The sequence below is a fragment of the Flavobacterium suaedae genome, from assembly GCF_014642915.1.
In the GTDB taxonomy this organism is placed as follows: domain Bacteria; phylum Bacteroidota; class Bacteroidia; order Flavobacteriales; family Flavobacteriaceae; genus Flavobacterium; species Flavobacterium suaedae.
This window is the reverse complement of record NZ_BMJE01000003.1, coordinates 115,344-228,115: the sequence shown is the minus strand read 5'-3', so window position 1 is coordinate 228,115 and position 112,772 is coordinate 115,344. Positions and strand designations below refer to the sequence as shown.

Here is a 112,772-nt window from a genome sequence, read left to right as displayed (position 1 = left end):
AGAAGACAGTGTACTTAAAGCAATGGCTAACGGAGGTATAGGTGATGCTTTCTCCCAGTTAGGACAAAAAGAAGATGCACTTGAATTTTATGTGAAAGCAGCAGATGCCGGTAAAAATGAATTAACAAGACCACGTTTCCTATTCAAAGCCGGTAAAGTAGCTCTTGCATTAGACAAAAAAGAAGAAGCAGGAAAATATTTCCAAGAGATTAAAGATAAATACAGTAAATCTCAGGAAGGTGTTTCTATAGATGTATATATTGCAATGACTGAATAATTTATTCATGGCAACAGCAAATAAAAATTTATCAGAATACGATAAAGGAACAATCCCAAGCGCGAAAGGTTTTCGGTTTGGGATTGTTGTTTCAGAGTGGAATACTAATATTACCTCTGCTCTATGTAACGGAGCAATAGAAGCTCTTGTTGAAAATGAAGCAGCAGAAAAAGATATTATCCGCTGGGATGTACCGGGAAGTTTTGAGCTTATATACGGCAGCAAAAGAATGATACAAACCCAGGATGTTGATGCTGTTATAGCAATAGGTAGTGTTATACAAGGAGAAACAAAACATTTTGATTTTGTTTGCGAAGGTGTTGCGCAAGGTATTAAAGACCTGAATGTACAAACTGATGTTCCTGTTATTTTTTGTGTACTTACCGATAATAACCTGCAACAAGCAATAGACAGAAGTGGCGGAGTGCACGGTAATAAAGGTACGGAAGCAGCAATAGCTGCTATAAAAATGGCTTATCTTAAAAAGCAAACAGCTTAGTTATATAAATTCTGAATTTTACAGACTTTAAACCCTTATCACTATAAAAACTGATAAGGGTTTTTGTTTTTATAGTTGATTATCAGTTCTGTAATAGTTTACACCAAATTTTCAGAAATTTATTGTACTAATATGATAAATTTCTATTTTTATAAACATTCATTTAAACATAAATAATAGATGATTAACAGGCTTACAGCTCTATTTAACCTGCATGAAGGAGAAGATGATAGAGAGAAGGTATTTGAAAGTGTAAAGAAAAATATAAGGTACAGAGGTTCTAACTTATGGATTTTAGCCTGTGCTATAATAATAGCCTCTATAGGGTTAAATGTAAACTCAACGGCAGTTATTATCGGTGCCATGTTAATATCTCCCTTAATGGGGCCAATAGTGGGGGCAGGCTTTGCATTGGGTGTTTATGATTTTGATTTATTACGAAAATCATTAATAAACCTTTTAAATTCAACAGCAGTTAGCTTAACGGTTTCTACTGTTTACTTTTTTATGAGTCCTTTTAAAGATGTACAGTCTGAACTCTTAGCGCGTACCTCACCCAATATTTACGATATACTTATAGCCTTTTTTGGTGGTATAGTAGGAGTTATTGCCGTTACCAGAACAGAGAAGGGGAATCCTATTCCCGGTGTGGCTATTGCTACAGCTTTAATGCCACCATTGTGTACAGCAGGGTACGGGCTTGCCACAGCGCAATGGACTTATTTTTTAGGAGCTTTTTATTTATACTGTATAAACTGTGTGTTTATAGGTATTTCAACTTTCCTGATAGTAAAGTATTTAAATTACCCGGCTAAAAAGCAGGTAGATGAAAAACAGCAAAAACAAGTAAAAACCATTATAACGGTGCTTATTGTAGTTATGATAGTACCCAGTAGCATTTTGGCCTATAACTTATACAGAGATCAGCAGTTTAAAAAAAATCTGGAAAACTTTATAGATAACGAGTTTACTGATAGAGGGTATACCGTAGTGTATAAAAATACTGATTATAATAAGAGCCCCAGGAAAGTAGAGCTAGCGTTTCTGTCTAAGCGTTTTGAGAAAACAGAGATGGAGCAAATAAAAAGCAGGCTTGATAAAAACAAATACCTGAAAGGGACAGACCTTATTATAAGGCAGGATAGTACTGATAGATTAAATGCTTTAAAAGGTGATATACTTAATCAAATAAAGAGCAGGGAGAATGAAGTAGACCAGAAGGACCTACGTATTGTACAGTTGGAGAAAAAACTTGCAGAAAATAGATTTGATAACACTCAATTACTTAAAGAGGCGAGAACAATATTCCCTGATGTTAATTCACTCTCAGTTTCAAAACATGATTTAGCAACTACTACAAAAGATAGTATAATACCTATTACAGCAGTGGTTTATGAGAGTGAAAAAGTGCTTAAACTGGAGGATAGTGAGAAGTTAACCAACTGGCTTAATCAACGTTTACGGTTAAAAAATGTAATATTGTTTAGGAGGGCTCCTGTTTTGCCTGACTTACCCGATAAAAAAGAGTTGAAGAAACAAAAAAGCAAGTAAACTATTTACTTGCTTTTATAAAGTTGATTTATTTAAGGCTGCTTGTTAATTAGTAACAGCAGCTTTCTTTTTTTGTTTCTTGTTGTAAAGGTTTAAAACCAAGTAACCACATATACCTGAAAGCACAGAAGCTATCAATATAGCAAACTTAGCTTCGGTTGTGTATAACTCTACATTAGGTTGTCCTTTAAACGATAGTAAAGCTATAAATATAGACATTGTAAAACCTATACCTCCCAATAGTCCCAGTCCCAGTATGTGAGTCCAGTTTGAGTTTTCCGGCAGTTTAGATATTTTTAGTTTTACTGATAACCAAGACATAAAGAATATACCAATTGGTTTTCCTAAAAAGAGACCTAAAACAATACCTAAACCTAAGTTACTGGCAAGCCCTTCTACCATTCCTCCTTCAAAAGTAATATTGGTATTAGCAATAGCGAATATCGGCATTATTAAAAAGTTAACCGGTTTGGTTAATAAATGTTCCAGTTTTTCAAGAGAAGACTCTTTGGCGTCAGGGGTTGTAGGCAGCGTAAGTGCGGTTAGTACCCCTGCTATAGTGGCGTGTATACCCGAATGGTGTACAAAATACCATATAAATAAACCGGGTATAACATAGAATAGTATATTTTTTATACCTGCGCGGTTAAATATTATTAGTAATGCAAATACTGCTCCGGCATACATTAAATAGGTGAAGTGTACCTCGGCAGTATAAAATATTGCAATAACCAGTATAGCCATTAAATCGTCAACAATGGCAAGTGCGGCAAGGAATACTTTAATACCGGAAGGGACTTTATCGCCTAATAACGATAATATTCCCAGTGCAAAAGCAATATCAGTAGCCATTGGTATACCCCAGCCATGTACCGTTTCGGGGTGGGTACCGTTAAAAAGGTTATAAATTAATGCAGGGACTAGTACCCCGCCAATAGCAGCCAGTACTGGTAATGACGCCTGACTTAAGGAGGAAAGCTCCCCTTCCACAATTTCACGTTTAATTTCCAGTCCTACTAACAGGAAGAAGATGGCCATAAGACCATCATTAATCCAAAGTAGTATGGGATAACGCAAATGGATACTGTCACTGGAATATCCTATTTCTGTTTGTAAGAATTCATTGAAACCTTCAGCAGAGCTTGTATTAGCAATTATTAGTGAAATAGCTACACAAATAAGTAGGATGATTCCCCCTGCTGATGTTGAGCTGAAAAATGATTTAAATGCCTTAAGGTTGATTAATTTTGCCATATGCGCAAAAATACAAAAACCTTACATTTTATTGGGTAATAATTTGTAGTCTAAATATTAAATTATAAAGATTTTAACATATATATTTTCCTATTAGGCGATGAAAAAATTAACTTGCGATTTTTAAAAAATTAAATCTAAAAATGGTAAAAATTCAAAAATATTCCGTAAAAGAGCCAATGTCTGGAGAAGTACAGGAAAATATAGTTAATTTTTTGTACAGAAGTTTACAGGAGTATGGAGATCCTAAAGAAGATATTAATAAAGCGATAAGTTATGCCTTAAATACCTTACACGATAACAAGGATACAAAAGGTAATGTTCTGTCAGCAGAAGTAGATGGTAAAATAGTGGGAGCTGTAGTTTTAAACAATACAGGTATGGAAGGGTATATACCTGAAAATATATTAGTTTACATCGCAACAGACCCCGATTACAGAGGAAAAGGGATAGGAAAACAATTAATGCGTGAAGCTCTGGATACTGTTGAGGGAGATGTAGCGTTACACGTAGAACCACAAAACCCTGCTAAAAAATTATATGAAAGTCTGGGATTCACTAATAAATACCTTGAAATGAGGTATAAAAAATCGCACTAATGGCTTTTATTACGCTAAATACAGATAAGTTAAAGCATAACTTTGATTATCTGAATACCTTTTTTAAAGAGCATGATATAGATTGGTCTGTAGTTACTAAAATACTTTGCGGTAATGAAAACTATCTTGCTGAGTTGCTTAAAATGGGTATAAGTCAATATTCTGATTCAAGAATAAGTAACCTTAAGGTTATAAAGAATATTGATAAAGATGCACAAACCATATATATAAAACCACCTGCAAAAGGAGTAATTAGAGATGTTATTAAATATGCGGATATTAGTATGAATACTGATTTTCGCACTATTGAAATGCTCTCTAAAGAAGCTCAGAAACAAGGAGTAACTCATAAAATTATTATTATGATTGACTTAGGAGAGCTTCGTGAAGGTGTAATGCGTGAAGACTTTATAGACTTTTATGCTCGTGTTTTTGAGATGAAAAACATTGAGATTATAGGGTTAGGAACAAACCTTTCTTGTCTTTACGGTATATTACCAAATAATGATAAACTAATACAGTTAAGTTTATATAAGCAGCTTGTAGAAGCTAAGTTCAATATAAAAATACCTTTTATATCAGGAGGTTCATCTGTAACGATTCCGCTTGTAATGCAAGGGTTAATCCCTCCGGGAATAAATCACTTCAGGGTAGGGGAAACACTTTTTATGGGTACAGATGTGTACAATAGTGCTAAGTTTGAAAATATGGAAAATGATATTTTTAAACTGTATGCTGAGATTATAGAACTTTATGAGAAGCCTGTTGTGCCTACCGGAGAGCTGGGAACTAATCTGGAAGGAGAAACCTACAGTTTTGAAGAGGAAGATTATGGAAGGACTACGATAAGAGCTATTGTTGATATTGGTTTACTTGATATTGACATGAAGCATTTAGACCCTACAGATGGCGATATTAAATATGCAGGAGCTACATCTGATATGGTAGTGCTTGATTTAGAAGAGAACCCGAAAAAATATAAAGTAGGGGATTTACTGGAGTTTACTATGGATTATATGGGTATAGTACGTATAATGAACTCTAAGTATATAGAAAAACGCATAATAAACAGTAATACTCCGTCTATTATTAAGACAGGAGCATAATAAAAAAGGGTAGTTAATTTTAACTACCCTTTTTTATTATATACCTTATTTCACAACTCTGTAAGTAGGGTCTTCAATAATATTCACATCAATAACAGCTTCCGCATTACTTAATAAACGTCTGCAATCATTGCTGAGGTGGCGCAGGTGTACTTTCTTCCCTGCTTTGCTGTACTTTTCCGTCAATCCGTTAATAGTTTCAATAGCCGACATATCCGAGATACGACTTTCTTTAAAATCGATAATGATTTCATCAGGGTCATTCTCTATATCAAACTTATCAGTAAATACCTTTGTTGATGCAAAAAACAAAGGGCCGTATATTTCATAATGTTTTATGCCTTCATCATCTATATAATGGCGCGCACGGATGCGTTTAGCGCTTTCCCAAGCAAATACCAATGCCGATATGATTACCCCTACAAAAACAGCTAATGCAAGGTTATGTCGCCATACAGTTATAACGGCAACCAGTACACCTGTAATAATATCGTGTCTTGGCATTTTATTAATAATAGTAAAACTAGCCCATTCAAAAGTACCTATAGCAACCATTATCATTACACCAACTAATGCTGCAACAGGAAGTTTGCCAATAACAGGTGCCCCGAAAAGAATTATTATTAATATGGTAATAGCTGCAATTATACCTGCCAGTCTTGCTCTTGCGCCGGCAGATAGGTTTACAAGTGTTTGTGCAATCATTGGGCAGCCACCCATACCGGTAAAGAAACCGTTAAGCAGGTTCGCACTACCTTGTGCTACACACTCTTTATTACTTTTTCCTCTTGTGCCTGTCATTTCATCTACAAGGTTTAGGGTAAGTAAACCTTCTGTAAGCCCTACAGCAGCCATAATAAGCGAGTAAGGGAATATAACTTTTAGCGTTTCAAAATTAAAAGCAATATCAGGAACGTGGAAAGGAGGGAACCCACCGCTTACTGATGCGATGTCTTCTACTGTTTTTGTTTCTATGCCTAAACCAAATACCAAAGCAAAAACTACTAGTATGGCTACTAATGAAGCCGGTACAGCTTTAGTTATTTTTGGGAATAATAATACAATAGCAATGGTTAGTGCTACAAGTCCTGTCATAGTGTATAGAGCAGTACCTGTTAACCAGGAAGATTCCCCGTTAACTATAGTTTTAAACTGCTCAAGCTGCGACATAAATATAATAACCGCTAAACCGTTAACAAACCCGTACATTACTGGGTTGGGTACTAAACGGATGAACTTACCAAGCTTAAATATACCTACTCCTATCTGTAATATACCTGCCAATGCTACAGCCGCAAATACATATTCTATACCGTGCGATTGCATTAACGCAATAAGTACTACTACAGTTGCCCCGGCACCACCCGAAACCATTCCCGGTCTTCCGCCGAATATAGCCGTAACAAGCCCCATAATAAAGGCTGCGTATAGTCCTGTTAATGGAGGGAATCCTGCCAGTATTGCAAATGATAATGATTCTGGAATCATAGTCATAGCTACAGTTAAGCCTGCCAGTATTTCGTTTTTATAATTTATTTTTTGAGAAAAGTCGAAAAGATTAATTATACGATCCATATAGTGAAATTTATCTGAAAATATAAAACTGACTTAGTTGTTATAGTTCAGATTTAGTGTTGTTTAGAATAAATGTGCCAATTTAAGCGGGCAAAAATAAAGAAATATAATTAAATAGCTGTCTGTTTATGGTAATGCTTATTTTAAATTCAATAAGCAACTTATAAGTAACATTAATTTAATATTAGATTTAGTAATCTAAATTCTTTTAATCGTAATATTGCAATATATAAATTTAATGTTATGGGGGTAACAAAGTCAGACAAATTTACACAAGAGCAAAATGAACTGTCAATAATGGTAAAAGCATTAGGGCACCCTGCCCGAATAGCTATTATAGAGCACCTGTTGAAAGTGAATTCTTGTATTTGTGGAGATATTGTAGGAGCATTGCCTTTGGCACAGCCAACTATATCCCAGCATTTAAAAGAGCTAAAAAATGCAGGATTAGTAAAAGGCGATGTTGAAGGAACATCAGTATGTTATTGTATAGATGAGAAAGGTTTTGAAAAGATAAAATCTTTTTTTGATACTGTACATAGTATACTTCAAGAGAAAAAAGATGAATGTTGTTAAATAAACCATATTATGAGACTATCTGAAATAAAAACGTATTTAAATGAAGTTGATGAAGTCAACTTTAGAATGCCTGAAGGTGATTACGTACCAAAGCATTTTCATGTAACCGAAGTTGGAGAGATAAGTAAGGATTATATAGACTGTGGCGGTACTATAAGAATAGAGAAGAAAATCAGCATTCAGTTATGGAAAGCTGATGACTACGACCATAGGTTACAGCCAAAAAAGTTTCTGGATATAATAAGACTTTCTGAAGAGGTACTTAAGGTGGGAGATTATGAAGTTGAGGTAGAATATCAGGGAGCAACAATAGGTAAATATAATTTAGGTTTTGATGGTAAAGACTTTTGGTTATTACCTACAACCACAGCTTGTCTTGCTCCTGATAAATGCGGTATTCCTCAATCTAATGAAAAGGAAAAAGTACAATTAAGTAATATTACAAAAAGTACAGAAGAGGCTTGCTGCACTCCGGGTAGTGGATGTTGTTAAAAACTAAATATAAAGTATAAATGAAAAACATTTTAGTGCTTTGCACAGGCAACAGTTGTCGTAGCCAAATAGCAGAAGGCTACTTGAAGCATTTTGCTAAAGAAAAAGCGAATGTGTATAGTGCAGGTATAGAAACTCACGGAGTTAACCCAAGAGCTATTGCCGTTATGAAGGAGGATGGTATAGATATATCTAATCATACTTCTAACAATGTAGAGGAGTATAATGATGTCGTGTTTGATTATATAATAACGGTATGTGACAATGCTAAGGAAAATTGTCCTTATTTCCCTTCTCAGGCAAAGCGTTTTCATTATAATTTTGAGGATCCTGCAAAGGCTACGGGTAATGAAGAGGAAATTATCAATGAATTCAGGGGAGTAAGAGATGAAATTAAAGAATATTCTGATAATTTCGTAAAAATGCATATTCTGTAGTAAGTATAGCTAAATAGTATTATTTTAGCGGAAAATACTTACAATGAAGTCAGTTTTGCTGCGTACTACACCCCGTAAAAGTATTATACTTATCCGCATGATGGTAGGTGTAATATTTGCTTCGGAGGGTATACAGAAACTGCTTTTTCCGCAACTTATGGGAGTAGGAAGGTTTCAGGAAATGGGTTTACCTTTACCTGAATATACCGGCAGTTTTGCAGGAGTGACAGAGATATTATGTGGCTTATTGATTTTGTTAGGATTTTTAACCCGATTAGCAACAATACCTTTACTTGTAATTACACTTTCAGCTTTCGGAGCAATACATGCTGAAATATACATACAGGAAGGCTTCTGGAGTTTTCTTCATCATATAAGGGTAGACTGGGCCTTAATTTTTGCTAATCTTTTTCTTCTTATAGAAGGGAGCGGAAAATGGTCTTTAGACTACCGGTTCGCCTCCAAACTAAATTAAAACCTTTCAATTATTTAATAAACAGGCATCCACCTGAAGTTTTTTTAAATAATTAAAATAAACTTTTTATGCAACTTACTAACTGTAACCCTATGACCAACCGTAAGCGGTTAAGCTTCTTAGATCGTTACCTTACCCTTTGGATATTTTTAGCAATGGCACTGGGGGTAGCAATTGGTTACTTTTCTACAGGAGTAACAAACTTTATCCAGTCGTTTTCAAGCGGTACAACCAATATACCTATAGCGGTAGGACTTATAATAATGATGTACCCCCCCTTGGCAAAAGTAAAGTATGAAAAAATGGGTGAAGTATTTAAAAATACTAAACTTTTGGGTACATCGCTACTGTTAAACTGGGTTATAGGACCTGTATTAATGTTTGTTTTAGCTATAACATTTCTACGTGATTTACCCGAGTACATGTCAGGACTTATTTTAATAGGCATTGCACGCTGTATAGCTATGGTTATAGTGTGGAATGAACTCGCACAAGGTAACCGTGAATATGCAGCAGGCCTAGTAGCACTAAACAGTATATTTCAGGTATTACTGTATAGTGTTTATGCTTACGTGTTTATTACAATATTACCACCACTTTTTGGAATAGAAGCGCTTGATGTAAACATAACTATGGGAGCAATAGCCGAAAGTGTATTAATTTACTTAGGTATCCCTTTTGCTGCGGGAGTTATATCTCGGTATGCTTTAATCAAACTGAAAGGTGAGAACTGGTACACTAAAAAATACATTCCGTTTATATCACCTTTTACATTAATAGCACTTCTTTTCACTATTGTACTGATGTTTAGCCTGAAAGGAGAACTTATTGTAAAAATACCTTTTGATGTTTTACGGATAGCAATTCCTTTGGCAATATACTTTGTAATAATGTTTGTTATTAGCTTTATAATGGGTAAAAAAGTTGGGGCAGATTATTCAAAAGCCACAGCCATTTCATTTACGGCAGCAGGAAATAATTTTGAACTTGCTATTGCAGTAGCTATAGGAGTTTTTGGAATTAACAGCGGACAGGCATTTGCAGGGGTTATAGGACCACTGGTAGAAGTACCTGCATTAATAGCACTGGTAAATCTGTCTTTTTGGTTTAAACGTAAATACTTTAACAACAACACAAAAAAGTAAAATGCTGGAGTGTAGTAAGTAAATAGTTTTTACTTATGAATGATGAATATGCTCGGTTTGTTATGCAAGTCGGGCTTATTCTTTTTCCACTGTGCTACAGTTTTGGTTTTAATAAACTCAGTAGGTAAAGTAATATCAGCAGCAATACATAATTGCGTAGCCGGCTGTAAAGTGCTTAAAATATCATCCAATAGCTTATTGTTACGGTATGGTGTTTCTATAAAAAGCTGTGACTGATTTTTATCGGAAGATAAACGTTCAAAATTTTTTAAAGCACTTTTCTTTTGGTTTTTGTCAATAGGTAAATAACCGTTAAAGGCAAAACTTTGCCCATTCATACCCGAAGCCATTAATGCTAACAAAATAGAAGAAGGTCCTGTTATAGGGACTACTTGTATACCTTTTTCATGCGCTATTTTTACTATGGCAGCGCCTGGGTCAGCAACACCCGGGCAACCCGCTTCAGACATTAGCCCCATATTTTTACCATCTAAACAAGGTTGTAAAAACTCATAATGTTCAGTAGGGTCAGTATGTTTATTTAGTATCGAAAAATGTAAATCAGGCTGTTTCTTTTCAGGATTAATAGCTTTAATAAAACGGCGTGCTGTTTTTTCGTTTTCAGCAATATAATAATCTATAAAACCAATGGCGCGGGCAACTGTTTCGGGTAATACATCCGTAGGGTCAGCATCCGGTCCAAGCGGTACAGGCAGTAAGTATAATTTACCTGTCATAGTTTATTAGGTTTCTTTTATAAGTTTATCAGCTATTATAGTGCAGGTTTCGTCCAGCATATCATATACATTTTCAAAACCGTCGTTACCACCAAAATAAGGATCCGGAACTTCAATGCCACCATCAGCGTGTAAAAAGTCCATAATCATTGTAACCTTATTTTTAGCAGCTTTATTTGGTGCTAATTTTATTACATTTTCGTAATTAGAACTATCCATTACAAAAATATAATCAAAATCTTCAAAGTCAGAAGTTTTTATCTGTCTTGCTCTTTGAGTGCTTATATCTAAACCTCTGTTTTTAGCAGTTTTCATAGAGCGCTTGTCAGGCTGTTCACCAGCATGCCAGTTTCCTGTCCCTGCAGAGTCTACAATAAATTTATCAGATGGCAATTTAGATTGTAATATACCTTCTGCCAATGGAGAACGACATATATTACCTAAACATACCATTAAAATTTTTACAGGCATTATACAGATAGTTTTTTATTTATATCATCAACAAATTTACGGAATTGCTTGTCGGTAGATACTAAATTGTCAACTGTTTTACAAGCATGTAATACTGTAGCGTGGTCACGGTCTCCTATTTTAGAGCCAATATTTGCCAGTGATGATTTTGTATATTTTTTAGCGAAGAACATAGCCAGTTGTCTTGCCTGTACTACATGACGTTTTCTGGTTTTAGATTGTAATGTGTCAATATCCAGCTGGAAATAATCGGAAACTACTTTTTGAATATAGTCTATAGATATTTCGCGCTTTACATTCTTTACAAACTTTTCTACAACCTGCTTGGCAAGTTCCAATGTAACCTCACGGTGATTGAAAGATGATTGTGCAATAAGCGATATTATGGCACCTTCCAGCTCACGAACGTTACTTTTTATATTCTTTGCTACATATTCTATAATTTCTTCAGGCATTTCTACACCATCACGATACAGAATATTATTTAATATAGATATTCTTGTTTCGTAATCCGGTTGATGTAACTCCGCCGAAAGTCCCCATTTAAAGCGAGACAACAGGCGTTGCTCTATATCCTGCATATCAACAGGAGCTTTATCTGAAGTAAGTATTACCTGTTTGCCGTTTTGGTGCAGGTGATTGAATATGTGGAAAAACACATCTTGTGTTCCTGTTTTACCCGAAAGGAATTGTACGTCATCAATTATCAACACATCTATAAGTTGATAGAAGTGGATAAAATCATTACGTGTATTTCGTTTAACAGAATCTATATATTGCTGCGTGAATATTTCAGCAGAAATATACAATACTGTTTTATCAGGGTATTTATCTTTTATTTCAACACCAATAGCATGTGCCAAGTGTGTTTTACCCAAACCAACACCACCAAATATTAATAATGGGTTGAATGATGTTCCCCCTGGTTTGTTAGCTACAGCCATACCTGCCGAGCGTGCTAACCTATTAGAATCACCTTCAAAAAAATTGTCAAAGCTGTAATTAGCATTTAACTGCGATTCTATTTTAAGGTTGCGTATACCAGGTATTACAAAAGGGTTTTTAAGTTCAGGATTTTTATTCTGCAATGGGAAATCTACCTCCTGTGGTTTTACAGGGGCACGGTGTGCGCTGGGTAATTGCTCCGTAAAAGGGCTTTTATTACCGTAAGAGTTTTCCATTTTAATCTTATACAGTAACTTTGCCCCGTTACCCAGTTCTTTTGTTAGTGCTACTTTTAAAAGCTTTACATAGTGTTCCTCAAGCCATTCGTAAAAAAATTTGCTGGGCACCTGTATGTAAAGTGCATTTTCAGTTAACTCAACCGCACGTATTGGTTCAAACCATGTTTTGTATGCCTGATCCTGAATGTTATCTTTTATGAACATTAGACAGTTATCCCATACCTGTTGTGCAGTTTTTGTCATAAATCCTGAATATTAGCTTTTAATTATAATAGATGTCTTACAAAAATGAACGAAAGATGGTCGCTCTTATTTGGGAGAACAAATATGTGAACAAATTTTTTCAAAAAAAAACTGAAGGCGTATTGATTTTTTTAAAAAAAAACCGTAAGCCTTATTTAAGAAAAATTAAGATAAAATTAACGTTATAAAAATATGAAAAATAATCAAATTAAAGTACGTGTACGATATGCCGAAACTGACCAAATGGGGGTAGTTTATCATGGTAATTATGCTCAATACTTTGAAATGGGAAGGGTGGAATGGCTTAGAAATCTGGGTCTTAGCTATAAGTTTATGGAAGAAAACGGTATAATGCTGCCTGTGGTTAATTTAACGTTAAACTATAAAAAACCTGCACGTTATGATGATTTATTAACAGTAACAACAATATTTAAAAAGCAGGAATCTGTCAAGATAGAATTTGACTACGAAATACATAACGAAACAGGGGAGTTATTAACAACAGGTAACTCTATGCTGGTGTTTGTTGATATGAAAACAGGGCGCCCTGTTTTCCCTCCGGATTATGTTTTGGAAAAAATAAAAGAGTAAAAATTATTTAATTTTTACTTCGTATAAATTAGCAAATGCCTCCTGTACTTCGGGGGCATTGTTTTTACGGGTGCTAACTACAACTTCGCAATCCATTTCCATTTTTTGTGAAACTATATCCAGATTCTTTTCTTTAATTACCCGCATCACTTTATTCATTATGGGGTAATCAAATTTTAAGGTATAATGAACATCAATTGTTTTTTCTATAATCTCTGATGCTTCCAATGCCATTTGTGCAGAAGTACGGTAAGCTGATATAAGGCCACCTACACCGAGTTTTACTCCGCCAAAGTAACGAACTACCACTATTAGTACATTAGTCACTTCAAATGACTGTATTTGCCCATATATGGGCATGCCTGCCGAGTTGTTGGGTTCACCATCGTCGTTAGCTCGGTAATATATTTGGTCGGTACCCAGCTGAAAAGCGTAGCACCAATGGCGTGCCGAGTGGTGTTTTTTCTTAACCTCTTCTAATATGTCTTTAACCTCGTCTTCGTTATTGATAGGGAAAGCATAACCAAAAAATTTACTGTTCTTTTCTTTGTATAATGTTTCTTCCGAAGGCGATGCAAGGGTTTTATAAATATCGTTTTCCAAAATAATATATTCTGTGGGCAAAGATATTTATTGCAAATGGAAAAGCAAATGGTTGTACTTGCTCGCTTTTACTCTATTATTTCGTACCCGATAGGTTTAAACGAATAGTTATTACTCATTTCTGCCGAGCATGCAGTTAAACCTACTATTAAATCCATTTCTGCTTCAATCATAATATAGTCCTCTGCTTTACTGGTAGGTGGTAATACATCTACTCTTCCTGTTTCTCCATTAACTGTAACATGCATAAAAACATTAAAAGTAGTTGGTATATCGTCGGGCGTTATACCATATTCTTTAAAAGCATTGCATAAATTACCGAAACATCCTTGGTGCGGATTTTTATGTCCGTATATTATCCTGAAAGTATCAGAACTACAAGGGGTTAATAAAAAATCATGTCTTCCTACCGTATCTTCAACAATATTGAACATAACATTACTGCGATTGGAGTAAAAGGGATGTCCTTTGGTTAAAAAAATGGTTTCAGCATAATCTATAGTTCTTCCAGATGATAAGTATTCTTTTTTATCATTTAAATTATAACACATCAGGTCCGCTACTTGTTCGCCTTCTATATCTGTAATTTTAAGTTTTTGTCCTTTTTTAAGTATAAATGATGTTCCGCTACGCGGATTGATTATGTTCATGGTGTGTTTGGTTATGGTTACTATGAAAAGGGCACTTCCAGCTTTCACTGTATTGCCTCCCTGTATATTGATAAACTTCTGAAGACTCTCCAAAGTCTTCAAGCATTGGGTTTATATCTCCCGAATAGGCAATATCTTTTTTACGTACAATATTTTTCATTTTTACATATTGCTTATTTTCTCTTAATTGTTCAAACTGTGCGTGAGGGTTAAATACTATTGCCGGATATTTAAATTGCCTTGCTTTTCTGCTGCTTTTAGGGTGTAAACCTATTACAAAAAATGCTTCATTACCTAAACTGAAGCTAAAGTTTTCGGAATCTGGCTCCGAATCTACTCTGTAGTCATATTCAAATTTTTCAGCATCTAAATCTGCAAGTGCCTGTAAGCGTTTCCAGAATAACTGGTCGTACATTATTTCATTCTCAATTTCTGTATAAGGAAATATAACTGCTATGCTATGAAAAAGTTTTTCAGATTGCCTGTAGTCTTTAATAAAATTATAAATCGCTTCTAAAATACTTCTGTCATCTTTAGGGCAAGCCATGTGCTCTGCAACTATTACCTTTAGTTGTTTTTTTGTAAATGCTGCTTTAGCGGCTACACAAGGAAAAGTTTTGCTTTCTATGAAAGAAGTAAACTGGTTTATTATTTCTTTTTCCTTCATGTTGTTTTTTTATTCTAATTTCCTGTATATATAACGTAAACCAAAACATTTTATAGTAACTTTAGGCTTTGTAAGAATAAGTTTTATAATGAAAAGTGAAGAAAAATTTGTATATTCATACCAATAAAAATTACATATAGAATTTTAATTTCAGGCTTATGAAAATTATAGTTAAAGGTGCTTTATTAGTAGTTTTATCTTTAGGAATGGTTAACTGCAAAAAAACACAAGACCCTCCAAAAGAAAAATATTGTGGTATTGAAATGACCGGTTTTGAGGTTATGGATAGTAAAACAATAGCTAAAAAAGGTTATAATCATACATCTGACGACAAAGAACTGGCAGGTGATATGATGGCTGCTATAGACAGTATGTCCGGAAAAGCATATGATGTTAATTTCTCTTTTTTTATGCGAGACAATGAGAAAATAGGCTTGTACGTTTTAGGTCCTAATGATCAAAAGGAGATAGAAAAAATAAGCTGTTTATTATTAAAAGAAGATTTTGACGGCAGACTACCGGAAGAAAGAGAGCTACTTTTTTATACTAATGACCATAATACGCTTTTAGCAGCTGTAAAAAGTAAGAGTGAAGAAGTTGGGGAAGAATAGCTAAGCTTCTTCCCGACTAATAATTTTCTTGTCAAATAACTCCACTACATCTTCTCTGCCTTTTTGCAGATTCCATACCTGAAACCCTAGGCTTTCAGCAGTATTGGTGTTTATTTTATTATCGTCTACCACCAAAGTATATTTAGCCTGTATGTTATGATTTTTCAGAATGTGGTTAAAGGATTCTTCTTCAGGTTTACGAAGTCCTATTTCGTGAGAAAAATAAACCTTTTCAAAACACTGGTAAAAGTCGCTGTAAAAACTTGTACCGCAATCTGTTTCAAATTTTTCAACGTGTATAGGGTCAGTGTTACTTAATAAGAAAAGCTTATAGTCCTGTGATAGCTTTTGTAAAAACTCAAGACGGTATAAAGGAAAGCTGAGAATATCAGTATTCCAAGCCTCTTTAATTTCTTCGATTGTAGCACCATTAGTATAAGGCTGCAATTTTTCTAAAAACTCATCGGCAGATAGTTTGCCAAGCTCCAGTTTTTCTTCCAGCTTGTCATGCTCAATAGTCCATTCTTTTAAACCCAGTTGCGCTAAAGCAGCCATTCTGGATTCTTTATCTTTATCCAAAAAAACATTTCCAAAATCAAATATTATTGTCTTTACCATAACGCCTACAAATTAAAAGTTCATCATTTAGTAACGAGAATTTGCTTTCAGGTATTTGAACTAAACGAGGTGCCGGTGTACCTTTTTTAAAGATATTTTCACCTTTAAAAATCCTTGCTTCATCCCACAGCTCAGCATCAATAAAAGTTTGCAATGTTTGTCTGCCACCTTCTATAATTACCGACTGTAAGTTATGCTTATACAGCACATCTGTAATTTTTTTAGCCAAATTTTCCTGAAAAGAAATAACCTCATATTCAAGATTATCTAAATTATGGAAATCAGATTGCTCTGTCAAGATAATTGATTTTGTTTTAAGATTTTTAACAGCATATTCACTATCAATCCTATTTTGTCTGTCAAGAACAATTCGTGTCGGGTTCGTGCCTGTCCAGCTTCTAACATCAAGTTGCGGGTCGTCATCAATAACAGTTTGTGTACCTACTAAAATAGCCATTTCCTCACTGCGCCATTTGTGTACTAATTGGCGTGAATATTTATTAGTAATCCACACCGGGCGTTTTTCAGTATTAGGTGCGGGTTCAGGGCTTAAAAAACCATCTACGCTTTCTGCCCATTTTAAAATAATGTAAGGGCGTTTTTTTTCATGAAAGGTAAAAAAGCGTTTGTTGAGTTCCCTGCATTCTTTTTCTAAAACGCCTGTTATAACTTCTTTACCCGCTTCTTGCAGTTTTTTAATACCGCGACCTGCTACTTTTTCATGAGGGTCGGTAGTGCCGATAACAATTTTAGGAATGCGTTGCTGTATAATTAAGTCGCAGCAGGGAGGTGTTTTCCCATAATGGCTGCAAGGCTCAAGGCTTACATAAAGTGTTGCCTTGTCAATCAAGTGTTTATCCTCTTCTTTTACTGAATTTACACAATTTACTTCGCCATGCGGACCGCCGTAAGGAGAGGTGTGCCCTTCGCCAATAATACGGTTGTTGTACACCAATACTGCCCCAACTGAAGGGTTTGGCATTGCTTCCCGTAGTCCTTTTGCTGCCAGTTCCAGACAGCGTTGCATGTATATTTCGTGATTCATATTGTGCAGTAGTAAAACAGTAAAATTACAAAGATTTAGGTTTTAAAGCACTACTAACAGTAGGAAAGAGTAAATAGTAGTAAGTTTGCAGAACTTAAAACTATAGAATGAAGTTAAAGGCATACAGAGATTTTTTTACAGATAAATTAGCACCTCTATATGATAGGGAGGAAGCCAATCAGTTTTTTGTAATTGCTTTGCAACACCTGAAAGGTTGGAGTCGTACCGATATTGCTTTAAACCCTGATGCTGAACTTACAAAAAATGAGTTTGAGCAATGGAATGCTGTTTTGGCAGATTTAGAGCAGCAAAAACCCATTCAGTACATTTTTGGTAAAGCCTATTTTTATGGTTTAGAGTTTACCGTTACAGAAAACACACTTATACCAAGACCTGAAACAGAAGAACTGGTAGAATGGATTATTGAGGAAAATGCCGATAAAGGAAAAATTAAACTACTGGATATTGGTACAGGTAGCGGGTGTATAGCAATTGCTTTAGCACACAATTTAAAAAATGCAGAAGTTCATGCTATAGATGTTTCGGCAGGTGCTATAAAAGTTGCAAAACAAAATGCTATTGATAATGGTGTTAATGTAACTTTTATTGAAATGGATATACTGCCAACCCCATCACTTAGTGAGGAGTACGATGTTATAGTTTCCAACCCCCCGTATGTTCGTAACTTGGAGAAACAGGAAATAAAAAAAAATGTTTTGGATTATGAGCCTCACACAGCGTTGTTTGTAGACGATAATAATCCGCTTTTGTTTTATGACAAAATAGCTGCTTTGGCAAAAGAAAGCCTAAAACCTGATGGTAAATTATACTTTGAAATAAATCAGTACTTGGGTAGTGAAACAGTTACAATGCTTGAAGAACAAGACTATAAAAATATCATTCTTAAAAAGGATTTATCAGGTAATGACAGAATGATTAAAGCTGAGCTGTAATATCTAAATTATTAGATAACTACTCGTAACGTAATGAATCAACAGGGTTAAGTGCTGCTGCTTTTACAGCAGGATATAATCCTGAAAATAACGTAACTATTAATATAGTACCCAAAGCTGCGGAAATTGCCTGCCAAGGCATAGGGAAACTAACATCCATAAGTGATGAAACGAGTACCCCACCAACTAATATACCCAGTAAAATACCTACAGCACCGCCTATAAGGCTAATTACTAAAGTTTCAGTAAAAAACTGCATGGCTATAGTTACTTTTTTAGCACCAAGTGATTTTCGTACACCTATTTCGCGAGTTCGTTCGGTTACTGATACTAACATGATATTCATTAATGCAATAGAAGAGCCGAACACTGTAATAATACCAATAACCCAGGCAGCTATATTTAGTGTTTCGGTTTGCGACATTAAGTTTTGCAGTAGTTCATCACTACGTTGTATACCGAAGTTATTTTTCTCTCTCGGGTTTAAGCCACGCACGCGCCTCATGGTTATAATGGCTTCATCAACTGCGGCATCAAGTAAATCTCTGTCATTTACTTTTACTTTTATTTCGTAGTTAATATAGGGTGCACTGTATAATGAACGAGCTAACTGTATAGGTATACCCACACGCATATCCTGACGGTTATTAAAAGTGGAACCTCGTTCTTTAAGTACCCCTATTACTTTAAATTTAGCTCCCCGAATGGAGATTGTTTTGTTTATAGCACTTTCATCAGGGAAAAGTCCTTTTTTAAGGTCAGAACCCAGTATACAAACATAATTGTTGTTGGATATATCAAACGTATTAAAGTTACGTCCTTCAGTCAGTTCAAGTCCTGAATTTGGTATATAAAACTCATCTGCTCCCAGTATACTAACTTCTGGATCCGTCTTTTCACTGCCACGTTTTACTTCTACGCCACTGGCAGCATTAAATGATAGTGATACTTCTCCTGTAGGGAAGTTATATTTTTCCTGAAAATCTTTTGCTTGCGGATACGATATAATAGCATTTACTCTTGCATCCTGCCTGTTCCTGCCTAATTGTTCCGAAAAGTCATAACGGCTTATAGAGAAAGTGTTGGTACCTATCATGGCAAAGTTACCTGTAATAGTACTTTCCAGTACTGCTACTGCGGCAAGTATACCTACTAAGGCAAAAATACCGATACCTATAATAATTACCGTAAGTATAGTACGTAATAATTGACTCTTAATTGAGGAAAGTGCTATTCGGGTGTTTTCTCGGAACAGGTTAAACATTCAATACTGTTTTTAAAGCCACTAAAATACAGAATTTGTTTCAGGTATTATTTTAAAATTAAGCCGAATTACAGAATAGCGGTTATATGCTTTACTTTTTGCTGTACCAATGCTTATATTTGCGTAAATAAAAATTAAGATTTAAGAATATGGCACAAAAACCGGGAATTCCAAAAGGTACAAGAGATTTCTCACCAGAAGAGATGGCTAAACGTCAATATATAATAACGACAATAAAGTATCATTTTGAAACTTTTGGTTTTCATCCCATAGAAACTCCTTCATTTGAGAATTACAATACATTAATGGGGAAATATGGGGAAGAAGGCGACAGGCTTATTTTTAAAATATTAAACTCAGGCGATTATCTTGCAAAGGCAGATGAGTTTTTCCTGCAACAAAAAGATAGTAATAAACTAACTCCGCAAATATCAGAAAAGGCATTACGTTATGACCTTACTGTGCCTTTTGCACGTTATGTAGTACAGCACCAAAATGATATTGAGTTTCCTTTCAGGAGATACCAAATACAACCTGTTTGGCGTGCAGACCGCCCACAGAAAGGACGCTTTAGAGAGTTTTACCAGTGCGATGCGGATATAGTGGGCAGTAAGTCGCTATGGCAGGAAGTTGAGTTGGTACAGCTTTATGACGGTGTTTTCTCATCACTGGGTATTAACGGAGTAAACATAAAAATTAATAACCGTAAAGTACTATCGGGTATTGCTGAGGTTATTGGTGAAAAAGATAAGCTAATTGATTTTACTGTAGCACTGGATAAGCTGGATAAAATAGGCGAAGATGGTGTAAAGAAAGAAATGCAGGAAAAAGGCATTAGCGAAGCCGCTTTAGTAAAACTACAGCCACTATTCAATTTTACCGGTACTATTGATGAAAAGCTGGAAAAACTGACTGAATTATTGGCTGCATCAGAAGAAGGTATGAAAGGGGTAGAGGAGCTACGCTTTATATGCGATAATGTAAAAACATTAGGGCTTGATAAATCAGTATTGGATTTAGATGTAACACTTGCCAGAGGACTTAACTATTACACCGGTGCAATATTTGAAGTGACCGCACCGGAAGAAGTAAAAATGGGCTCTATTGGTGGAGGTGGTCGTTATGATGACCTTACCGGAATATTCGGGTTAAGAGATATGAGTGGTGTAGGTATTTCGTTTGGTTTAGACAGAATTTACCTAGTATTGGAAGAACTTTCATTGTTCCCTGAAACCGTAACCGAAGGCACTAAAGTATTGTTTATAAACTTTGGCGATAAAGAGGCTTTATACAGCATGAGAGCGGTTAAAAAATTCCGTGAGCTGGGTATAAAAGCTGAACTATATCCTGATGCAGCTAAAATGAAAAAACAGTTTCAGCATGCAGACAGGAGAAACATACCGTATACAGTAGTTACAGGAGAACAGGAAATGGCAGAAGGTAAATATACTTTAAAGAACATGGCTTCGGGAGAGCAGGAAAGCGTAAGTTTAGAGGAACTTATTGAACGCTTAAAGTAAAACAAAAAATAACTTATAATAAGAAAGCCCGCTTTATTTAAATAAAGCGGGCTTTCTTTTTTTGAAAATTTTGTGCAAAGTAATTATTGTACCATATTCATTGTGTTTATTTTGTTTTTAGAAACACTACCGGTGTTATCCTGTAGTATTTCAATTCCCAAAATTTCGAACGGTCGTTCTATCTTGTTCCCATTAAAATCCAGATAGTCCATTACCAGTTCGTCAAAACTGTCAGGGTGCAGGCTAATTGCCACACTGTCTGTCAATTCATTCTCTAGAATAAAGTTGCGCATTGCATCATAAGTAATTTTTTCCATAAGATTTATAAGTTTAGTTCTTATAAAAGTATAGAGATGGTTACTAAAAACGCAATGAAAAGTGTTAAAATATCTGGGTTTAACAGAAAAAAAGAAATTTGTTAGAAAAAAATAAAATTATTCTGATTAAAAAGTGAATTTTTAATATTTTCATTATTCTGATTCCATGAAGCTTATAATACCATTACCATTATCTCCTGATTTTACGGTACTATTAGTAGCCAGTCCCCAGTCAATTTGTGGATATTTATTTTTAAACTCTGTTATATCTCTGCTAAATTTATCCCATATATAAATTCGGGGTTCTCCCGGGGTAGCATTTTCTTTATAGGTAAACTCTCCTATATATGTTATTTGCCCTGCTTTAACGTTAAAAGGTATAGCAAACTTTTTACTGGAACTTACGGTACCGGTATAACCAATATGATCCAGATAGTTATATTGGTTAAAAGCATAACTGCCGGGAGCGGTTTCTATAACAAATAAATAGGTTTTATTGTCATTGAAATCACCATTATAGGCAGATTCATTTTTTACACGTGTTATTATTTCAACTTTACCATCATTTTTTCTTATGAACTTTTTGTCGCCTTTTACAGGTTCATAGAAAAAACGGTAAATATCATTTATTGGTCTTTCTCCTTCAAAAGTAATTGTGCCAGCCACTAAGCCTTTTTCAGAATCAGAATTAAACTTTTCAGGAACCTGAGTAGAAGCTGCGGGTCTGCACCCTGTTACTATAATTGCACCAATAAGTAATATATAAAGTGATTTCATAAAGCATTATTTTTATATAAATGTACAAAAACTATACCCGTAAGGTTTAACGTAATCTTACAAGTAATTAACAATGCTATATAATTTGTTGATTTTATATATGAGTACCTTTATAATCAGGTAAAATATTAATAATTAAAAATTTAGCTATGATTAAGAAAGATCACACCGAAGGGAAAGTAGCAAAGGCTATAGAAAAGCAAACTTCTAAACTACCATCAGACGTATTTTTATGGTCTGCATTGGGTTCTATGGCAGTATCTGCTACATTAAAAGCAGTAGGAAAAGAAAAGTCAGCTCTTTTTGTAGGACAATGGGCTGCTCCGTTTTTGCTTTTAGGGGTTTATAATAAATTAGTAAAAGTAGAAGGTCACGACCAAAAAGAAAATGTAGAGGTAAACCGTGATTAAAAAAATTAACCTCTTTTAATAATAAGAGATTGTATTGAATTTGCGTTTATGCCCTTTTATGGAAAATAAAAGGGCATTTTTTATAAGTAAAAAATAATATTAATATCTTTCCTAAAACTTATAAACTTTACTGAAGATGATACAAAAATTACTTACTATGGTTTTTATACTATTTGCTACTTTATTAAACGCCCAAAACACTGATGAAATTATGGCAGAAGCAAGACTGCTATATAATTCAGAAAAAGCGTCATGGAACGGAACAGATATACTCATAGAGCATTACCCTGACAGGATGGAACGTACTGGAGGCTATTTTTCCTATACTTCTGATGAGGGCAGGCATATTTGTGTGTTTTATGATAAGCAAGAAGAACCTAAAATACATACCTCATTTAGTTTTGATGATAGTTTTTTAGCAGAAACAGTAAAAGTAGATACTATAACAAGAGTAATGACTTCTTTAGAAAAGGATTTATATGAAATTAGAGTTGAAGCCATTAAGCTTACTTTTAGTAATGACCCTATGTTTAAGCATTATGAGGATATGAACTATAACTATATACCCTTAATAGAAGGGAAAGATAAAAAAGTATATATATTAACAGGACCTACACAACCGGGAGTAATAGTGTTTGGTAATGATTACTTAATAACATTTGATAAAAAGAATAAGGTTAAGAAAAAGAAATCATTACACAATAATATAATAGTAATGGATTATGGAAACAGAGAAGAAAAGATAATAACAGGCATGCACAGTCACTTAAAAAGCACAGGAGAACTAATAACTGTTACGGATGTTTGTACTTTAATGCTGTATTGCCCTTATACAGGCTGGGAAAATTATTATGTAATGTCAGAAAAATATGTTTCTATTTGGAAATGCGAGACAAATGAGTTGGTTGTAATGAAAAGGAAAGCCTGGGATAAAATAATGGAATATCAGGCAGAGAAAGATGAAGACAAATAAGACAAATAAGATTTAGTTTAATTATCTTTTTTTTGGGATACACTACTGCTAAATCCCTGTAAAGGTTCTTTGTTAAGTATTCGCTTAATGTCTTCCAGTGTGGCACATGGCATATTTACCATTCCGTATTCAGTAAGAACATTCAGGTTTATATATTCAATACCTGTTAAGTCCTCTTTCAGGTAGTCAGCAATATCTTCAACGGAGTAAAACCACTCTTTATCGTACTGAACTTTTCGTATTATACTTTCTTTGCGAAGTACTTTTTCGTTTAGTTTTTTCATTCTTATCTATCTGTAGCAAATATACACCGGCAAAGAATAACTATTTATTACTAAGCAAATAATTAGCAACTTAAATATTTTAGCGCATATAAGTTTTTTTGACTTAATTATAACATATTTTCTTTTTCAAAGGTTTACTTTTAATAATACCATACAACCTTTCTAAACGTATCGTCGTCTAATCACTATAACCAATACAAACCTATACCCAACTATTTATGCTCAGAATATTTACAGCACTGTTCTTTTTATATTGTATTTCGGCATTTTCTCAAATAAAAGGAAAAATTACATCAACCGATGGAGAACCTATACCATTTGTTAGTATTACGGTAGAAAACACATACCAAGGTACTACTGCAAATGAAAATGGAGAATACCAACTTGATGTTAAATCCGAAAATAATTATGCACTATTATTTCAATCAATAGGGTTTAAAACTAAGCGTGTTCCGGTATCACTTACTAACACTGAAAAAACAATAAACATTACACTGGAAGAAGAACATTACCAGCTTAATGAAGTTGTTATTTCAAGCGATGAAAACCCCGCCAATGCTATAATGCGCAGTGCAATAGCCAATAAAAAGAAAAATTCTGCTAAAACAGGTCGTTTTGAAGCTGATTTTTACTCTAAGGGACTTTTTAGGGTGGCAGATATGCCGGATAAAATACTGGGAATATCTCTGGAAGAAGAAAAAAAAGCTTTAGACAGTACAGGCAGCGGAATAATTTACCTGTCGGAAACAGTTTCAAAAATTAAGTTTGAGCAGCCGGATAATTTGAAGGAGCATATAATAGCCTCCAAAATTAGTGGTGATGATAACGGATTTAGTTATAACACTGCTATGGGTACATTTTATAATTTTTACGATAATTATATAGAATTTGGTATTAACATGGTTTCTCCGTTGGCAGATAATGCCTTTAATTACTATAGGTTTTCATTTGAAGGAAGTTTTTTTGATGAAAATGAAACTATGATAAACAAAATAAAGGTAATACCACGCAGGGATAAAGAACCTGTTTTTGAAGGGTATATTTATATAGTAGAAAAAAGCTGGGCTATTTCGGCGGTAGATTTGGATATTAAGGGCTACAGAATGCAACAGCCCATAATTGAAACGATGAATTTAAAACAAAATTTCAGTTTTAATGAGCATAACAGGGTTTGGGCAAAAAATTCTCAGTTTTTTGATTTTAAAGCGGGAGCATTCGGTATAAAGTTTAATGGTAAATTTTCCCACATATATACCAATTATGTTTTTAAAGACCAATTTGAAAAAGATACATTCGGTAAAGAGATAGTGTACTTTGAGAGAGATTCAAATAAAAAGGACTCTCTTTACTGGAAAGAAGTAAGACCAATCCCGTTAACCGAAGAAGAGGTTACAGATTATATAGAAAAAGACAGTATACAAACCTTACATAGCTCTAAAGCTTATTTAGATTCTATAGATAAGAAAAACAATAAGTTTAGAGTGTTTGATGTACTTAAAGGCTATACGTACAGAAACTCTTATAAAAATACACGCTATACTTATGATGGGCTTATAAGTTTGAGCGGTATAAGTTTTAATACTGTACAGGGGTGGAACTTTAAGACAGGACTCTCATTTAATAAGTATAATGAAGAAACCGGTAAGTATACCAGTATACGAACTGATTTTAATTATGGTATAGCCGAAGACAGGCTTAGGGTTACCGGTAGTTTTATACACAGGTTTAACCGTGAAAATAATGCATTGCTATATTTAACAGGAGGTAGCAAAGCGGAGCAGTATAACGAAGCAGAACCTATTACACGTTGGCTGAATATGTTTAGGTCATTAGTATATGAAAATAACTATATGAAGCTGTACGGCAATACCTTTGCTAAGGCACAATACCAGCAAAACATATTTACAGGTTTGTTTATGGCGGGTAATATAGAATATACCCGAAGAAAAGCATTAACAAATAATACAGATTATGTTTTATTTAAGGGAAAAGATGATTATACATCGAACAACCCATTAGACCCCGAATCTGATGCTCCTGCTTTTGAAACACATAACTTAATGAAGGCAAGAGCCTATGCTACTATTAGGTTTGGAGAAAAATATATAAACAGACCGGATGGTAAAATACCTATTCGTAGTGAAGACTATCCTTCTTTTAAATTTATGTACGAGAAAGGCTTTGCAGGTAGTGAGCATAGGTATAATTACGATTTCCTGGCAGGAAGTATGACCTATAAAACCGATTTAGGTAATAAGGGGAATTTTGGGTTTAAACTTTCGGGAGGTAAGTTTTTTAATGCAGAGGATATATCATTTGTAGATTATAAACATTTTAATGGTAACCAAACCAATATAATAGCAGGACAAAACCGATTAAACTCATTTAATATTCTGCCTTATTATACCCATAGTACTAATGATAAGTATATGGAAATACATGCCGACCATGACTTTAAAGGCTATATAATGAATAAAATACCATTACTTAATTTATTACAGTTCAATCTTACTTTAGGGTACCATCAGGCAGCGACACCGCAATTTAAACCCTATCAGGAATTTTCTGTAGGATTTAGTAATGTTGGTATTGGTAAGTTCAGGCTACTTCGTATAGATTATGTACGTTCCTATCAGGGGAGTGCTTTTGCAGGTGATGGTATAATGGTAGGGCTTGAGTTTTTGAATTTAATAGACTAAAGCAGGATTAAATTTATCATTTGTTTACATAAAAAAGGCTGCCATTTATCAGGGCAGCCTTTTTTATTTTCTGTGTTATATATAAAATCTTATTCTTCTATTTCAATATCATGGGTTACCCATTCACCATTTTCTTTGCTGAGGTATAGGTATACAGTTACATCTTTTTTTTCACCCTCTACATCAAGATATAAAGAAGCTTCACCATCTCCGTTACTGGTGTGAATACTTCCACTGGAAAAATCAATATCTTCAATGTCACCCGTTATTTCTTTTATCTCTTTATTTTTCTGAATTACTTCTTCAGCAATATGATAAGCATCAGATTTTTTTATTAGATACTTACCTCCAATAAATGAAGCTATAAAAAGACCTATTGTACCTATTATAAAAATACTTACTACCAGTAGTATTGTTCGCTTCTTCTTTTTCTGTTTTAACTGGTATTCGTCGTAAACTTCTTTACTTACCGGTATGCCTTTTATATAATGTTGCATAAAAAATAATTAAGCAATTCGTTCAATTTTAGCACCAAGAGCTTTTAGTCTTTCATCTATTCTTTCATAGCCACGGTCTATCTGCTCACTATTCTGAATGATACTTGTACCTTTCGCAGAAAGTGCAGCTATAAGTAATGAAACCCCGGCACGAATATCAGGAGAAGACATTTGTATACCTTTCAACTGCGATTGGAAATCGTGCCCTATTACAGTAGCCCTGTGCGGGTCGCAAAGAATAATTTTTGCTCCCATATCAATTAGCCTGTCAGTGAAAAATAAGCGGCTTTCAAACATTTTTTGGTGGATAAGTACACTGCCTCTTGCTTGCGTAGCCACTACCAATACAATACTTAAAAGGTCAGGAGTAAAGCCCGGCCAAGGTGCATCGGCTATAGTTAATATAGAACCATCTATATAGTTTTGAATTTCATACCCGTCAGTATGTGCGGGTATATGTATATCATCGCCCTTACGCTCTATAGTAATACCCAGTTTTCTGAATGTATTGGGTATAAGACCAAGGTTGTCCCAACTTACATTTTTAATAGTAATTTCACTTTGGGTCATTGCAGCAAGACCTATCCAACTACCTATTTCTATCATATCAGGTAAAATACGGTGCTCGCAACCACCTAATTTCTCTACACCTTCAATTTCAAGAAGGTTAGAACCAACTCCTGTTATTTTAGCTCCCATGCTGTTAAGCATGTTACACAATTGTTGTAAATAAGGTTCGCAGGCAGCGTTATATATTGTGGTTTTACCTTTAGCCAGTACAGCAGCCATTACAATATTGGCAGTACCGGTAACTGATGCTTCATCAAGTAACATATACGCTCCATGAAGTTCATCAGCCTCAACACCATAAAAATATTCTTCTCTGTTGTAGCGGAATTTTGCTCCCAGTTTTATAAAACCTTCAAAGTGAGTATCTAATCTTCTACGCCCTATTTTGTCACCTCCCGGTTTAGGAATGTACCCTTTACCAAAACGTGCCAATAACGGACCTACTAGCATTATAGAGCCGCGAAGCCCTTTACCTTCTTCTTTAAAAGCAGCAGATTCCAAATAAGGAAGGTTTATTTCATCTGCCTGAAAAGAATAAGAGCCATGGCTTAACTTTTCTACTTTTACACCTAAATTTTTCAGCAAGGTTATAAGTTTATTTACATCTATTATATCAGGTATATTGTGTATGGTTACTTTTTCGGGGGTTAACAATACAGTACACAGTACTTGTAATGCTTCGTTTTTTGCTCCCTGTGGAGTAATTTCTCCCTGTAATTTAGTTCCTCCTTCTATTTTAAATGTTCCCATGCTGCCTTATTATGTATTTTTTAGGATTTACGGTTTTTATTGTTTTGGTTGTTCTTGTGGTTAGAACGATGTGATTTTTGCTTGCTGTTATGGTTGTGGTTACTATGTACCTTGTTACTACTTTTCTTATTAACCTTCATTAAGTTTGATGAAGCAGAAAGTTCTTCATCTGTTTTAAGCAGGTTTATTTTTCCGTTAGACAGTTCCAGTAAATGTTCAAAAATTACCTCGTCCGTAACATTTTCCTTATTCCAGCTTAAGTATGATTTTTTCATATGGTTAGCTATAACCATAATAAGTGCACTCTTTAATTCACTGTCCTCCCATTTACTGGCAACATCAATCATGTACTTTATGTTGTTACCGTAAAAACGATATTTAGGAAAGTTTTGCGGGTACGAAAGGCGGTCTGGCTTTTGCTGAAGCATTTCACGAGACGGAATAGGGTAGGGAGAGTCTACATCTAACTTAAAGTCAGACATTATAAACAGTTGATCCCAAAGTTTATGCTGAAAATCAGGTACATCACGCAGGTGAGGGTTTAAATTCCCCATTATAGAAATAATGTAATTTGCAGCTTTATTGCGTTCCTCTCTATCTTCTATTGCTGTTGCCTGCTCTATTAGCTTTTGCAAATGTCTTCCGTATTCCGGAATTATAAGGTGCTCTCTTTCAGAATTATATTCTAAGTACTGTATTGCTTCGTCGGGTTTGTATTTCATAACTAAATTTTTATAGTGAAATAATTCCTTCTACCTGAGATAGCTCAATATACTTGTCTACTACTGCCTGAGGATTTTTCATTTTCACATTAATTGAAACACTGGTATAGTTTCCGTTTTTAGACTTTTTGGTTTCTATTACGGCTCCCATATTGTTAAAAGCATCTTCTACTTGCTTTATTTTTTCATCGCTTGTAGGAACTATAAACTTATAAAGGTATTCCGACGGCCATATTGCCGTGTCAGTTAGTTCTTCTTTTAGTCTTTTATAAAACTCTTCGCTTTTTTTATCCATTAGTTATATTAAAATATGGGCAAATATACGTTATAGTATCGGGAAATTCCCTTAAGTAAACTTCTTAACAAAATTTTTGCCTTGTTTATGGTAATTACTCATTTAATGAGTTTTGATTTTAAAAATTATTGTACAGCAATTTACAATATTTTCGTAATTAGTATACCCAAAACAGAAGCTAGTACTACAAATAAGTAGCTGTACTTAATAGTTTTGGTTAAACGTGTATGTTTCCTAAACATACTAATAACAATATACAGTGCTGTACCCATTATAAGGTTTAAAGTAATTAAGTTAAACATGGCGTTGTTTAAATCAATACTTATATTTTTATAGCTGCCAATAAGTGTAATAATATTAAGTATTATAAATACTATAAACCAAATAAAATATAATGCTACTAAAACATGAAATGCAATGTGCTTAAGGTCTATTTTACTCATAGCGTGCAGGTGTGCTTACTTATTGAAAAACTTTGGCTATAAATATAACGATTGTAAAGTAGGTTTATGATATCTTTATTAAGGTTTTAAATTATGGTATTATTCTGATAAATTTATTACTCACATTATATTAATTTGTAAGCAAATATTGTATATATTTGCGTCCCCTATTAAATAAAAATGAGCCCCCGCTCACTGTAAAAACTAAAATACTAGTACTGATGAAGTTAAAAGACTTGAAGAAGTGGGTAAACCAATTACCTGAAGCTGAACTTGAAAAAGAACTTATGTATAATTCCATGGATTATGGAATTTCAGGAAGTGTATCAGAAATTACAAAATCTGATGAAAATTTATACTACATAGGTGATCAACCTGTAGTTTTACACACACAAAAAGAATTAACGCAATTAGGATACTCAGAAGGAGATATATCAGGAATGGATGTTGAAGTTCCTAAAAATTGCTATTATATTGAGCTGAGTAGTGAATACAGCATACTGGAAAAGTTTAGTTTGTAAACTAAACTTTTTCTTTTTTTATACAAAACCAAAATAAAGGGCATTTAATTAAATGCCCTTTATTTTTATATTTAAAAAGCAGAAATTAGTTCTTTACTGCTTTTTGTTGCTTCTTATTTGAATAATAATAGAAAGCAAATAATATACCTACTATTGCTAATATTAATAATGTTTTAGAGATAGATGCTGGTGGGTCTACACACTCCAAGCAATCACCATCACCTTCATCATTTGGACCTTGAGCAAATAGCGAGTAATTACTTACCAATAGGAAAATAAAAACGTAAAACTTTGATAGTAAATTCTTCATTATAATTTGGGGATTAAATTTCGGTTCAAAAATATAAGTTTTAAACAGTTAAAAAAAATGCATAACAAAAAATTAAGGATTTCTTAATTATTGAAGTTTATCCTCTTTTTTTTGATGTTAAAAGTCTGTTTATTAATGTGATATATTTGTTTTTAAGCTAAAGTACTATACAAACCGTATGCAACTATTAGTATTACAACACAAATAATTGCTATTTCTAACTGTTTAATAATAGTATCTTTCCTTGTAAAAGAAAGAAGTAAGCGTTTTCTTCCTCGTTTAGTTCGTAGACTTAAAGTTTCTTGAATAGGATTTTTACTCATAGCAATAGAGTTTTATAGCCCTAAATTAACAATAACATGGTTTTATTCAAAAAATTTAACATTTTATCCGTTTATATCATTTCTGTTTGATTGGTTATATAGGGTATATACGTAGTTTTTTAATACTGGTTTTATATATTTTTGATATACTGAATGTTTCTGTAAATTTGCCACTTATCCAAAAATAAGGCGTGGCTAAAGAAATAGTAGTAATAATAGGAGGTCCCGGTTCGGGTAAAACAACACTTTTAGAAGGTTTGGCTAATGAGGGGTATACTTGTTACCCTGAAATTTCGCGTGAAGTAACTCTGGAAGCCCGAAAAAAAGGAATAGAACAATTATTCTTGGAAAATCCTTTACTTTTTAGTGAGTTATTACTGGAGGGAAGAGTAAAACAATATAATGATGCAGTAACAGAGGATAAAGATATTGTTTTTATAGACAGGGGTTTGCCGGATGTACTTGCCTATATGCATTATATAGGAGATGCTTATCCGTCATCATTTGATGAAGCATGTAAAAAATATAAGTACACAAAAATTTATTTCTTGCCGCCGTGGGAAGAAATTTATACAGCAGATGATGCCCGCTATGAAACCTATGAGCAAGCCGTGCTTATAGCTGACCATTTGCAGGAAACCTATAGAAACTACGGTTATGAAATAATCGAAGTTCCTAAAGATACTGTTGATAATAGAATTCTTTTTATATTAGGGCAACTTTCTTAATTACCCTATGCAGCAGCAACCGCTAGACGTTTTAAAAAAATATTGGAAACACGAAAGTTTCCGTACACCACAGCAAGAAATAATACAATCAGTATTACAGGGTAAAGACACTTTTGCACTAATGCCTACAGGCGGAGGTAAATCAGTATGCTTTCAGGTTCCGGGTATGGTTAAGGAAGGTATTTGTTTAGTAATATCGCCCTTAATAGCCTTAATGAAAGACCAGGTTACCAACCTTGCTAAAAAAGATATAAAAGCAATATCATTAACAGGTGCTCTTTCTACAGATGAAATTAGTGATAAGTTGGATAATTGTAAGTATGGCAACTATAAGTTCCTTTATTTATCCCCTGAAAGGTTACAAGCAGAATGGATAGTAGAGCGGCTGAAAGATTTACCAATTAACTTAGTTGCTATTGATGAAGCACATTGTGTATCCCAGTGGGGGCATGATTTTAGACCTGCATATCTTAAAATAGCACATTTAAAAGAGTATTTGCCTGATGTTCCTTTTTTGGCATTAACGGCATCAGCCACCCAAAGAGTACAAAGTGATATAACATCGAACCTAGGGTTGAAAGATGTAACCGTATTTAAAAAGTCATTTTTAAGAGAGAATTTGGCATATATGGTTTTTGAAGCTGAAGATAAGCTGTATCGTATACAACAAATACTAGATAAAAATAAAGCTCCTTCTATTATATATGTGCGTAACCGCAAAGCCTGCCACGATGTATCCCATCAATTACAGTCATTAGGTTATAGCGCTACCTATTATCATGGTGGTTTAAAAGAAAAAGAGAAGGAAGCTAACATGAACCTTTGGCTACAGGAAAAAGCACAGGTTATGGTAGCTACCAATGCCTTTGGTATGGGTATAGATAAGCCTAATGTGAAAACGGTTATACATATACAACTACCCGAAAATATTGAAAGTTATTATCAGGAAGCCGGTAGGGCAGGACGTAACGGAGAAAAATCGTATGCTGTTTTATTATTAGGACCGTCAGATATTGCCACTACAAGAAATCAGTTTATAGCTGTCCTCCCTGATAAAAAAGATTTAAAGCAGGTATACGCCAAGCTAAATAGCTTTTTACAAATAGCCTATGGCGAGGGTATAGGGCAATCGTACTCTTTTAATTTAAATGAGTTCTGTAGTCAGTACAGCTTTAATATTGTAAAAACATATAATGTATTACAGTTTTTGGACAGGCAAGGAATAGTAACACTCTCAAAAGAATTTTCTGAGAGTATAAAATTACAGTTTCTGGAATCAAGCAAAGAAGTATTACGATATATAAGCCTTAACCCACATGATGAGGAAATGCTTTTAGCTATATTAAGAAATTACGCAGGTGCTTTTGATATGGAAGTGGCTGTTGACGTTAGTTATATAGCACGCAAAGCAAAAAAAGCGGAAAAAGAAGTTTTTGCCATGCTGCAAAAACTGGCTGATAAACAAATAATATCATACACAAGTAAAGGTAACGACAGTACACTTACGTTTAATGAGATAAGAGAAGACGACCTCACTATAAACCGTATAGCAAAGTTTCTTGAAAAGCGTAATAAAATAAAAGTAGAGCAGTTTCAGGAGGTAATAAATTATGCTACTGACAATAATAAATGTAAAAGCCGTATTATTCTTGAATATTTTGATGAGGAAGTAAATACCGATTGTGGAGTATGTTCTTACTGCATAAATAAAAAGAGGGAAAAACAATCTCCTCTAGTAATAGCAAAAGAAATACTTACATTGTTAGAGTACTCTGCTTATACTTCCAGAGAAATAGAAGAAAAACTTAACCTAACTTCTGCAGAAACAATTGAAGTTTTACAACTACTTTTGGATAACGAAAAAATTAAAATAAATACCTATAATCAATATACAATAGTATAATGGAGAAATTAAGAATTGTATTTATGGGAACGCCCGACTTTGCAGTGGGTATTCTCGATGCTATATATCAAAATAATTATGACATTGCAGCAGTAATTACTGCTCCGGACAGACCTGCGGGCAGAGGGCAAAAGGTAAAATATTCTGCTGTAAAAGAATATGCACTGGAAAAAGACCTTAAAATACTCCAGCCAACAAACCTTAAAGATGAGACTTTCCTGCAGGAACTGGAGTCTTTAAATGCAAATTTACAAGTAGTAGTTGCCTTTAGAATGTTGCCCGAAGCAGTATGGAAAATGCCTAAACTGGGTACTTTTAACCTGCATGCATCTTTATTACCACAGTATAGGGGAGCAGCACCTATTAACTGGGCTGTAATTAACGGAGAGACTGTAACAGGTGTAACCACGTTTTTTATAGATGAAAAAATTGATACCGGCGAAATAATACTTAAAGAACAAGTTGAAATTACACCTACAGAAACAGCAGGAGAGTTGCACGATAAATTAATGAATTTAGGAGTTAGTACAGTTTTAAAAACACTAACACTTATTGCTACAGGTAATGCAAAGCCCGAAGTACAATCTGAGGAAGGAGAAATAAAAACAGCTTATAAATTAAATAAAGATAATTGTAAAATTGACTGGACTAAATCGGGTGCAGAAATATACAACCATATAAGGGGGCTAAGCCCATATCCTGCTGCATGGACTTTTATAGTGGATGAGGAGCAGGAGTGGAATGTAAAAGTATATACTGCTTCTTTTGATGAAGAGGCACATGGTTTGGAAGTCGGGAGTATAGTATCGGATAAAAAAGAAATTAAAGTAGCCGTACAAGATGGCTTTATTACTCTGGATACATTACAATTTCCGGGGAAGAAAAAAATGAAGGCACAGGAACTTTTAAATGGACTGAAACTATCCGCTAATGCCCGTGTTAAGTAGCGTATACATAATATTTTTAACAAAAAATTATAAATTGTATATTCAGTTATTAACACAACAGTCAAATTTGTCAACATTTATACTGAAAAGTGCCTAAAATACTTGCGTAATAGTGAATTACTACTATATTTGTATAGTAGGATATATAAACAATTAATTTAAACCAACAATTAATAGCAAATTATTATGAACAAATCAGAGTTAATCGACGCAATGGCTGCAGATGCAGGGATATCAAAAGGTGCAGCAAAAAAAGCATTAGAGTCTTTCATTGGTAATGTAGGCGATGCGTTAGGCAAGGGTAACAGAGTATCTCTTGTAGGTTTTGGTTCTTGGTCTGTATCTGAAAGAGCAGCAAGAGAAGGAAGAAACCCACAGACAGGAGCTACTATTAAAATTGCTGCTAAAAATGTAGTGAAATTTAAGCCGGGAGCTGAACTTGATGCTTCGGTTAATAAGTAAGAAATTTATAATCAGCCAAAATAAAAAGCCTCTCAGTTTTGAGAGGCTTTTTTTAACACTTTTTGTTATTTTTTTGTGATTGTACGTTTTTTTTAATTAAATTTAAATAAAATTACTATGCTATGATTTTACTAAAACCTAAAAAAGGACACCTGCTTATAGCTGAACCTTCTACAATAGGAGACATGTCTTTTAATAGATCGGTGGTGCTGTTAGCAGATCATAGTACAGAAGGGTCTGTAGGGTTTATTTTAAATAAACCTTTAGGCTTCACTATTAATGATCTTATTCCCGAAATTAAAAGCGACTTTAAGGTATATAATGGCGGACCTGTAGAGCAGGATAATTTATACTTTATACATAATGTACCTGAGCTAATACCTGGAAGTATTGAAATATCCAGCGGGATATACTGGGGTGGTGATTTTGAATCAACTAAAGAGCTGATAACTAAAGGACTGATAAAAAAGAACGATATACGTTTCTTTTTAGGTTATACGGGTTGGGCAGCACATCAACTGGAAGAAGAGTTAGAAGATAATTCTTGGATAGTATCGGAAAACCGATATGAAAATAAAATTTTAGGGAAATCAACCGCTACTTCTTTCTGGAAAGAAAAAATTTTAGAACTGGGAGGTGATTACATTATATGGTCTAACGCTCCCGAAAACCCTACATTAAACTAACCCAAGCCTTATTTGGGTATTTATTTTTTGCAGTAGCTTAGCTGCTGTTTCATTTCCGTACTCTTTTTTACGATACTTTGTAACAGGCTGTATACCTTTTATAACATTGGTAATAAACAGCTCATCTGCTTTTTGCAGTTCAAAAGGAGAAACAGAACGCTCTACTACGGTTATATCATCCATTTTTTCAGCAATAGCTATTATTTGCTTTCGCATTATACCATTTAAGCAACCATCACTTACTGGCGGAGTCACCAAAGTACCTTTCGTTACTATAAATAAGTTACCTTGTAATGCTTCTATTACATTCTTTTCGTTATTCACTATAAAGCAATTTTGCAAACCATTTTCTTTAGCATATATACTTCCGGTAATGTGTATAGCTTTGTTTGTGGTTTTAAGGGTAGAAAGAAGCTGTTTGGTAACATAAAAGTCTTTGTAAAGGTCTACTTCATACGGTTCTTCATTAAGCTCGTATACGGCACTATTTAAAGCTTCTGCTGTAATAATAAAGGCAACATTATTATCAGTAGGTAAATAAAAACCTCCTTGCTTTCTGTAAAAAGTAAGTCGGGCTCTTGCTGATGAAGCTATTGAAAGTTCATTTACAAGCTTTATTACTTCTTCCTGCATGTACTCCATGGTAAATTCCATAGGTATCTCCATTCTCAGTATGCGCATAGATGCCATTAACCTGAAGTAATGGTCTTCAAGAAAAAGTATTTTACCATCTACAATTTTAAGGGTTTCAAAAACGGCATCGCCATATAAAAAACCTCTGTTGTTATGTAGTGGAGTAGTTGCTTCAGTTGTAAGAGTACCGTTATAATTAATCATAAAAAAAGCCCTGATAAATTTCAGGGCAAATATAGTTGTAATAGTACTTATATCCTAAACTGAACCTAATACATGCTTAAGATCAGAAATTTGATTTTCCCATAGTTGTTTTGCTTCTTCAACATCATCTTCTTCGGCGAAATCAGTAACTAAAAGCGAAACATCTTTTGTGATATCATCAACAGCAATTTTTAATTCAAAGTAGTAGGTGCTGTCATTACCCTCATCATCCATCCAGCGGAATTTTATTCGCTCTCCACTTTTCTTAGAAGCCAGTTTTGCTTTCTCTTCTGAGTCATCCCAAATGAAAGTAAAAAATTCACCTCTTGAATTTACGTTATCAGCAAACCATTCTGATAATCCTGAAGGTGTAGAAATATATTGATATAGAAGTTGAGGTGAAGATGTTATAGGAAATTCAAGCTCATATTTTATTTTTTCGTCCATATAGTCTATATAAAAATTTACGAAATATATAATATTTAACATTTATAAAAAAACATTTCGGGAAAATAATTTTTTTGATGAAAATTTATTGCACGAATTAAATAAAGTTTTATATTTGCACCCGCATTAAACAACCAATAATGCTGAACAAAATGGCGAGGTAGCTCAGTTGGTTAGAGCGCAGGATTCATAACCCTGAGGTCACGGGTTCAAATCCCGTCTTCGCTACGAAATTAGGAAAAAAGCCCTTACGTATTGTAAGGGCTTTTTTATTTCTATTTTGAAGATTTTTTTATGTATTGATAAGTAATTATCTTAATCCATGCCTAAAGCAAACCCAATTAATGTGATTGCAACGCTTATGCATAAAAGAAAAAAGCAGAAGTTAACTATTCCGCTTATTGATTTAGCGTGGTCAGAAGTTTTACGAGCATAATAGGTCTGTAATTCCAGTAGTTCTCGGTCACTAAAGTTTTTAAGGCTTTCCATATAACCTTCTTTTTCTTTACTTTTCATTTTTGGTTAGGTTTATTAATAATTTGTAAGATATAAAAAAGATAATTAAATAACATAAGGCTTTTGGTTAACCAAAAGCCTTATGTTATTTATATAGTTACTATTATAATAGCTTAGTGATTTTTTAAAAGCTTTTCTACAATAATATCCAGTGTTTCTTTATACTCGGCAACAGCGGTTAAGCCATCTTCATATAGTGCCTGCAGGTTTTCCAGTTTAGCATTATCCATAGCGCTGTCCGCCTGAATTAACTTAGGTTGTATTCTGTGATAATCTTCGCAGTCTTTAACTTCAAGCGTTTCATAAATCTGCTTTAATTGATAATCTACCGTTTCAGAGTTTCCACTCATCATAATATCAATAAGCGGATTAATCCATTTAACTATACTGGCATCTTTATACTCTTTATGCGCATAAGGTTTTTTCACTGTTCCTGTACCTATTGAAACGATAAGCATATCTTTAGCACCGGGCTTATTAGGCTTTTCGTTATTATTTAAAGCTTTAGCAAAATTTAATGTCCTTGCTTCGGCATAGGCGCATAGAGTAGGGTTATTAGCAAAAACACCTCCGTCTATCAAAGAGTGTGGTGTACCGTATAACGATTTTATGCGTACAGGTTCAAAATAGGTTGGCGCAGCCGATGTTGCTCTTGCTACATCTTTAAGGTAATAGTTATGAATGTCAGTTGTAGCATCGGCACTGGTAAAAAAGTGCGCTTTACGGTTTCGTATATCATAACTGGTAACCAAACACGGGCGTAAAGCCTGTTTTAGTGTTGTGTTACCAAAGTAATCATCTAAAGCCTCCTCTAGTTCTGTCGCTTCATACTTTTCATCTCTAAACCCGCCTAAGCTGCTTATTTTTTTCCATAAGGTAACATCAAATATTTCATCCCCCCTTTCCAAATATATATCTACCGCTTCTTTGGCACTAAACTTAAATTTTCCGTTTTTATCAGGACACAAGTATACTAACGATAGTATGCCCCCTGTGCTTGTACCTGCAATGAAATCGAAAAACTCGCCGATATTAACATCGGGTCTTCCACTTTTAATGCGAAGTTGTTCTTCCAGATATGTAATTATGGTTCCGGGTAATATACCTCTTATTCCTCCACCGTCAATAGACAGAATACGTACTTTTTTCATAGTTGGCTGGTTTTAAAATAGCTGAATGTTTACTAGTAAAATTTATAGATAGGTAAAACTAGAAAAAAACCGAAATTATACACTACCTATTAATAGGGATTTTTTAAAAGTCAGTCATTCTGTTCGTCTATATTAAAACGTTTATTATCTACACTTTGTTTCTTTTCTTCGATTATTTTTATAAATGCAACTGTTTGTATATTAATTTAGTACCAGGAATAGCAGCTATGTTATTCTAGTAATTTTTTTAGTTGGATGGAGGAAAGCCTGCCCTGTAAAGGGGGCGGGCTTTCTATTTTTAGGTTTAGTTGAAAGAATTAAATAAAAAAAAGGAGTCTGTTTTTACAGACTCCTTACTTAAAACTATAAATCAATAATATTACTCTTCGTGAAAACTTAGTTGAATTTTACTTCCAGTACATCTATTTCATTTTCATTAATTTCATTATTGTCATCTGCAATTATATTAATACCGGATATACGCAGTAGTTTAGATTTATTTTTTTTGCTGTTTGCTAACTTATTATAATTAGATGGGTGAAGCATTAACATTACATTATCGTGTAACGAGTTTGTAAGTATAAATTCTTTAATGGTAGATAGGTTTATGGTGTTTTTCATGGCTGTGTTTTATTAAAAGGTTTATATTGCAAAGATGACGCTTATACCTTTAAAATTTTTGTAACGGAATGCCAATAAAAAACTAAAATTTCTTAAGAAAATACTTAAACTATAACCTTATATTAACTATATAGGGCATTTTGTTAGCCAATTATAAAGTTTATCAGAATCTTCCGGTTTAAATAAACCTGTCCCCGGATTCATAGTTGCTGCTGAGCCACAGGCTACACCCATTCTTGCCATTTCGAGTGGTGTACCGCCCTTTGCCATTACCGATACCATGCCTGCAACCATACTGTCGCCTGCCCCTACAGTACTTAGTTTTTTTACAGAAGGAGCGGGGAGGTGTATACTTTTTTCTTTTGTTATTAAATAAGCACCCTGTGGTCCCATTGATACTACTATAATTTCTGCCTTTCCTTTATTAATTAAAGTTTTGGCTGCTTCCTCTACATCGTTATTATCAAGATGCGGAATATTCGTCATACGGCTCAGTTCACCAATATTTGGTTTTACTAAATATACACCTTCATCTAGTGCTGCTGATAATGCTTCTCCTGAAGTATCAACAACTACTTTACTATTATTATTTTTAATTATTTGTATAAGTTCTTTTAAAAAATCAGGAGTTATGCCAGGTGGCAGGCTACCACTAATTACTACAATATCAGGAAAAGGGGAGAGATTTTTTATTTTCTCAATAATTTTATTTTTGTCATCATCAGTTATTGCCTGTCCAGGCATGCCAAAGCGGTACTGTTCATTACTGGCGGTATCTACAACTATAAAATTTTCGCGCGTTTCGCCTAACACTGTTATAGGTAAAGTATTTACTTTCTCTTCTTCTAAAAGTTCTTCTAATAATTTACCTGTTCTGCCTCCCGAAGTAAATAAAGCACTATTAGGAATGCCCAGTCTCACCAGCCCGCGAGATACGTTTATACCGCCACCGCCAGGTTCATAATTAGGGGCTTCGCAACGTAATTTTTTTTCAGGTTTTATATTGGCCACGCTACTGCTTTTATCAACAGTAGGATTTAGGGTTATAGTAAGTACAGTATTAGTCATAAATAAAGTATTTGTTTAGTGCTAATGTACTATAATTAAAAAGTACTATTGTTTAAAATTATTGTAATAATTAAGCTAATTTATAAGTATTTGTGCGGTTAATGTATTGTTAAGTGTTAAGCGTTTTGATTATTGAATGGTTAACTTTGGTAAAACCTAATAATGAAAACAGCTATGAAAAACGTAAAGAAATTTTTATTCTTATTTAGCATTGCAGCAGTATTAACGGCTTGTTCTGATGATGATGATGCAGGTGCTTCCGCAGGAGAAAATCTGGCAGGAACTTATAATTTAACCGCTTATAATGTGCCTGTAGCAGTTGATTTTAATCAAGATACTCAAGCCTCAACAAACTTAATGAATGAGTCAGACTGTTATTTAGATTCTCAGATTATACTTAACAGTGATAATACGTATACTTCTACTTATAACTATTTGTTGATAACAGATGAAGCAAGTTGTGAAGAAGAAGAAAGAATGGGGAACTGGTCTTCTGATAATGATAATACACTAACCTTGATTGATACTAGTGTTGAACCTGAACTTGAAGTTGATTACACTGTAAATAATGACCAAATATTACTTACATTGGAGAATTCTCCATACCCTGACAGAGATGGAGAAGGGAATGTAATGTATAGTACTGGTACAGTAGTACTTGTATATACAAAAATAGAATAGAGCATACCTACTATTAAGTACATAATAAAAACTCCCTAAATTATTAGGGAGTTTTTTATTTATAAAAATGATTGTAATGCTAATTCATAACCTTTTAACCCAAAACCTATTATGATGCCTGATGCAAAAGGTGAGAGGTAGGACTGATGCCTGAATGTTTCGCGCGAAAATGTATTTGATATATGTACTTCTATTACAGGAGTTGTAATAGCCTTTACAGCATCTGCAATACCTATAGAAGTGTGCGTGTATGCTCCTGCATTTAATATCATACCTTGATAACTAAAACCGGTTTCCTGAATTTTATTTATTATTTCTCCTTCAATATTACTTTGATAGTATTCTATTTGTATGTCAGGGTATTTATTTTTTAGTGAGGCAAGGTACACCTCAAATGATTCGGCACCATATACCTCAGGTTCCCGTTTACCCAGTAAGTTGAGGTTAGGACCGTTAATAATTATAACTTTCATAAAGTAATACTTTTTGTAAAAGTAAGTATTTAACAGGTATAAAAAAACCGACCATAAAAGTCGGTTTAATGTATGGTTAAATATTAATTTCTTAGAAAAAATATCCTACTGATAATTGGAAAACAGCATTTTTTGCTTCAACATTATCATAAACATCAGTAAGTCCTATTGTATACCTGGCCTGTGCAAAAAGCCCTGCAATAATTTTTAGTTCAACACCACCTGCTGCTGCAAAATCAAAACTTTTAGATTCGAAAGACTCTTCTGCTTCATTCACAAGAAATGAAAACTGAGGTCCTGCCATAAAGCTAAGTTTTTTAGGTAGTATGTAATATTTAGCCATAACAGGTACTGATATATAATCTAAGTTTAGGTCTTCCGCAATTTCTGCAGCTGTATCTTTATAGGTTGCTCCCTGAGAAGAGAAAAGCCCTTCTGCCTGTACCGAGAATGTAGGGACTAAGTTAAGTTCTAAAACCGCTCCTGCATGAAAATTAGTTATACTTTCGGTATCAACATCTCCTGTAAAATCAGAAAAGTTAGCTCCTGCCTTTATACCAAAATTAATGCCTTGAGCCTGCATTGTTGCAATACCTGTAAATGCAACAAGTAAATAAATAAGTTTCTTCATATCATTTTTATTAATTGGTTACTTAAAACATATAGCATAAAGACACCTGTGCTACAGAATTTTTAATTTCGGCAGCGTCAGATACTTTTGTTGTTCCCCAGTTGTAGCGTGCTTGTACTGAGAAATTATTAGCAAAGAAAAACTCTGCTCCGGCAGCAAATCCAAAATCATAAGTATTACTTTCAAAGCCTTCAAAATTGTCAGATTCGCTTATTAGTAAACCAATTTGAGGACCACCATGTATATTAAAACTGTCAGCTAAATAAATTTTCATCATTACGGGAACTGTTAAATAATTTAATTTGTAGTTCTCATCATCATTCTTAGCTCCTTGTATAGAGTAAAGTAGTTCCGGTTGTACAGAAACAGCATTCAATACATGAATTTCAGCAACCAGTCCGCCATGAAAACTTGTGAGTACGTTAAAGTCACCGGCATCATCACCTGTGAAATTAGCAAAATTAAATCCGGCTTTAATACCAAAAGCTTGTGCGTTAGCAACTGTAAAGCTTCCTATAAATAATAAAACTGTAAGTAATAATTTCTTCATTTTTAGATATTAAGTTAATTATCAAACAGTACAAAAATACTATAAATTCTTACACTCCTGCTTAAGAGTAAAAATAGGTTCTTTTCTATAAGAAAATTTATTTATGTACAAGTTAAGGTTTTGAATCTTAATGATATCCTAAACGTTTATTAAAATAATAACCAATGTTAGGTATTTTTATGATAAAAAAAATTTATACATTTGCTCAACATAACAATAAATAACTTACAATTATGAAAAAATTATTACTATCTGCCTTATTTGTAACTGCTTTTGGAGTAGCAACTCAGGCTCAGGAAATTCAATTTGGTGTGAAAGCAGGTGTAAACATCGCTGACCTTGGTGGCGATGCTGATACTGAAGGTTCATTAACAAGTTTCCATGTAGGAGGTGTTGCTGAATTTAAATTAACAGAAACTTTCTCAGTACAACCGGAACTACTTTACTCTATGCAAGGAGCTAATGTAGCTGATGGAGTTGATTTAGAACTTAATTACCTGAATGTGCCTATTATGGCTAAATATTACCTAATGGAAGGTTTAAGTATTGAAGCAGGTCCTCAAGTAGGTTTCCTTTTAAGTGCTGACCAAGAAGGTGAAGATGCTAAAGATACTGTTAAAAGTGTTGATTTTGCTCTTAACGGAGGTGTAGCTTATGATTTACCTATTGGAGTATTCTTCCAGGCGCGTTACAGTGCTGGTTTATCTGATATTAATGATATTGAAGGTGTTGATGAGAAAGCAACAAACAACGTTATCTCACTTTCTGTAGGATACAAATTCTAATTTATTAGAAAATAACATTTTACAATAAAATTTTAAATCCTCCTGTTTTTAGGAGGATTTTTTTAGGAACCTACCCAAAGCAGAATTATTTTAAATTAATTAATAAAAACAATCCATGAAAAAAATTTTATTATCAGCTGCAGCAGTATTAGCATTTGGTTTTGCTAACGCTCAGGAAGACACAACAAAAGGAGGTTTCTCGGCAGGAGACGCTTTTATCTCAGGAACTGTAAGTTTTGGTTCTGAAAAAACAGGTGAAATTAAAGCTAATGAATTTAACTTTTCTCCTCGTGCTGCTTATTTTATTAACGACAACATAGCGCTTGGCCTAGAATTAGGGTACATGAGCTCTAAAGAAGATATAGCGGATGATGGTTTTGGTACTTATGAAGAGAAAACAACTGGTTTTGAAATAGGAGCTTTTGGTAGATATTACTTTACACCTGCTAATAAATTTTCTTTATTCACTCAATTAGGCGCAGGCTATGGTACTGCTAAAGTTGAAGTAGAAAGTTTTGAAAACAAAGCAAATGGTTTTTATGTAGCTTTTGCTCCGGGTCTAAACTATTTTGTTTCTGAACACTTTGCCCTTGAAGCTACTTTTGGGGTGTTAAGCTACTCTTCAGTTAAACCGGATGCTGATGGCGCTGAATCAACTAATAGCTTTGAAATTGGTCTTGACATGGCTGATATTAACTTTGGTATCGTTTATAAATTCTAATTCTAGATTTTAAATATAAACTATAAAAGCCCGCTATTTAGCGGGCTTTTTATTTCTTGCTTTTATTAGGTTAGTCGGTTAGTATTTAATTAAAACTTATAACCTATACCTATTTGGAAAACAGAGTTTCTTACATCAGTATCTTCTATAATATCAGTAAGTCCCATATTATATCTACCGGTAGCAAAAAGTCCCATTTCAGTTTGGAAAGTAAGCCCGGCAGCTACACCAAACTCAAAGTCTTCCGCTTCAGCAGGCGTTTCTCCTAAGTCAAAATCTCCATCATCAGAATTAGGATTTAAATCAAACTCTTCATTAACTAAAAAGCTAAACTGAGGACCAACTTCAAGGCTTAAACCATCTATAACATATACCTTTGCTAATACAGGTACATTAATATAGTCTAACTGATACTCTGCTTTATCTCCGTCAGGACCTTCAAAGTCAAAATCAAATCCCTGACCTGAATATAGTACCTCTCCCTGTAAAGAGAACATTTCTGTTAAAGGCATTTCTCCAACAACACCTACGTGAAAACTTGTTCTTGAGTCAGGACTGTCAATGTCATCTCCTGTAACTGTTGCAAAGTTAACACCACCTTTTACACCAAAACTTGGTGATAAAGTACTTGAACTGCTCATTGTTTGTGCATTGCTTATAGTGCAAAAACCAAACATAACTGCGCTTAGCGATAATAATTTAAATAGTTTCATCTCTTTTAAAGTTTTAATTTTGTTTAGTCCAAAAGTATCTCGAAGAATATACATTCATTGTCAAAATCTTCTTAATTCACATAATTTTAACCGGAATGAAAAGTTGGGAAAGCCATATAAAAGACTATAAAACGTATTTAAAAATAGAACGAGGACTATCAGAAAACTCTGTAAATAATTATTTGTATGATGTTAAAAGATTGCTTCAATATGTTGAGGAGAAAGAGATTAACGCCACACCTGTAACTATTACAGAAGAACAGGTACAGCAATTTTTATATGACACCACAACTGAATTAATTGCGAGTTCCCGTGCCCGATTAATTTCCGGTCTTAAGAGTTTTTTTAACTTTTTAATGTTCGAAAATTATAGGGAAGACTCCCCTTTAGAACTTATAGAGGTACCTAAAATAGGCAGAAAACTCCCCGATACGCTATCAGTTGAGGAAATAGATGCTATAATTTCTGCAGTTGATTTATCTACTCCTGAAGGAGAAAGAAACAGAGCTATAGTAGAAACGCTATACAGTTGCGGGTTAAGAGTGTCAGAACTTGTTAACCTTAAAATATCCGATTTATTTTTTGAAGAGGGGTTTATTAAGGTAACAGGTAAAGGCAGTAAGCAACGTTTTGTACCAATAGGATCTCATACACAAAAATATATTAACTTTTATAAAGATTCAATAAGGAATTTACTGGATATTAAAAAAGGACATGAAGATACTTTGTTTTTAAACCGTAGAGGCAAGGGACTAACTCGTGCTATGATATTTACTATTATAAAGCGATTGGCTGAAAAAATAGAACTAAATAAAAATATAAGCCCCCATACCTTTAGGCATTCGTTTGCTACTCACTTGTTAGAAAACGGTGCTGATTTAAGGTCTATACAGTTAATGCTTGGTCATGAATCTATCACAACTACAGAGATATACATGCATTTAGATAGGAAATTTCTTAATGATGTTGTTAATAAATACCATCCCAGACGCTAATTATAAAAGATTTCCTAAAAAAAACAGCAAAAGGTTTTTATTTGGAAAAGTAATACTATTTTGCAGTAAATTAGCACCATGGAGTTTTTCGATATGCCCGACATACACGATGGTGAAAGCCTTAATGACTTCTACAAAAAGCTGTTGAACCAAGTTCCGGATCTCATATTCAAGCTGGTATGGAGACCGTCTAACTTCTATTCTGTAGCTTTTGTTAGTGAGCGGGTGAGTGAAATTTTTGAATTAAGCGTTGATCAGTTTATTGGTGAGACAGAAATTTTCTTTGAAGAAAGATTATTTCCTGAAGATAAAGATGGTTTTACAATAACTCTTGAAATAGCCAGAAAAAAACTTACTTCCTGGCATTACGAATTTAGGGTTAATTTACCCGAACAAGGTATAAAATGGATGCGGGTTTCTGCAAAGCCGGAACTTCACCCCAATGGTTCTGTACATTTTTACGGAAGAGTAAGTGATGTAACAGAGCAAAAAGAGTATGAAAAAAAGCTTCAGGTATCTGAGGAACGATTTAAGCATGCCTTACAAGCAGCATCAGACGGTATTTGGGATTGGGATATGTGTAAAAATACTGTATATTTTTCTGCTCCTTCTATGAAAATACTTGGGCTTGAAGAGGAAGAAACAATAATACCACTAGATTTTTGGAGAAACAGAATGCATCCTGATGATATTTTATTACATGAAAATGCAAGAAAAGCATATTTTGAAGGAGATGCTCCCAGTTTTGAATGTATTTACCGGGTTTTAAATGAAAATGGTAAGTATCGTTGGGTATTAAGCAGGGGTAAAGTTGTTAGCTATGATGATAATGGTGAGTCAACCCGTGCTATTGGCACTCACAAGGATATTACTGATATTAAGGAAAAAGAAATTCAGTTGGCAAATACTATAAACATTATAGGTAGCCAAAATAATAAATTAAGTAATTTCGCTCATATTGTTTCACATAATCTTCGTTCTCATGCAGGAAATCTAAAAATGCTTATAGATATTTTTAAAGGTGCGGAAGAGGAAGAAAAAGAGGAAATGTTAACACAGCTTGAAGCTATATCTGATGGGTTATATGTAACAATAATACATTTAAAGGAGTTGGTAGATATACAGTTTGAAGTAAAAATTGTAAAAGAAAAACTTAATTTAAGGCATTATCTTAAAAATATTTTGAATATCTTACATAATGAAATTAAGAAACACGGGGTTAATATAGAAATAAACATCCCTATAGATGCTACTGTTAACTATAACCCTGCGTATTTAGAGAGTGTTTTACTTAACTTTACAACCAATGCAATTAAATATTCCAGCCCTGACAGGCAGCCTATGATTTCTTATGATTTTGAAATGATTGATGGGCAAAAAGCATTATCTATAACTGATAATGGTTTGGGATTAGATATTAAAAAACATAAAAACTCCCTTTTTGGTATGTATAAAACATTCCACAAAAACCAAAATGCCAGAGGTATAGGTTTGTTTATTACCAAAAATCAGGTAGAAGCAATGGGGGGCAGAATAGAGGTTTATAGTGAAGTAAATAAAGGAACTATGTTTAAAATATTTTTTAATGAAGAAGATTGAGAGCCTTTATGTAATAGATGATGATAAAATATACCATTTTTTGTTTAAAAATTTACTGAAGCAAAACGGTATAGATGTAAATACTACATTTTTTTGTAACGGATCAGATGCCATTGAGCACATAAAAGAAAACAAGGAGAATGATAATTCTCCTGATTTGATTCTTTTAGATGTTAATATGCCCATTATGGATGGTTGGCAATTTTTGGAAGAATACTCCAAAGTATTACCGTTATTAAACAAACAATCTGTAATTTATATGATAAGCTCCTCTAATAATGAGGTAGATATTAATAAAGCTAAATGCTATGAAGGAGTGGTGAAAGACTACTACCTTAAGCCTATATGCAAAGAAGACCTAGATAAAATATTTATTCTCTAGGTCTTCTTTTATTATATAGTATTTAGAAAAAACTTTTCTTCTAATTACACTCTTATTATTTCGCAATGTTTACCGCTCTGGTTTCTCTTATAACAGTAATTTTCACCTGTCCGGGGTAAGTCATTTCTGTTTGAATTTTATGTGAAATCTCAAACGAAAGATTAGCAGCCATTTCGTCACTTACTTTTTCACTCTCAACAATTACACGTAACTCTCTACCTGCTTGTATTGCATAAGCGCTTTTTACTCCTCCAAAACCATAAGCAATTTCCTCAAGGTCTTTAAGTCTTTGTATGTATGAGTCGAGTACCTGTCTTCTTGCTCCCGGTCTAGCGCCTGATATAGCATCACAAACCTGTACAATAGGTGATAGTAATGACTTCATTTCTATCTCATCGTGGTGAGCACCAATAGCATTACATACTTCTTCTTTCTCACCATATTTTTCAGCCCACTGCATACCAAGTAATGCGTGTGGTAAATCACTTTCAGTTTCAGGAACTTTACCTATATCGTGCAGTAATCCGGCTCTTTTAGCAAGCTTAACGTTAAGACCAAGCTCAGCAGCCATAAGCCCACAAAGTTTAGCCACTTCACGCGAGTGTTGCAGTAGGTTTTGTCCGTAAGAAGAACGATACTTCATTCTACCTATAGTCTTAATAAGTTCAGGGTGTAAACCATGTATACCAAGGTCTATTACCGTACGCTTACCAACTTCAATAATTTCGTCCTCTATTTGTTTAGCAGTTTTAGCAACTACCTCTTCAATACGTGCAGGGTGAATTCTACCATCGGTTACCAGTTTGTGTAGTGCTAAACGTGCAACTTCACGACGTACAGGGTCAAAGCAGGAAAGTATAATAGCCTCAGGAGTATCATCCACTATAATCTCTACACCTGTAGCAGACTCTAACGCACGAATGTTACGACCTTCACGACCGATAATTCTACCTTTAACGTCGTCTGATTCGATATTAAATACTGATACACAGTTTTCAACTGCCTCTTCAGTACCAACACGCTGAATAGTATTTATTATTATTTTCTTAGCCTCCTGATGTGCTGTTAGCTTAGCTTCTTCAATAGTCTCTTGTATCTGAGACATTGCTTTACTCTTAGCTTCTGCTTTAAGGCTTTCTACTAATTGGTTTTTAGCTTCTTCAGCAGATAATCCTGATATAACCTCAAGCTGTTCTACCTGGCTTTTATGTAGCTTATCTATCTCTTGTTGTTTTTTGTCAAGATACTCCACGCGGTTATCATAGTCAGCTATTTTAGCTGCAACCTCTTCGTTTAGCTTTTTAGATTTTGCTAATTCGCTCGAAACTTGCGATTCTTTATCACGAGTTCTTTTTTCAGCGTCAGCTATTTTTTTATCTCTTCCCAGTATTACCTGTTCATGTTCTGCCTTTAGTTCAAGGAATTTTTCTTTTGCCTGTAAAATTTTATCCTTCTTTATGGCTTCAGCCTCGCTGTTCGCATCTTTTATTATAGAGTTTGCTTCTTTTTTAGCATCACTTAACAGAGTAGAAACGTTTTTCTTCTCTAAAATTTTTGCTATCCCGAAACCTATTAAAAGCCCTATAATGCTTCCGATAATTATCATTACTGTTGAATCCATAGTTGTTTTTAGTATTGATGTACTTATATAAAAAAAGCCTACATTAGAAGTGTTGCATAAACTCGTTTAATGACAAGTTTTGAGCTAACTCACTGTTCAAGGATCTGCTCAAAGGCAGCTTGCTTTAGTAGCGACGATTCACTCATTTTAATTTGTTAGTGTTGAGTTTATCAAATGTATACTAATGTAGGCAGTATTATTGACGTATGTAAAGAACGTTGTTTATTATTATTTTGAGAGCATTTCACTCAATCGTATATCCATTTTCTTAAGCCTTTCTTCAGCTTCTTCTATTTCGGCAGATGTATTTATCTGCTTTTGCTCTGTTTGTGCTGCAAATTGTAAAGCGCACATAGCTAAAACATCCTGCTTATCTCTTACTGCATAGTTTTCTTCAAACTGCTTAATCATAGTATCAATTTTTCGCGACGCACTCCTTAAACCTTCTTCCTGTGCGGGGTCTACCGTTAGCGGGTAAACTCTGTCGGCAATTGATATCTTTATTTTCAACTTATCATCCATCTCTATATAATATTAGTCAGAAAGTTGAGCTATACAGTAATCGATCTCTCGGATCAATGAATTTATCTTGAGTTTAGTTTCTCTCTTGTTGTCATTACTGCCCAGTAACGAGTTAGCCATCCGTAATGTCTCATTCTGTTCTTTCAGTGAGGTAATTTCGTCAGACTGGCTGCTAATTATGATAGCTGATTTGGAAATTTCATCTTCAAGTTTCTGGTTCTGCTCTTTAAGCAAATCCATATTTTGAATGAGCTTTTCGAGCTTATTTTCCAGAGAATCAACTAAATCGGTTAATCCGCTCATAGCAGCATATATTCATTACTTCATTATGCAAAGTTAATATTACTTTGTTTACAAGCAACAATAATATAAAAATTATTGTAAAATTTGTTGCTTTATTCGTAATAATCTGCTTAGTAAACAGTTGTAACTTTAAACAGTGCTTAGTGCCTGTTTTTGCACGTTTTTTTATATTTTAGCTTTATGAGATTACGCTATATTTTACTACTTGTAACCGCTTGTGCGTTTGCACAAAATCAATATCCTGAAGATTATTTTCAATCCCCGTTAGATTTACCGGTACACCCATCCGGTACTTTTGGAGAACTTAGAAGTAATCACTTTCATGCAGGCTTGGATTACCGCACCAATCAAAGAACAGGATTGCCTGTACATGCCGCTGCAAGTGGTTATGTTTCCCGAATAAAAGTTTCCAGTTACGGTTACGGTACAGCACTGTATATAGATCACCCTAATGGTTACACCACTGTATATGGGCACCTTTCGGCTTATGCTCCTAAAATTGATGATGTAGTACGAGCAGCACAGTATAAAAACCAAAGCTTTGATATAGAATTGTTTTTTAGAGCAGGTGAAATTCCTGTTGAAAAAGGGGAGCTAGTAGCACTTTCAGGGAATACAGGAGGTTCGGGAGGACCTCACCTGCATTTTGAGTATAGAGATACCAAAACCAGTAAAATAATAAACCCATTACATTTCGGACTCAGAAAGTTAATGAAGGATAATAGTGCCCCTAACTTGTACGGGCTAAGAGTATACCCTTTAACGGATGAAACGGTTATTAATGGTGGTAATGAGCCTATAGGAATAAAGTACAGAAGGTTAAGTGACGGTACATATCTTGCCAATACTATTAAAGTGAATGGTAAAGTTGGTTTGGGTATAAATACAGCGGACAGATCTCAGGGTAGTACCAGCAGGAATGGGGTGTATAAAATTGAAACCTACCACAATAACGAACCTGACTTTAATTTAACCTTTGATACGTTTAGCTTTAGCGAAACCCGCTATGTTAATAATCTTATAGACTATTCGTACTATCATAATAACAGGCAACGTTACCAAAAACTTTTTGTACAGACACCATATTCATTGTCATTAGTAAAAGCAAATACATCAGATGGTGCTATAATGGTTACGCCTGAAAATAATGTGCAGGAATATAAAATTGAAGTTTCTGATTTTCATGGAAATAAAACTGTGATTAAAGGTAAAATTGAATATTCGGATGCGCCTGCCACTAATATAACGCCGAAGCCTACAACATCCTATTTTGTAGATGCTTCTGAAGATAATAACTATGCTAAAGACGGTGTTTCGGTATATATACCTGCCGGTACTTTTTATGAAGATTTCTATATGGATTTTGATGTAAAAGATTCTGTACTATACCTGCATGATGATGAAGTTCCTGTACATAAGTACTTTACAGTAACTTTTGATGCTAGCCATCTTTCACCGGAAGTAGCAGAGAAAACTTTTATAGAAGGTTTTTCGGGTAACAGGCGTAATTATCATAACAGTACTTTAAAAAATGGTAAGTTAACTGCAAGGGTAAGGTCGCTGGGTAAATTTAAGTTAGACCAAGACACTACACCGCCAAAAATTTACAGTCCGAGTTTTACTGAAGGTAAGTGGCTTAGTACAAAAGATAGTTTTAGTTTAAAAATAAGCGATGACTTATCTGGAATAGGTACATATAACGCCTGGTTGAATGGAAAATGGATTTTAATGCACTATGATTACAAAACCCGCGTTATATTTCACAACTTTAGCGACGGAATAGTTGATGAAGGTAAGAACGAATTAAAAGTAGTAGTAACTGATAATGTTGGAAATTCTACTACCTTTGAAACACATTTTTTCAGAACACAAAATAATGCCCCGGTTGAAAGCAATAAATAAACTCCTGGCTATTACATTTATATTGGTAAGTAGCGTGCTGTATGCACAAAAAAATCCTATTTTATATGGTGTTATACTAGATGAACATAATGTACCTATTGAAGGAGTAAATGTATATTATGACCTTCCTGACGGACGTGTTAATACTACTACTGACCGTGTAGGTTTTTATGTAATAAAACTTCCTATAAATAAGAAGGTAGATGTTTATTTCTCTCATATAAGCTTTAAACTTTCTTCTATAGAAGGGGTTTTAATGGGACCTAATGACAGTTTTGAATTTAACTCCTATATGCTTACAGGCAGTGAAACCCTTAACCCCCTTGTTATAGACTCCAGCACAGGGCGAAGAAGAATTGAGGGCGTAACAGTAATTCCACCGGATGTAATTAAGAAGATACCCAGTGCAAATGGTGGGGTAGAAGCCATTATAAAACTATTAGGAGGGAACAGTAATAACGAGCTAAGTACCCAATACTCTGTTAGAGGTGGTAATTATGATGAAAACCTTGTGTATGTAGAAGGTATAGAAATATACCGCCCGTTCCTTATTCGTTCAGGGCAGCAGGAAGGACTAAGTTTTACCAATACTGCAATGGTTGAAAATGTAGAATTTTCATCAGGAGGTTTCCAGGCAAAATATGGTGATAAATTATCTTCGGTACTGGATATTACCTATCGCAGACCTACTGAATTTGGGGCTGAACTTGAAGCCAGCTTTTTAGGAGGGAGCCTCACGGCAGAAACCGCTTCTAAAAATAAAAAGTGGAACGGAATAATAGGAGTACGTTACAGGGATAACAGCCTGTTGGTTAACAGTAAAGAAACAGAAACAAACTTTAAACCTACCTTTGCCGATATACAAACTATGGTGAACTTTAACCCTAATGAAAAGTGGGAAATAAGTTTTTTAGGGAATATATCGCAAAATAAATATCATTATGAGCCTTTAACGCGCCAAACAAACTTTGGTACTATTGATGAACCTATAGCCTTACAGATATATTATGAAGGGCAGGAAAAAGATGAATATGAAACCTATTTTGGTGCTTTAAAGTCAACTTATGAGGTTACAGAAAACTTTAACCTTACAGTAATAGGCTCGGTATATAATACTCAGGAACAGGAATATTTTGATATACTGGCACAGTATGCACTGGGAGAGGTAGATACTAATATCGGTTCAGATACTTTTGGAGATATACAATTTGCACGTGGTGCCGGTTCTCAGTTAAATCATGCCCGTAACGACCTTGATGCACTTATTGTGAATGCAGAGGTAAAAGGTAATCACGATATTAAAAAGCATTTAATTGAGTGGGGTATTAAGTATACCCGCGAAGATATTCGTGACCGTTTAGTAGAGTGGGAGGTAGTAGACTCAGCAGGATTCTCTTTACCTGCACCTGTTATAGACCGCCCGATTAACGACCAACCTTATACACCCTATACAGGACCACTAGCACCATACCAAAATGTAAGAGCCTTAAACTTTGTTATAACCAATCGTGTTTCAGGTTATGTACAATGGAGTAAAAGGGCAAAGCTTGGCAGCAGTGATATTTGGATGAATGCAGGTGTGCGTGCACACCAATGGCAGGTAAATGTTGATGGCGGAGAGGATGGTGACAGCCAATTAACTATTAGCCCAAGAGCACAATTTACTATAAAACCAAAATGGAAGCGTGATATGTTGTTCAGGCTGTCAGGAGGTTTATACCATCAGCCACCATTTTACAGGGAGTTAAGAAACGCGCAGGGAATTGTACAGCCTAATGTAAAAGCGCAACAATCGGTACACCTTGTTTTGGCAAATGACTATAGCTTTAAGTTATGGGGAAGACCATTTAAACTTGTCTCGGAAGCGTATTATAAGCAATTGAGTAATGTTAACACTTACACTATTGAAAATGTTAGAATACGTTACAGGGCTGATAATGATGCTGAAGCCTTTGCTTATGGACTTGATGTGCGTATGAACGGGGAGTTTGTTCCAGGTACAGAATCGTGGTTAACATTTGGCTACTTAAAAACAGAAGAAAATTATAATGATAGGGGTTACATTGCCCGACCTACTGACCAAAGGTTAAAGTTTGGTGTTTTATTTCAGGATTATGTGCCAAACATACCAAGCCTTAAAATGTATTTAAACTTAGTGTATAATACAGGCTTACCTGGAGGTTCTCCATCATATGCAGACCCTTATGTATACCAGTCGCGACTTAATGATTACCGCCGTGCAGATGCCGGTTTTGCTTATGTGTTTACCGATAGTAAAAAGCGTTTTGATAAAGGGCATTGGCTTTCGGTATTTAGAGAATTATCTGTAGGGCTGGAAATATTTAACCTTTTTGACAATCAAAATGCTATTACGAATACTTGGGTAAGAGATGTTTATACTAAGGCACAATATGGTATACCTAACTATTTAACAAGTCGCGTATTTAGTGTTAAGGTGAATGCCCGAATCTAAATAATTAAAACATTTTCATTACATTTGGTATATATCCTAAAGTAGAAAAATGAAAAAAGCTATACTGTTTACATGTGCTTTTGCAGCCGTATTTTTTACAGGTTGTCGTGAGGAAGAAAAACCGAAACCAAAGGTAACGTATGAAGATGTTGAGCCTGTAAAAAAGGAAACTCCTAAAATTGATTCTACACAAATAAAAGTAGCCGATTTACCCGTACACATGGATGGTACTGAATACCTTATCCACCCTGTAGGAGATGTGCGTATATATGATGATTACAGTAAAAGTTATGGTAGTAGCCGTACCGATAAAGTGAGCTACGCTATATCTAACTATAACAGGTTTGAAATTACGGGGTACTTTGAGAACCTGAAATTTCAGCATGTTGACTCTACATCTATGTATCCTTTAACGGATATGAAACTACAAATACAAACAGCAACTTTTTTAAATGAGTTAACAAAAAGAAAGGTTTTGGTTTATACGTTGGTAGATTCTGACACCAACCATGATGGTAAAATTGATACCAATGATATTAAGTCACTTTATATAAGTGATGCCGGTGGTAAGAACTTTAAAAAGCTTTCGCCTAATATGCAGGAGTTAATTGACTGGAATGTTATTGAAACAATAAACAGACTTTACTTCCGTACTATTGAGGATATAAATAAAAATGGTGCTTTTGATAAAAAAGATAAAGTAAATTATTACTACGTTGATTTACTTTCTGATGAATGGGAGGTAACTAATTATGAGCCTGTTTATTAATACATAAACAGTAATTATATCAGAATATCACTTTGTAAATCTGATTTTTCAATAGTAAAGTTAAAACCTAATTGTTCCATAAGCTGAAAAACTAAGTTATTATACCAGTTTTGGGATTTTGGGTGGATGTATATCTTTTCAATCATTTTATTGATGTCGACATTTATTTTTACCCCATCGTTTATTTCCATCTTATAGTTCGTTAAGTCGGATATTATCCTGACTTCACCTTCGTACTGAAAACTTTTTCTTTTAAATAAAAACGGGAAAAAAGTATCTTCAAACGGTATAAGTTCCTTTTTATAGTCGATATAATTTACAGCCCCAATGTATTGCTCATATCGCTTTTCAACAGTAAGTGCTTCTTGTAATCTCCCAACTGTTGATTGTATAGCTAACCCTTCACTGTTTTGCGTGAAAATCTGCCACATAGCATACGATTCATACTCATTAATGTGCCAACTGCTAACCACAACCTTTTCTCTGTGCTTTTTATAGTATTTAAGGAATTTAGGATTGTTTTCAGCAATTTTTTTCATCTCCAAATAAGTAGGTTCACTGAAAGTACCTTCATATTGGTCTTCAAACTTATCGGAGCGGGACATAAACAGCTTTTTGGAAAGCAGTAAGTCTAAAAACTTTGATAAGTCCAGATACTTCCAGACTACAGTGTCGGGCTCCGGTATAGTAATGTTGTTGTGTGGTATATACATCTTATCAAAGTAAAAAGGTCAGTAAAAATACAACTGACCGATATAAATGTTGGTTAAAAAAGTGTTATTAGTTTACAATTTAGTATAAATAGCTTTTAATTCTTTAAAGTTAGTGATATAATAGTCAGCATCTTCCGGTTTTGAAATTTCTTTTTTGTCGTATAATACAGTAGTTATACCTAAAGCTTTTGCTGCTGCAATTTCCGATTCAGGATCATCACCAACTACTAACACTTCATCTGTTTTATAATTGTAACGCTTTACTATATCAGCTAGAACTTCTTTTTTAGTTGTTACAGTCGGGTCTACTATATGCTTTTCTCTAAAATCATTTTCTATACCTAAGTGCTTTATTTTGCTCAATTGCATTTTCCTGAAGCCTGTTGTGACTAAAAAGCGTTCAGTATCTATATTATATATTTCAGGGTAATCGTCAAAAGGAGCTATAGGTTCATCATACTCCATTTCATTTTGTACTTCAATACCTTTGTTTGTTAGTTCAGTGCTAAAGTTAAAGCGTTCCGCCACTAGTCGGAAAGGCGTACGCATTATAGCCTGTTTTATCGCTTCTATATCATTGTTATGTTCATTGCTTTCTATTATTAGGTTAAATAGCGGAGCAAACAGTTTTTCTCCAATGGCACTAACAGGGTATATAGTATTGTCTAAATCGTATATAATTGCTTTTATAGGCATACGTTTTGTTTTTAAAATTAGTATAAAACAGAATAGCTGCACAAAAGGGCAGCTATTCTTATAGTTTTTTTAATATATAGTTTTATTCAAACGACTGCATAGCGACCAGTTTTTTGTATACACCATCTTTTGCTATAAGCTCATCATGAGTGCCTTGTTCTACTATACGCCCTTTTTGCATTACAATAATTTTATTTGCTTTTTGTATAGTAGAAAGTCTGTGTGCAATTACTACTGATGTACGGTTTTGCATCATATTTTCCAGTGCTTGCTGTACCAGCCTTTCGCTTTCGGTATCAAGGGCAGAGGTAGCTTCATCCAATATCATTATCGGTGGATTTTTAAGTACGGCACGGGCAATACTTAATCTTTGCTTCTGTCCACCCGATAGTTTATTACCGCTATCACCAATGTTGGTTTCTATACCATTAGGTAAGTCTTTTACAAACTCGTAGGCATTGGCTATTTTAAGTGCATCAATAATTTCCTCATCAGTTGCATCTTCTTTACCTAAAGCAACATTGTTCCTAATAGAGTCATTAAATAAAATACTATCCTGAGTTACCAGTCCCATCATGCTGCGTAGTGCATGCAGTTTATAGTCTTTTATATTAATCCCATCTATTTTTATGCTGCCTTCCTGTACATCGTAAAAGCGGGTAAGCAGGTTAGCAATAGTACTTTTACCACTACCGGATTGCCCCACTAAAGCCACTGTTTGCCCTTTAGGAACATTTAAAGAGAAGTTATGTAGTACATTTTCTTCTTCATATCCAAAGTTGATGTTTTCTATAGCGATACTTTGCTCAAAATAATTTTTATCAAGAGCTTTAGGCATATCCTTAATAGGGTTTTCCTGTTCCAGTACTTCTATAACACGCTCGGCAGCGGCATTACCCTTTTTAACACTGTATGATGCTTTTGATATAGCTTTTGCCGGTGTTAAAATGTTGTAAGCAAGCCCCATATAAACAATAAACTGTGAAGGGTCCAGTGTTTCTTCTACTAATACCATGTGCCCGCCATACCATAACAATATGGTAATAACTACAATACCTAAAAACTCACTGGCTGGTGAAGCAAGGTTTTGTCTGTTAAGTATTTTGTTCGAATAGTGATAAAACCTGTCGGTAGAGGTTTGAAACTTTTTATTGAAGTAAGGTTCTGAATTGAAGCCTTTTATCACTTTAAGTCCTCCTAAAGTTTCCTCTATAATAGACAGGAAGTAGCCTTGCTCTTTTTGTGCGCGGTCGGAACGTTTTTTTAATGATTTACCTATTATAGATATTAAATATCCGGATGTAGGTATGAATATAAATACAAATAGGGTAAGTTTTGTACTTATGGTAAGCATTACTATTATGGTAAATATAATAGTAAGTGGTTCCCTAACAATTAGTTCTAATATAGAAAGGAAAGAGTGTTGTATTTCCAGTACATCTGATGATATACGAGCCATTGTATCTCCTTTTCTCTTTTCTGAAAAATAAGCTAAAGGGAGTTCTACTACTTTTTTGTACATAGCATTCCTGATATCTTTAAGAACACCATTTCTTAAAAAGGTAATAAAGTACATAGCCCAATAATTACACATGTTTTTTAATAAAAACATTGATATAATAAGTGCTATTACTATGGTAAGTGTATACTGCTCTCCATGTTCTTCAGAAAAGGACTGAATGTAATACCCCATGTACTGTTTTACAAACTTTCCAATCTCTAAAATTCCTGTATATACAGGTTTGTTTATAATTTTTTCTTTTTCTTCCCCAAATAAAACATCAAGCATTGGTATTAGGGATACAAAAGAAAGTGCACTAAACAGGGCATAAAAAATATTAAAGAAAATATTTAGCGCAGCATATTTTTTATAAGGTTTCGCAAAGCGAAAAATTTTTTTAAAATAGTTCATTAACTTAAATAAGGTTCATCTCTTTTATGATGTTTTCAACTCTTTGGGTAAGTTCAGCTTCTACAGCTTTATAGTTGGCCACATCGTTTAATTCATCATTTACACTAAAGTAAAACTTAATTTTAGGCTCAGTTCCGCTTGGGCGTGCACATATTTTACTACCGTCTTCCAAATAATAAATAAGTACGTTAGACTTTGGTAGTAACAGTTCTTCCTCTTCGTTTGTAAGCAGATTTTTGGCTATTGATGATTGATAGTCTTCTACCATAACCACACGCTGACCGTTTATTTCTTTCATAGGTCTTTCACGTAGGTCTGCCATCATTTGCTTTATTTCTGCTGCGCCTTCCATACCTTTTTTAGTAATAGAAATAAGCAGTTCTTTATAGAAACCAAATTCAGTATACATTTTTAGTAATTCCTGATACAACGAACTTGATTTCTCTTTTGCCTGAGCTGCTATTTCGCAAACCAAAAGAGTAGAGGTAACAGCATCTTTATCTCGAACGGCATCGCCTACCATAAAACCAAAACTTTCTTCTCCGCCACCTATAAACTGTTGTTCAGGGTAGTCTTTAATCATTTTGGCAATCCATTTAAAGCCGGTTAATCCTGCTTTACATTCTATATTATAAGCTGTAGCCAGTTCCTGCATCATAGGGGTAGAAACTATAGTAGAACCTATAAATTCGTTACCTGTAATTTTGCCTTCTTTTTTCCACTGCTCCAGTAAAAAGTGCGTCATAAGCACCATGGTTTGGTTACCGTTAAGCAATGTCATAACACCTTCGTCATTACGTACTGCCACACCAAGCCTGTCACTGTCAGGGTCTGTACCAATAACAATATCAGCATCTACTTTATCAGCAAGTGCTACAGCCATTGATAGTGCTTCGGGTTCTTCAGGGTTTGGCGATTTTACTGTTGGAAAGTTACCGTTAGGTTCAGCCTGTTCCGCAACAAGAAAAACATTTTTATAACCTGCTGCTTCCAGTACATCAGGTACGAGTTTTATAGAAGTACCATGCAGTGAAGTAAATACAATTTTTAAATCGTCTTTAGCTTTTTGGCTGGTATTAAATGTTGCATTTTCCAGTGACGATTTTATGAACGCTTTGTCTATTTCCTCGCCTATATATTCAATAAGGTCTTCATTAGCGTTAAAGTTGATTTCACTATACTCTAAAGCCTCTATTGTTTTTATTATTTCTCCGTCCTGTGGAGGTACTAACTGTCCGCCATCCTGCCAGTACACTTTATAACCGTTATATTCGGGCGGGTTGTGCGATGCGGTTAATACAATACCTGCATGACAGTTTAGGTATTTAAGCGCAAAGGAAAGTTCAGGAGTAGGTCGTAACTCAGAAAAAAGGAATACTTTAACCCCATTAGCTGAAAATACATCTGCTACTACTTTTGCCAGTGTGTCACTATTATTACGGCAATCATACGCAATAGCTACTTTTATTTCTTCTCCGGTAAAACTTTCTTTTAAGTAATTAGAAAGCCCTTGTGTAGCTTTACCTAAAGTATATTTATTAATTCGGTTTGTTCCGGCTCCCATAACGCCTCTCATGCCACCGGTACCAAATTCAAGGTTTTTATAAAAGCATTCTTCGAGCTCTTTTGGTGATGAGGTCATCATTTCTTTTATAGCCTCTTGTGTTTCAGAATCGAACTCGGGAGTTAACCATATATTTACTTTATCAAGAATAGATTTTTCAATTTCCATGTTAGTAATTTAGTATAAACGTGTTAAGTGATTTTTTGCAAATTGAAGATACAAATTATTTTTGACTACAATGTTTCACTTATTTTATATTGTTTTTCGTTGTTTTTGGTGCGCAGTATTATTTCTCCTAAAAATCCTGCAAGGAATAGCTGCGTACCTATTACCATTGTAGCCAGCGCTATATAAAACCAAGGGTTATCCGTTACCAGTATGGCGGGTTCATGGTTATATAATTTATATAGTTTAATAAAACCAATATATAAAGCAGCTAAAAAGCCAATGATAAACATAAGTACACCCAATGCACCGAATAAATGCATGGGGCGTTTGCCAAAGCGTGATATAAACCATATAGTAATCAGGTCCAGGAAACCGTTTATAAAACGTTCTATACCGAATTTTGTATTACCATATTTACGAGCCTGGTGGAGCACTACTTTTTCACCTATTTTATTAAAGCCTGCATTTTTAACCAATACAGGTATGTAACGATGCATTTCGCCTGATACTTCAATATTTTTAACCACACTTTTTTTGTATGCCTTAAGTCCGCAATTAAAATCATGAAGTTTTACGCCTGATGTTTTCCTTGCAGCCCAGTTAAATAATTTTGAAGGCAGGTTTTTGCTTATTACAGAATCATATCGTTTTTTCTTCCATCCGGAAATAAGTTGGTAACCTTTATTAACTATAAGGTCATGCATTTCAGGGATTTCTTCAGGGCTGTCCTGTAAGTCGGCATCCATAGTAATTATAACATCTCCCTGTGCTTTTGCAAACCCTGCATGCAACGCCTGAGACTTCCCATAATTACGGAAAAACCGAATGCCTTTGACATTCGGATTTGTTTTAGAAAGTGTTTGTATTTTCTCCCATGAACTATCAGTACTGCCATCATCTATAAAAATGATTTCGTAGGTGTAATTATTAGTATTCATAACACTAACAATCCACTCATGTAGTTCGGTAAGTGATTCTTCTTCGTTAAGAAGTGGTATAACTATGGATAAATTCATTTATATTTAAAATGCTCCCGGGTTGTCCTTTTTTACAATGGCTCCCACAATTAAAGATATAATTAAACCAACAAAGGTAAACATTATTATAGTGAAAGGAATTGTAATATAAGGTTGCATAAAAAACTCAATACCGGAAACAGCTTGTTTTAAAGTTTCAGAAGTCATACCCGGTTGTTGCGCTAAAGCTTCTTTTTGTTGTAATAATACTTTTTCTTTTGCTTCGGGTAATATTACATAGAATAAAGCATTCAATACTGAAAATATAAGAGCAGCAAGAGCTGTTACTGATACTCCACATTTTATAGACTGACCAAAAGAAATATATCCTCCGTTTATTTTTTTATAATGATTACAAGCAAGGGATATAAACGTTACGGGTAGTATTAAAAAGTTAAGCAAGTTCATAACTATTCCCGCAACAGGGTCTGCTTGTGCGTTTAAATCAAGAGAGTATCCTATTACTAACTCAAGAATCATTAAAACTCCGAATATAAGAGCGTATTGTAAAGATGCTTTTCCTGGTGATGTAGTTTTTTCCATGGTTGTTTGGTTTTATAAGTTACAAATATACTAATTACGACCTAATGAGTAGTGAAAATAGCAGGAGTGTTACAGTAGAAAAAAATAATTTTAGCTATTTGTTTTTTAAAAAATAGTTGTAATTTTGCAGTCTGAAAATAAAATATTTAAAAACAAAAAGTTGTAATGCGTTTACACCTTTCTGTATAACAAAAGAAAGCCGCGAAACAAATTGCAGCCATTAAAGGAATAAAATTTACTTAAAGATGAGAAAAGGTATTCACCCAGAGAATTACAGATTAGTAGCTTTTAAAGACATGTCTAACGACGATGTTTTCATTACTAAATCTACAGCAGATACAAAAGAAACAATTGAAGTAGACGGAGTTGAATATCCGGTAGTGAAAATGGAGATTTCCAGAACATCACACCCATTCTACACAGGTAAATCTAAACTTATTGATACAGCAGGACGTATCGACAAGTTCAAAAACAAATACGCAAAATTCAAAAAGTAATTTTTGTTTTTACAATATATCAAAAGCCTTCTCAATCGAGAAGGCTTTTTTTATTGATTTAAACCATAACAAATAAACAACAGTAGTAGTATTGTTTATTTATAACTTAATTCGCTATTTTTGGCTCACTAACAATTAATGCCATGAACTACATACTTTTTGACGGACCTGTGCGTAATGCACTTTTACCATTTACATTTACAAGACCTGTAGCTGATATTCGTATAGGTATACTTACCATACGTGAAAAATGGGAAAAACACTTAGGGTACACTACTACAACACTTACAGAGGAGTACCTTATGGATAAATACCCAATGGTAGAAATGGAAGAGAACATTATGATAAATGCCTCTTTCCTGCCAACTGAAGATATGGTAGAAATGATAGAAGGTTTAAATGAAAACCAGGCGTTATTTTCAGGAGATGATGTTGTGGCATTTTACACAAAAGACACTCAGGAGAATGTAGATTTTGATACATATGATATTATAGAATATTCGGCAGATTGTATAAGAGTAGAAAACCCTTGGGATATATTTCAGAAAAATGATGCCGCTATTCGTGAAGACTTTGAATTGTTAACTAACGGTCGCACTTCTGAACCAATACCGGGAAGTGTAAACGTAATAGGGCACGAAAATATATTTATAGAGGAAGGTGCTAAACTTCAATTTGTGACCTTAAATGCTTCTACAGGACCTATATATATAGGTAAGGATACCGAGATTATGGAAAACTCTGTTATTCGGGGACCTTTTGCACTTTGCGAAGGCGCTCAGGTAAAACTTGCCACTAAAGTATATGGTGCTACTACAGTAGGGCCTCATTCGCGTATAGGCGGAGAGGTTAATAATTCAGTATTATTTGGCTACTCTAATAAAGGCCACGATGGCTTTTTAGGAAATTCAGTATTAGGTGAATGGTGTAATCTTGGTGCCGATACGAATAACTCTAACCTTAAAAATAACTATGATGAGGTTAAACTCTGGAGTTATGAAACCGGAAGATTCGCGAAAACAGGAACGCAGTTTTGCGGCTTAATGATGGGGGACCATAGTAAGTGTGGCATCAATACCATGTTTAATACAGGTACAGTAGTAGGGGTAAGTGCTAATATTTTTGGTAGTGGTTTCCCGCGTAATTTTGTACCTAGTTTTTCCTGGGGAGGCGCATCTGGCTTTACAACCTATATAACTAAAAAGGCTTTTGAAACTGCCAGAATAGTAATGTCAAGACGTAGTGTTGAGTTTACAGAAGAAGATGCTGCTATACTGGAACACGTTTTTGAAGAAACTAAAAAGTGGCGTAAAGACGAATAAGGCAGTATACTTGTAGCATGACAAGAAAGCAAAGAAGAACAACTACCGGAAGCAAGGGTAAGAAGAAATATTCTATATGGGGCTTACTGATTGTATTATTAATATCAGTTTTAACTGTTGTTCAAAATTTTGAAGAAGGTAACCCCAGAGATAACCGAATAGAGCGTTCTTCTAAAAAGAAGAGCAAAAAAAATTACCGTGCATTAAAAACCTTTACCGGAAAGGTAATTAGTGTAAAAGACGGTGATACTTTTGAAGTTTTATACGACGGAGAGCCTGAACGAGTACGTTTAGCAGAAATAGACTGTCCTGAAAAATCGCAACCTTACGGTAATACAGCAAAACGCTATGCCTCTGATTTATGTTATGGCGAAATAGTAACTGTAAAATCAGGAGGTAAGCGAGACCGTTATGGCAGGGTAGTAGGTACGGTTATTACTCAGGATGGTGTTAATGTAAACGAACAGCTTATAAAAGCGGGTTTAGCATGGCATTATAAAGACTATTCCAATAATAAAATGCTTGGAGTTTTGGAAGAGCAAGCCCGAGAAGAACAAGTAGGGCTTTGGGCAGATAAAAAGCCTACTGCACCATGGCAATACCGAAAAAATAAAAGGAAAAAACGTAAAAATTAATCAGTGCGGGTGTATATCCCCTGAGCATCAAAAGTTAAATCGATATTATTGTTTAGGGTGATTATATAGTTTAAATCAGTTCTTTTTATTTTTACTATGTACTTTTCAGGGTAATTAATTTTTACATACTCTTTTATAGGCATTTGTATAAAGGAGTAAGGTATTTTTTTATTTTTCCCTGTAACTGTTTCCCAGTCACCTACCTCGTCAAATGTAATTTTAGTATCATCTTCCAAAGTTGCGGTATATATTACTTTGCCTCTGTAGACTTCCTTTATGGCAAAACTAAAATCATCAGTAAAGTTTTTAACTATAAACTTTTGTGCTTGTTGCGGTAGTTCTTTATAAGTTATAGGTACTTCCTGCGCATACAGGGTAACAGCAAATAAGAGTGAGAGTATAAGGAGTATATTCTTTTTCATAGCTAATAGTGTTTAAATTACTATTTAAAATTATGAAAGAATTTACTGTATAGCTATTAGTTTATGATTTTGTTAAGTGCTGTTTTACTGTTTTTTCACGTGTTTCAATACCAGTAAATTAAGAGGGTTTATTCCTAATCCTGACACATTTTTATGCGTAAACCGTGCTGCTTTATCGTAAAATAAAGGTATGACAGGAGCTTCTTCCATTACTATAGAGTCCATTTGCCTGTAAAGCTTATACCTTTCTTTATCATCAATAACTGTAAAGGCTTTTTCGTATAGTTTGTCAAAAGCCTCATTTTTAAAGTGCGTATAGTTAGGTCCTGCCGGAGAGAAATTTTTACTGTAAAAAAGTGACAAGTAATTTTCCGCATCAGGGTAATCGGCTATCCAGCTAGCTTTAAAAAAAGAAACTTTTCCGTTTGATATAGATTGCGATAGGGTAGATGGTGGGTTAACATCTACCGCTACTGCTATACCTATTTTTTGCCATTCTCTTTGCAGATACTCGGCAATATCAAGGTAAGAAGCACTTGTGCTTAGCTGTACCTTTGGATTATTGTCACCTGTTTCAGCTTTATAGGCAGCTACCAACTCTCGAGCTTTTGCTGGGTTATAATCGTAACCTTTTGTCCCGTATCCGCCAAGCCCTGTAGGTATCATACCATGAATAGCAGGGGTTCCCATACCGTTACGCAAGTACATAATCATTTTACTGCGGTTAAAACCATAGTTTAAAGCCTGCCTTATACGTTTATCTTTAACGGTATTGTTATCACCATCAAGACGGAAACCAATGTACTCCGTATTCAGGTAAGGGCCTGTAATCATAGTAACACTGTTCTCGTAATCGGGCTGTAATGTTCCTTTAGGCGTTAATATTTCATCTTTATAAGAAGGATCAAGTCCTGATACAAAGTCCTGCCTGCCTTGTACAAATTGTAAAAAGCCACTTTGTTTATCGGGTAAAAAGGTAATAGCTACTGCTTCAAGGTAAGGGAGTTGTATTCCGTTTTCGTCTTTCTCGTAGTATAATGGGTTTTTCCGTAGTACCAGTTTTATATTCTCTTCCCATATTTTAAATTGAAAAGGTCCTGTACCTATAGGGTTAGAACGGAAGGTATATCCCTCTGCTTCAAAAGCTTCATGCGGTACTACAGAAGCATATTTCATGGTGAGTAATCCTAAAAATGCAGGGAATGTTTTGTTGAGTTGTATGGTAAATGTAGTATCATTCTCAGCTTTAAAGCTTTCTACGTTTTGTAATATCCACCGTCCAGGTGAAGCTATGTTTTCATCAAGCAGGCGATTAAGACTGTATTCAAAATCGGCAGCATTTACAGTTCGTGTGCTGTCTGTTCCGAAAACAGCACTTTTATGGAAATAAACATCATGCCTAAGTGTAAAAGTATAGGTTTTACCGTCGGGCGATATTTCCCAGCTTTTTGCAATATCGGGTTGTATGTTTAAAGCGCTGTCTAATTGTACTAACCCGTTAAATAGTTGATTACAAACCCAAATGGATGGACGTATGCGCGAAAAAGCAGGATCTAATGAGTTTACAGCTGCATTTTCATTATACCTGAAAACAAGGTGGTCTTTGTTTTCTTTTTTTGTATTGCTACATGAAGAAAATACTGTAATTATTACAATATAGAGCAGGCTTATTGTAGTTCTTTTTATCAAGCTATTTAATTTTCTTTATTGGGTTTTGATATGTGTTGAAAACAGACAGTATTATTATTTCTTTATCCTTGCACTCAAATATAATCACATAAGGAAAGCGTTTTACTTTTGCCTGTTGAAAAGATTTATGTATAAATTTATAAATTTCAGTATTATTGTCTATAGAAATAATACTGTTTTCTAATGAGTCAAGAAAATAATTGCCTAAATCTTTTTGTGAGGATTCGTAGTATTCAAAAGCTATAAGTACATCATTATTAGCCCGTGATGTAAAAGTAACTTTATGCTTTCTTTTCATTAATGCTTTTTTTCAATTCTACAGCATTGTTTTTCACCTCCTCCCAAGTATAACTACACTCCTTTTTTGAATGGTATTTTTCAGCAGCTTCTTCTAAAATTAATTGCTGTTCTTTTGAAAGTTGAAAAGAGTTATTTTCATCTTCAATCATTATAGCTTTTAACTTATTCAGTAAGTCGCTATCGTCTATTTGTGTTATCCATTCGATAAGTTCCAGCTTATCTTTTTGTATTTGAGAGGATTCCATAGCTTAAATAATAACATATTAAGCACAAATATAATCATTGCTAATTTTATTTACCGCTTATTGTTTGTAAATTTGCAGGCTAATTTGGAATAGCTTTTTACAGGCTTATGGATATGGAAAACAGAAAAAAAGTTGCTTTTTACACACTGGGATGCAAACTGAATTTTTCAGAAACATCTACTATTGCCCGTAATTTTCAGGATGAAGGTTTCGACCGTGTTGAATTTGAAGATGTTGCGGATATTTATGTTGTTAACACATGTTCGGTTACCGAAAATGCTGATAAACAATTTAAACAGGTAGTAAAAAAGGCGCTTAAAAAGAACGAGAATGCTTTTGTGGCTGCTGTAGGGTGTTATGCCCAGTTAAAGCCGGAAGAACTTGCCGCTGTTGATGGTGTAGACCTTGTTTTAGGCGCTACCGAGAAATTTAAGATAACAGATTATATTAATGACCTTTCTAAAAATGATATGGGAGAGGTGCACTCCTGCGAAATATCAGAAGCTGATTTTTATGTGGGAAGTTATTCCATTGGCGACCGTACACGTGCTTTTTTAAAGGTGCAGGATGGATGCGATTATAAATGTACCTATTGTACCATTCCGCTAGCTAGGGGTATTTCCCGAAGCGATACTTTAGAAAATGTGCTTAAAAATGCTGCTGAAATATCTGCTCAAAACATAAAAGAAATAGTGCTTACAGGAGTAAATGTAGGTGACTATGGTAAAGGAGAGTTTGGTAATAAAAAGCATGAACATACTTTTTATGAACTGGTACAGGCACTGGATGAGGTTGAAGGTATAGAACGCCTGAGAATATCATCTATTGAGCCGAACCTACTTAAAAATGAAACGATAGATTTTGTAGCACAGAGTAAAACTTTTGTGCCGCACTTCCATATACCGTTACAATCGGGTAGCGATAAAATTTTAAAGTTAATGCGTCGCCGTTATCTTCGTGATGTTTATACTAATCGTGTTATGCAAATAAAAGAGGTTATGCCTCATGCCTGCATTGGGGTAGATGTTATTGTAGGTTTCCCCGGGGAAACTGATGAGGATTTCCTGGAAACATACAATTACCTTAATGAAATGGATATATCCTACCTTCATGTATTTACGTATAGCGAAAGAGCCAATACTCCTGCTGCCGAAATGGATGGAGTAGTGCCTGCAAAAGTGCGTAGTAAGCGCAGTAAAATGCTGCGTGGGCTATCGGTTAAAAAGCGCCGAGCTTTTTATGAGAGCCAAATAGGGAGTACACGAACCGTATTATTTGAAAGCGAAAACAAAGAAGGCTATATACACGGTTTTACTGAAAATTACGTAAAAGTAAAAACACCTTGGAATCCTGAACTGGTAAACACATTACACGAAATAAAACTTACTAAAATAGACGATGACGGTATAGTTCGTATGGAGTTTGTAAATACTCCTGAATATGTCTAGTTTATTTTAAAATTAGGGGTGTACATACTTGCCAAAGCGTTTTATTTCTGAAAAAAATAGCCAGAAAAACCCTCCTGAATTTTAGTAAATACGGTATTAAAATGTTGTTCTTAAAGTATTTTTTAAAGCTATAAGCTAAAAAATGTGATGGTTTAAAGAATAAAAGATTTTTTCAGAGTGCTTTAAAGTTAAATTCTTATACCCGGAGGTAACATTTCTTTATATACAGGGTTTTTCCTGAAAAAAGAAGCTACTTTAGGATGAACAGGCACTACACGTAATTTTTTTTCTTCTGCTATAGCTAAAATTTCTTTTAAAAAATCATTTACAACATCATCGTTATCAAAGTCATCTGGTGTATTTACTCTGGTAAGGAATATTTTTCTATCCTGTACGGAGTACTCTACTGAAAGCATTTGATCATCTACAGTAGTTTCAAACTGTCTTTGAAATTCATTGTCTTTAATTTCCATGTTTTTTTTATTGGTTAAATTTCATAGGGACTTCTATTGTCAAGATTTTCGATGGTGCTTTCACTTCAACAGCTACAGTATCAAATTCAACTATACCAAAAGCATCACGCTCATTTATCTCTTCGCCGTTTATCTCCAGTTTACCTTCTATTAAAAACAGGTAAACACCATTTTCAGGTATTTGCAATTTATATTGTGTTTTTACACCTTCGTCAAAAACACCTAAATTCAAATATGCCTGTTGGTATATCCACAATGCCTCATCTTCTTGTTTATTATATGGAGATACAACTGTAACAAACTTATTTTTATTGCTTTTAAGGTCAAAAGCTTTTTGGTCATATCTTGGTTTTACATCCTGCATTTCAGGAAAAATCCATATTTGCAGGGTTTTAGCCCTTTCAGTATGGCTCGCATTCATTTCGGAGTGTTGTATACCGGTTCCCGCGCTCATAACCTGTACTTCGCCAAAGCGTACCGTTTCTTGGTTGCCCATGCTGTCGCGGTGTGTTAAACCACCTTCCATTGGTATGGTAATAATTTCCATATTGTCATGTGGGTGGGTACCAAATCCCATACCTGCTGCAATAGTATCATCATTCAGTACACGAAGCATACCAAACTGAACAACATCAGGGTTATAATAATTTCCGAAAGAAAAGGAAAAGTTGGCTTGTAGCCAACCATGGTCGGCAGTGCCTCTCTCACTTTTTGGGAATAAACGTGATTTCATAATTTAGTTAATAAATTAAATTAAAGGCTGTGTATTAAGAACGATAAATATTCTAATTTTATACAAATTTCGTAATAAAAATCCATAAATCCGTTCAATTGAACGTTAAAACGTACTATTTACATGGAAAAGATTCCTGTATACTTTATGCCCGGGCTTGCTGCAAGTCCTGTTATTTTTGAAAATATTAAGCTCCCTGAAGATAAATTTGAGATGTTTTTTTTAGAATGGAAACTACCTGAAGAAAATGAAACATTACAACATTATGCATCCAGAATTGTAAAAGATATAAAGCATGAAAATCCTGTTTTGGTAGGAGTTTCGTTTGGAGGTGTATTAGTACAGGAAATGACAGAATTAATAGCGGTGAGGAAAACAATAATTATATCGAGTGTTAAGTGTAATGCAGAATTTCCACGCAGAATGAAGTTTGCCAAACTGGTACAGGCTTACAGGGTTTTCCCTACAGCCTTAATGGAAAAGGTAGACTGGCTGGCAAAGTTTGCTAATGGTAATAACGTTATAGCAAAACGTTTAAAGCTGTATGAAAAATATCTTTCTGTTAGGGATAAGAAATATTTAGACTGGGCGTTTAAAACTATAATTTTATGGGAACGAACAGAAGCTAACCCTAAAGTGGTACATATACATGGTGATAACGATGGTGTTTTCCCTCCACAGTATTTAAAAGATTATATTACAGTGAAAGGTGGTACACATATTATGATAATTAATAAGGCAAAATGGTTAAATGAAAATCTGCCGAAAATTATATTAGGAGACTAACTTTTGGTGTCATTTTTGTAATTTTACTAGTGTAGAGTATTAAAATCAAATCAATAAAAATTTAAAAAGTATTAAGGTATGGAATGGGTGAAAAAAGCGTGTGTTATAGGAGGTGTGGTTTTAATAAGTGGTGTATTTATACATGCGGTTTCCGGAGATGGAGTTACAACAGATAAAACAACAGCGGAAACTGTTGAGCCGAATTATTATTATTTCCCTAAAGAAATAGATTTTGCAGGAGAAAAGACTCCGCTGGATATTGCAGATGTTAGCGAAAGGCTGGATAAAGAGTTAATGATTAATGCTAATTTACATGCAAGTACACAGCTTATTATAAAACGTGCCAATCGTGCATTTGAGGTAATTGAGCCTATTTTGAAAAAAAACGGAGTTCCTGATGATTTTAAATACCTGGCAGTTATAGAAAGCAGACTGGAAAACGTGGTATCTCCTGCCGGGGCAAGAGGTGTATGGCAATTTATGCCCGCTACCGGAAAACAATACGGCTTAGAGGTAAGTGATGAGGTGGATGAGCGCTATCATTTAGCAAAATCAACAGAAGCTGCTTGTAAATACCTTGTAGATGCTAAAGAGAAATTTGGTTCGTGGACGCTTGCAGCAGCATCGTACAACGGAGGTGTAGCAGGCGTAAACAGGCAAATTACATTTCAGGGGGTAGATAATTATTATGATTTGTTATTAACAGAAGAAACATCAAGATATGTTTTCAGGATACTGGCGTTAAAGCAAATAATGCAAAATCCGTTTAAATATGGGTTTAATTTACTGCCAGCCGATTCATATCCTGTATTACCAGTTAAAAAAGTAGTAGTAAATACATCGATACCTGATTTAGCCGTATTTGCAAAACAGCAAGGTATTAATTACAAAATTTTAAAAATACATAACCCTTGGTTACGAGACAGAGCGTTAAATAACACCAAAGGAAAGGAGTATGTTTTTGAAATTCCTATTAAGGGGTATTAATAAAAACAGACCAGCAATAAAAAAAGCCACCTAAAGAGGTGGCTTTTTTTATTGCTGTTATATTGTAAAGTTCTTAGTATCTTCTCATTTGCTGTACAGGACCTCTCTTCATTTGTTGTTTCATCATAGTAATCTGGTCTTTCAACATATTATGCTTATCCAGTTTTTTAGCATCGGCAAGAAGTTTCTCTGCTTCTATCTTTCTGTTTTTCGTCATAGCAATACCGGCAAGGTTTAGCTTAGCCATCGCTAAATCCTGATCCATATTTAAACCAAGCTCTACAGCCTTCTTTAAATACTTTTCAGCTTTAGTAAGGTTAGTTTGAGAAAGCATTAAACCATGCAGGTAATTATAGTACCCTTGTTGCTTTCTTACCAGTGCAGCTTCAGGGTCTTTAATTTTATTTAAAAGTTTTGTTGCTCCTTCAAAATCCTGTTTTCTCAGTTTTAAAAAAGCAAGTAGTATAATTTCGTTTTTAAAGTAAAGGAATACGAATATTAAAGAAAGTAATATTAAAAATATACCGTTACCAATATTCTTTTCTGTAAATTGCCATACAGCAGTTATTATTATAAGTGCTGCAATTATTAATTTGAAATTCTTGTTGAACATAATACCTGAGTAATTTTGAGGTGCAAAGGTAAGAAAATGAATTAAAAATATTTTTTATAAAGGTATTGTAAGAAAAAAAAAGGTTTGTATATTTGCACTCGGTTTCGGAAACAGGTTTTCCTAATGCCCTGACAACATATTACAATTAAGATTTTAAAGATACACAGTAATGAGTAAGAGAACGTTTCAACCATCGAGAAGAAAAAGAAGAAATAAGCACGGTTTTATGGAAAGAATGGCCTCTGCCAACGGTAGAAAAGTGCTTGCTCGCAGAAGGGCAAAAGGAAGACACAAACTAACGGTTTCCAGTGAACCAAGACATAAGAAATAATGTTTGTTTTGAAAATATAAAAAGGTGTTACTTTACGGGTAACGCCTTTTTTTATACCTAGTCAGTAATGGCGTATACTTTTTTTAATTGAAAAGTTCTTTAAATAAACATTAAATTTGCATAACACAGTACTAAACACACAACTACAACATAATGCCTAGAGACAATTCTATCAAATCTATTTTAATTATCGGTTCCGGTCCAATAGTAATAGGGCAGGCCTGTGAGTTTGATTATGCCGGTTCGCAAGCGGCACGTTCAATAAGAGAAGAAGGTATAGAGGTTATATTAATAAACTCTAACCCGGCAACAATTATGACAGATCCTTCTATGGCGGATCATGTTTACTTAAAGCCGTTAACTACAAAGTCTATTATTGAAATATTAAAAGCACACCCAAATATTGATGCTGTATTACCTACCATGGGTGGGCAAACAGCCTTAAACCTTTGCCTTGAAGCAGAAGATAAAGGAATATGGGAAGATTTTAATGTACGACTAATAGGTGTAGATATTAATGCTATTAATATAACCGAAAACAGAGAGCAGTTTAAGCAATTACTTAAAAAGATTGATATACCTGTAGCTCCTGCAAAAACGGCAAACTCTTTCCTGCAAGGTAAAGAAATAGCGCAAGAGTTCGGTTTTCCTTTAGTAATACGTCCATCGTTTACACTAGGTGGTTCAGGAGCTTCTTTTGTACACAGCAAAGAAGATTTTGATGAACTGCTTACAAGAGGTTTAGAGGCATCACCAATACATGAGGTACTTATAGATAAAGCCCTTTTAGGCTGGAAAGAATATGAACTTGAGTTATTACGTGATAAAAATGATAACGTAGTAATTATATGTTCAATAGAAAATATGGACCCTATGGGAATCCATACGGGAGACAGTATTACTGTAGCGCCTGCCATGACACTATCTGATACTACCTATCAGAGAATGCGTGATATGGCAATAAAAATGATGCGAAGCATCGGTAACTTTGCAGGAGGCTGTAACGTGCAGTTTGCCGTTAGCCCTGATGAAAAAGAAGATATAGTAGCCATTGAAATTAACCCAAGAGTATCACGTTCATCGGCACTGGCTTCAAAAGCAACAGGTTACCCAATTGCAAAAGTAGCATCTAAACTGGCTTTAGGCTATCATTTAGATGAACTTGAAAACCAGATAACAAAATCTACATCAGCATTATTTGAGCCTACACTTGACTACGTAATTGTAAAAATACCACGTTGGAACTTTGATAAGTTTGAAGGAGCTGAAAGAACACTGGGGCTTCAAATGAAATCGGTAGGAGAGGTAATGGGTATAGGTCGCTCATTCCAGGAAGCACTACACAAGGCAACACAATCACTTGAAATTAAGCGTAACGGTCTTGGTGCTGACGGAAAAGGATATACAAATTACGAGCAGATTATAGAAAAACTGGCTAACCCAAGTTGGGACAGAGTTTTTGTAATATATGATGCGATACAAATGGGTATACCATTAAGCCGTATACACGAAATTACTAAAATAGACATGTGGTTCTTAAAGCAATATGAAGAACTGGATGCACTTGAAAAAGAAATTTCTAACTACACCGTTGATACTTTACCTAAAGAGTTATTACTGGAAGCGAAACAAAAAGGTTTTGCTGACAGACAGATAGCACACATGATGAAGTGCTTGGAAAGTGAAGTATACAACAAACGTGAAGAAATGGGCGTGAAGCGTGTGTATAAACTGGTAGATACTTGTGCTGCTGAATTTACCGCTAAAACCCCATATTACTACTCAACCTTTGAAGCTGAAATAGAAAAAGCTGACGGTACTAAATATGTAGCTAACGAAAGTATAGTAACAGATAAGAAAAAGGTAGTAGTGCTTGGTTCAGGACCTAACCGAATAGGGCAGGGTATTGAGTTTGACTACTCTTGTGTTCACGGTGTGCTTGCAGCATCAGAATGTGGGTACGAAACTATAATGATTAACTGTAACCCTGAAACGGTTTCAACAGATTTTGATACAGCAGATAAACTGTACTTTGAGCCCGTATTCTGGGAACATATATATGATATAATCCGCCACGAAAAGCCGGAAGGTGTAATTGTTCAGCTTGGAGGGCAAACAGCACTTAAACTGGCTGAAAAACTTGACCGCTACGGTATAAAAATATTCGGAACAAGTTACGAAGCACTGGATTTAGCTGAAGACAGAGGTAGGTTCTCAGAACTACTTTCTACACTTGATATACCTTACCCTAAATTTGGCGTAGCAGAAAGCGCGGAAGAAGCTGTAAAACTTTCTGATGAGTTGGACTTTCCACTATTGGTAAGACCATCATACGTATTAGGAGGTCAGGGAATGAAAATTGTTATCAATAAAGAGGAACTTGAAGAACACGTTATCGATTTATTGAAAAACATACCGGGTAACAAATTACTATTAGACCACTACCTGGACGGAGCTATTGAAGCAGAGGCTGATGCAATATGTGACGGAGAGGATGTCTACATCATCGGTATAATGGAGCATATAGAGCCTTGTGGGGTACACTCGGGAGATAGTAATGCAACGTTACCACCGTTTAACCTTGGTGAGTTTGTAATGCAGCAGATAAAAGACCATACTAAGAAAATAGCATTAGCATTAAAAACAGTAGGTCTTATCAATATACAGTTTGCTGTAAAAGATGATACCGTATACATTATAGAGGCAAACCCAAGAGCATCGCGTACAGTACCGTTTATTGCAAAAGCATATGGAGAGCCTTATGTAAACTATGCAACTAAAGTAATGCTGGGTGAGAAAAAAGTAAAAGACTTTACTTTTAACCCTCAATTGAAAGGATATGCTATAAAGCAACCGGTGTTCTCGTTTAATAAGTTCCCGAAAGTAAATAAGAAACTGGGACCTGAAATGAAAAGTACAGGAGAAAGCATCTTGTTTATAGAAGACTTAAAAGATGACCAGTTCTACGAATTGTATTCACGAAGAAAAATGTACTTAAGCAGATAAATAAAAAAGCCCTCTTAATTAAGAGGGCTTTTTTATTATTTGATAATTTGCTTATTCTACATCGTACTCATAGCTGAAGGTTCCTTCAGTAAGATGATAGTTTACAGTAGGATTTTCTTCTCCTTGTGGGTAGTCAGCAGTATCAAACTCAAATGTGCCTTTTACAGTTTTTGCAGAAGTATCTACTTCTGTTATGGTTATTTGTCCGGACACAGTAGTTTCATTAATAGAGTTAGTATTGTCAATTAAGTCAATATGGGTGGCAGTTTCATATGTTGCTTGGTTTACGTAATATGTGCCTGGCTGTAAATCGTCTCTACTAATAAAAATATCTATTTCTTTAGCAAATGGAGAGTCTACCCATGAACCTTGAAGAAATATATAATCTTCATCAGGATAAGCTGTATAAATACTTGAAGAGGCATGGTTCCCTCCAAAAATACTTTGCATGTTGTGTAAAACCCCATTTATTTTTACAGTCATGGCATATCCAGCAGGGTTTTCATTCTCATTTTGTTCTTGATTTTCATTTTCTAATGTAGATGAATCATCATCAGAACAACTAGTGAAAGACAGAGTGATTACACTTAGTGCAATCATTACGATTTTTTTCATAATTTATTAATTGAATGGATTTAAAATATATATTAGTTTGAGTAAACAATGTTAACTAAAATTTAATTTTTTTACAAGTATTATAGTTTATTTAAATATATAATTTTATTCTTTTACTATTATTAATTGTGCAGAACACTATTTAATTTAACTGTTTTAATACTTGCTGTCACACCATGTTATCTTTTACTATTTTTGTAAATAGTCTATTTTAGAAAATGAATGTTTTTAAAAATATAAACCCTAATGCTAAAACCAGCAGTAGTACTGGTTTTGGTACTAATCCGGGAAACTATGGCGGGCGTTTTATTAATAAAGACGGTACTGCCAATATAGAAAAAAGGGGGATGAACTTTATTACCCGAACCAGTTGGTTTCATACCATGCAAGGTATGCCTACCTGGAAGTTTATAGGTATACTTTTTCTTTTTTATGCAAGTATAAACTTTGTTTTTGCAACTTTATATTATGCTATTGGTATTGAGTACTTAGATGGTATAGAAGCAGCTTCACGTTCTGAATGGGTTAAGTTTGGTAAGGCATACTTTTTTAGTGCGCAGACTTTTACTACTGTAGGGTATGGGCATATTAGCCCAAATGGTTTTCTTACCAGTGCACTTGCTGCAACAGAAGCATTAACCGGTTTACTTAGTTTTGCCATTGCTACAGGTTTATTTTACGGTCGGTTCAGCAGACCGAGGGCATTTCTTAAATTCTCTCATAATGCGGTTGTAGCACCTTATAAAGATGGTAAAGGGTTTATGGTGCGAATGGCTCCGTTTAAAAATACTAATTTAATTGATGCTGAAGCCAGAATGACATTAGGTATGAGTGTTGTGGAAGGAGGGAAAATGGTAAATAAATTTTACAGACTGGACTTAGAGCTCCATAAAATAAATGCATTAACCCTGAGTTGGACATTAGTGCACCCAATTACAGAGGATAGTCCTTTTTATGGATTTACAGAAGAAGATTTTAAAAATACAGAAGGAGAGATAATAGTATATTTAAAAGCTTTTGATGATGTATTTAGCAGTACAGTTTCAACAGGTACGTCCTATACCTTTAATGAAATTATTTACGGGGCAAAGTTTGATATTATGTATGAAGAGAATGATGATAATACTAAAACAATACTTCACCTTGACAAAATAGATTCTTATACTAAAGCGTCTGTTTAACAAATACTAAGCTATATACTATAAATACTCGGTAGTAATCCCGCTATACTAAGTTGTATCCTGTAACAGCTTAAAAAGTAATTACCTTTCAGCATTCATTGTTTAATTAAAAAAATAAAAAGCTATGAGAAAAAAATTACTTTTGGGGTTATTATTTGCTACAATGGGAGTAAGTGCCCAAACAACTCACATGGTGCCTTGGTTTATGGGGGTATCATCAAGCGAAACTACAATTACTATTGATGCAGGTGATACTGTTACCTGGACGTGGGATGATTCTGCACCGCATACTGTTACCAGCCAGGCAGGAGGAGCAGAGTCTTTTAATAGTGGTACTATAACAGGAAGTAATGAGGAGTATTCTCATACTTTTACTGAAGTAGGCAGTACAAGTTATGCTTGTAATTTTCACCCTTCTATGCAAGGTACAATTGCGGTACAAAGTGTTGCTTCAACAGAAGAGAATGAAATTGTACAACTTCAGTATTTCCCTAACCCCGTAACAGATGTACTAACAATTACGGCAGGAGAGGTAATTGACAGAGTAGTGGTATATGATATGGCGGGAAGAGTAGTTGTTGATGCAACATCATCTACTGCTACGGTAAAAGTTTATATGAACGATTTTCAATCAGGTTCATATATAGTAAAAGCTTTTAGTCAGTCCGCAACAAAAAGTATGACAGTTGTAAAGCTATAAATTTAGTGTGTGTATTTTAAACAAAAAAGCCTGACTTATTAAGTCAGGCTTTTTATTTTGGTTGTATTCTACAAAGTTATTCTTTTATAAACTTAGTAGAATAATGTTTACCGCTGTCATCTTTTACTATTAGTATATAGGTGCCATTAGCTAAAGCATTTACAGGTATTGAAGTTCCTGAAACTTTACCGCTGCTTACCAGTTTGCCACTAATATTGTAAATGAAAGCATCAGTAATTACAGTATTTTCTTTTCCTGTAAATTGTATAATGTCTTTAACAGGATTAGGGTAAACTGTAAATGTACTATTGTTAAAGCTTGTTTTGCTTAGCGTTTCTCCTTCTACAACCATTAATGGCTCATTAATATTAGGGTTTTCAATAACATCAATTATACCTGAAGGCCATTTTATAATTATCTGGTCTATTTCTTCAACCTGACCAAGCCCGAAGTGTGTATTAAGTGAACTCATAAAACGGAAGCCATCACCACTACGTACATCGCGTATTTGTTTAGTCCAGCCATTACCGGTAGCATATAGTTCTACACGAGCACCTATACCATTACGGTTACTTTCAGTTCCTTCTAAATATATTTTAATCCAGTTGTTATCGTTACCTTCGTTTATTTTAATATTCGAGCCATTTAAAATATCAAGGAAACCATCATTGTTTAAATCACCTATAGGTCCTGATGATATACTCGGTATAGCTGTAGGTGTAAATGTCATATCACCATTATTAAACAGTATATAGCTCCCTCCACCCATTACATCAAGCCATCCGTCATTGTCAAAATCATGGGTTACGTGTTCTCTGCTTAATTCTGTAAATTCACTAATTCCCGAACCTGCAGTAACATCAGTAAAAGTACCATCATTATTATTAGCCATAAGTTTATGACTACCTTCAGAGGTAGAATTTGCACCTACAAAAGCATCCATATCGCCATCATTATCAAAGTCTCCCATTGCTGTAGACCATGTTTGTATAATATCAGCCATATTAGCTTCTTCACTTACATCAGTAAATACTCCGTTTCCATCATTTCGGTGTAGTTCATTTATTCCTGCGCTGCTTCCGCCACCACGGCATTTTGCAATAAATAAATCAGGGTCGCCATCATTATCATAATCTACCCAAATAGAACCATAGTTCCCACCATTAGGATGGTCTCCCAACCCTCCTTGAATATATGAAAACCCACCTTCGCCATCATTTTGTAAGTATATATTAGGTTGGGTATCGTGGCATACAAAAGCATCCAGATTTCCATCATTATCTATATCAACAAAATTAGTACGTTGCGAGAAAACAAAACTGGAAGTACTCATAGCTGTATAAGCAGTACCGTCATCATTAGCAATCATTAAAGTAGCACCATTACCGTTACCATACAGTAAATCATTATAGCCATTACCGTCATAATCTCCTGCTGCAAGACTCCACCCCGGCATATAAGGGGTAGTATCGGCAGTAGCAATTGCTTCAGTAAATGTGCCATCAGCATTTTGGTAAAGTATTTTTATTGATCCATTACTTGGAACAGCAATATCATCTAAATAGTCACCATTCATATCAGCAACACACATTATATAACTTCCCGAAATATCTACATGATTACTGGCGAAAAAAAGAGGTATATCAGTAGCTTCTGTTACTTCAAATACAAAATCATCAGAATCCCATCTGTTATCAAAAACTATAATATAATTTTCATCAGGTTGAGCTATAAATGATACTGTTGATGAAAGACCATCACCGCTGTCATCATCTCCTGCTACACAAGTATAAGACTCACAACTACCACTGTAAACATGTACTCGTGTATCACGAAGTGGGTAGCCACTCACATCTGTATTTATAGTTACATATGTTTCTTCAGTATTGCTATAAGTGTACCATATACCCATTGTTTGCGAAGTTTCTCCTCCTGTACAAATAAGAGAAGGAGCGGTGCTTTCTGCACTGAATGATGCAGTGTTAATACCTGTAGTTTCAACAGGCAATGCATGAGAGCAGTCTGTTTGTGCATGTAAGTTGCCTAAGCCTAATGCGGCAAGGACTAAAAAAATAATTCTTTTCATAGTTAGTGGTTTAGATAATTGTTATGTATAATGTTACGGACATGGTTCGTCCATTGAATTAATCCATTCGTCTATCATTTCTATTGCCTCTTCATGCACTATTGTCCTGCCCAGCATTGGCATTCTAAATGATTGTTCGGTTGTATTTAACCTGTAATACATAGCAGACCTGCTTTTATTTTTCTTAGATATAATATGAGTTATAGAGTTATCAATAAATTCATAAGGTTCTACACATATACCCATATTAACAGGGTCAGTAGTTTCGGTAAAAGCAAGTCGCATAGGCATATAATCACAATGCGCTCCTTCGGAATGGCAATGCGCACAATTGATGTCAAGGTATGAGCGTACCCTTAGTTCCAAAGGTTGCGACTCATCAGCATAGTTTACCGTACTATTTATAGTATTAGGAATATTATTTTCTAAATAGCCCTCTTCAATCCATTTGCTTAATTGATTTGCATTACCGTCTTTATAAGCATATATTTTGTTTAGGTTTTGAGGCTTAGTACCTATTGGAATTGATTTTTCGTTGCTTTTGTGGCATGTAAAACATTCAGTTTCCGAAGGTATTCTGTAAGTAGTGCTTTTTGTTTCGCCATTTTCAGTCCAGCTTATATCAGTAAAACTTCCGTCCAGGTTTAAGTATGCTTCTGTTTGGGAATCATTCCATACATAATTTGCGAAAATCCAGCCATCAGTCTTTTTTATCATAAGCCTTGTTTCTATTATGCGTGTATTGTTGGCAGGCTGTACGTTTTCATAAAAAAAGTTTTTAATAAGTACCGTTCCTATAGGAAAATTTAATATTTCGTCGTCGGCAGTATAGGTAGCTTTAGCGCCTTTCGGCATCCATATAAATCTCTTTTTATGTGCGTAATCTGTAAAAAGCTTACTGTTTAATTCATATGGTATTACTTTATACGCGGGTTCCATATTTTTAAGTTCACCTTCATAAAATTTGTATTCTGAAAGTGTTTGGTAGGGTACTTCGTCCAGATTAACTACTACAGGAGATTCTTCTTCAGGTATTTCCTGGTAGTTTTCTGAATCATCAGAACCACATGAAAAGAATATGGTTAATAATGCCAGAAATAATAGTTTTTTTGTGGATGTGCTCTTTTTCATGCTGTTAGCTGGGGAATTTTAAAAAAATTAAAGTATAAAAGTTCTCTGTTTAGTTATAAACAGTTAAAGAGTTCAAATTCCTAATATTTTATTTAGCTGTTATGGGCAGCTAACTTCCATATTGGTAATCCATTCTTCCAGAAGTTCCAGTCCTTCTGTATGTGTTACAGTACGCCCAAGGTTAGGCATCATTTCAGTTTGAATTGTAGTTTCAACCCTAAAATATAATAATGAGCCTCTTGGGTCTTGGGCATCAACAATGTATTGTTGATTGCCTGTAACAAAGTCTTCCGGTTCTACACATACCCCCAGGTTTTCAGGGATATTGGTTTGTGAGAAGGCAAAATTCATAGGTGCTTCATCACAATCACCCCCCGGTGTATGGCAGTGTGCACAGTTAATGTCAAGATATGACCTTGCGCGAAGTTCTAAAGACTGAGATGTATCAGTCCAGTCCACAGTTGAATTTATATTAGTTGGTTTGTTATCAAGGTATCCTTCCTGTATCCATTTACTAAGCTGGTTTAGTGTGCCATCTTTATAATCATACAGTTTATTAAGGTTTTGTGGTTTAACCCCTATTGGGGTGTAGGTACCGTTAAGGGAGTGGCATGTTGTACATTGTTCCTGAGAGGGTACTTTGTAATTAATAGCCATTGTTTCTCCATTTTGGCTCCATTCTAAAGGTACTGTACCGCCATTAACGTTTAAAGTAGCTTCTGTTTGCTCATCGTTCCATACATAATTTGCAAAAATCCAGCCTTCCGGCTTTTTAATCATTATTCGTGTTTCAATAATCCGGGTAACATCATTTGGTAAAACATCCTCATAATAAAAGTTTTTCACCAAAATAGTACCTATAGGAAAGTCAGGAATTTGTGCATCAGTAGTATATGTTGCCTTAGTATCCTTAGGCATCCAAATAAACCTCTTCTTGTGAGCGTAATCAGTAAACAGAGGGGTATTTAAATCGTAAGGAATAACTTTATAAGCAGGTTCAATATTTTTTAGTTCTCCTTCGTATAATTTATAATCAGATAACTTGGGGTAGGGCACTGCGTTAATATCAAGAACAACAGGAGAAGTTTCTTCAGGAATTTCCTCATAGTTGTTTCCATCGTCAGTTCCACAAGAAAAAAATGTTGTAAAAAGCGATAAAAATAGTAGGTAGTTTAAAAAATAGTTCTTTTTCATGCTATAATGTTACAAAAATATGTAAAATTGTAACAAATATATAATAAAAAAGATAACTTAATATTTTTTACAAAAAAAATGTTATTATTTTATAATAAAAAGATTAAGCATTCATATTTCTCAATTTATCGTACAAATTATAATTATTTCGTAATTATAAGTAAATAGTATCTCTCGCCCTATGTTACTGTAGCTCAACAGTAATGTTTAATTTTTTTAACGATTCTATAGCTTCGGTTGTGGTATGGTCAAAAGTTTCCCTATGCTCATTACGTTCTTTTTTTAGCTCTATACGTTTTATAGCATTGTGGAAGCGCCTGACTTCTTCAAGAGAGGTTAAAATTGGACGCGGTACTCTAACATTATTTCCTTCACCATCTTTTGCTACCATTGTAAAGTAGGAAGAGTTGCAATGCTTTACTTTACCTGTTTGTATGTTCTCTGCTGTAACGCGTATGCCTACTACCATAGAACTATTGCCTACGTAGTTTACAGATGCTTTCATTATAACCAGTTCCCCAACCTCAATAGGGTTAAGAAAATCTACCTTATCTACTGATGCCGTAACGCAATAGCTTCTGGAATATTTAGATGCAGATGCAAAAGCTATCTGATCCATTAATTTAAGGATATGCCCACCGTGTATTTTACCACTAAAGTTGGTATGCGACGGTAGCATAAGTTCCGATATATTTATCCGTGAAGCGGATAGTTTTCTGTGATTTTCTTTCATTATTTTCTGGAGAATTAGTCTAAAAGGTTTTGTTCGTTATCCTCTATATCATCAAAGGCTTTTTCTTCGGAATCAAGAGCACGATTAACTAAATTTTCAGGAAGCGATTTTTTTGCTTTAGCTCCCATTTTTTTCAGTTTTTCTATACTGGTTACTATGTTACCACGACCATCAACCAGTTTATTCATAGCACCTTGGTACGCTTTTTTACCATCATCCATACGTTTGCCTACCATAATGAGGTCGCTAACCAAACCTTCAAACTTATCATATAAAGCTCCTGCCTGTCGGGCTATTTCATAAGCGTTTTGCTGTTGCTTTTGGTTCGTCCACATACTGTCTATAGTACGCAGGGTAGCCAATAGTGTACTTGGTGTAACAATAACTATATTGCTCTCAAAGGCTTTATTGTATAAGGTATTGTCTTCATTTAAGGCTACAGCAAAAGCCGACTCTATAGGGATAAACAGTAATACAAAATCAGGGCTTTCCATTTTGTAAAGTTCATGATAGTTTTTACTGCTTAACTGTTCTACATGACGTTTAATAGAGTTGCAGTGTTCTTTTAAATGCGCCAGGCGTAACGGGTCATCCTCTTCATTTACATAACGCTCATAAGCCACTAAAGACACTTTACTGTCTACAACCATTTTTTTACCATCCGGTAAGTTTATCACAACATCAGGATATAACCTTGTTCCTTCTTCGGTAGTGTGGCTGTGTTGTACAAAATATTCTCTGTCTTTTTCCAGTCCTGATTTTTCCAGTACGCGCTCTAATATTAACTCGCCCCAGTTACCCTGCATTTTACTATCTCCTTTTAACGCCTTTGTAAGGTTTAAAGTTTCCTTACTCATTTGTTCGCTGGTATCGCGTAGGTTTAGTATTTGCTGACGCAGGGCAGCATGATAGTCAATACTTTCTTTGTGTGTGTCTTCAACTTTCTTTTCAAACAGTAGTATTTTTTCCTGTAGCGGAGAAAGTATATTTTTTATATTTTCTTTGTTTTGTTCTGTAAACTTGGTCGATTTTTCTTCCAGTATTTTATTAGCAAGGTTTTCAAACTCTTTAGTAAACTGCTCCCTTAGTTTTTCGGTTTCCTGTTGTTGCTCTTTACTGCGTTGTAACAAGTTTTCGTAGTCTGTTTCTTTTTTAGTTAACTGTACTGCAAGGCTGTCTTTAGCATTACGCAAGTTATTACGTTCTTCAACCGTTTCAGTAAGCAGTTTTTCCAAATATTGTTTTTCGCTTGCTGCTTGTTGCTTAAGCTGCTCTAACTGATTTGCAAATCCTGTATTGCGTTCTTCAAGCAGTTTCTTTTCATTATCAGACTTTGAAGAAAAAATAAGTTTACCAAGAAATATACCTATGGCAAGTGCAATTATAAATGATAGTAATAAAGTAATGGTTTCTGGCATTGATGAAGTTTTTGCTGAACTGTAAAAATAAGTAAAATATTGGAAAAGGATTTACGGGATTAGTGCTAAGAAGTATTTTATATATTTGAGAAATTATCAACAAATAAAAAGACAATGATCTTCCAAAAAATCGCAAGAAGTATAATTAAAATATCATTTGACTTTTCAATAAAAATTATTGAGTCTCTTAATGATATGGAGCCTTATAAACTTAAAGAAAGAAAACTTTCTGCCATGACCGACGGCACCTTGGGTAAAGCCATATCAAATTGTTTAAGAGATAATAATTTGTCCTTAGTTCCCGGATATGAAAGCCATGATCTTAAGCATGTAATTTTAGGTTATGAGATGACTCCTGTTGATGAAATAAGAATGCAGGCTTTTATGTTGGGAAACAGGAACTATACCCTACCTTGCTTTATAATATTAATATTTGGTATGGTTTTATTACCAAGCAAGTGGTCTCTGTTTTTTAAAGACTTTAATAAAGGTAGGAATGCCAAACCTATAGCTTTATGGAGTGTTGAAGAATATGCTGATAAAGATTTATCAGTGCTTCAATATGAAGTTTTTGAGTCAGCATCAAACCCTCAAAATAATATAAATATTGTAAGTATAATATCATATATAGCAATGTTTGCCGGAGTTTTCGGAATGCTTTTTTGTCTACCGTTTTTATTTTCTGTTTCTGTAGCAGATCTTGTAGGTGCAGGTTTTCCTTTTGTAGGGGGAGCTATATTATTTATTGGAGGTCTTAATGCACTTTCTAATGTTTCTAGACAACATTGAAAAGTTTAAAATGAAAGAAGTAGTTTTTAGAATGTTATAAATCAATTAACAGTAATGTGGTAAGTTATACCATAATAGTTTGCTAGATTTGTAAATAAATTCGCTAGTTAATGAATATTAAAGTTGTAGCATTTGATGCTGATGATACCTTATTTATAAATGAGCCGTACTTTGAAGAAACTGAAAAAAAGTTTTGTGGTATAATGGAGGCTTATTTATCACACCAAAGCCTTTCGCAGGAATTATTTAAAACCCAGATTAATAATTTACCCCTATACGGTTACGGAATTAAAGGTTATGTGCTTAGTATGATAGAAACAGCTGTAAAAGTTTCTAACGGTACTGTAAGTGTAAAAACCATAGAACGAATAACCGATTTAGGTAAAGAACTGATACAAAAGCCTATTGTTTTAATTGATGGGGTAGAGGAAACCTTAAAAGAACTTCATGGTAAATATAAGCTGGTAGTAGCTACTAAAGGTGATCTTAAAGACCAGCACCGTAAGTTGCATAACTCAGGATTGGGGCATTACTTTCATCATATTGAAGTGATGTCTGATAAAAAAGAAATAGATTATTTAAAGTTATTAAAAAGGCTTGAGGTAAAACCCGAGGAGTTTTACATGATTGGTAATTCACTACGTTCGGATGTATTGCCGGTACTGGAAATAGGAGGCTATGCATGCCATGTACCTTTCCATACTACATGGGCACACGAAATGATAGACCATAATGTAGAGCACGATAATTTTAAGGAAATAAACACTATAAAAGAAGTATTGCCTGTTTTGTTATCCTAAAAAAAGAGGGAAAGTTCACACTTTCCCTTCTAATCACATCTATTTAACTTATTAACCAGTAAATTAACTACTTATCTAAGTCTCTTTCAATTGGGTTCTTAGCATCCCAATTATTATTTTTAGTTCCTTCGGTTGTTGTTTCAGCAGGTTTTTTATTACCGCTTTCGGTAAACTCTTTATCCTGCCCTTGTTTTTCTTTTTTATCTGCTTCCATAATTAAGCATATTCTTCATTATCAATAATTAACTCATTGTCATTCATGCTCATGTCATGCTTATCGGGATATTCGGGCTGTTGTTTATTGTTGTTAGTTTTCATAATTGTCAAGATTTTGGTTAGTGTAAGTGGTGTGGTTAATTTCTTTGAGAAGGTTTCGGGTAAGCTTTCTTACCTGAAGAATCTTCACTGTCATTTTGCTTTGCAATTTTTGAAGCATCCGATTCGCGTTCGCTCGATACTTTTGGTGCCGGAGTTTGTTTTTTGTCGTCTTTCATAGCTGTAGTTTTTAATATTATTACTACTATAAAGTTCAGGAATTATAATCTTGTTACTAAATAGTTTAACGTTGCTTTAAAGTTAAAAAGCTTTAAGGCTTATTAACTCTATATAGTAAAGCCAAGTAAATAAAGGTGTTTACACTAATATTGTGAAATCAACTGTTTTAAAGTTTAACAAATTATTTGCTTTGCTCTTTTTGTAAAACACCGTAATAAACAGTATTTTAGTAAGGTAAATAGTATAAAGTTATGGCTGCAACAAATTGGGTTATTGACCTGGAACACTCCGAAATACATTTTAAGATAAGACATCTATTAATTTCTAACATTACAGGAGCTTTTACCATCTTTTCCGGTAAAATGATAAACCCTGAACATGATGTTTTTGAAGGTTCTTCTTTTTCAATAAAAGTAGATGTATATAGCGTTAACACTAATAATGTAGAGAGAGATGAACACTTAAAATCAGAAGATTTTTTTGATGCCGATAAATATCCTGAAGTACGATTTGACTCTACATCCTTTGAGCATATAGAAGGTGATAACTATGAGTTAAAAGGTGATTTAACTTTAAAGGGAATTACTAAACCTGTAATACTTGATGTATTATTTGGAGGGCAGGCTAAAGATGGTTTTGGTAATGACCGTGCCGGATTTGAAATTAATGGTGAAATAGATCGTAATGATTTCAACATTCATTCACCTGAAGTAGATGAAGCAGGCGGAATATTGTTTGGAGAGGATATTAAAATACATGCTAATATTCAGTACATACATGAAAAGTAATACCCAATAAAAAAATATAACTATAAAGAAAAAGCCTCACAATTACTCTGTGAGGCTTTTTCAAATTAGCTTAACCTAGTTAACTTACTTATTTTTATCTTCTAAATTGTAACGGTCTTTTTCAATATCAGAGTTAAAATCTCTGTTTTTTGCCGTTTCCATAGCTTCATCTTCATTTTTAGTCCCTCTGCTTTTATCTACTGTTTCGCCGTTTCGTGTTGCTTTATCTGAAATTTCACTTACAGGAGCTGCTTTCTTTTCATTAACATCTCTGGCACGTTTTACAGTGTCAATAGAACCTTCTTCGTCTTTTTCAACTTCCGGCGTCATTTTATCTTTAGAAGGATTATAGTTTTTAGGTAAATTCTCTCCGCTAAACCCTTCATTCTTTTTACTTTCCTTTTCTTCGTTATTCCACTTTTTAGAACCCAAATCTTTTGGGTCATCAGTTCCAGGATTCATATTGTTTGTTTTTTAGTTCGTTAGGTTAAATTACAATGTATATTATTGGTATTGAAAAGGTTTAACAAACCTTTATTACGTTACCTGTAATTAATAATAAAATTGTAATGTGAATTTACAATATCATTTACTGTTTCTTCCAGACTCTCCTTAAGAGTATTGTAATCATCTTTTAGTTTTCCGTCTGAATTAAAATAATCAGGAATTTTATATTCAAGCAATGAATCATCATTCAAATATATTTCGGTAATGGTAAAGGTTACATTATAGCTGTCCCTATTAAACTTAAATGTCATTTCATATTTTATTCTGTGATAAAAAGTTTCACCTTTGTTACTGTAATAAAAAGCATTCTGCTTATAAGCAGTAATAGTCATAGAGTTATTACTTACATTAGTAATATCAGCACTACTATCTTTATTTCTGTTATAGCTTATTGCCCAGTTTTTAGTTAACGATAATAACTGTTCATTTGTTGTTTCCGGTATTTTTACATTTATTTGTTTAAACCCGTTAGCATTTAACTCCATTTCGGGTGGTTGTGCATGTATATGTATGCTGAAAAGACAAATAAATGTAAGTAGTATATATTTCATAAGTTTATATTTTTATAAACTGCTTTATAATTTATTTCGCAGTGCTTTCTCAAAACCTCGTTTTATTCTGTTGTAGGAAACTAAAAAAGGCTTTTTACTTATATTAATGGTAATACGGTTACCTGCTATAGTATAAGAACCTTCAAACTCGCCCGCAAGCCTGTAACCCCTAAAACTGCCTCCCAGTTCATTACCGGATACAAGACCTTTCCCGATGCTCATTCTTATTTTACTAAGAATATCGGTTTTATTCCCTTTATAGTTTATGGTAAAGTGGTTACTCATTTTAGGCAGATGTTGGACTTATGTAAATATAATCAATACCTGTTTGTGAGTGTGTTTACCTTTTGTTAAACAATTAATGCTGAGAGTGAAAAGATATAAATATTAACCTTTTTTAAGAGTAGAAGTCAATATTTTTAAGTGATTTTAATTTTTTAGCTTAAATATCTTGGTCAAACTTAAACCTGCCGAGAGTAGCATCAAAACGGATATGCTTATCATTAAAAATTGTATCCAACACTTTATTCTGAGTGAGATTGTGCGGTGTGTCCTGCGTCACGCTATCGGTAGTCATAACAATCATTTCATCACTTAATTGTAAAGCCAAATCTAAATCGTGGGTGGAGTAGAGGATGCTTTTACCTGTTTCGTGCGTAAGTTTCTTTAGTAATTTCAGTAAACTTACTTTATGTAGTAAATCAAGGTGAGTAGTAGGCTCATCCAGGATAATTAACTCCGTATCCTGAGCCAATGCTCTTGCTATAAGTACTTTTTGTAACTGACCGTCACTTATTTCGTAATATTTCCTGTGGGTTAAGTGCGAAGTTTGGGTTAGTTCAAGCGCATTTTTAACTTTAGTAATGTCTTCATCAGCCAGTGCGCCTAACCAGTTTGTGTAGGGTTGCCTGCCCAGAGCTACAATTTCATATACGGTTAAATTGCTAGGTGGGAGTCCTTCGGTTAATACAATACTCAAGCGTTGTGCTAATTCTTTACCGGTATACTTGTCAATATTTTTATGATTGAATAAAACTTCTCCCGAAAGAGGTTTTTGTATCCCTGTAATAGTACGTAATAAGGTAGATTTACCAATGCCATTTGCCCCGACCAAAGCTGTTAAGCGACCTTTTTTAAGTGCTATACTAACATTTTTAGCAATAACTTTTTGCTGTTTACCTTTGCCATAACCAATGCTTATGCCTGTTGCGGAAAGTATTATGTTTTCTTTACTTGAGGTCATGAGTATTAGTTATAATTCATTTTTCTTTTTCGCAGTAACAGCCATATTACCACAGGTGCTCCTACTATAGAGGTTACAGCATTTATAGGTAAAGTTAAATCATTACCCGGCAGTTGGGTAATAATATCGCAAATCAATACTATTACAGCTCCTGAAAGCAGTGTAGCCCAAAACAAAACCAGGTGGTCACTGGTTTTAAAAATTAGTTTAGCCATGTGAGGTACAGCAAGCCCGATAAAAGCTATAGGACCTGCAAAAGCCGTAATTCCACCTGCCATAAGACTAACCGATATAATTATAATAAAGCGTACTTTTTTAAAGTCGATACCCATACTTTTAGCATAGCGCTCGCCCAGTAGTAAAGCGTTTAGTGGTTTTATACAAACAGCAGCTAAAATAATACCTATAGTACAGGCTACCGCCAGTATAATAATGTTACTCCATTCCTGCCCACCTAAGTTACCCATAGCCCAAAACGTGAATTTTTGCAATTGCTGTGCGGTGCTAAAGTAAGTTAGGACGTTAACAACCGCTCCTGTAAAACTACCAAACATAAGCCCTACAATAAGTATTGCCATAGTATTACGCAAACGTTGTGCTACTAATAATACTGATAGTAACACTAATAAACTCCCTAAAGTTGAAGCTAATATGATTCCGTATGAAGAAAGGAATACGCCCGCTAAAAAACCGGGTAATAATCCTGAACTTAAAATAATGAATGCCACACCCAAACTCGCACCGGAGCTTAACCCTAAAACAAAAGGTCCTGCCATCGGGTTACGGAAAAGCGTTTGCATCAACAGTCCGCTTAATGATAGTCCCATGCCTGCAATTATAGCCATAACCGCTTTTGGTAAACGGTAGTTTATAATGATATATTCCCAGGTAGTTTTAGAAACCTCTCCACCTGTAAGGCTATTAAAAACCTGACTAAAAGGTATACTTACAGACCCCAAGCTAATATTGAGCAAAAAAGTAAACCCCAGTAGTACAACAAGGCTGATTAATAAAACTTTATTTTGGGTAGTGCGCTGCAAGGTTGTTAGTTAAGTTGCTCAAAATAATGAAGTTCATAATCAGGTAAAAGTTCCGGGTGCAGAATTTTCACCAAGTCTTTTAGGACTAAATCAGGGTAGTTAGGAGCAAGCTCATAATAAATAACACCTCCTGTAGCACCTTCTTTACTGCTGTACGAATATACTTTATTATTTTGATAGGCTTTAAATTGCGTGTAGTGCGGGTTACTTTCTTCCATTTCCTGTAAAGAAGTGAATTGCCCGGGACCTATCCAAAAATCAGCATCTTGCCCTTTATCTAATACCGACTCAAAAGATAATGAGTGGCTACCTGTCCCTTCGGAATCACTCCATAAATAATTGGCTCCCGCATCTTCCAAAAATAAAGCTGCCCAGCTTTTACCTTGCGGTAAATACCAATGATCCTGATACATAGCACCGCTTAAAACGGTAGGTTTTACTGTTGCTTTTTGTGCCAGTTCTTTTACAGCTTTATAATTATCTGCTATACTATTAAAAATACTATCGGCTTCTTTTGGTTTGTTGTATAATTCCCCGAAGAATTTTATCCATTCTGCTTTCCCTAGAGGTGATTGCTCTGTCCAGTCGCCATTATATAAAACAGGAATACCGCTTTTTTCAAGCGTAGCCATAGTTTTATTATCACTGCTAATGCTAAACCCTACTAACGCATCAGGTTGCATATCAATTAAAACCTCGGTATTAAGGCTTTCGTTTGTGCCTACTTCACGTACTTTACCATTATCAATTAACTGTCTTGTTTTTTCAGATGAAACGTAATCTGTATTCGGGAAACCTATAAGTGTTTCTTCTGCGCCCAGCATTTCCAGCGAGGGTATATGCGTTGTTGAGGTTACTACTACTTTTTTTACAGGAACCTGTATAGTGGTATACACTCGTAAACTATCGGGTAGTGTAGTGTTTTCCTGTTGCATTACATAGGTAAAACCTTCCTGAGCTTCCGGCCAGGGTTGGGTTACTTTTACAACAGAAAAACCATTGTAGCGGTATATTTCTAAACCACTGGCATAGTGTACTACATTGTTTGCAGGAACTGTAGTTTCTTGTTTTTGTTGTTCTTTTTTACAGCTTATTATAATTATTAAAAAAGCAGAAAAAAGTAGGTAGGATAGCTTTTGCATGATGAATATTCAATAATTGCAAATGTATAAATTAAAAATAGCAATATAAATCCTATATTTGCGCCGACTTAAGGTTGCAGTAGCACATTTTACAAATATGGTTATTGCATTAAAAGGGAATCAGGTGTAAAACCTGAGCTGTACCCGCAACTGTATGCTTATCTCTTACAATATGTAATAATAGGAAAGAGAGGCTGTTGTAAACTCACACCACTGTAGTAAAACACTATGGGAAGGTAAACAACAGTACGCAAGCCAGGAGACCTGCCTTATGGTAACAAAAAATTATGAACCTTCGGGAAAAAAGGTTCTTATGATTATGGCTTTAAGGAAACTCGGTTACATTTTTTTATTATTGCTGTGCCAATATGTTTGTGCGCAAACGGATTCTATTACCCAACTGAAAGAGGTAGTAATATCAGATACGCAATTAAAAGATTTCTCGAAATCGCAACAAGTATGGCAACTAAATGATTCCATCATTAACAGAAGCCCTTCTTCACTTGGCGCATTACTAAATTATAATACCGTTATTTATTTTAAAGAAAATGGTTTGGGTATGGTGTCGTCACCTTCTTTCAGGGGTACAAATGCGCAACAAACTGCTGTAATATGGAATGGTATTAATATTAATTCGCAACTAAACGGGCAAACCGATTTTAATATTATAAATACCCGCGATTTTGATGAAGTATCCGTAAGAGCAGGCGGGGGGAGTGTTATTTACGGAAGTAGTGCCATAGGAGGGAGCATCCACCTGAATAATGAGTTACGATTTAAAGATACTTTTGATAATACCTTATTCTTAAGTTATGGTAGTTATAACACGCAGGGGCTTAACTATAAACTTAATGTAGCCAATAAAAAGTTCAGTAGCTCTTTTGCTGTAAGCCGAAACAGTTCTGATAATGATTATGAATATCCTTCAGGAATTATTAATGAGAACGGACAATATTATAATACCAGTTTAAATGCTTCATTCGGTTATAAACTAAACGAGAAAAATATACTTCGTCTGTATAGTTATTTTTATGATGGCGACAGGCATTTTTCACGTACCGTAAGCGCCCCTTCATTAAGTAAGTATAAAGATTATAATACCCGAAATTTATTAGAATGGATGGGTATATATGGCAAGTTTACTTCAAAATTAAAGGCAGCTTACTTAACGGAGAACTATAAATATTACGCCCGTTATACTAATGATAATTATACGTTTGGTGAAGTGAAAACCTATATAGGACGTTATGATTTAGCCTATCAGGTTACCGATAATATTAAACTGAATACGTTACTGAATTATACTGTAAACAAAGGGAAAGGCTCTGATATAGATAATAAAAACAGAGAAATAGCATCGGGTAGTTTGTTATTGCAACACAGTGTAACCCCAAAACTACAATATGAAGCAGGTGTACGGAAAGAAATTACAAATGCTTACGAAAGCCCTCTGTTGTTTTCATTGGGAGGTAGCTATCAGGTAGCTAGTTTTTATACCGTAAAACTGAATGCTTCGCGAAACTTCCGTATACCAACCTATAATGATTTATACTGGCAGGGTAGTGGTAACCCTAATTTAAACCCTGAAACGTCTTATCAGGGAGAATTGGGTAACGAGTTCCGAGTAAAAAATATAAAACTTACTGTAACTGGTTATTACATAAGGATGCACGATATGCTGCGATGGGTTCCCGGAAGTGATAATATTTGGCGACCGGAAAATGTAGATAAGGCTAAAACCTATGGTATAGAATCCGTATTAAACTGGGACAAAAAACTGGGCAATCATCACTTTACTATAGATGCTACTTATGCCTATACCGTTTCACAACGTGACGGTAGTACCAATCAGTTAATATATGTGCCGTTCCATAAAGCTACAGCGGCTGTAGGCTATAGCTATAAGGGTTTAGGCTTTTATTACAGGCACTTATATAATGGCAAAGTGTATTACACTTCTGATAATGTTTCGCAAGTTGATGCTTATAATGTTTCAACAATAGGAGCTGAATATCAATTTAAATTTTTAGGCGGGCTTACGGTGGGCGCACAAGTACGCAACTTATGGGCAGAAGAATATGAAAATGTAAGAGCCCGACCGTTACCCGGAAGAAACTATACTATGTACCTTAATTTTAAATTCTAACATAAATGAAACTTAACAAACTTATTTTATCAGCTTTTGCAGGAGCATTATTCCTGACTTCATGTAGTAGTGACGATGATGCTATTACAGAGCCAGCACCAACAGGAGATTATGTAAACGGAATGTTTATAGTTAACGAAGCTAACTATGGAGCAGGTAACTCTACTATTTCTTTTTATAGTGAAGAAGGAGTTTTATCAAACGGTATTTTCGCCAGTGTAAATGGTTTTGATTTAGGCGATACAGCTCAATCAATGGGCTTTAATGATGACTTGGCTTATATAGTAGTAAACTACTCTAATAAAATTGAAGTGGTAAACCGTTACACTTTTGAAAGCGTTGCTACTGTAGATACAGGACTGGATAACCCACGTTATATTGCTTTTGAAAATGGTAAAGCCTACGTAACTAACTGGGCAGACCCAACTGATACAGAAGATGATTATGTAGCTGTAATAGATTTATCATCTAATACTGTAATAGCATCTATAGCTGTAGCAGAAGGTCCGGAAAATATTCTTGAGGAAAATGATATGATATATGTAGCACATAAAGGTGGTTACGGTTACGGTACTACTATTAGTGTGATAGACCCATCTACTGATGCAATTAGCACTACTATACCGGTAGGTGATGTGCCAAACGCTATGGAAGCAGAGAATGGAAAACTATATGTAATATGTGGTGGTGCACCATCTTGGAGTTCTGCAGAAACATCAGGAGAATTATATGTAGTAAACTTAGCTGATAATACTGTTGAAACTTCTTATGCTTTTTCAGGTATGGTACACCCATCAAATGCAAGTATAGAAAACGGAACACTTTATTATACAGTAGACGCAGCTATTTACGGTATGAGCTTAACAGCTACAACATTACCGGAAACACCAATATTTTCTGTTACAGAGCAAGGTGCCTACGGAATATATGGATTTAAAGCAGAAAACAACAAAATATATGTAGGAGATGCAGTAGATTATAATTCTGCGGGTAATGTTTACATATACTCACTTACAGGAGACCTACAGCAAACTTTAAGTGTTGGTATTAGCCCAAATGGCTTTTACTTTAATAATTAATTATAAGCATCCATAGTTTATAAGTTTAGTGAAAATCCTGCATTGTAAAATGGAGGTAAAAGAAAAAAGCGGCAATAGCCGCTTTTTTTATTCACTGTATAGTAACAAGAATTACTGTAAATCTTTTATCAGGTTTAATGCACCTTCAGGAGTATTTTCAATATACATTTCAGTTCCAAAACGCTGTATGCTTTTAGAGTCTTTAAATAACTCTAAACTTTCTCCGCCAAATGGGTTAAACCTTCCTGTTCCTGTTATATCGGCTATCGCAGCAGCAAATAAAGGTTCGCTGGTACTACCTAAAACACCCAGATTATCATAATCTTCTGTTAGTAAGTAATCAGGCTGTATTCCATTACTATACTCTCCAAAACCGTTTTTATTCACTATTTTAAGTACTATAGGCTGCATGGCGTATGTATGACTACCGTTTATATTGTTTCTCGAAAAGTCATTAGAGTCATATAATGTAACCGAACCTACATTTTTACCGGTTGTAACATTCCCGATAACTACCACGTCAATGTACGGTTCAAGACAATTAATAACCAATTCGCTTGCAGAAGCTGTAGAGCGTGAAGTTAGTATATATACGCGATTTAAGTTTAGCTGATTGATAGCTGACCCGTTAGAAAGTTGGTCGCTAAATTTATTTTCAAGAGCCTGTGGGTTATTACTTTCATAAAACGCCTGTAATTTAGGGTTCCACTGCTGTTTAGCAAAAAGTTGACCGGTAAACTGTCCTGTAATCATACTGGCAAGATAAGTTGCTGTTCTTACTGAACCTCCTGAGTTATAACGAAGGTCTAGAACCAGCTCGTTTGCCCCTTGTGCTGCAAGCTGACTAAAAGCAGCATTTAACTCATCATCATAATTACTGTAAAAACCATTGTACATTAGGTAACCAATATTATGTTCACCTTCTGCAACTACCTCTGTTTTAAATACAGGGTTTTCCGCATACTCGACCTTAACTAAAGCAACTTCTTCTCCGGTAGGAGTTATATCTCCATTATTATAGTTTGCTAAATTTAAAGTATAACTTTCCTGGTCTAAAAGTGTACGGTAGTTATCAATAGTTAACGGAGTACCGTTTACAGCATAAAAAACATCACCTCTCTGTATGTCCTTATTAGCAGCATCAGAATTAGGTAGTATATAGCGCACATATCCAAATATATCAGTATCACTATTTGGGTAATAGGTAAGCCCGTACTCTACACCATTGCTTTTAGTTACACCTTGTAACCTGTTTTCTAGTTCTCTAAAATCAGGGAAAAGAACGCTAAATCTATCTATCTCTCCCGGCTGATACAATAAGTTATTAAACAGGGATTGAGGACTAGAAAAACCTTCAAGATAATTATTTAATTGTTCCTGACTGCTAAAGTGATCGTCAGCAAGCGCAGGTACTTCCGGCTGCCATAAGTAATATAAATTTAATCCTTTCCATATAAAATCATTAACAGGTACGGCGTTATCATCCATATCATCACTACAACTTTGCAGTGCGAAAAAAGTACCAAATAACACAAGCAGTAGGAGGCTGAACTTCTTCTTCATTGTAAATTTTCTTTTAATGAGTCGTAAATTTAATATTTTTAATATAATACGTAACAAAAAATAACTTGGTTCGTCTTGCTTTTATAAACGGGTAAATAAACCATACCAAAAATTAATGAATCAAAAAGAGTTCATAAATACTATAACACCTTTTAAGGATCGTGTTTTTCGTATTGCCAAACGTTTGCTGGTAAGTACGGAAGAAGCAGAAGATGCCACACAGGAAGTTATGGTACGGTTATGGAACAGTAGAAAGAAATTAAACAAATATTCCAGTGTGGAAGCACTTGCAGTAACAATAACTAAAAACTATTGTTTAGACCAGTTGAAGTCTAAAAGAGCGACAGAAATGCGAATTGTACACTCTAATTACAGTGACGGTCAGGCAGGAGTGGACAAGCAGGCAGAAGATAAGGATAGCTGGAGCTGGGTAGAGAAAATAATGGATGATTTGCCGGAACAGCAAAAATTAATCATCCAGATGCGGGATGTTGAACAATATGATTTTGAAGAGATTGCCAAAGTTATGGATATGAATGAAACTGCTGTTAGAGTAGCACTTTCTAGAGCGAGAAAAACAATAAGGCAAGAACTTATAAAAAAACACAGCTATGGAATTAAGAACAGTTGAGAAATTATTACAAAAATATTTTGAAGCAGAAACAAGTATTGCAGAGGAAAATATATTACGAGAATATTTTGCCTCTACTGATGTGGCGCCACATTTAGAGCATTACAGACCACTGTTTGGATATTTTGAAACGGAAGCAAATAAAACATTTGAAAAAGACTTACCACTAAAACCGAGAAAACGAAATGTAGTAGGGTGGATATCAGTCGCGGCAAGTGTAGTGTTACTTTCAGGGTTGTTTTTTATAACAAACAACCAGTCAGCCCCTGCTGACGAGTTAGGTACTTATGAGGATCCTGAAGTAGCCTTCAGGGAAACACAGAAGGCCTTAAATATGCTCTCCAATACTGTAAACGTCGGCGTTTCGGGAGTAGAGTATTTAAATGAGTATGAACAATCAAAACAAAAAGTTTTTAAAGACAATTTAAAATGAAAAAGATAATATTTGCATTTTTACTGGTAATGCTGCCAAGCTTAATTTTTGCTCAGAAAGAGTTTGATAAGTTTGATGGTGAAGACAATGTTACTGCTGTTGTAGTGAACAAAAAAATGTTTGAATTAATGGCGAACATTGAAATGGACTCCAGTGATAAAGAGATACAGCAGTATCTTAATTTGATAAAAAAGCTTAATAATCTTAAAGTTTTTAGTACCAGAGATGCTGCTTTAGTAAAGGATATGAAGAGCACTGTAAACGCTTATTTAAAAAAATATCCTTTAGAGGAATTAATGCGTGTTACAGAAGGGAGTAAAAGCATAAAAATTTATGTAAAGACAGGAGCAAAATCATCTCAGGTATTGGAGTTACTTATGTTTATTGAAGGTGGTACTGATGATACAGTATTAATGTCGCTAACGGGTAACTTTGATTTAAGTGAAATATCGGTACTTACTGATAAAATGAACCTTCCCGGAGGAGCACAGCTTAAAAAAGCATCTAAAAAAGGATAATTATGAAGAAAATATTTTGGGTAGCAGGACTATTATTACTTGCTTTAACCTCGTGTAGTAATGAGCCTTCTTTACAAAAATATTTTGTAGAGAAATCATCAGCACGTGATTTTATGACGCTTGATATAGCTGCTAATTTCGTTAACTCTGATACACTTTCTCTTTCTGATGGAGAAAAGAAAGCATTACAGTCGTTAAACAAGCTGAACCTTTTAGTGTATAAGAAAGATTCACTAGCTACTAATGAAGTTTACGATAAAGAAAAAGAAACTGTAAAAGGTTTGCTGGATAAAGGAGCTTATGAGCAGCTAATGCGAATGGGTTCTAATAAAGAAGGCGTTTACATCTACTCTTTAGGAGAAGAAAAAGAGATCGACGAATTTGTTTTCTTTATGTATCAGCAGGAAAACGGTTTTGGTGTAGTACGTGTATTAGGCGATGATATGAACCCAAATGATGTTATGTACATGGTACAATTGCTTGAAAAAGGGAATTTAAATTTAAAGCAGTTAGCACCACTAAAAGAAGTTATGGTTGAATAACACCCATTTATAAAAATAAAGGTTAGTTTAATAGCACTTTGCAATAACTATTTGCAAGGTGCTATTTTTTATTTAGCATCTCTGTAATATTTCCAGGGCACTATAAGCATACCAAAGCATTCGCCATGGCTTTTGCCTAAATGTTTATGGTGCATTTTATGTGCTCTTCGTAATGCTTTTGCGTAACGATTATTAGCATTCCTAAATATTTTAAAACGCTGATGTATAAAAATATCATGCACTAAAAAGTAGGTTAAGCCGTATGCAAATATTCCCAGTCCTATAGCCAAGCCAATATCCAAAATACCATTTTGCCACAGCAGGAAAAAGCCTATACTTACTAAGGCGTAGAAAATAAAAAAAGTATCGTTGCGCTCAAACCACGAGTCGTGGTCTTTGCGGTGATGGTCTTTGTGTAAACTCCATAAAAAACCATGCATAATGTATTTATGCGTAAACCAAGCCATAAATTCCATTATAAAAAAAGTAAGTATAAAAACCAGTATATAGAGCCACATAGGGTATTAAATTAAATGATGTTAAATCTATAATTAAAATAGCATTTAGCCAAGAGTCCTACTTTTTGATAGTCAGGTACTCGTATTCTTGTTGATTTTATTTTAAGCGGAGGCGTGTTTTTTAGTTTACGCAGTAATACTTTGTAATATACATAAGCGGTATAAACCCCAAATTTTGCCTCTGTAGGTAACTGTACAATACCTTTATATCCTTCGGCCAAGTCGTTTTCAATTTCTTCAACTATTTGTATTTTAACGTCTTCGCTCATTTCCTCAAGGTTAAGCGAAGGGAAATAATTTCTGTCCAGTGTTTCCGTATCGCTTTTCAGGTCACGTAAAAAGTTTATTTTCTGGAAAGCCGAACCTAACCGCATGGCAAAAGGCTTTAATTCCTCATACTTTTTATCGTTATTACCAACAAATACTTTTAAGCACATAAGCCCAACAACATCTGCCGAGCCGTAAATGTACTCTTTATATTCCGATATGCTTTTATAGTCCTTTTTATATAAATCCATACGCATGCTATCCATAAAACTATTTATAAGCTCGCGTGGAATATTATACTTATTTGCAGTATGTTGAAAAGAGTTTAAAACAGGGTTTAGGCTAATGCCGTCTTTTAAGGCATTGTCTAAACTGTTTTCAAACTTTGTAAAAAGCTCTTCTTTATTATAATCGTGAAACGTATCTACTATTTCATCGGCAAAACGCACAAAGCCATATATATTGTAAATATCCTGACGAATGCTTGGGCTTAACATCCGCACGGCAGATGAAAAAGAGGTACTGTAGGCTTTGGTTACATTTCTGCTGCACTCATACGAAATGGTATCAAAAATTGACTTCATAATATTTTACTTTGCGGTTAATCTCTTTTCTTTCGTGATATGTTTTTTTACCAGTCCTGCTACCAATTTACCGGATATTAATGCAGGGGGAACCCCCGGTCCCGGTACGGTAAGCTGTCCTGTAAAGTATAAGCCTTTAACTTTCGGGCTTTTTAGTTTAGGTCGTAAAAAGGCAGTTTGTAACAGTGTGTTGGCTAGTCCGTATGCATTGCCTTTATAAGAGTTGTAATCTTCTATAAAATCATTTACACAGAAGGACTCCTTAAAGATTATATTATCTTTTACTTCCTGTCCTGTTAATTGTTCAAGACGTGTAATTATCTTTTCAAAATATTGTTCCCTAAGCTCATAAGTATCTTCAATACCCGGAGCAAGCGGAATTAAAAATATACCTGATTCCTTACCTTCGGGTGCGGTTTCCTTATCTGTTTTAGAAGGGAAACTGGCATAGAATAAAGGTTCATCAGGCCATTTTGGCTTGTCGTATATATCTTTTGCATGAACATCAAAATCAGTATCAAAAAATAAACTGTGATGCTCTACATTTTCTATTTTTTTATCAAAACCTATATAAAATAATAGTGATGATGGCGCAAAAGTGCGTTTCTCCCAATAGCTTTCACTATAGTTTCGGTATTTTTCATCAAGCAGTGTTTCACTATGGTGGTAGTCTGCACCACTAACTATTACATCTGCATCTACTTTTTTGCCATTTACTATAAGCCATTTAGCCTCACCGCTTTCTACACCTATTTTTTCAATAGCAGCATTCGTTTCTATAGTAACGCCAAGCGATTTGGCAAGTTGCTCCATACCTTTTACCACGCTGTACATTCCTCCTTTTGGATGCCATGTGCCTAAGCCAAAATCAGCATAGTTCATAAAGTTATAAAAAGATGGCGTGTCTGATGGTTTTGCTCCCAAGAATAAAACAGGGAACTCCAGTATTTGTACCAGTTTTTTGTTTTTAAATTTTTTACGAATATCTCGTGAAATATTACCAAAGAACTGCCCGAGCTTCATCATAGTTTGTGGAGTAACCAGCTCTAAAGGCGATTCTCCCGGGCGGTAAACCAAATCTTTTATAGCAATATCGTAATTACTTTTTGCTTCATCAAGAAACTCTTTTAAAACTTTGCCGCTACCGGCTTCTATAGCCTCAAAAGTTTTAATTATATCATTTTGGTTATCTGCTATGTTTACATAATCGTCTTTATCAAAATAAACTCTGTAAGCAGGTGATAACTTTTTTAGTTGATAAAAATCTTGAGGTTTTGTATTAAAATCTGCAAAGAAACGCTCAAATACATCCGGCATCCAATACCAGGTAGGTCCCATATCAAAAGTAAAGCCCTCTTTATTTAGCTGTCTTGCTCGTCCCCCTACGGTAGCATTTTTTTCGTATATTGTTACTGAGTGACCTTCTTGAGCTAAGTAGCAAGCAGCAGAAAGTGATGAAAACCCTGAACCTATTATTTTAATTTTTTTCTTCATTGTTTATCAAAACTATTAAATAATTAAACAAAAAATATTAACTCTTTGTTAATTAAAGGGTTTTACTAAAGTCGTCAATGCTATTAAATACTTTTATTTTATCATTTATTTTACTGGGTAATATAAACTGAGTATTTCTGCCGAAAACACATAATTGAGAAGTATTATCATTTAAAACTTCATTTTTCAAGTGTTCTATATAATCATTTACTTCATCACTCGTAGGTGAAACAGTACTGTAAGTTACGTATGTAATATTGTCAAAATAACTTTTTACTTTTTTAAGATTTTCAATATCAACACTTTCTCCTAAAAATACACATTTATAGCCATTTAATGCCAATTCATAATTTATAAACATTAGCCCCAGTTCATGTATCTCATTCATAGGTAGGTACAAAACAAATGTTCTATCATGTTTTCGGGGTGGTTCCTGTAACAGTTTTTCAATGTTAGAGGCTATTTTTTGTTTAATTAAAAAACTAATAAAATGTTCATGTGCAGGGGTTATAGTGTTAGTTTGCCATAAAAAGCCTATTTCTTCCAATAGAGGAATAAAGAATTCGTAAAATATCTCCCTGAATGATTTTTCGTTTAGCGCGCTGTTATAGGTGTTTATAAATAGTGACTGATCAAAATTCATCATGGCGAGCTTAAAGTTGTTGAGAACATGGTTAGTAATACTGTTGCTTGATAGTATCTCTTTAACCATTGTAGGTATTTTGTTTTCAGGTACTTTAGATATGGCTGATATTTTATATCCAAACTTATGAAGGGTAGATATATTCAGTAATTTTTGTAAATTCTCAACATCATAAAGACGAATGTTAGTTTCTGTTCGCATAGGTTCCAGGATGTTGTATCTCTTTTCCCAGATACGAATGGTGTGAGCTTTAATACCTGTTAGGTTTTCAAGATCTTTAATATTAAACTTACTTTTTACGTTGTTCATCTTTTTCTAAAAATGTTTAAACAAAATTACGTTTAAAAATTGAAATAATCTTTTTTTTAATAAAAATTTTTGATTTTATTAAGATTATGTATAACCTATTCTTATTTGGTAATAGTTTTAAAGGTTATTCCTGCTAAATTTTAAACTACTATTAATAAAAGCTAAACCCTTCATAACTAATGTTTTTTTTGTCGAAATAAAGTGTATTTTTGCACCTTTCATAAAAAAGAAAGATGACGTCTATTAGAAACATTGCTATTATAGCGCACGTTGACCACGGTAAGACCACACTGGTTGACAAAATTATGTACCACTGCCAACTTTTCCGTGAGAATGAAAACACGGGCGACCTGATACTAGATAACAATGACCTAGAGCGTGAAAGAGGGATAACTATTACTTCTAAAAACGTTTCGGTTACTTATAAAGGTACTAAGATTAATATTATTGACACTCCCGGTCACGCCGATTTTGGTGGTGAGGTAGAGCGTGTGCTTAACATGGCTGATGGTGTATTACTTTTAGTAGATGCATTTGAAGGACCAATGCCGCAAACACGTTTTGTACTGCAAAAGGCGATTGATTTAGGTCTTAAACCTTGTGTAGTAGTTAATAAGGTAGATAAAGAAAACTGTACTCCTGAAGAGGTACATGAAAAAGTTTTCGACCTTATGTTTGAACTTGGGGCAGAGGAGTGGCAGTTAGATTTTCCAACGGTTTACGGTTCGGCGAAACAAAACTGGATGTCTACCGACTGGAAGAATAAAACAGAAAACATAGAGCCATTACTTGATATGGTTATTGAACATATACCGGAGCCAAAAGTATCTGAAGGTACACCACAGATGCTTATTACTTCTCTTGACTACTCCAGCTTTACAGGTCGTATTGCTATTGGTAGACTTCAAAGGGGGATACTTCGTGAAGGTATGAATGTATCATTAGTAAAGCGTGATGGTAAAATCATAAAATCAAGAATTAAAGAAGTACATACTTTTGAAGGTCTTGGAAGAAGAAAGGTAGAAGAAGTAGTTGCAGGTGATATTTGTGCCTTAGTTGGTTTGGAAGGTTTTGAAATTGGTGATACTGTTGCTGATTTTGAAAATCCTGAAGCATTAAAAACTATTGCTATTGATGAGCCTACTATGAGTATGCTTTTCACTATTAACGATTCTCCTTTCTTTGGTAAAGAAGGTAAGTTTGTAACTTCAAGACACATAAACGACAGACTTAACAAAGAACTTGAAAAGAACCTTGCACTACGTGTTCAGGAAACAGGAAGTGCTGATAAGTTCCTTGTGTTCGGTCGTGGTGTACTACACCTTTCTGTACTAATTGAAACAATGAGAAGAGAAGGGTATGAACTACAAATTGGGCAGCCACAAGTTATTATAAAAGAAATAGACGGTAAAAAATGTGAGCCTGTAGAAGAACTTACTATTGACTTACCTGAAAACCTTTCAGGGCGTGCCGTTGAATTTGTAACAATGCGTAAAGGTGAAATGACAAGCATGGAGCCAAAAGGTGAGCGTATGATTGTTAAATTCCTTATACCATCAAGAGGTATTATAGGATTAAGAAACCAATTACTTACAGCTACTGCAGGTGAAGCTATTATGTCACACCGTTTCTTAGAGTACCAACCATTTAAAGGTGAAATACCCGGACGTATAAACGGTTCGCTTATTTCTATGGAAAATGGTAAGGCAATACCTTACTCTATTGATAAACTACAGGAGAGAGGTAAATTCTTTGTAGATCCTAACGAAGAAATATACGAAGGTCAGGTAATCGGTGAAAACTCACGTGGTGATGATATGACGGTTAACGTAACTAAAACTAAAAAGTTAAGTAACGTACGTTCATCAGGTGCTGATGATAAGGCTAAAATTGTTCCTGCTATTAAATTCTCACTAGAGGAAGCTTTAGAATATATTCAGAAAGATGAGTATGTTGAGGTTACACCTAAAAGCCTTCGCCTGCGTAAAATTTACTTAAAAGAAACAGACAGAAAGCGTATTAAAATAGAGTAGTTTTCTACTAGCATTTATATACTAAAAAAAGCCCTGCAATTGCAGGGCTTTTTTTATTTCTTATAATAGTAGTAGTGCTTATTACCTAATCATACTAAAATGCCCTTTTACTATTCTTCCGTCTTGTAGTTCTACTACATACCAGTAGTCAGTAGCGGGAAGCCTTCTACCGTTAAGTGTACCATCCCAGCCGATGCTGTTAGGTTTTACTCCCGAAATAAATTTACCGTAACGGTCAAAAATATAAATATTACTTTTTTCGTATAAAGATGATTTTATACCAATAACATTCCAGGTTTCATTCACACCATCTCCATTAGGAGTAAAAAACTTAGGTATAGCTAATACTGAAATTTCTTTACTTACAATACCACAACCTTTTTCATCAACTACATATACTGTATGTATACCCGGTTTTACATCTTCAAAAAAGTTTGATGTTTGGAAAGGACCGTTTGGCATATCTATACTGTACTGATATGTGGTATTAACCTCGGTGGCTGGTGTTGCTATTATGGTTACAGTATTATTATCTGTAAGGTCGGTAACTATAACATCCTCTATTACTGCTTCATCGGAAGCTGTAACGGTTATTGTTCTTACTTTTTCACAACCATTGCCGTTAGTTACGGTTACACTATAAGTACCTGCTTCATTCACCATTATAGTTCGGCTTGTAGCCCCGGTAGACCACAGGTAAGTATATAAATTAGGATTATCGCTTAAACCATTGGTTAGTGTAATGTATTCCTGTGTGTTATTACATACTATGGCTTCGGCTTCTGTTTCAATATCAGGTAACTCATGTACTATTAGTTTTATTTCCTGTAGTAAAGTACATTCATTGTTACTTTCTATACGGGCATATACACTATGTTCATAAGGATCAGTATTAGTGTAATCAGTACTTATTGCATTTTGCTCCAGTAACGCATCAGTTGCGTTAGCATAATATACAATAACATCGGTTCCGTTTTCAATACCTGCATCTTCTAAATTAAAGCTATGTAAACCATCCTCTGTGCCATCATCATCGCAGTTATCTAATATAATAGCAGGTGCGGTATTAACACTTACTTGTAGGGTAAGCGGTAAAACTCTGTAACAGCCTGTTGCGGTATTAGTTACCCGTACTGCTACAGTTTGTGGGTTTTCTGTGTTGGTGTAAGCACCTGTTATAGCATCGGTATCGCTTATAGCATTATTTTCCGTTGCATAATAGGTTGTAACTAAATCAGGGTTACCATTAATGAATTGTTCGTTCGCTTCTTCTAAATTAAACTGTGTAATACCATCAGGGTTTATGCCTAAATCACACTGAATTAGCGCAGCATTAGTAACTACATCAGGTAGCGGAATTACCGTTAATGTTACAGGCTCTATTATAAAACAGTTAGTATTACTATCGTTTACTACGCGTATATATATAATTTGCTCATTAGCAGTAGTATTATAAAACTCTGTGTCCAGGGGAGCACTTTCATTTTCTGCATTAATTTCAGTGGCATAATACGTTGCACTGTAATTATCAGTATCCTGTACTAATGCTTCTGTAATCTCTGCTAAATTAAAAGTAGCCTTGCCATTAGTATCATCTCCATCCTCGGCATCATCACAAATACTAAAACTATTACCATTCAGTTCAGGTGTGTTAGATATATCTATATTAAAAGATGTTATGGCATAGCAAGCAGTATTAGCTCTGTTTTGTATTCTGGCATATAGTGTTTGAGGGCTTTCAGTATTGGTGAAATTTGTAGCATTTAAAGCGTTATTGTTCCCCTCAGCATCTTCTTCAGAGGCGTAATATTTCACGTTGAATGATGTGCTGCTTTGTGTACCTAAAATATTCGCATCATTATCCGTAAGATTAAATGTAGTAAAACCGTCATTATCATCATCACACTCTATAAGAGTGATGCCATCATTAGCTGTAGGGACAACATGTATTCTTACAGTGTTTATAACTGTAAACACCTCTTCATCTTTTGTTATTACCGCTGTTACCTCATAATCTCCCGCAGTATCATACTGGTGTTCAGGAGCATTTTCGGTAGAGGTTGTACCATCTCCTAAGTCCCATTCTACTGAATCAAACTCACCTAAAGCATCAAGGCTAAACTCAGTAATATCTCCAAAACAGGTATTGGAAAATTCTATTTCAGCAGAAAATATAGAGGTAATGAAAGGCGGTAAACCAAACGTGGCAAGCATGCCGGGCGATAATGTAACTCCATTTACTTGATAATCACAAGCTAAACCATCTTCTTCAGGGTTATTTATAACACCCAATGAACTTTGCCCAATGTTAGAGCGATATATTTTTCCGTTAGGACCAAGTTGCAGGGCTGTGCCGCCACTACTTAATGAGCTTATAAAAACTTCAGATGCGGGTATGTTATTTTCTTCAAGGTTATATTGAAAGAGCTCTCCTATTCCTGAGCTACCATAAGCAGCATACAGTTTTTTAGTTTCTGCCGAAAACTCAATACTATATGGGTTAACATTATCCTTTATAAGTATAGCATTAGAAACTGTTCCTGTTGCATTATCAAAATCATATAAGTATACAGAACCATTATTACTTGCTCCACCTTCTACTGTGCCGTTTTGATTATGTGCAATAGCGAGCTTTTCTCCGTTAGGAGATGCTTTAAGATAACCTATTGCATTTCTTCTGTATCCTAAAGTATTTATAAGGGGTGTTATAGTTGTTTCTACAGGGGTTTCATTAACACCATCAGCAGTTACTTCAAAAGCATAAAATTTGTCTAAAAAATGGGTTATAACCCAAAATCCTGTATTAGAAGCATTTTTAACCGCTGTTATCTTTTCTGAACATTTATATTTAGCTTCATCAATATTTGTAGGATCGTAGGTAAATAATTGTACGTTTCGTGTCGTAATATCACCAATACTACCATTAGTTCCGGTTAAAGATAAATCTACTACGGAATAATTAAACCCGTTATTAAACCCATCATCATCGGTAGGTACTGTTCCTGTTACTCCTCCTGTTTCTATATAAGTACCTGTAAATTGGTCCGGGTATGCGCCTGCATTTTGATGGTGAGGTTCATCAACTGTAAAAATGTAATAAATGTTAGGGTCACCCTTTTTTGGTACTATAATACCCGATTGTGTACTGGAAGGGTCGCCATTTAAGCCTGTACCCATACTGTAGTTACCGTTAGGCATTATTATATGGTTTTTATCCCAAACATTTCGCCCGTCAGTATAAAAAAGCAGGTTGCCATCAGGGTCTGATATAGTACTACAACCTTCATTGGTAGTCATTTGACCGCCGTTTAAAGGTAGTACGGAGCCGTCTTCAAGAAATTGTATTCCGGCATTATTACCAAAATACCAGTTGTTAGCTTCTCCCTGGGAAAAAGCAGTAGTAATACAAAACAGAAATAATAAGGAGGTGGTATATAGTTTCATTTTTATTTATTGGACAGACAAAGGTATATGTTTTTAGGAGTAATATACTGAGTGTTGATAGTTTTGTATGTTATAAATTAGAATTTGCTGCTATTTAATTAGAATTTTAAAAAAATTAACGAATCATTGCAAAATGGCTTTTAATAACTCTTCCGTTACTAAACTCTAATTTAAACCAATAATCAGTAGCAGGAAGGTTTTCTCCGTTGTAAGTACCATCCCAGCCTATTTGCTTGCCTCTGTAGCTTTTAATGAGTTTGCCATATCTGTCGAAAATAGTAATACGTGCATCAGGATAAAAACGGATGTACTCTACATTCCATATTTCATTAGCTCCATCTCCGTTTGGGGTAAAGAATTTAGGGTAATTAAGTATGGGTACTTCAAAACTTATGGTTTTACAGCCATCTAAAGAGCGGATATATATGGTGTATATTCCCGGTATTAAGTTGCTAAAATAGCGGTTGCTGCTATAGTTTATATCATCAAGTGAATATTCGTAGGCGTCGGGATCATCCAGCATATTTATCTGAATAGAATTTTCATTTACAGTAAAATCTACAATGTCTTCGGTATGTTCAAAGCTTAAAGGTGGAATTATATTAATAGTAAAACTGGTTATGCCGTGACCGAAACATCCCTCAATATATTCTATTCTTGCCCATATTGTTTCACCAATATAAGGTTCTTGGTTTTCATAAAAACGATTTAGAGCATTCACTCCGTTTTCAGCATCAGATTGCGAGGTGTAATACGTTACTTCGATATTATCATCATCATTTGAAATGCTATCATTGTTTTGCCATAAATCGAAACTTTGTATTCCGTTATCATCTTCATCACAAAGCTCCATGTTTTCAGCTTCTCCTGTAAGTAATACATCATCTATTGTAATAGTGAATGATGTGTTAGCATAACACTTAGAACGAGTGTCAGTAAGACTTACATATATAGTTTGCGGATTACTGGTGTTTGCAAAACTTTCAGGTGAAGTAATAGGATTGTCACCTGTTTCAGCATCATCTGGGGTTAAGTGATAGCTTACTACAGCGTTAGTCTGTTCACCTATAAAAATACTTTCATATTCTGTAAGGTTAAATGCTGTAGATGAATCATCTATACCATCACTATCGCATAAGGTAAGGCTGAAATCAAGATTATCAGGATTGTTTATTACAGGTTCAGGTACTACCTGAACTGTAAATGATACCACATTATGACAGTTAATATCAGGAATATCTAATCTTACCCATATAGTTACGGGCTCAAAAGGTGTACTGTTGGTGTATGAAGTTCCTATCGCGTTTTCACTGTTTTCAGCGTCTTCTTCGCTTAAGTAGTAGCTAACAGCAGCAGGTGAAATACCATTAATTATGGTCGCTTCATTTTCTGATAAATCAAATGTTGCTATTCCGCTGTCATCACATATATATAAATCCTCGGGTTCTCCTGCGCCTGGAGTTACCTGTATGGTAAATGATTCGGCAGCAGAACACCCTGAATTAACATTAGTCATTACCACATGAATGGTTTGCGGGCTGTCTAGGTTAGTATATGCTTCAGGTGTTGCTATAGGGGAGGTGTCAGGTACACCGCCATTATCTTCAAAATAACTAAAGGTGTAATTTGAAACATCACTAATAAAACTACTTTCGTTTACAGTTAAATCAAACTCAGTAATTAAATCATCTGTTCCGTCGCCATCACAACCTGTAATATCAGGTACAGTTTCAAATTCAGGTGGTAGTACCGGTATAATATTAAAATCAGTATAATTTACACAACCGTTATCAGGATTGTAAAACCTTACCCATATTGTTTCCATAATATAGGGTACTTGATTTTCATACAGTGGTCCTATAGGAGATTCATTATTTTGAGCATCAATTAGTGAGTTATGGTAGCTTATTTCCGCATTCGGAATGTTGTTTTGCAGCAGTTCATCATTAACGCTTAAATCAAAAATTATAAAGCCATCATCACTATCGCACCTTTCTATGTCCTGCGGTAAGCCTACACTTGGTGTAACGTGTAGCATAAATGTACCCATACTGAAACAGCCTGTTTCACTGTTTTCTATTTTTATGTGTATCAGCTGAGGGTTTTCTACGCTTGGGTAGTCTGTTGGGACAGCTATAGGGTTAGGGGCGGGGATGCCTTCCATATCCTCATAATAGCTAAACACAATATCATCCTGATTTCCTTGCAGTAACGATTCGTTTACTGTGAGGTCAAAATCGGTAAAACCATCAGGTACATTATCATCACACAGCGTAATGTCAGGCGGAGCAACATCAAAAGCAGGTATAGGGTATACCGATATTGTAAAGCTAACATAGTCAATACAGCTTAATGTATTGTTTTCCATTCTAGCCCATATTTCCTCCGTTTCGTAAGCTACCTGATTTTGGTAGGAGGTATCTAGAACTCCTGTTTCCAATTCAGCATTTTCTAAACTGTTGTGATAGGTTATAGTAACATCAGTATTGCCATTTGCTATAGGAATATCATTTGTTGAAAAATCAAAAACAGCAAAACCGGTATCGCTACATTCTTCAAGATTATCAGGTTCACCAATGCTTGGCAGTACATTTATTTCATAGGTTTCATTAGAAAAACACCCTGTTACCACATCAGTCATTTTCATGTAGATGGTTTGCGGATTACCAATGTTATTATACGCTTCGGGAGAAGTTATAGGGTTTTCTCCTGTTATCATGTCGTTTTCACTTAGGTGATAGGTAAGTGCTACACCCGTTTGCTCACCAATAAACATTTCGGCATAGGTGGTAAGGTCAAATGTTGCAACACCTTCATCAGTGTTTTCATCAGCACATTCTGTAATGCCAAGCGGTATGTTGTCAGGGTTGTTAAAAACAGGAATATCGTGAAAGGTTGCGGTACCTGTCCATTCTAATGAAAAATTAGAAGAACCGTGCGGTCTGTCAATCACTAAGTAATATATATCGCCATCTTCGGCTTCTATCCATTGTACAAAAGAGTCACCATCAGGACCTGGACCCTCTGAGACTTCCGTTGACTCTTCGTTCATTCCCGTCAGGTTATAATCTAACCCCGCCGCTAATGGGTTTGTGGTAGAACATCGGATAGCAGTTGCTGTAGGTAAATCACTACATTCTATATCAGGACCAAAAAGCCAAAAGTCGAAATCAACTACAAGGTCATCTATTTCTTCGGGAGTAATAACAAAGCCAAGTGTACCGCCATCTTTAATCATTATTTTAAGCCACAGGCTGTTATGCTCCACACTTGCACAAGCGTTAGCACCAAGTTCCTGTACGCCTATACCGGTAGCATCAAGCCCATAATAGTCATGATTACCACAAACAACAATAGCATCAGGACAGTCTGTTTGTGCATAAAGGTTGGTGGATAGCAGGAATAGCAACAATATGTTCCGGAAAGTGTTTTTCACGGATTTCATCTGTTAATTTTTTTATAAAAATATAAAAATTAACGGATTAGCGCAAAGTGTCCTTTAATAGTTTTCCCGTTTTCAAGATTTATTGTAAACCAATAGTCAGTAGCAGGTAAGTTTTTACCCAGTAGTTTTCCGTCCCAGCCGTTGCTTTGACGACCATTAAAACCGGTAACAATTTTTCCGAAACGGTCAAAAATAGTAACTTGAATTGATGGTCTGCTGTTTAAAAACGGTATTCGCCATGTTTCGTTAACACCATCACCATTTGGCGTAAAGAATTTAGGGTAATCCAGTATATACACTTCATCAGTATAGATTGGGTTACACCCGTTTTTATCTCTTATGTAATAAATGTACTCACCTGTTGCTAAACCTGTAAAAGTTGGACTGTCCTGATAAGTAACACCATCAAGAGAGTATTCATAATCACCTTCACCTTCCGGTAGTATACTTATGCTGTTACTGTTTCCCCCTGTAAAATCTTCTATAACTGTAGTAGCATTTGTAGCCCTGCCTGATAATAATACGGTATAGGTGCGTGTACCTATACATCCTAAACTGTTGGTTAAAGTAACAGTATAGGTGCCGGGAGTATTTACTGTTATGGTTTGGGTAGTCTGCGTAGTTTCGGTATCCCATATATAAGATGTAAACTCGCTGCCTGGGTTTAGTGTAACAGTACTTCCGTCACATAAGTATATTTCATCTTCCGCGCCATTGTTGCCGAAGGTGTATATAACAATATCAAGCTCTGCTATACCATAACATTCGCTACCATTAAATATACGAGCATATACGGTTTGTTCTCCCGCAATAGTATTGGTAAAGTTTTCAGGGTCGGCAATAGGGTTAGTCGCTTCCAGTGCATCTTCTACAGAAAGATAATAATGTAATTCTAGGTTAGCAGGAAGCCCTTGCAATATTTCGTCATTTCGCTGGGTAAGGTCTATAGTATAGAAACCGTCTTCAGTATCATCTTCATCACAACTTGTAATTGGGGTAGGGTTGGTTACACCATTAGCAGATGTTGTTAAGGTAATAGTACTTACACTATAGCAACCAAACTCGTTCTGAACTCGTGCATATACCTC

The 112,772-nt window shown here is 34.7% G+C and carries 120 protein-coding genes, 1 tRNA gene, 1 other RNA gene and 1 riboswitch (2 of these 123 cut by a window edge); of the genes, 53 read left to right on the top strand and 69 right to left on the bottom strand.

The window, feature by feature from the left end:
* From IEW45_RS06920 to IEW45_RS06910, 3 genes are all read left to right on the top strand, one after another.
* On the top strand, positions 1 to 277 hold the 3' end of the coding sequence (locus IEW45_RS06920; protein WP_188620507.1) for a tetratricopeptide repeat protein. 500 nt of this gene lie to the left of the window's left edge; the window shows 277 of its 777 coding nt (coding positions 501–777); its start codon lies beyond the left edge, outside the window; the stop codon is at positions 275 to 277.
* Positions 278 to 284: 7 nt separating this feature from the next.
* Positions 285 to 776 carry a 6,7-dimethyl-8-ribityllumazine synthase gene (gene ribH, locus IEW45_RS06915; RefSeq protein ID WP_188620506.1) on the top strand — a complete coding sequence of 164 codons (492 nt, stop codon included), beginning with the start codon at positions 285 to 287 and terminating at the stop codon, positions 774 to 776.
* Positions 777 to 956: 180 nt separating this feature from the next.
* Positions 957 to 2,327 (top strand): TIGR00341 family protein, encoded by a 1,371-nt coding sequence (locus IEW45_RS06910; protein ID WP_188620505.1) that lies wholly within the window; start codon positions 957 to 959, stop codon positions 2,325 to 2,327.
* 45 nt (positions 2,328 to 2,372) lie between these two features.
* Here the strand turns inward: IEW45_RS06910 and nhaA are convergent, their stop codons facing one another.
* The gene (gene nhaA, locus IEW45_RS06905) at positions 2,373 to 3,581 is read right to left on the bottom strand and encodes a Na+/H+ antiporter NhaA (protein WP_188620504.1); all 1,209 of its coding nucleotides are present in this window, start codon (positions 3,579 to 3,581) and stop codon (positions 2,373 to 2,375) included.
* Positions 3,582 to 3,724: 143 nt separating this feature from the next.
* Between nhaA and IEW45_RS06900 the strand changes: the two genes are divergently transcribed.
* Together IEW45_RS06900 and IEW45_RS06895 are read left to right on the top strand one after the other, a co-directional pair.
* On the top strand, positions 3,725 to 4,180 hold the full coding sequence (locus IEW45_RS06900) for a GNAT family N-acetyltransferase (RefSeq protein WP_188620503.1): 456 nt from the start codon (positions 3,725 to 3,727) through the stop codon (positions 4,178 to 4,180).
* A complete protein-coding gene (locus IEW45_RS06895; RefSeq protein WP_188620502.1) occupies positions 4,180 to 5,286 on the top strand; it encodes an alanine racemase in 1,107 nt (368 codons plus the stop codon). The genes IEW45_RS06900 and IEW45_RS06895 overlap by 1 nt, the downstream gene beginning before the upstream one ends.
* A gap of 45 nt (positions 5,287 to 5,331) precedes the next feature.
* Here the strand turns inward: IEW45_RS06895 and IEW45_RS06890 are convergent, their stop codons facing one another.
* A complete protein-coding gene (locus tag IEW45_RS06890) occupies positions 5,332 to 6,861 on the bottom strand; it encodes a SulP family inorganic anion transporter (protein WP_188620501.1) in 1,530 nt (509 codons plus the stop codon).
* 243 nt (positions 6,862 to 7,104) lie between these two features.
* On the opposite strand from IEW45_RS06890, the gene IEW45_RS06885 reads away from it, so the two are divergent.
* The 5 genes from IEW45_RS06885 (at position 7,105) to arsB (ending at position 9,989) form a co-directional block, all read left to right on the top strand.
* Positions 7,105 to 7,437: an ArsR/SmtB family transcription factor gene (locus IEW45_RS06885; RefSeq protein ID WP_188620500.1), complete on the top strand. Its 333-nt coding sequence runs from the start codon at positions 7,105 to 7,107 to the stop codon at positions 7,435 to 7,437.
* A gap of 12 nt (positions 7,438 to 7,449) precedes the next feature.
* The gene (locus tag IEW45_RS06880) at positions 7,450 to 7,932 is read left to right on the top strand and encodes a DUF6428 family protein (protein ID WP_188620499.1); all 483 of its coding nucleotides are present in this window, start codon (positions 7,450 to 7,452) and stop codon (positions 7,930 to 7,932) included.
* Positions 7,933 to 7,952: 20 nt separating this feature from the next.
* The gene (locus IEW45_RS06875) at positions 7,953 to 8,369 is read left to right on the top strand and encodes an arsenate reductase ArsC (protein WP_188620498.1); all 417 of its coding nucleotides are present in this window, start codon (positions 7,953 to 7,955) and stop codon (positions 8,367 to 8,369) included.
* A gap of 43 nt (positions 8,370 to 8,412) precedes the next feature.
* On the top strand, positions 8,413 to 8,844 hold the full coding sequence (locus tag IEW45_RS06870; RefSeq protein ID WP_188620497.1) for a DoxX family protein: 432 nt from the start codon (positions 8,413 to 8,415) through the stop codon (positions 8,842 to 8,844).
* Between the two features lie 68 nt (positions 8,845 to 8,912).
* Positions 8,913 to 9,989, top strand: a complete 1,077-nt coding sequence (gene arsB, locus IEW45_RS06865; RefSeq protein ID WP_188620496.1) for an ACR3 family arsenite efflux transporter — start codon at positions 8,913 to 8,915, stop codon at positions 9,987 to 9,989.
* Between the two features lie 29 nt (positions 9,990 to 10,018).
* Here the strand turns inward: arsB and IEW45_RS06860 are convergent, their stop codons facing one another.
* The 3 genes from IEW45_RS06860 to dnaA are packed head-to-tail and all read right to left on the bottom strand — an operon-like array spanning position 10,019 to position 12,624.
* Positions 10,019 to 10,726, bottom strand: coding sequence for an SAM-dependent methyltransferase (locus tag IEW45_RS06860; protein ID WP_188620495.1), 708 nt, complete (start codon positions 10,724 to 10,726; stop codon positions 10,019 to 10,021).
* 6 nt (positions 10,727 to 10,732) lie between these two features.
* Positions 10,733 to 11,197 (bottom strand): low molecular weight protein-tyrosine-phosphatase, encoded by a 465-nt coding sequence (locus IEW45_RS06855; RefSeq protein WP_188620494.1) that lies wholly within the window; start codon positions 11,195 to 11,197, stop codon positions 10,733 to 10,735.
* The gene (dnaA, locus tag IEW45_RS06850; RefSeq protein ID WP_188620493.1) at positions 11,197 to 12,624 is read right to left on the bottom strand and encodes a chromosomal replication initiator protein DnaA; all 1,428 of its coding nucleotides are present in this window, start codon (positions 12,622 to 12,624) and stop codon (positions 11,197 to 11,199) included. The genes IEW45_RS06855 and dnaA overlap by 1 nt, the downstream gene beginning before the upstream one ends.
* A gap of 192 nt (positions 12,625 to 12,816) precedes the next feature.
* On the opposite strand from dnaA, the gene IEW45_RS06845 reads away from it, so the two are divergent.
* The gene (locus IEW45_RS06845) at positions 12,817 to 13,215 is read left to right on the top strand and encodes an acyl-CoA thioesterase (RefSeq protein WP_188620492.1); all 399 of its coding nucleotides are present in this window, start codon (positions 12,817 to 12,819) and stop codon (positions 13,213 to 13,215) included.
* Between the two features lie 3 nt (positions 13,216 to 13,218).
* Here IEW45_RS06845 and IEW45_RS06840 read toward each other — a convergent pair whose 3' ends face one another.
* From IEW45_RS06840 to gntA, 3 genes are all read right to left on the bottom strand, one after another.
* On the bottom strand, positions 13,219 to 13,821 hold the full coding sequence (locus tag IEW45_RS06840) for an IMPACT family protein (protein WP_188620764.1): 603 nt from the start codon (positions 13,819 to 13,821) through the stop codon (positions 13,219 to 13,221).
* A 65-nt stretch (positions 13,822 to 13,886) separates the two neighbouring features.
* Complete coding sequence (locus tag IEW45_RS06835) at positions 13,887 to 14,468, bottom strand: DUF1989 domain-containing protein (RefSeq protein WP_188620491.1); 582 nt, start codon at positions 14,466 to 14,468, stop codon at positions 13,887 to 13,889.
* A complete protein-coding gene (gene gntA, locus IEW45_RS06830) occupies positions 14,446 to 15,135 on the bottom strand; it encodes a guanitoxin biosynthesis heme-dependent pre-guanitoxin N-hydroxylase GntA (protein ID WP_188620490.1) in 690 nt (229 codons plus the stop codon). The genes IEW45_RS06835 and gntA overlap by 23 nt, the downstream gene beginning before the upstream one ends.
* A 158-nt stretch (positions 15,136 to 15,293) precedes the next feature.
* Between gntA and IEW45_RS06825 the strand changes: the two genes are divergently transcribed.
* Positions 15,294 to 15,746, top strand: coding sequence for a hypothetical protein (locus tag IEW45_RS06825; protein WP_188620489.1), 453 nt, complete (start codon positions 15,294 to 15,296; stop codon positions 15,744 to 15,746).
* Here IEW45_RS06825 and IEW45_RS06820 read toward each other — a convergent pair whose 3' ends face one another.
* Together IEW45_RS06820 and ribD are read right to left on the bottom strand one after the other, a co-directional pair.
* Entirely contained in the window at positions 15,747 to 16,364 is a 618-nt protein-coding gene (locus tag IEW45_RS06820) for an HAD family hydrolase (RefSeq protein WP_188620488.1), read from the bottom strand.
* Positions 16,342 to 17,409 (bottom strand): bifunctional diaminohydroxyphosphoribosylaminopyrimidine deaminase/5-amino-6-(5-phosphoribosylamino)uracil reductase RibD, encoded by a 1,068-nt coding sequence (gene ribD / locus IEW45_RS06815; protein WP_188620487.1) that lies wholly within the window; start codon positions 17,407 to 17,409, stop codon positions 16,342 to 16,344. Before ribD ends, IEW45_RS06820 begins: the two co-directional genes overlap by 23 nt.
* A gap of 107 nt (positions 17,410 to 17,516) precedes the next feature.
* Between ribD and prmC the strand changes: the two genes are divergently transcribed.
* A complete protein-coding gene (gene prmC / locus IEW45_RS06810) occupies positions 17,517 to 18,362 on the top strand; it encodes a peptide chain release factor N(5)-glutamine methyltransferase (protein WP_188620486.1) in 846 nt (281 codons plus the stop codon).
* 19 nt (positions 18,363 to 18,381) lie between these two features.
* Here the strand turns inward: prmC and IEW45_RS06805 are convergent, their stop codons facing one another.
* Entirely contained in the window at positions 18,382 to 19,626 is a 1,245-nt protein-coding gene (locus tag IEW45_RS06805; RefSeq protein ID WP_188620485.1) for an ABC transporter permease, read from the bottom strand.
* Positions 19,627 to 19,775: 149 nt separating this feature from the next.
* Between IEW45_RS06805 and hisS the strand changes: the two genes are divergently transcribed.
* Positions 19,776 to 21,146, top strand: a complete 1,371-nt coding sequence (gene hisS, locus IEW45_RS06800; protein WP_188620484.1) for a histidine--tRNA ligase — start codon at positions 19,776 to 19,778, stop codon at positions 21,144 to 21,146.
* An 83-nt stretch (positions 21,147 to 21,229) separates the two neighbouring features.
* Here hisS and IEW45_RS06795 read toward each other — a convergent pair whose 3' ends face one another.
* Positions 21,230 to 21,463, bottom strand: coding sequence for a hypothetical protein (locus IEW45_RS06795; protein WP_188620483.1), 234 nt, complete (start codon positions 21,461 to 21,463; stop codon positions 21,230 to 21,232).
* A 153-nt stretch (positions 21,464 to 21,616) separates the two neighbouring features.
* Positions 21,617 to 22,240: a hypothetical protein gene (locus IEW45_RS06790; RefSeq protein ID WP_188620482.1), complete on the bottom strand. Its 624-nt coding sequence runs from the start codon at positions 22,238 to 22,240 to the stop codon at positions 21,617 to 21,619.
* A 149-nt stretch (positions 22,241 to 22,389) separates the two neighbouring features.
* On the opposite strand from IEW45_RS06790, the gene IEW45_RS06785 reads away from it, so the two are divergent.
* Both IEW45_RS06785 and IEW45_RS06780 read left to right on the top strand, forming a co-directional pair.
* Positions 22,390 to 22,650 carry a hypothetical protein gene (locus tag IEW45_RS06785; RefSeq protein ID WP_188620481.1) on the top strand — a complete coding sequence of 87 codons (261 nt, stop codon included), beginning with the start codon at positions 22,390 to 22,392 and terminating at the stop codon, positions 22,648 to 22,650.
* Between the two features lie 136 nt (positions 22,651 to 22,786).
* Positions 22,787 to 23,623, top strand: a complete 837-nt coding sequence (locus IEW45_RS06780; RefSeq protein WP_188620480.1) for a hypothetical protein — start codon at positions 22,787 to 22,789, stop codon at positions 23,621 to 23,623.
* Positions 23,624 to 23,640: 17 nt separating this feature from the next.
* Here IEW45_RS06780 and IEW45_RS06775 read toward each other — a convergent pair whose 3' ends face one another.
* Entirely contained in the window at positions 23,641 to 23,907 is a 267-nt protein-coding gene (locus IEW45_RS06775) for a hypothetical protein (protein ID WP_188620479.1), read from the bottom strand.
* 218 nt (positions 23,908 to 24,125) lie between these two features.
* Between IEW45_RS06775 and IEW45_RS06770 the strand changes: the two genes are divergently transcribed.
* The gene (locus IEW45_RS06770; protein WP_188620478.1) at positions 24,126 to 26,606 is read left to right on the top strand and encodes a DUF5686 and carboxypeptidase regulatory-like domain-containing protein; all 2,481 of its coding nucleotides are present in this window, start codon (positions 24,126 to 24,128) and stop codon (positions 26,604 to 26,606) included.
* A gap of 89 nt (positions 26,607 to 26,695) precedes the next feature.
* On the opposite strand, the gene IEW45_RS06765 is transcribed toward IEW45_RS06770, so the two are convergent.
* The 5 genes from IEW45_RS06765 to IEW45_RS06745 all read right to left on the bottom strand — a co-directional run bounded on the left by IEW45_RS06765 (position 26,696) and on the right by IEW45_RS06745 (position 29,883).
* Entirely contained in the window at positions 26,696 to 27,103 is a 408-nt protein-coding gene (locus IEW45_RS06765) for a cytochrome c oxidase assembly factor Coa1 family protein (protein ID WP_188620477.1), read from the bottom strand.
* Between the two features lie 9 nt (positions 27,104 to 27,112).
* Positions 27,113 to 28,423, bottom strand: a complete 1,311-nt coding sequence (gene murA / locus IEW45_RS06760) for a UDP-N-acetylglucosamine 1-carboxyvinyltransferase (RefSeq protein WP_188620476.1) — start codon at positions 28,421 to 28,423, stop codon at positions 27,113 to 27,115.
* A gap of 20 nt (positions 28,424 to 28,443) precedes the next feature.
* The gene (locus tag IEW45_RS06755; protein WP_188620475.1) at positions 28,444 to 29,145 is read right to left on the bottom strand and encodes a DUF4290 domain-containing protein; all 702 of its coding nucleotides are present in this window, start codon (positions 29,143 to 29,145) and stop codon (positions 28,444 to 28,446) included.
* A gap of 10 nt (positions 29,146 to 29,155) precedes the next feature.
* A complete protein-coding gene (locus IEW45_RS06750; RefSeq protein ID WP_188620474.1) occupies positions 29,156 to 29,440 on the bottom strand; it encodes a DUF493 family protein in 285 nt (94 codons plus the stop codon).
* 140 nt (positions 29,441 to 29,580) lie between these two features.
* Entirely contained in the window at positions 29,581 to 29,883 is a 303-nt protein-coding gene (locus IEW45_RS06745; RefSeq protein ID WP_188620473.1) for a hypothetical protein, read from the bottom strand.
* Positions 29,884 to 30,104: 221 nt separating this feature from the next.
* Here IEW45_RS06745 and IEW45_RS06740 point away from each other — a divergent pair, with 221 nt between their 5' ends.
* On the top strand, positions 30,105 to 30,404 hold the full coding sequence (locus IEW45_RS06740) for a hypothetical protein (protein ID WP_188620472.1): 300 nt from the start codon (positions 30,105 to 30,107) through the stop codon (positions 30,402 to 30,404).
* Between the two features lie 85 nt (positions 30,405 to 30,489).
* Here the strand turns inward: IEW45_RS06740 and IEW45_RS06735 are convergent, their stop codons facing one another.
* A complete protein-coding gene (locus tag IEW45_RS06735) occupies positions 30,490 to 30,714 on the bottom strand; it encodes an Fjoh_0651 family PID-CTERM protein (RefSeq protein ID WP_188620471.1) in 225 nt (74 codons plus the stop codon).
* Positions 30,715 to 31,228: 514 nt separating this feature from the next.
* Between IEW45_RS06735 and IEW45_RS06730 the strand changes: the two genes are divergently transcribed.
* From IEW45_RS06730 to IEW45_RS06710, 5 genes are all read left to right on the top strand, one after another.
* Positions 31,229 to 31,765 carry an AAA family ATPase gene (locus tag IEW45_RS06730; protein WP_188620470.1) on the top strand — a complete coding sequence of 179 codons (537 nt, stop codon included), beginning with the start codon at positions 31,229 to 31,231 and terminating at the stop codon, positions 31,763 to 31,765.
* A gap of 7 nt (positions 31,766 to 31,772) precedes the next feature.
* Positions 31,773 to 33,668, top strand: coding sequence for a RecQ family ATP-dependent DNA helicase (locus tag IEW45_RS06725; protein ID WP_188620469.1), 1,896 nt, complete (start codon positions 31,773 to 31,775; stop codon positions 33,666 to 33,668).
* Positions 33,668 to 34,615, top strand: a complete 948-nt coding sequence (gene fmt / locus IEW45_RS06720; RefSeq protein ID WP_188620468.1) for a methionyl-tRNA formyltransferase — start codon at positions 33,668 to 33,670, stop codon at positions 34,613 to 34,615. The genes IEW45_RS06725 and fmt overlap by 1 nt, the downstream gene beginning before the upstream one ends.
* Before the next feature lie 186 nt (positions 34,616 to 34,801).
* Positions 34,802 to 35,077, top strand: a complete 276-nt coding sequence (locus IEW45_RS06715; protein WP_188620467.1) for an HU family DNA-binding protein — start codon at positions 34,802 to 34,804, stop codon at positions 35,075 to 35,077.
* A gap of 122 nt (positions 35,078 to 35,199) precedes the next feature.
* Positions 35,200 to 35,763 (top strand): YqgE/AlgH family protein, encoded by a 564-nt coding sequence (locus IEW45_RS06710; protein WP_188620466.1) that lies wholly within the window; start codon positions 35,200 to 35,202, stop codon positions 35,761 to 35,763.
* Here IEW45_RS06710 and IEW45_RS06705 read toward each other — a convergent pair.
* On the bottom strand, positions 35,755 to 36,600 hold the full coding sequence (locus IEW45_RS06705; RefSeq protein WP_188620465.1) for an aminotransferase class IV: 846 nt from the start codon (positions 36,598 to 36,600) through the stop codon (positions 35,755 to 35,757). The genes IEW45_RS06710 and IEW45_RS06705 overlap by 9 nt on opposite strands.
* Before the next feature lie 54 nt (positions 36,601 to 36,654).
* Positions 36,655 to 37,047, bottom strand: a complete 393-nt coding sequence (locus tag IEW45_RS06700) for an START-like domain-containing protein (RefSeq protein ID WP_188620464.1) — start codon at positions 37,045 to 37,047, stop codon at positions 36,655 to 36,657.
* Between the two features lie 154 nt (positions 37,048 to 37,201).
* On the opposite strand from IEW45_RS06700, the gene IEW45_RS06695 reads away from it, so the two are divergent.
* Positions 37,202 to 37,275, top strand: a tRNA-Met gene (locus IEW45_RS06695).
* Between the two features lie 87 nt (positions 37,276 to 37,362).
* Here IEW45_RS06695 and IEW45_RS06690 read toward each other — a convergent pair.
* The 4 genes from IEW45_RS06690 to IEW45_RS06675 all read right to left on the bottom strand — a co-directional run bounded on the left by IEW45_RS06690 (position 37,363) and on the right by IEW45_RS06675 (position 40,403).
* Positions 37,363 to 37,563 (bottom strand): hypothetical protein, encoded by a 201-nt coding sequence (locus IEW45_RS06690; RefSeq protein ID WP_188620463.1) that lies wholly within the window; start codon positions 37,561 to 37,563, stop codon positions 37,363 to 37,365.
* A 113-nt stretch (positions 37,564 to 37,676) separates the two neighbouring features.
* Positions 37,677 to 38,714: a patatin-like phospholipase family protein gene (locus tag IEW45_RS06685; protein WP_188620462.1), complete on the bottom strand. Its 1,038-nt coding sequence runs from the start codon at positions 38,712 to 38,714 to the stop codon at positions 37,677 to 37,679.
* A gap of 396 nt (positions 38,715 to 39,110) precedes the next feature.
* A complete protein-coding gene (locus tag IEW45_RS06680) occupies positions 39,111 to 39,335 on the bottom strand; it encodes a hypothetical protein (protein ID WP_188620461.1) in 225 nt (74 codons plus the stop codon).
* 126 nt (positions 39,336 to 39,461) lie between these two features.
* Positions 39,462 to 40,403, bottom strand: coding sequence for a 1-phosphofructokinase family hexose kinase (locus IEW45_RS06675; protein ID WP_188620460.1), 942 nt, complete (start codon positions 40,401 to 40,403; stop codon positions 39,462 to 39,464).
* 162 nt (positions 40,404 to 40,565) lie between these two features.
* Between IEW45_RS06675 and IEW45_RS06670 the strand changes: the two genes are divergently transcribed.
* Positions 40,566 to 41,084, top strand: coding sequence for a lipocalin family protein (locus IEW45_RS06670; protein WP_188620459.1), 519 nt, complete (start codon positions 40,566 to 40,568; stop codon positions 41,082 to 41,084).
* 59 nt (positions 41,085 to 41,143) lie between these two features.
* On the opposite strand, the gene aroQ is transcribed toward IEW45_RS06670, so the two are convergent.
* The 3 genes from aroQ to IEW45_RS06655 form a co-directional block, all read right to left on the bottom strand.
* On the bottom strand, positions 41,144 to 41,557 hold the full coding sequence (aroQ, locus tag IEW45_RS06665) for a type II 3-dehydroquinate dehydratase (protein ID WP_188620458.1): 414 nt from the start codon (positions 41,555 to 41,557) through the stop codon (positions 41,144 to 41,146).
* Positions 41,558 to 41,648: 91 nt separating this feature from the next.
* Positions 41,649 to 42,188, bottom strand: a complete 540-nt coding sequence (locus IEW45_RS06660) for a porin family protein (protein WP_188620457.1) — start codon at positions 42,186 to 42,188, stop codon at positions 41,649 to 41,651.
* Between the two features lie 22 nt (positions 42,189 to 42,210).
* The gene (locus IEW45_RS06655; protein ID WP_188620456.1) at positions 42,211 to 42,738 is read right to left on the bottom strand and encodes an outer membrane beta-barrel protein; all 528 of its coding nucleotides are present in this window, start codon (positions 42,736 to 42,738) and stop codon (positions 42,211 to 42,213) included.
* Positions 42,739 to 42,971: 233 nt separating this feature from the next.
* On the opposite strand from IEW45_RS06655, the gene IEW45_RS06650 reads away from it, so the two are divergent.
* Positions 42,972 to 43,523 (top strand): porin family protein, encoded by a 552-nt coding sequence (locus IEW45_RS06650; protein WP_188620455.1) that lies wholly within the window; start codon positions 42,972 to 42,974, stop codon positions 43,521 to 43,523.
* 115 nt (positions 43,524 to 43,638) lie between these two features.
* A complete protein-coding gene (locus tag IEW45_RS06645) occupies positions 43,639 to 44,244 on the top strand; it encodes an outer membrane beta-barrel protein (protein WP_188620454.1) in 606 nt (201 codons plus the stop codon).
* Positions 44,245 to 44,333: 89 nt separating this feature from the next.
* Here IEW45_RS06645 and IEW45_RS06640 read toward each other — a convergent pair whose 3' ends face one another.
* Positions 44,334 to 44,957, bottom strand: a complete 624-nt coding sequence (locus IEW45_RS06640) for a porin family protein (protein WP_188620453.1) — start codon at positions 44,955 to 44,957, stop codon at positions 44,334 to 44,336.
* 95 nt (positions 44,958 to 45,052) lie between these two features.
* On the opposite strand from IEW45_RS06640, the gene xerD reads away from it, so the two are divergent.
* The 3 genes from xerD to IEW45_RS06625 all read left to right on the top strand — a co-directional run bounded on the left by xerD (position 45,053) and on the right by IEW45_RS06625 (position 47,933).
* Positions 45,053 to 45,952, top strand: coding sequence for a site-specific tyrosine recombinase XerD (gene xerD, locus IEW45_RS06635; protein ID WP_188620452.1), 900 nt, complete (start codon positions 45,053 to 45,055; stop codon positions 45,950 to 45,952).
* 78 nt (positions 45,953 to 46,030) lie between these two features.
* Positions 46,031 to 47,551, top strand: coding sequence for a PAS domain-containing sensor histidine kinase (locus tag IEW45_RS06630; RefSeq protein ID WP_188620451.1), 1,521 nt, complete (start codon positions 46,031 to 46,033; stop codon positions 47,549 to 47,551).
* Positions 47,538 to 47,933: a response regulator gene (locus IEW45_RS06625; RefSeq protein WP_188620450.1), complete on the top strand. Its 396-nt coding sequence runs from the start codon at positions 47,538 to 47,540 to the stop codon at positions 47,931 to 47,933. Before IEW45_RS06630 ends, IEW45_RS06625 begins: the two co-directional genes overlap by 14 nt.
* A 55-nt stretch (positions 47,934 to 47,988) precedes the next feature.
* Here the strand turns inward: IEW45_RS06625 and rny are convergent, their stop codons facing one another.
* The 4 genes from rny to IEW45_RS06605 all read right to left on the bottom strand — a co-directional run bounded on the left by rny (position 47,989) and on the right by IEW45_RS06605 (position 50,379).
* Entirely contained in the window at positions 47,989 to 49,554 is a 1,566-nt protein-coding gene (rny, locus tag IEW45_RS06620; RefSeq protein ID WP_188620449.1) for a ribonuclease Y, read from the bottom strand.
* 58 nt (positions 49,555 to 49,612) lie between these two features.
* Positions 49,613 to 49,721: non-coding RNA, 6S RNA (gene ssrS, locus IEW45_RS06615), on the bottom strand.
* Between the two features lie 61 nt (positions 49,722 to 49,782).
* Positions 49,783 to 50,076, bottom strand: coding sequence for a cell division protein ZapA (locus tag IEW45_RS06610; protein ID WP_188620448.1), 294 nt, complete (start codon positions 50,074 to 50,076; stop codon positions 49,783 to 49,785).
* Between the two features lie 12 nt (positions 50,077 to 50,088).
* The gene (locus IEW45_RS06605; protein WP_188620447.1) at positions 50,089 to 50,379 is read right to left on the bottom strand and encodes a hypothetical protein; all 291 of its coding nucleotides are present in this window, start codon (positions 50,377 to 50,379) and stop codon (positions 50,089 to 50,091) included.
* A 180-nt stretch (positions 50,380 to 50,559) separates the two neighbouring features.
* Here IEW45_RS06605 and IEW45_RS06600 point away from each other — a divergent pair, with 180 nt between their 5' ends.
* Genes IEW45_RS06600 through IEW45_RS06590 form a run of 3 tightly spaced genes read left to right on the top strand, consistent with a single transcriptional unit; the run spans position 50,560 to position 55,523 of the window.
* The gene (locus IEW45_RS06600) at positions 50,560 to 52,281 is read left to right on the top strand and encodes a M23 family metallopeptidase (RefSeq protein WP_188620446.1); all 1,722 of its coding nucleotides are present in this window, start codon (positions 50,560 to 50,562) and stop codon (positions 52,279 to 52,281) included.
* Complete coding sequence (locus IEW45_RS06595) at positions 52,256 to 54,754, top strand: TonB-dependent receptor plug domain-containing protein (protein ID WP_229665912.1); 2,499 nt, start codon at positions 52,256 to 52,258, stop codon at positions 54,752 to 54,754. Before IEW45_RS06600 ends, IEW45_RS06595 begins: the two co-directional genes overlap by 26 nt.
* Positions 54,755 to 54,803: 49 nt before the next feature.
* Positions 54,804 to 55,523 (top strand): hypothetical protein, encoded by a 720-nt coding sequence (locus IEW45_RS06590; RefSeq protein WP_188620444.1) that lies wholly within the window; start codon positions 54,804 to 54,806, stop codon positions 55,521 to 55,523.
* Between the two features lie 14 nt (positions 55,524 to 55,537).
* On the opposite strand, the gene IEW45_RS06585 is transcribed toward IEW45_RS06590, so the two are convergent.
* The 6 genes from IEW45_RS06585 to IEW45_RS06560 all read right to left on the bottom strand — a co-directional run bounded on the left by IEW45_RS06585 (position 55,538) and on the right by IEW45_RS06560 (position 62,135).
* Entirely contained in the window at positions 55,538 to 56,236 is a 699-nt protein-coding gene (locus IEW45_RS06585) for a hypothetical protein (RefSeq protein ID WP_188620443.1), read from the bottom strand.
* 72 nt (positions 56,237 to 56,308) lie between these two features.
* Positions 56,309 to 56,932 carry an HAD family hydrolase gene (locus IEW45_RS06580; RefSeq protein WP_188620442.1) on the bottom strand — a complete coding sequence of 208 codons (624 nt, stop codon included), beginning with the start codon at positions 56,930 to 56,932 and terminating at the stop codon, positions 56,309 to 56,311.
* A gap of 82 nt (positions 56,933 to 57,014) precedes the next feature.
* Positions 57,015 to 58,844 carry an ABC transporter ATP-binding protein gene (locus IEW45_RS06575; protein WP_188620441.1) on the bottom strand — a complete coding sequence of 610 codons (1,830 nt, stop codon included), beginning with the start codon at positions 58,842 to 58,844 and terminating at the stop codon, positions 57,015 to 57,017.
* A 4-nt stretch (positions 58,845 to 58,848) separates the two neighbouring features.
* Positions 58,849 to 60,576, bottom strand: coding sequence for a phospho-sugar mutase (locus IEW45_RS06570; protein ID WP_188620440.1), 1,728 nt, complete (start codon positions 60,574 to 60,576; stop codon positions 58,849 to 58,851).
* A gap of 65 nt (positions 60,577 to 60,641) precedes the next feature.
* On the bottom strand, positions 60,642 to 61,592 hold the full coding sequence (locus IEW45_RS06565; protein ID WP_188620439.1) for a glycosyltransferase family 2 protein: 951 nt from the start codon (positions 61,590 to 61,592) through the stop codon (positions 60,642 to 60,644).
* Between the two features lie 6 nt (positions 61,593 to 61,598).
* A complete protein-coding gene (locus IEW45_RS06560; protein WP_188620438.1) occupies positions 61,599 to 62,135 on the bottom strand; it encodes a DUF4199 domain-containing protein in 537 nt (178 codons plus the stop codon).
* 245 nt (positions 62,136 to 62,380) lie between these two features.
* Between IEW45_RS06560 and IEW45_RS06555 the strand changes: the two genes are divergently transcribed.
* From IEW45_RS06555 to IEW45_RS06545, 3 genes are all read left to right on the top strand, one after another.
* A complete protein-coding gene (locus IEW45_RS06555) occupies positions 62,381 to 62,632 on the top strand; it encodes a type B 50S ribosomal protein L31 (RefSeq protein ID WP_188620437.1) in 252 nt (83 codons plus the stop codon).
* Positions 62,633 to 62,775: 143 nt separating this feature from the next.
* A complete protein-coding gene (locus IEW45_RS06550; RefSeq protein ID WP_188620436.1) occupies positions 62,776 to 63,954 on the top strand; it encodes a GlmU family protein in 1,179 nt (392 codons plus the stop codon).
* Positions 63,955 to 63,971: 17 nt separating this feature from the next.
* Positions 63,972 to 64,589, top strand: coding sequence for a thermonuclease family protein (locus IEW45_RS06545; RefSeq protein WP_188620435.1), 618 nt, complete (start codon positions 63,972 to 63,974; stop codon positions 64,587 to 64,589).
* Here the strand turns inward: IEW45_RS06545 and IEW45_RS06540 are convergent.
* The 4 genes from IEW45_RS06540 to IEW45_RS06525 all read right to left on the bottom strand — a co-directional run bounded on the left by IEW45_RS06540 (position 64,586) and on the right by IEW45_RS06525 (position 67,245).
* The gene (locus tag IEW45_RS06540; protein ID WP_188620434.1) at positions 64,586 to 65,011 is read right to left on the bottom strand and encodes a PepSY-like domain-containing protein; all 426 of its coding nucleotides are present in this window, start codon (positions 65,009 to 65,011) and stop codon (positions 64,586 to 64,588) included. The genes IEW45_RS06545 and IEW45_RS06540 overlap by 4 nt on opposite strands.
* Before the next feature lie 84 nt (positions 65,012 to 65,095).
* Positions 65,096 to 66,700, bottom strand: a complete 1,605-nt coding sequence (locus IEW45_RS06535; protein ID WP_373283170.1) for an ABC transporter substrate-binding protein — start codon at positions 66,698 to 66,700, stop codon at positions 65,096 to 65,098.
* Between the two features lies 1 nt (position 66,701).
* Complete coding sequence (locus IEW45_RS06530) at positions 66,702 to 66,998, bottom strand: type II toxin-antitoxin system RelE/ParE family toxin (RefSeq protein ID WP_188620433.1); 297 nt, start codon at positions 66,996 to 66,998, stop codon at positions 66,702 to 66,704.
* Positions 66,982 to 67,245 (bottom strand): hypothetical protein, encoded by a 264-nt coding sequence (locus IEW45_RS06525; protein ID WP_188620432.1) that lies wholly within the window; start codon positions 67,243 to 67,245, stop codon positions 66,982 to 66,984. The genes IEW45_RS06530 and IEW45_RS06525 overlap by 17 nt, the downstream gene beginning before the upstream one ends.
* Positions 67,246 to 67,358: 113 nt before the next feature.
* Between IEW45_RS06525 and mtaB the strand changes: the two genes are divergently transcribed.
* Entirely contained in the window at positions 67,359 to 68,693 is a 1,335-nt protein-coding gene (gene mtaB / locus IEW45_RS06520) for a tRNA (N(6)-L-threonylcarbamoyladenosine(37)-C(2))-methylthiotransferase MtaB (protein ID WP_188620431.1), read from the top strand.
* 188 nt (positions 68,694 to 68,881) lie between these two features.
* Here the strand turns inward: mtaB and IEW45_RS06515 are convergent, their stop codons facing one another.
* The gene (locus IEW45_RS06515; protein WP_188620430.1) at positions 68,882 to 69,166 is read right to left on the bottom strand and encodes a GNAT family N-acetyltransferase; all 285 of its coding nucleotides are present in this window, start codon (positions 69,164 to 69,166) and stop codon (positions 68,882 to 68,884) included.
* Positions 69,167 to 69,173: 7 nt separating this feature from the next.
* Positions 69,174 to 69,899: a pirin family protein gene (locus IEW45_RS06510; protein WP_188620429.1), complete on the bottom strand. Its 726-nt coding sequence runs from the start codon at positions 69,897 to 69,899 to the stop codon at positions 69,174 to 69,176.
* 123 nt (positions 69,900 to 70,022) lie between these two features.
* Here IEW45_RS06510 and IEW45_RS06505 point away from each other — a divergent pair, with 123 nt between their 5' ends.
* Positions 70,023 to 70,685 carry an alpha/beta hydrolase gene (locus IEW45_RS06505; RefSeq protein WP_188620428.1) on the top strand — a complete coding sequence of 221 codons (663 nt, stop codon included), beginning with the start codon at positions 70,023 to 70,025 and terminating at the stop codon, positions 70,683 to 70,685.
* A gap of 78 nt (positions 70,686 to 70,763) precedes the next feature.
* Positions 70,764 to 71,672, top strand: coding sequence for a lytic transglycosylase domain-containing protein (locus tag IEW45_RS06500; protein ID WP_188620427.1), 909 nt, complete (start codon positions 70,764 to 70,766; stop codon positions 71,670 to 71,672).
* Between the two features lie 73 nt (positions 71,673 to 71,745).
* Here the strand turns inward: IEW45_RS06500 and IEW45_RS06495 are convergent, their stop codons facing one another.
* Complete coding sequence (locus IEW45_RS06495) at positions 71,746 to 72,285, bottom strand: DUF2892 domain-containing protein (RefSeq protein ID WP_188620426.1); 540 nt, start codon at positions 72,283 to 72,285, stop codon at positions 71,746 to 71,748.
* 169 nt (positions 72,286 to 72,454) lie between these two features.
* On the opposite strand from IEW45_RS06495, the gene rpmH reads away from it, so the two are divergent.
* Both rpmH and carB read left to right on the top strand, forming a co-directional pair.
* Positions 72,455 to 72,616, top strand: a complete 162-nt coding sequence (rpmH, locus tag IEW45_RS06490) for a 50S ribosomal protein L34 (protein WP_135219126.1) — start codon at positions 72,455 to 72,457, stop codon at positions 72,614 to 72,616.
* 153 nt (positions 72,617 to 72,769) lie between these two features.
* Positions 72,770 to 75,622, top strand: a complete 2,853-nt coding sequence (gene carB / locus IEW45_RS06485; RefSeq protein WP_188620425.1) for a carbamoyl-phosphate synthase large subunit — start codon at positions 72,770 to 72,772, stop codon at positions 75,620 to 75,622.
* A gap of 51 nt (positions 75,623 to 75,673) precedes the next feature.
* On the opposite strand, the gene IEW45_RS06480 is transcribed toward carB, so the two are convergent.
* A complete protein-coding gene (locus IEW45_RS06480; RefSeq protein WP_188620424.1) occupies positions 75,674 to 76,237 on the bottom strand; it encodes a Riean_0653 family protein in 564 nt (187 codons plus the stop codon).
* A 218-nt stretch (positions 76,238 to 76,455) separates the two neighbouring features.
* On the opposite strand from IEW45_RS06480, the gene IEW45_RS06475 reads away from it, so the two are divergent.
* Complete coding sequence (locus tag IEW45_RS06475; protein WP_188620423.1) at positions 76,456 to 77,418, top strand: ion channel; 963 nt, start codon at positions 76,456 to 76,458, stop codon at positions 77,416 to 77,418.
* A gap of 124 nt (positions 77,419 to 77,542) precedes the next feature.
* Positions 77,543 to 78,118 carry a T9SS type A sorting domain-containing protein gene (locus IEW45_RS06470; protein ID WP_188620422.1) on the top strand — a complete coding sequence of 192 codons (576 nt, stop codon included), beginning with the start codon at positions 77,543 to 77,545 and terminating at the stop codon, positions 78,116 to 78,118.
* 76 nt (positions 78,119 to 78,194) lie between these two features.
* Here IEW45_RS06470 and IEW45_RS06465 read toward each other — a convergent pair whose 3' ends face one another.
* From IEW45_RS06465 to IEW45_RS06445, 5 genes are all read right to left on the bottom strand, one after another.
* The gene (locus tag IEW45_RS06465) at positions 78,195 to 80,204 is read right to left on the bottom strand and encodes an FG-GAP-like repeat-containing protein (protein ID WP_188620421.1); all 2,010 of its coding nucleotides are present in this window, start codon (positions 80,202 to 80,204) and stop codon (positions 78,195 to 78,197) included.
* A 33-nt stretch (positions 80,205 to 80,237) separates the two neighbouring features.
* The gene (locus IEW45_RS06460) at positions 80,238 to 81,335 is read right to left on the bottom strand and encodes a hypothetical protein (protein WP_188620420.1); all 1,098 of its coding nucleotides are present in this window, start codon (positions 81,333 to 81,335) and stop codon (positions 80,238 to 80,240) included.
* Between the two features lie 99 nt (positions 81,336 to 81,434).
* Positions 81,435 to 82,529, bottom strand: coding sequence for an SO2930 family diheme c-type cytochrome (locus IEW45_RS06455; RefSeq protein ID WP_188620419.1), 1,095 nt, complete (start codon positions 82,527 to 82,529; stop codon positions 81,435 to 81,437).
* A 184-nt stretch (positions 82,530 to 82,713) separates the two neighbouring features.
* The gene (locus IEW45_RS06450; protein WP_188620418.1) at positions 82,714 to 83,262 is read right to left on the bottom strand and encodes an acyl-CoA thioesterase; all 549 of its coding nucleotides are present in this window, start codon (positions 83,260 to 83,262) and stop codon (positions 82,714 to 82,716) included.
* A 14-nt stretch (positions 83,263 to 83,276) separates the two neighbouring features.
* Positions 83,277 to 84,680, bottom strand: a complete 1,404-nt coding sequence (locus IEW45_RS06445) for a DNA recombination protein RmuC (RefSeq protein WP_188620417.1) — start codon at positions 84,678 to 84,680, stop codon at positions 83,277 to 83,279.
* Between the two features lie 114 nt (positions 84,681 to 84,794).
* On the opposite strand from IEW45_RS06445, the gene IEW45_RS06440 reads away from it, so the two are divergent.
* Both IEW45_RS06440 and IEW45_RS06435 read left to right on the top strand, forming a co-directional pair.
* The gene (locus IEW45_RS06440) at positions 84,795 to 85,469 is read left to right on the top strand and encodes a hypothetical protein (protein ID WP_188620416.1); all 675 of its coding nucleotides are present in this window, start codon (positions 84,795 to 84,797) and stop codon (positions 85,467 to 85,469) included.
* Positions 85,470 to 85,579: 110 nt separating this feature from the next.
* The gene (locus tag IEW45_RS06435; protein WP_188620415.1) at positions 85,580 to 86,269 is read left to right on the top strand and encodes an HAD family hydrolase; all 690 of its coding nucleotides are present in this window, start codon (positions 85,580 to 85,582) and stop codon (positions 86,267 to 86,269) included.
* Positions 86,270 to 86,336: 67 nt separating this feature from the next.
* Here the strand turns inward: IEW45_RS06435 and IEW45_RS06430 are convergent, their stop codons facing one another.
* Both IEW45_RS06430 and IEW45_RS06425 read right to left on the bottom strand, forming a co-directional pair.
* A complete protein-coding gene (locus IEW45_RS06430) occupies positions 86,337 to 86,483 on the bottom strand; it encodes a hypothetical protein (RefSeq protein ID WP_188620414.1) in 147 nt (48 codons plus the stop codon).
* A gap of 139 nt (positions 86,484 to 86,622) precedes the next feature.
* Positions 86,623 to 86,763 (bottom strand): hypothetical protein, encoded by a 141-nt coding sequence (locus tag IEW45_RS06425; RefSeq protein ID WP_188620413.1) that lies wholly within the window; start codon positions 86,761 to 86,763, stop codon positions 86,623 to 86,625.
* 252 nt (positions 86,764 to 87,015) lie between these two features.
* Here IEW45_RS06425 and IEW45_RS06420 point away from each other — a divergent pair, with 252 nt between their 5' ends.
* Entirely contained in the window at positions 87,016 to 87,552 is a 537-nt protein-coding gene (locus IEW45_RS06420) for a YceI family protein (RefSeq protein WP_188620412.1), read from the top strand.
* Between the two features lie 84 nt (positions 87,553 to 87,636).
* Here the strand turns inward: IEW45_RS06420 and IEW45_RS06415 are convergent, their stop codons facing one another.
* The 6 genes from IEW45_RS06415 to IEW45_RS06390 all read right to left on the bottom strand — a co-directional run bounded on the left by IEW45_RS06415 (position 87,637) and on the right by IEW45_RS06390 (position 92,035).
* Positions 87,637 to 88,014 (bottom strand): hypothetical protein, encoded by a 378-nt coding sequence (locus IEW45_RS06415; protein ID WP_188620411.1) that lies wholly within the window; start codon positions 88,012 to 88,014, stop codon positions 87,637 to 87,639.
* Between the two features lie 80 nt (positions 88,015 to 88,094).
* On the bottom strand, positions 88,095 to 88,610 hold the full coding sequence (locus tag IEW45_RS06410; protein WP_188620410.1) for a DUF4468 domain-containing protein: 516 nt from the start codon (positions 88,608 to 88,610) through the stop codon (positions 88,095 to 88,097).
* A gap of 24 nt (positions 88,611 to 88,634) precedes the next feature.
* Positions 88,635 to 88,895 carry a hypothetical protein gene (locus tag IEW45_RS06405; protein WP_188620409.1) on the bottom strand — a complete coding sequence of 87 codons (261 nt, stop codon included), beginning with the start codon at positions 88,893 to 88,895 and terminating at the stop codon, positions 88,635 to 88,637.
* 157 nt (positions 88,896 to 89,052) lie between these two features.
* Positions 89,053 to 89,853: an ABC transporter ATP-binding protein gene (locus tag IEW45_RS06400; protein WP_188620408.1), complete on the bottom strand. Its 801-nt coding sequence runs from the start codon at positions 89,851 to 89,853 to the stop codon at positions 89,053 to 89,055.
* 5 nt (positions 89,854 to 89,858) lie between these two features.
* The gene (locus tag IEW45_RS06395; protein WP_188620407.1) at positions 89,859 to 90,893 is read right to left on the bottom strand and encodes an iron chelate uptake ABC transporter family permease subunit; all 1,035 of its coding nucleotides are present in this window, start codon (positions 90,891 to 90,893) and stop codon (positions 89,859 to 89,861) included.
* Between the two features lie 5 nt (positions 90,894 to 90,898).
* Entirely contained in the window at positions 90,899 to 92,035 is a 1,137-nt protein-coding gene (locus IEW45_RS06390; RefSeq protein ID WP_188620406.1) for an ABC transporter substrate-binding protein, read from the bottom strand.
* Positions 92,036 to 92,089: 54 nt separating this feature from the next.
* Positions 92,090 to 92,321, top strand: a riboswitch (cobalamin riboswitch).
* Between the two features lie 33 nt (positions 92,322 to 92,354).
* On the opposite strand from IEW45_RS06390, the gene IEW45_RS06385 reads away from it, so the two are divergent.
* Together IEW45_RS06385 and IEW45_RS06380 are read left to right on the top strand one after the other, a co-directional pair.
* Positions 92,355 to 94,181, top strand: a complete 1,827-nt coding sequence (locus tag IEW45_RS06385; protein ID WP_188620405.1) for a TonB-dependent receptor plug domain-containing protein — start codon at positions 92,355 to 92,357, stop codon at positions 94,179 to 94,181.
* 5 nt (positions 94,182 to 94,186) lie between these two features.
* Positions 94,187 to 95,260, top strand: coding sequence for a YncE family protein (locus IEW45_RS06380; RefSeq protein WP_188620404.1), 1,074 nt, complete (start codon positions 94,187 to 94,189; stop codon positions 95,258 to 95,260).
* Between the two features lie 111 nt (positions 95,261 to 95,371).
* Here the strand turns inward: IEW45_RS06380 and IEW45_RS06375 are convergent, their stop codons facing one another.
* A complete protein-coding gene (locus IEW45_RS06375) occupies positions 95,372 to 96,823 on the bottom strand; it encodes a GFO_1087 family putative carboxy terminal peptidase (protein ID WP_188620403.1) in 1,452 nt (483 codons plus the stop codon).
* A 115-nt stretch (positions 96,824 to 96,938) separates the two neighbouring features.
* Between IEW45_RS06375 and IEW45_RS06370 the strand changes: the two genes are divergently transcribed.
* From IEW45_RS06370 to IEW45_RS06355, 4 genes are read left to right on the top strand one after another with little or no spacing between them, the layout of a single operon-like run.
* Positions 96,939 to 97,454 carry a GFO_1088 family ECF-type sigma factor gene (locus tag IEW45_RS06370; RefSeq protein ID WP_188620402.1) on the top strand — a complete coding sequence of 172 codons (516 nt, stop codon included), beginning with the start codon at positions 96,939 to 96,941 and terminating at the stop codon, positions 97,452 to 97,454.
* Positions 97,435 to 97,887: a PG0215 family putative anti-sigma factor gene (locus IEW45_RS06365; RefSeq protein WP_188620401.1), complete on the top strand. Its 453-nt coding sequence runs from the start codon at positions 97,435 to 97,437 to the stop codon at positions 97,885 to 97,887. Before IEW45_RS06370 ends, IEW45_RS06365 begins: the two co-directional genes overlap by 20 nt.
* On the top strand, positions 97,884 to 98,405 hold the full coding sequence (locus IEW45_RS06360; protein WP_188620400.1) for a GFO_1090 family protein: 522 nt from the start codon (positions 97,884 to 97,886) through the stop codon (positions 98,403 to 98,405). Before IEW45_RS06365 ends, IEW45_RS06360 begins: the two co-directional genes overlap by 4 nt.
* A gap of 2 nt (positions 98,406 to 98,407) precedes the next feature.
* On the top strand, positions 98,408 to 98,947 hold the full coding sequence (locus IEW45_RS06355) for a GFO_1091 family lipoprotein (RefSeq protein ID WP_188620399.1): 540 nt from the start codon (positions 98,408 to 98,410) through the stop codon (positions 98,945 to 98,947).
* Positions 98,948 to 99,015: 68 nt separating this feature from the next.
* Here the strand turns inward: IEW45_RS06355 and IEW45_RS06350 are convergent, their stop codons facing one another.
* Genes IEW45_RS06350 through IEW45_RS06335 form a run of 4 tightly spaced genes read right to left on the bottom strand, consistent with a single transcriptional unit; the run spans position 99,016 to position 102,762 of the window.
* Positions 99,016 to 99,465, bottom strand: coding sequence for a sterol desaturase family protein (locus tag IEW45_RS06350; protein ID WP_188620398.1), 450 nt, complete (start codon positions 99,463 to 99,465; stop codon positions 99,016 to 99,018).
* Positions 99,466 to 99,476: 11 nt separating this feature from the next.
* A complete protein-coding gene (locus IEW45_RS06345; RefSeq protein WP_188620397.1) occupies positions 99,477 to 100,316 on the bottom strand; it encodes a phytoene/squalene synthase family protein in 840 nt (279 codons plus the stop codon).
* A gap of 6 nt (positions 100,317 to 100,322) precedes the next feature.
* Positions 100,323 to 101,810: a bifunctional phytoene desaturase/3,4-desaturase gene (gene crtID / locus IEW45_RS06340; RefSeq protein WP_188620396.1), complete on the bottom strand. Its 1,488-nt coding sequence runs from the start codon at positions 101,808 to 101,810 to the stop codon at positions 100,323 to 100,325.
* Positions 101,811 to 101,862: 52 nt separating this feature from the next.
* The gene (locus IEW45_RS06335; RefSeq protein WP_188620395.1) at positions 101,863 to 102,762 is read right to left on the bottom strand and encodes a MerR family transcriptional regulator; all 900 of its coding nucleotides are present in this window, start codon (positions 102,760 to 102,762) and stop codon (positions 101,863 to 101,865) included.
* Between the two features lie 233 nt (positions 102,763 to 102,995).
* On the opposite strand from IEW45_RS06335, the gene typA reads away from it, so the two are divergent.
* A complete protein-coding gene (typA, locus tag IEW45_RS06330) occupies positions 102,996 to 104,795 on the top strand; it encodes a translational GTPase TypA (RefSeq protein WP_188620394.1) in 1,800 nt (599 codons plus the stop codon).
* An 81-nt stretch (positions 104,796 to 104,876) separates the two neighbouring features.
* Here typA and IEW45_RS06325 read toward each other — a convergent pair whose 3' ends face one another.
* The 3 genes from IEW45_RS06325 to IEW45_RS06315 form a co-directional block, all read right to left on the bottom strand.
* Positions 104,877 to 108,239 (bottom strand): FIDD domain-containing protein, encoded by a 3,363-nt coding sequence (locus tag IEW45_RS06325; RefSeq protein WP_188620393.1) that lies wholly within the window; start codon positions 108,237 to 108,239, stop codon positions 104,877 to 104,879.
* A 115-nt stretch (positions 108,240 to 108,354) separates the two neighbouring features.
* Entirely contained in the window at positions 108,355 to 111,684 is a 3,330-nt protein-coding gene (locus IEW45_RS06320; protein ID WP_188620392.1) for a T9SS type B sorting domain-containing protein, read from the bottom strand.
* Positions 111,685 to 111,713: 29 nt separating this feature from the next.
* On the bottom strand, positions 111,714 to 112,772 hold the end of the coding sequence (locus IEW45_RS06315) for a T9SS type B sorting domain-containing protein (RefSeq protein WP_188620391.1). It continues 1,212 nt past the right edge of the window; only the last 1,059 of its 2,271 coding nucleotides appear in the window; the start codon falls outside the window, past its right edge; its stop codon occupies positions 111,714 to 111,716.

What these genes read in the sequence shown, in the direction of transcription:
- rpmH (WP_135219126.1), top strand. Translation starts at nt 72,455, where the DNA reads ATGAGTAAGAGAACGTTTCAACCATCGAGAAGAAAAAGAAGAAATAAG.
- IEW45_RS06910 (WP_188620505.1), top strand. Translation starts at nt 957, where the DNA reads ATGATTAACAGGCTTACAGCTCTATTTAACCTGCATGAAGGAGAAGAT.
- xerD (WP_188620452.1), top strand. Translation starts at nt 45,053, where the DNA reads ATGAAAAGTTGGGAAAGCCATATAAAAGACTATAAAACGTATTTAAAA.
- IEW45_RS06370 (WP_188620402.1), top strand. Translation starts at nt 96,939, where the DNA reads ATGAATCAAAAAGAGTTCATAAATACTATAACACCTTTTAAGGATCGT.
- aroQ (WP_188620458.1), bottom strand. Translation starts at nt 41,557, where the DNA reads ATGAAAGTTATAATTATTAACGGTCCTAACCTCAACTTACTGGGTAAA.
- IEW45_RS06805 (WP_188620485.1), bottom strand. Translation starts at nt 19,626, where the DNA reads ATGTTTAACCTGTTCCGAGAAAACACCCGAATAGCACTTTCCTCAATT.
- IEW45_RS06480 (WP_188620424.1), bottom strand. Translation starts at nt 76,237, where the DNA reads ATGAAAAAAATCGTAATGATTGCACTAAGTGTAATCACTCTGTCTTTC.
- IEW45_RS06655 (WP_188620456.1), bottom strand. Translation starts at nt 42,738, where the DNA reads ATGAAGAAATTATTACTTACAGTTTTATTATTTATAGGAAGCTTTACA.
- IEW45_RS06470 (WP_188620422.1), top strand. Translation starts at nt 77,543, where the DNA reads ATGAGAAAAAAATTACTTTTGGGGTTATTATTTGCTACAATGGGAGTA.
- IEW45_RS06710 (WP_188620466.1), top strand. Translation starts at nt 35,200, where the DNA reads ATGATTTTACTAAAACCTAAAAAAGGACACCTGCTTATAGCTGAACCT.
- IEW45_RS06590 (WP_188620444.1), top strand. Translation starts at nt 54,804, where the DNA reads ATGAAAAAAGCTATACTGTTTACATGTGCTTTTGCAGCCGTATTTTTT.
- IEW45_RS06885 (WP_188620500.1), top strand. Translation starts at nt 7,105, where the DNA reads ATGGGGGTAACAAAGTCAGACAAATTTACACAAGAGCAAAATGAACTG.
- IEW45_RS06780 (WP_188620480.1), top strand. Translation starts at nt 22,787, where the DNA reads ATGATACAAAAATTACTTACTATGGTTTTTATACTATTTGCTACTTTA.
- IEW45_RS06530 (WP_188620433.1), bottom strand. Translation starts at nt 66,998, where the DNA reads ATGAAAAGAAAGCATAAAGTTACTTTTACATCACGGGCTAATAATGAT.
- IEW45_RS06430 (WP_188620414.1), bottom strand. Translation starts at nt 86,483, where the DNA reads ATGGAAGCAGATAAAAAAGAAAAACAAGGGCAGGATAAAGAGTTTACC.
- IEW45_RS06550 (WP_188620436.1), top strand. Translation starts at nt 62,776, where the DNA reads ATGAACTACATACTTTTTGACGGACCTGTGCGTAATGCACTTTTACCA.
- IEW45_RS06420 (WP_188620412.1), top strand. Translation starts at nt 87,016, where the DNA reads ATGGCTGCAACAAATTGGGTTATTGACCTGGAACACTCCGAAATACAT.
- IEW45_RS06345 (WP_188620397.1), bottom strand. Translation starts at nt 100,316, where the DNA reads ATGAAGTCAATTTTTGATACCATTTCGTATGAGTGCAGCAGAAATGTA.
- IEW45_RS06705 (WP_188620465.1), bottom strand. Translation starts at nt 36,600, where the DNA reads ATGATTAATTATAACGGTACTCTTACAACTGAAGCAACTACTCCACTA.
- IEW45_RS06415 (WP_188620411.1), bottom strand. Translation starts at nt 88,014, where the DNA reads ATGAATCCTGGAACTGATGACCCAAAAGATTTGGGTTCTAAAAAGTGG.
- IEW45_RS06365 (WP_188620401.1), top strand. Translation starts at nt 97,435, where the DNA reads ATGGAATTAAGAACAGTTGAGAAATTATTACAAAAATATTTTGAAGCA.
- IEW45_RS06570 (WP_188620440.1), bottom strand. Translation starts at nt 60,576, where the DNA reads ATGGAAATTGAAAAATCTATTCTTGATAAAGTAAATATATGGTTAACT.
- IEW45_RS06825 (WP_188620489.1), top strand. Translation starts at nt 15,294, where the DNA reads ATGAAAATTATAGTTAAAGGTGCTTTATTAGTAGTTTTATCTTTAGGA.
- IEW45_RS06680 (WP_188620461.1), bottom strand. Translation starts at nt 39,335, where the DNA reads ATGAAAAACACCATAAACCTATCTACCATTAAAGAATTTATACTTACA.
- IEW45_RS06790 (WP_188620482.1), bottom strand. Translation starts at nt 22,240, where the DNA reads ATGAAATCACTTTATATATTACTTATTGGTGCAATTATAGTAACAGGG.
- IEW45_RS06385 (WP_188620405.1), top strand. Translation starts at nt 92,355, where the DNA reads ATGGCTTTAAGGAAACTCGGTTACATTTTTTTATTATTGCTGTGCCAA.
- IEW45_RS06545 (WP_188620435.1), top strand. Translation starts at nt 63,972, where the DNA reads ATGACAAGAAAGCAAAGAAGAACAACTACCGGAAGCAAGGGTAAGAAG.
- IEW45_RS06895 (WP_188620502.1), top strand. Translation starts at nt 4,180, where the DNA reads ATGGCTTTTATTACGCTAAATACAGATAAGTTAAAGCATAACTTTGAT.
- IEW45_RS06725 (WP_188620469.1), top strand. Translation starts at nt 31,773, where the DNA reads ATGCAGCAGCAACCGCTAGACGTTTTAAAAAAATATTGGAAACACGAA.
- carB (WP_188620425.1), top strand. Translation starts at nt 72,770, where the DNA reads ATGCCTAGAGACAATTCTATCAAATCTATTTTAATTATCGGTTCCGGT.
- IEW45_RS06765 (WP_188620477.1), bottom strand. Translation starts at nt 27,103, where the DNA reads ATGCAACATTATATAAAAGGCATACCGGTAAGTAAAGAAGTTTACGAC.
- IEW45_RS06320 (WP_188620392.1), bottom strand. Translation starts at nt 111,684, where the DNA reads ATGAAATCCGTGAAAAACACTTTCCGGAACATATTGTTGCTATTCCTG.
- IEW45_RS06645 (WP_188620454.1), top strand. Translation starts at nt 43,639, where the DNA reads ATGAAAAAAATTTTATTATCAGCTGCAGCAGTATTAGCATTTGGTTTT.
- typA (WP_188620394.1), top strand. Translation starts at nt 102,996, where the DNA reads ATGACGTCTATTAGAAACATTGCTATTATAGCGCACGTTGACCACGGT.
- IEW45_RS06610 (WP_188620448.1), bottom strand. Translation starts at nt 50,076, where the DNA reads ATGGATGATAAGTTGAAAATAAAGATATCAATTGCCGACAGAGTTTAC.
- IEW45_RS06870 (WP_188620497.1), top strand. Translation starts at nt 8,413, where the DNA reads ATGAAGTCAGTTTTGCTGCGTACTACACCCCGTAAAAGTATTATACTT.
- arsB (WP_188620496.1), top strand. Translation starts at nt 8,913, where the DNA reads ATGCAACTTACTAACTGTAACCCTATGACCAACCGTAAGCGGTTAAGC.
- IEW45_RS06690 (WP_188620463.1), bottom strand. Translation starts at nt 37,563, where the DNA reads ATGAAAAGTAAAGAAAAAGAAGGTTATATGGAAAGCCTTAAAAACTTT.
- nhaA (WP_188620504.1), bottom strand. Translation starts at nt 3,581, where the DNA reads ATGGCAAAATTAATCAACCTTAAGGCATTTAAATCATTTTTCAGCTCA.
- IEW45_RS06860 (WP_188620495.1), bottom strand. Translation starts at nt 10,726, where the DNA reads ATGACAGGTAAATTATACTTACTGCCTGTACCGCTTGGACCGGATGCT.
- IEW45_RS06575 (WP_188620441.1), bottom strand. Translation starts at nt 58,844, where the DNA reads ATGAACTATTTTAAAAAAATTTTTCGCTTTGCGAAACCTTATAAAAAA.
- gntA (WP_188620490.1), bottom strand. Translation starts at nt 15,135, where the DNA reads ATGAAGGAAAAAGAAATAATAAACCAGTTTACTTCTTTCATAGAAAGC.
- IEW45_RS06380 (WP_188620404.1), top strand. Translation starts at nt 94,187, where the DNA reads ATGAAACTTAACAAACTTATTTTATCAGCTTTTGCAGGAGCATTATTC.
- IEW45_RS06845 (WP_188620492.1), top strand. Translation starts at nt 12,817, where the DNA reads ATGAAAAATAATCAAATTAAAGTACGTGTACGATATGCCGAAACTGAC.
- IEW45_RS06745 (WP_188620473.1), bottom strand. Translation starts at nt 29,883, where the DNA reads ATGAGTAAAATAGACCTTAAGCACATTGCATTTCATGTTTTAGTAGCA.
- IEW45_RS06515 (WP_188620430.1), bottom strand. Translation starts at nt 69,166, where the DNA reads ATGGAAATTAAAGACAATGAATTTCAAAGACAGTTTGAAACTACTGTA.
- IEW45_RS06335 (WP_188620395.1), bottom strand. Translation starts at nt 102,762, where the DNA reads ATGAACAACGTAAAAAGTAAGTTTAATATTAAAGATCTTGAAAACCTA.
- IEW45_RS06820 (WP_188620488.1), bottom strand. Translation starts at nt 16,364, where the DNA reads ATGGTAAAGACAATAATATTTGATTTTGGAAATGTTTTTTTGGATAAA.
- ribH (WP_188620506.1), top strand. Translation starts at nt 285, where the DNA reads ATGGCAACAGCAAATAAAAATTTATCAGAATACGATAAAGGAACAATC.
- hisS (WP_188620484.1), top strand. Translation starts at nt 19,776, where the DNA reads ATGGCACAAAAACCGGGAATTCCAAAAGGTACAAGAGATTTCTCACCA.
- IEW45_RS06875 (WP_188620498.1), top strand. Translation starts at nt 7,953, where the DNA reads ATGAAAAACATTTTAGTGCTTTGCACAGGCAACAGTTGTCGTAGCCAA.
- IEW45_RS06795 (WP_188620483.1), bottom strand. Translation starts at nt 21,463, where the DNA reads ATGGAAAAAATTACTTATGATGCAATGCGCAACTTTATTCTAGAGAAT.
- fmt (WP_188620468.1), top strand. Translation starts at nt 33,668, where the DNA reads ATGGAGAAATTAAGAATTGTATTTATGGGAACGCCCGACTTTGCAGTG.
- IEW45_RS06325 (WP_188620393.1), bottom strand. Translation starts at nt 108,239, where the DNA reads ATGAAACTATATACCACCTCCTTATTATTTCTGTTTTGTATTACTACT.
- IEW45_RS06900 (WP_188620503.1), top strand. Translation starts at nt 3,725, where the DNA reads ATGGTAAAAATTCAAAAATATTCCGTAAAAGAGCCAATGTCTGGAGAA.
- IEW45_RS06700 (WP_188620464.1), bottom strand. Translation starts at nt 37,047, where the DNA reads ATGGACGAAAAAATAAAATATGAGCTTGAATTTCCTATAACATCTTCA.
- IEW45_RS06505 (WP_188620428.1), top strand. Translation starts at nt 70,023, where the DNA reads ATGGAAAAGATTCCTGTATACTTTATGCCCGGGCTTGCTGCAAGTCCT.
- IEW45_RS06560 (WP_188620438.1), bottom strand. Translation starts at nt 62,135, where the DNA reads ATGGAAAAAACTACATCACCAGGAAAAGCATCTTTACAATACGCTCTT.
- IEW45_RS06555 (WP_188620437.1), top strand. Translation starts at nt 62,381, where the DNA reads ATGAGAAAAGGTATTCACCCAGAGAATTACAGATTAGTAGCTTTTAAA.
- IEW45_RS06435 (WP_188620415.1), top strand. Translation starts at nt 85,580, where the DNA reads ATGAATATTAAAGTTGTAGCATTTGATGCTGATGATACCTTATTTATA.
- IEW45_RS06445 (WP_188620417.1), bottom strand. Translation starts at nt 84,680, where the DNA reads ATGCCAGAAACCATTACTTTATTACTATCATTTATAATTGCACTTGCC.
- IEW45_RS06525 (WP_188620432.1), bottom strand. Translation starts at nt 67,245, where the DNA reads ATGGAATCCTCTCAAATACAAAAAGATAAGCTGGAACTTATCGAATGG.
- dnaA (WP_188620493.1), bottom strand. Translation starts at nt 12,624, where the DNA reads ATGACAAAAACTGCACAACAGGTATGGGATAACTGTCTAATGTTCATA.
- murA (WP_188620476.1), bottom strand. Translation starts at nt 28,423, where the DNA reads ATGGGAACATTTAAAATAGAAGGAGGAACTAAATTACAGGGAGAAATT.
- IEW45_RS06350 (WP_188620398.1), bottom strand. Translation starts at nt 99,465, where the DNA reads ATGTGGCTCTATATACTGGTTTTTATACTTACTTTTTTTATAATGGAA.
- IEW45_RS06510 (WP_188620429.1), bottom strand. Translation starts at nt 69,899, where the DNA reads ATGAAATCACGTTTATTCCCAAAAAGTGAGAGAGGCACTGCCGACCAT.
- IEW45_RS06630 (WP_188620451.1), top strand. Translation starts at nt 46,031, where the DNA reads ATGGAGTTTTTCGATATGCCCGACATACACGATGGTGAAAGCCTTAAT.
- IEW45_RS06770 (WP_188620478.1), top strand. Translation starts at nt 24,126, where the DNA reads ATGCTCAGAATATTTACAGCACTGTTCTTTTTATATTGTATTTCGGCA.
- IEW45_RS06455 (WP_188620419.1), bottom strand. Translation starts at nt 82,529, where the DNA reads ATGAAAAAGAACTATTTTTTAAACTACCTACTATTTTTATCGCTTTTT.
- IEW45_RS06670 (WP_188620459.1), top strand. Translation starts at nt 40,566, where the DNA reads ATGAAAACAGCTATGAAAAACGTAAAGAAATTTTTATTCTTATTTAGC.
- IEW45_RS06640 (WP_188620453.1), bottom strand. Translation starts at nt 44,957, where the DNA reads ATGAAACTATTTAAATTATTATCGCTAAGCGCAGTTATGTTTGGTTTT.
- IEW45_RS06375 (WP_188620403.1), bottom strand. Translation starts at nt 96,823, where the DNA reads ATGAAGAAGAAGTTCAGCCTCCTACTGCTTGTGTTATTTGGTACTTTT.
- IEW45_RS06585 (WP_188620443.1), bottom strand. Translation starts at nt 56,236, where the DNA reads ATGTATATACCACACAACAACATTACTATACCGGAGCCCGACACTGTA.
- IEW45_RS06785 (WP_188620481.1), top strand. Translation starts at nt 22,390, where the DNA reads ATGATTAAGAAAGATCACACCGAAGGGAAAGTAGCAAAGGCTATAGAA.
- IEW45_RS06600 (WP_188620446.1), top strand. Translation starts at nt 50,560, where the DNA reads ATGAGATTACGCTATATTTTACTACTTGTAACCGCTTGTGCGTTTGCA.
- IEW45_RS06355 (WP_188620399.1), top strand. Translation starts at nt 98,408, where the DNA reads ATGAAGAAAATATTTTGGGTAGCAGGACTATTATTACTTGCTTTAACC.
- IEW45_RS06425 (WP_188620413.1), bottom strand. Translation starts at nt 86,763, where the DNA reads ATGAAAGACGACAAAAAACAAACTCCGGCACCAAAAGTATCGAGCGAA.
- IEW45_RS06410 (WP_188620410.1), bottom strand. Translation starts at nt 88,610, where the DNA reads ATGAAATATATACTACTTACATTTATTTGTCTTTTCAGCATACATATA.
- rny (WP_188620449.1), bottom strand. Translation starts at nt 49,554, where the DNA reads ATGGATTCAACAGTAATGATAATTATCGGAAGCATTATAGGGCTTTTA.
- IEW45_RS06650 (WP_188620455.1), top strand. Translation starts at nt 42,972, where the DNA reads ATGAAAAAATTATTACTATCTGCCTTATTTGTAACTGCTTTTGGAGTA.
- IEW45_RS06595 (WP_229665912.1), top strand. Translation starts at nt 52,256, where the DNA reads ATGCCCCGGTTGAAAGCAATAAATAAACTCCTGGCTATTACATTTATA.
- mtaB (WP_188620431.1), top strand. Translation starts at nt 67,359, where the DNA reads ATGGAAAACAGAAAAAAAGTTGCTTTTTACACACTGGGATGCAAACTG.
- IEW45_RS06735 (WP_188620471.1), bottom strand. Translation starts at nt 30,714, where the DNA reads ATGAAGAATTTACTATCAAAGTTTTACGTTTTTATTTTCCTATTGGTA.
- IEW45_RS06400 (WP_188620408.1), bottom strand. Translation starts at nt 89,853, where the DNA reads ATGACCTCAAGTAAAGAAAACATAATACTTTCCGCAACAGGCATAAGC.
- IEW45_RS06835 (WP_188620491.1), bottom strand. Translation starts at nt 14,468, where the DNA reads ATGAACATAATCAATCCGCGTAGCGGAACATCATTTATACTTAAAAAA.
- IEW45_RS06660 (WP_188620457.1), bottom strand. Translation starts at nt 42,188, where the DNA reads ATGAAGAAACTTATTTATTTACTTGTTGCATTTACAGGTATTGCAACA.
- IEW45_RS06405 (WP_188620409.1), bottom strand. Translation starts at nt 88,895, where the DNA reads ATGAGTAACCACTTTACCATAAACTATAAAGGGAATAAAACCGATATT.
- IEW45_RS06775 (WP_188620479.1), bottom strand. Translation starts at nt 23,907, where the DNA reads ATGAAAAAACTAAACGAAAAAGTACTTCGCAAAGAAAGTATAATACGA.
- IEW45_RS06625 (WP_188620450.1), top strand. Translation starts at nt 47,538, where the DNA reads ATGAAGAAGATTGAGAGCCTTTATGTAATAGATGATGATAAAATATAC.
- IEW45_RS06440 (WP_188620416.1), top strand. Translation starts at nt 84,795, where the DNA reads ATGATCTTCCAAAAAATCGCAAGAAGTATAATTAAAATATCATTTGAC.
- IEW45_RS06495 (WP_188620426.1), bottom strand. Translation starts at nt 72,285, where the DNA reads ATGTTCAACAAGAATTTCAAATTAATAATTGCAGCACTTATAATAATA.
- IEW45_RS06460 (WP_188620420.1), bottom strand. Translation starts at nt 81,335, where the DNA reads ATGAAAAAGAGCACATCCACAAAAAAACTATTATTTCTGGCATTATTA.
- IEW45_RS06465 (WP_188620421.1), bottom strand. Translation starts at nt 80,204, where the DNA reads ATGAAAAGAATTATTTTTTTAGTCCTTGCCGCATTAGGCTTAGGCAAC.
- IEW45_RS06685 (WP_188620462.1), bottom strand. Translation starts at nt 38,714, where the DNA reads ATGAAAAAAGTACGTATTCTGTCTATTGACGGTGGAGGAATAAGAGGT.
- prmC (WP_188620486.1), top strand. Translation starts at nt 17,517, where the DNA reads ATGAAGTTAAAGGCATACAGAGATTTTTTTACAGATAAATTAGCACCT.
- IEW45_RS06715 (WP_188620467.1), top strand. Translation starts at nt 34,802, where the DNA reads ATGAACAAATCAGAGTTAATCGACGCAATGGCTGCAGATGCAGGGATA.
- IEW45_RS06755 (WP_188620475.1), bottom strand. Translation starts at nt 29,145, where the DNA reads ATGAAATACAAACCCGACGAAGCAATACAGTACTTAGAATATAATTCT.
- IEW45_RS06390 (WP_188620406.1), bottom strand. Translation starts at nt 92,035, where the DNA reads ATGCAAAAGCTATCCTACCTACTTTTTTCTGCTTTTTTAATAATTATA.
- IEW45_RS06580 (WP_188620442.1), bottom strand. Translation starts at nt 56,932, where the DNA reads ATGCCTATAAAAGCAATTATATACGATTTAGACAATACTATATACCCT.
- IEW45_RS06605 (WP_188620447.1), bottom strand. Translation starts at nt 50,379, where the DNA reads ATGAGCGGATTAACCGATTTAGTTGATTCTCTGGAAAATAAGCTCGAA.
- IEW45_RS06855 (WP_188620494.1), bottom strand. Translation starts at nt 11,197, where the DNA reads ATGCCTGTAAAAATTTTAATGGTATGTTTAGGTAATATATGTCGTTCT.
- IEW45_RS06750 (WP_188620474.1), bottom strand. Translation starts at nt 29,440, where the DNA reads ATGGATAAAAAAAGCGAAGAGTTTTATAAAAGACTAAAAGAAGAACTA.
- IEW45_RS06360 (WP_188620400.1), top strand. Translation starts at nt 97,884, where the DNA reads ATGAAAAAGATAATATTTGCATTTTTACTGGTAATGCTGCCAAGCTTA.
- crtID (WP_188620396.1), bottom strand. Translation starts at nt 101,810, where the DNA reads ATGAAGAAAAAAATTAAAATAATAGGTTCAGGGTTTTCATCACTTTCT.
- IEW45_RS06540 (WP_188620434.1), bottom strand. Translation starts at nt 65,011, where the DNA reads ATGAAAAAGAATATACTCCTTATACTCTCACTCTTATTTGCTGTTACC.
- IEW45_RS06675 (WP_188620460.1), bottom strand. Translation starts at nt 40,403, where the DNA reads ATGACTAATACTGTACTTACTATAACCCTAAATCCTACTGTTGATAAA.
- IEW45_RS06740 (WP_188620472.1), top strand. Translation starts at nt 30,105, where the DNA reads ATGAAGTTAAAAGACTTGAAGAAGTGGGTAAACCAATTACCTGAAGCT.
- IEW45_RS06890 (WP_188620501.1), bottom strand. Translation starts at nt 6,861, where the DNA reads ATGGATCGTATAATTAATCTTTTCGACTTTTCTCAAAAAATAAATTAT.
- IEW45_RS06475 (WP_188620423.1), top strand. Translation starts at nt 76,456, where the DNA reads ATGAATGTTTTTAAAAATATAAACCCTAATGCTAAAACCAGCAGTAGT.
- IEW45_RS06565 (WP_188620439.1), bottom strand. Translation starts at nt 61,592, where the DNA reads ATGAATTTATCCATAGTTATACCACTTCTTAACGAAGAAGAATCACTT.
- IEW45_RS06500 (WP_188620427.1), top strand. Translation starts at nt 70,764, where the DNA reads ATGGAATGGGTGAAAAAAGCGTGTGTTATAGGAGGTGTGGTTTTAATA.
- ribD (WP_188620487.1), bottom strand. Translation starts at nt 17,409, where the DNA reads ATGAATCACGAAATATACATGCAACGCTGTCTGGAACTGGCAGCAAAA.
- IEW45_RS06450 (WP_188620418.1), bottom strand. Translation starts at nt 83,262, where the DNA reads ATGAAAGAAAATCACAGAAAACTATCCGCTTCACGGATAAATATATCG.
- IEW45_RS06880 (WP_188620499.1), top strand. Translation starts at nt 7,450, where the DNA reads ATGAGACTATCTGAAATAAAAACGTATTTAAATGAAGTTGATGAAGTC.